This window comes from Actinomycetospora lutea (assembly GCF_028737205.1).
GTDB lineage: Bacteria > Actinomycetota > Actinomycetes > Mycobacteriales > Pseudonocardiaceae > Actinomycetospora > Actinomycetospora lutea.
In genome coordinates this window covers 1-113,784 of record NZ_JAQZAL010000003.1, presented here as the reverse complement: position 1 = coordinate 113,784, position 113,784 = coordinate 1, and the positions used below count along the sequence as shown (strand labels likewise).

Sequence of the window (113,784 nt, the reverse complement as noted above, 5' to 3'; positions counted from 1 at the left end):
ACCACCGCGGCGCTCGCCCGGGTCGTCCTCGGCGACCGGCGGATCGTCACGGACACCGCCCTCGCCCCGTCCACGTGGGATCCGCGGGTCGCCGGTCTCGAGCCGGCCGCCGCCGACGCCCTGTCGCTGACCACGGCCGAGGGCGCGCCCCACGCCGCGCTGCGCCGGGCGCACGCCCCGATGCTCTCGCCGCGCCGGATGCGGGCCCGGGCCGGGGCGATGCGCGACGCCGCCCGGGAGCTGCTCGCCGGTCTCGGGGACACCGCCGACCTCACCGCCGACTTCACCACCCGCTACCCGCTCACGGTCGTCGGCGACCTGCTCGGCCTGCCCCGCGCCATGATCGACGACGCCGTGGACGCCTGCCGGCGCATGCTCGGTGACGCCGCGGACGCGGCGGCGGCGATGGGCGCCTTCGCCCGGCTCGGCGCGGCGGCGATGGAGCACGACGGCCTGGCCCGCGAGCTGCGCGGGCGCCTGCCGGCGTCGGTGACCGACGACGAGGTGCACTACCTGCTCTTCGCCCTGATCTTCGCCGGCCAGCTGACCACCGACATCGCGCTGGGCTTCCTGCTCGCGCGCGTCCTGACCGCGAGAGACGCAGCGCAGCGGAGCTCGACCCGGAGAGGCAGCCCGCCCGCCGACGTGCCCGCGCTCGTCGACGACGTCCTGCGCCGCGACCCGCCGGCACCGTTCTCGCTGTGGCGCTTCATCACCGAGGAGGTCGAGCTCGCGGGCGTCGTGCTCGCGCCCCGGACACCCGTGCTCGTCGACCTCGCCGGCCTCGCCGACGACCCCGGTGCGGGCCCGGGCAGCGGGATGGCCTTCGGCGCCGGGCCGCACGTGTGCGCGGGCATCCACCTCGCGCGCACCGAGCTCGCCGCCGCCGTCGACGTCGTCGTCACCGACTTCCCCGACGCGCGCCTGGCCGTGCCCGCCGCCGACCTGCGCCGCGTGGACCCCGGCGGGGTACAGGGCAGCCGGCTCGCCGCCCTGCCCGTCGCGGGCCTCCGGCCTCGCGCGTAGGCGGGCCCGTCAGGGCAGCGCGGCGTGCGGCACGTCGACCCGGGTGGCGAGCAGGACGGCCTCGCGCACCGGGCGGCGCTCGTGCTCGGCGAACGACGGCGCCGCGCACGCGTAGAGCGTCCGACCGTCCTCGCCGCCGAGCATGCAGGCGTAGACGCCGAGGCCGCCGGTCGGGCGCTCCTCGAGGATCGTGCCGCCCTCGGCGACGCGCAGGACCCGCTGGTGCAGGGCGTCGGCCACCCAGATCGCGCCCTCGGCGTCGCCGCCCAGCCCGTCGGGCGCGACGGTGAGACCGGCGAGGGCCTCGCCGACGTCGTCGGTCACCGGCGGCGGCGCGAACCGGGCCCAGTCGCGGCGGCGCGCGAGGCCGCCGTCGTCGGCGACGTCGAACGCGGTCAGGCGCGCACCGAAGGTCTCGGCGACGACGAGGACGCGGTCGAACAGCACCATCCCGTTGGGGAAGAGCAGGTCGTCGGCGATGGTGCGCGGCGTGCCGTCGGGGGCGACGTGGGTCAGCGTCGTGCGGGCGAGCGGGGCACCGCCCATGAGGTCGAAGCCGAAGTTGCCGACGTAGGCGCCGCCGCGGGCGTCGACGACCATGTCGTTGAGGTGGTGGCCGACCAGCCCCGACAGGTCGGCGTGCTCCACCAGGGACCCGTCGTGCTCGCGCCGCAGGATCCGGTGGTCGCGCATCGAGACGATCAACAGGCGCCCGTCGGGCAGGAAACCGAGACCGGAGGGCTGCTGGGGCACCTCGGCGATCACCTCGTGGCCACCGTCGGGGTCGATCGCGACGACCCGCTCGGTGTAGAAGTCCGAGACCCACAGCCGCCCGTCGTGCCACCGCGGGCACTCCAGGTACGACCACCCGTCGGACACCACGTCGAAGTCCTGCTGCGCCACGGCACTCCTCCTCGAGCCACGATGGTCCGAGCAAGATCGAGGGGTCGGGGGCGGGGTGTCAACCCCCGGGACCTGCGAATCCGGACCGCCCGACCGGCGCCCGACATTGCGTGTCTCTCGATCTCTGCGAGGTACACCGCCCTCCTCGGCGCTCGTCGTCCGCGACCCCGACAGTCCAGCTCGAGCTCTTCTCCATGGACCAGGGCTGACCCGGTGCCGGGCCCCGGGTCGGAATGCCGCCCGGGGCGCCGCCGTTGGTTGAAGCGTGAAGAAGATCGGGTTCCTCTCCTTCGGGCACTGGTCGCCGTCGTCGGCGTCGATGGTCCGGTCCGCGCAGGACGCCCTGCTGCAGTCGATCGACCTGGCCGTGGCCGCCGAGGAGGCGGGCGCCGACGGCGCGTACTTCCGCGTGCACCACTTCGCCCGCCAGCTCGCCTCGCCGTTCCCGCTGCTCGCGGCGGCGGCCGCGAGGACGAGCCGGATCGAGCTCGGCACCGGCGTGATCGACATGCGCTACGAGAACCCGCTGTCCATGGCCGAGGACGCCGGGGCCGCCGACCTGATCTCCGGCGGACGCCTGCAGCTCGGCATCAGCCGCGGGTCGCCCGAGCAGGTCATCGACGGCTACCGCTACTTCGGCCACACGCCGCAGGACGGCTCGACCGACGCCGACATGGCACGCGACCACACCGCGCGCTTCCTCGACGTCCTGCAGGGTGAGGGCTTCGCGCAGCCCAACCCGCGCCCGATGTTCGCGAACCCGCCCGGCCTGCTGCGCCTCGAGCCGTACGCCCCGGGGCTGCGCGACCGCATCTGGTGGGGCGCCGGCAGCCGCGCCACCGCGGAGTGGACGGCCGAGCAGGGCATGAACCTCATGAGCTCGACGTTGCTCACCGAGGACACCGGCGAGCCGTTCCACCGTCTGCAGGCCGAACAGATCCAGCGGTTCCGTGACGCGTGGGCCGCGGCCGGTCACGAGCGCGAGCCGCGCGTGTCGGTCAGCCGCAGCATCTTCCCGATCGTCAGCGACCTCGACCGCCAGCTGTTCTGGCGCGAGCGGCACTCCACCGACCAGGTCGGCCACCTCGACGGCGGCGACGCCCGCTTCGGCAGGACCTACGCCGGCGAGCCCGACAAGCTCGTCGCCGAGCTGGCCGAGGACGAGGCCATCGCCGCGGCGGACACGCTGCTGCTCACGGTGCCCAACCAGCTCGGCGTCGACTACAACGCCCACGTCGTCGAGAGCGTGCTCACCCACCTCGCCCCGGAGCTGGGCTGGCGCTGACCTCTGTAGGACTTTCTGGTCCTACGGTAGGATCGGCCGATGCTCATCATCGCGGGACACGTCCAGGTCGCCCCGGAACGCCGCGACGCGCTGGTCGCGGAGTTCGCCGACCTCGTGCGGCGCGCACGTGCCGCGCCGGGGTGCCTGGACGTGGCCGTGACCGCCGACTCCGTCGACCCCGGGCGGATCAACAACTTCGAGCGCTGGGCGTCGCAGGACGACCTCGACCACTGGCGCTCGATCGCGCACGCGCGCGACATCGGCGACGAGGTGCTCGACGTGCAGGTCAGCCTCTTCGACGCCTCGAACGAGCGTCCGCCGTTCTGAGACCGGTCACGCACCCGCGGTGAACCGGAGGACCTCGGCGGTGAAGAGGTCGGTCCCGGTGTCCATGGCCACGTGCCCCTGGCCGGGCATGACGACGATGCGGGAGTCGGGCAGCGCCTCGTCCACGGCCTCGACGGCGGTGCGGTAGTCGGCCGGGCTCGCGTCCCCGCGCAGCACCAGCGTCGGCACCGGGAGCTCCCGGAACCGCTCCGCATCGAACCGATACGCCTCGGTCGCCCGCAGCTCCCGCGGGATGGTGTGCGCTGCCGCCATGCGCGCCTGCCACACGGGCAGGGACCGCGTGGCCGCCACGACCTCCGGCGGCACGCCGGCGACCTCGCGCCCCATCGTCGCCACCACGCCGTCCCGGTCCTCCGCCCGCAACAGGGTCTCGAGCCGCTCGATGACCTCGGGTCGTGCGGCCGCCATCCCGATCGCGGGCTCGTAGAGCACCAGGGCCCGGACGTTGCGGGAGAGCAGGGTGGCCTCGAGGGCGCACAGCCCCCCGTACGAGTGGCCGAGCAGGGTCGCCGGCTCCCCCAGCGCGTCCACGACGGCGGCCAGGTCCTCGAACTCCCGCTCGAGCGCGTAGTCCGTCGCGTCGCCGCTGGCGCCCCGCCCGCGCCGGTCGATCGCACAGACCGTGTGGTGCTGCTCCAGCGCCGGGAGGACGGGAGCCCAGCGGCTGTGGTCGGCGGACGTCCCGTGCACGAGCACGAGCGGCGGCCCCTCCCCGCTGCGCCACCAGGCGATCGGCGTGCCGTCCCGGGACGTGACCCTCTCCAGGCACATGACGTCCCCTTCGTCACGGTGTCGGCCCGGTGTAGCAGAGAGCCGCTGCTCCCAGCTAGGGCCCGCCGGACGCGGCGAGGAGGTCGTCCAGCGACCGCGCACGATGACCCGTGAGCCGGGGGATGTCGTCGGTGACGCCGTCGAGCTCGCCGGCGGCGATCGCGGTGTAGGTGCTGACCCAGGCGTCGAGCTGCCAGTCCGGGGCCTGCCCCGCCCGGGAGGCGTACGCCTCGTCGACCGTCTGGTCGTGGAACGTCACCGGCCGGCCCGTGCGGCGGGCGATGACGCCGGCGGCCTCGGACAGGGTGAGGGCCTCGGGGCCGGTGAGGCTGTAGGTCGCGCCGTCGTGGTCCTCGGGTGCGGCGAGGATCGCGACGGCGGCCTCGGCGATGTCGTCCTGGGCGACCGCGGCGACGCGTCCGGTGCCCGCGGGGCCGCGGATGACGCCGTCGGCCTCGACGAGCTCGGGCAGGAAGTCGAGGTAGAAGTTGTCCCGCAGGACGACGGCCGCCAGACCGCTCGCGCGCAGGTGCTCCTCGGTGGCGAAGTGGTCGCGGGCGAGGGTGAACGTGGCGTCGGGCGAGGCGCCGACGAAGGAGACGTAGACGAGCCGGTGCACCCCGGCGGCCGCGGCGGCGTCGATGAACGTCCGGTGCTGCTCGACGCGGTCGGGGGTCTCGGAGCCGGAGACCATGAGGACGGTGTCGGCGCCCTCGAGCGCGGTGGTGACCTCGTCGGGCCGGTCGTAGGCGCACCGCACGGCCACCGCGCCGGGCAGCGTCGGCGCGCGCTCGGGGCTGCGCACGGCGAGGCGCTGGGCGATCCCGCGCTCGGCGAGCAGGCGGGCGACCCGTCCGCCGAGGCGTCCCGTCGCCCCCGTGACGGCGATGCTCGGTGGCATCATCCGCTGTCCCCTCTCCCCGTCGAACCGGAACTCCCGACGACGTGCGCGAACCCGTCGTCGGCGCCCCCAGCGGCATGCCCTCGGCCCGCGGCACGGGCGTCGTCAGTGTGATCGAGCATCGGGGGCGCCTCACGGGTGGGGAGCCGCGGAGACCTGGTGCGAGGAGGGCGAGCGGTGGGACCGTGTCAACCGCGCTGCGACCATGCGCTCGTGCCCGAGGAGGGACGGTTGGTGTCGACCGGCGAAGCCGCCCGCCACATCGGTGTGGAGCCACGGTGAGCGACACCCTGCGCAAACAGCACCCCGATGTGACCCGCGTGCTCCTCGTCGACGGTTGGCACGAGGTCGAGGAGCGGACGTTCGAGCTCGACGGACACAGCTTCGGGTTCGCCGAGCTCGTGGCGGTCGAGGGCGAGCACGGCGAGCTGACCACGACCCGCCGCTTCATCACCGGCCCGCTCACCTCGGTGCTCGCCGTGGAGTCCGAGCCGAGGACTCCCGACGGCGTGGGACGTCCGGTGCGGCCTCCGCCGTGGCCTTGAGGACCGTGCTGCCGCTCTACACGTTGAACCGGAACTCGACGACGTCGCCGTCGGCCATCACGTAGTCCTTGCCCTCCATGCGGACCTTGCCCGCGGTCTTCGCGGCGTTCATCGAGCCCGCGGCGACGAGGTCGTCGTAGGAGACGATCTCGGCCTTGATGAAGCCCTTCTGGAAGTCCGTGTGGATCACGCCGGCGGCCTCCGGGGCCGTCGCGCCGATCCGGATCGTCCAGGCCCGGGACTCCTTGGGGCCGGCCGTGAGGTAGGTCTGCAGGCCGAGGGTGCGGAACCCGGCGCGGGCCAGCGCGTCGAGACCCGGCTCGGGCTGGCCGATCGACTCGAGCAGCTCCTGCGCCGACTCGGCGTCGAGCTCGAGGAGCTCCTGCTCGACCTTGGCGTCGAGGAACACGGACTCGGCGGGCGCCACCAGCTCGGCGAGCTCCTTGCGCCGCGCGTCGTCGGTGAGGACCGGCTCGTCGGCGTTGAAGACGTACAGGAACGGCTTGACCGTCATGAGGTTCAGCTCGCGCAGCCGCGGCGAGTCGAGCCCGGCCGAGAAGAGGGTGCGGCCCTCGTTCAGCACCGACTGCGCGTGGGCGATCTCGTCGACCGCGGCCCTGGTCTCCTTCTTGACCCGCGCCTCCTTCTCGAGGCGCGGGAGGGCCTTCTCGATCGTCTGCAGGTCGGCGAGGACGAGCTCGGTCGCGATCGTCTCGATGTCGGCCGCCGGGTCGACGCGGCCGTCGACGTGGACGACGTCGTCGTCGGCGAACACCCGCACGACCTGGCAGATCGCGTCGGCCTCGCGGATGTTGGCGAGGAACTTGTTGCCCAGCCCGGCGCCCTCGCTGGCGCCTGCGACGATGCCCGCGATGTCGACGAACGACACCGTCGCCGGCACGACCTTCTCCGACGAGAACATCTCGGCGAGCCGGTCGAGCCGGGGGTCGCGCAGCGGCACGACGCCGACGTTGGGCTCGATGGTGGCGAACGGGTAGTTCGCGGCCAGGACGTCGTTGCGGGTCAGGGCGTTGAACATCGTCGACTTGCCCACGTTGGGGAGTCCGACGATGCCGAGGGTCAAGCTCACGGGATCCCAGTCTGCCAGCGAGGGATCCGTGGGCGGCCCGGCGGCGTCCAACCCCAGGAGACGACGCGACGCGGAGCCGGCTCCCTCGCCTCGTGACAGCGTTCCCACCTGGAGGCCCCGTGTCCGCCCACGCCACGATCCCCACCGTGCTCGGCCCGTTCACCACGCTCGTCGACGACGACGGCGCGGTCCTCGCGTCGGGCTGGACCGATGACGTCGAGGGCCTGCTCGCCCTCGTGCACGCCGACGTCCGGCCCACCGATCCGGCCCGCCGGACCGAGCTGGGCGAGGTGACGCGGGCGGTGACGGCGTTCCACGAGGGCGACCCGGCCCCGGCGGCGGTGGTCCCGGTGCGCCAGATCAGCGGTCCGGCGACCACCGCGGTCCGGGAGCAGCTGCGCCGGGTGCCCGCGGGCCACCCCACGACGTACGGCGAGCTGGCGGCCGCGGCGGGCCACCCGCGGGGACACCGGCTCGCGGCGCGGGCGTGCGGCCACAACGCGGCGACGCTGTTCGTGCCGTGCCACCGCGTGCTGCGCCGGGACGGCGGGCTCGGCGGCTACCGCTGGGGCCTGGAGATCAAGGACCGGCTGCTCGCGATGGAGGCGTCCTGGGGCACGTAGCGCAGCGGAGCTGCCCCGCCGGAGGCGAATGACAGCTGCCCGAATCCACCGCGTTGTCGGGGGCGTGATCCATCCTGCGTGACCATGAGCGTGGACGGGGTGCTCGCCGGGCTGCTCCTGGGGCTCGTGCTGGGCGCGGTGGTCGGGGCGTGGGTCGCGCTGCGCCTGGCCCGTGCGTGGCGCGACGCCGCCGTGGCCGAGGCCGTGCGGCGGGCGAGCGCCGAGGTGGCGGCGGCCCGCGCCGAGCTCCACGCCGAGCGGCGCGGGGCCGGCGACCGGGAGCGGGCGCTGGTCCCGGCCGCCGCGGCCGCCTCCACCGACGCGCTCGACCGCGTGCTCGAGCCCGTGTCGACGGCGCTCGGGCGCATGGAGCGCCAGATGGCGGGCGCCGAGCGCGAGCGGGAGGCCGCGTTCGCCTCGCTGCGCGAGCAGGTCGGGGCGGTCGCGGCGAGCGCGCAGGGCGTGGCCGGCGAGACGCGCGCGCTGGTCGGCGCGCTGCGCGCCCCGCACGTGCGGGGGCGGTGGGGCGAGCTGCAGCTCGAGCGGGTCGTCGACCTCGCGGGCATGGTCGAGCACTGCGACTTCACCCGCCAGGCCCACGCCCGCGACGACGACGGCGTGCAGCGGCCCGACCTGGTGGTGCACCTCGCGGGCGGCAAGCAGGTGGTCGTCGACGCCAAGGTCCCGTTCACGGCCTACCTCGAGTCCACCGAGGCGCGCGACGACACCGCGCGCCGCGAGCGGGTGGCGGCGCACGCCAAGCAGGTCCGCGCGCACGTCGATGCGCTCGGCGCCAAGGCCTACTGGCGCCGCTTCGACCCGACGCCGGAGTTCGTCGTGATGTTCGTGCCGGGCGAGGTGTTCCTGTCCGCCGCGCTCGAGGCCGACCCCACGCTGCTCGAGCACGCGTTCGGCAGCGACGTCGTCATCGCCACGCCCACGACGTTGATGGCGCTGCTGCGCACCGTCGCGTACGCCTGGCGCCAGGAGGCGCTGGCCCGCAACGCGGCCGAGGTGCACGCGCTCGGGCGCGAGCTGCACGGGCGCATCGCGACGCTCTCGGGCCACCTCGCGCGTCTGGGCCGCTCGCTCGACGGCAGCGTGCGCTCGTTCAACGAGACGGTGAGCTCGCTGGAGTCGCGGGTGCTGGTCAGCGCCCGCCGGTTCACCGACCTGTCGGTGACCACCGCCGACCTCGAGAGCCCGGACCAGGTGGAACGCCGGCCGCGGGCGCCCGCCCACGAGTCGGGGGACGCCCACCAGCGCCGATCGGGTGGTCCACGTCACGGAGATCGCCCGCGCCCGTGGCGGCTGGACGATCGGCGATCACCCGACCGCTAGCGTTGAGGGGTGACCAGTACACGGGACGACGCTGCGGGCGTCGGGGCGGTCGGCCCCGGCGAGCGCTCGGTCGTGCGGTCACTGCGCGGGCTGCGCTGGTGGGGATCGCTGCTGCTCGCGGCGGTCCTGACCGGGGCGGGCCTGGCCATCGACATGCTGACCTCCGGCGAGCTCGGCGTCGTGTTCACCGCCTGCTTCGCGGGCGGCTGCATCCTCGCAACCGCCTGGGCCCGGCGCGACTCGCTGTTCGTCCCGCTCGTCCAGCCGCCGCTGCTGCTCGCGGTGGGCGTGCCCGTGGTGGTCGCCGCCACCGGCTCGCTGCCCCGCTCCGGCGGGCTCGCCTCGACGCTGCTCGCCGTCGGCGGCCCGCTCGTCAACGCGTTCCCCACGCTGGCGGTCACCACCGCGATCTGCCTCGCGCTGGGTTTCGTGCGCACGCGGGTCGAGCCCTGGCGCCGCGCCGAGGACGACCTCGACCCCGACGCCCGCCCCGACCCCCGCGACCGGCCACCGCGCGACCGGCCGCCACGGGACCGCGACCCCCGCGACCGCGACCCCCGCGACCGGCCGCCGAAGGAGCGTGCTCCCCGGGACCGGCCGCCGAAGGAGCGCGAGCGGCCGCCACGGGACCGTGACCCCGACCGTGACCCCCGCGACCGCGATCCGCGCGACCGCGACCCCCGCGACCGCGACCCCCGCGACCGCGACCCCCGCGACCGCGACCGGCCGCGCCGGGTGCCGGTCGAGGCCCGCCCGGCGCGCGACGACCGCCGGCGCCCGGGTGACGAGCGGGGCCGCCCGGTGCGCCCGGACGACCCCGACGACGAGTTCGGCCCCGGCGTGCGCCGCGTGCCCCGTCGCGTCGACGGCCCCGACGGCCCCCGCTGACGCGTCTCGCGAGATCACGGGCGACCGAGTGCACCCGGCGGCGCTCAGGAGGTCGATGAGGGCGCTCCTGATCTCCGACCCCGGGCCTCGGACCTCAGTGCGCGTACTCGTCGCGGCGCCAGAGCATCGCGGCGAACATGGTCAGGAACATCAGCACGTGGCCCGCGAGCATGAGCACCTCGCCGGTGATCAGGCCCGCCCAGTAGGGCGCGAGGAGCAGGACGAACGGCGCGCACATCGCCGCCGACATCTCGGTGATCTGGCGGGCGGTGTGCCGGCGGATCGCCATCCACAGCGCCATGCCGGCGGTCATGTTCGCCGCCATGACCAGGGCGCCGACGTCCGGACGCGCGGTCCAGGCGTCCGGCCACAGCGGGGCGAGCAGCATCATGCCGACGACCATCGCGGCGACCATCTCGGCGTAGTGGCCCGCGAAGCGCAGCACGCGCCGGTGACGCGGGCGGGCGGCGGGGACGGCGACGGTGACGGGCTGAGCGGTCATGGTGGGTCCTTCCACGAGGCCTGACTGGCGACGTGGACGAGCATCGCGAGCGGCGTCCCCGCGCTGACGTGCCGAAGGTCATGCCCCGGGGTCATGACCTACAGCAGGTCGAGCGCCCGGGCCCGCAGCGCGGCCTGCGTGCGGTCGCGGGCCCCGAGCTTGCCGAGCACGTTCGTCACGTGGTTCTTCACCGTGCCCTCGGCGAGGTGCAGGGTCCCGGCGATCTCGCGGTTGCTGCGGCCGTCGGCGAGCAGGCGCAGCACGTCGACCTCGCGGTCGGACAGCGGGACGACCAGCGGCTGGCGGCGCGGCGCGGGCCCGTCGGCGGGCAGGCGCGCGACACGGGCGACGACCTTCGCCGCCACCGACGGGTCGAGCACCGAGCCCCCGGCCGCCGCGGTCAGGACGGCCTCGACGAGCCGGGCCGACGGCACGTCCTTGAGCAGGTAGCCGACGGCGCCGGCGCGCAGGGCGGCGAAGACGTCCTCGTCGTCGTCGAACGTGGTCAGCGCGATGACGCGGACCTCGGGGTGCTCGACGCGCAGGCGCCGTGTCGCCCCGACCCCGTCGAGCACCGGCATGCGCAGGTCCATGAGCACGACCTCGGGGGCGAGCTCGGCGACCCGGCGCAGCGCCTCCTCGCCGTCGCCCGCCTCCCCGACCACGACGACGTCGTCGCGCACCCCCAGCAGCGTGGCCAGGGCCTCGCGGAACAGGGCCTGGTCGTCGACGAGCAGCACGCGGACGGGAGCGGAGCTCACGCCGGCACCTCCACCCGCAGCGCGCAGCCGCCGTCGGCCCCCGGGCGCAGCGAGAGGGTCCCGCCCAGGGCCTCGGCGCGTTCGCGGAGCCCGAGCAGTCCCACCCCGTCACCGGCGCCGCCGGTCGCGCCCCGCCCGTCGTCGCGGACCTCGACCCGCACCGCGCCGCTCGCGTAGTCGAGGACCACCTCGGCGCGGCTCGCGCCCGCGTGCTTGCGCACGTTGGTCAGGCCCTCCTGGGCGGTGCGGAAGAGCGCCTCGCGGGCGCCCGCGGACAGGGGGCGCTCGTCGCCCTCGACGGCCAGGCGCGTCGGCACCCCGGCCGCCGAGCTCTCCGCCGCGAGGTCCTGCAGGGCCGTCGCCAGCGGCGGCGCCCCGCGCGGCTCGCGCAGCGTCCCGACCGAGCGCCGGACCTCGGCGAGGGCCTCCCGCGACTGGTGCTGGGCCTTGGCGAGGACCTCGTCCACGTCCCCCGACCCGCTCTGCACCAGCGCGCGCGCCGCCTGCAGCTGCATCCCGATGACGGTCAGCGAGTGCCCGAGGCCGTCGTGGATGTCGCGCGCGAGCCGGTTGCGCTCCTGCGCCGCGGCGAGGCGCTCGACCTGTTCCTGGGCGGCCGCGAGCTCGCGGCGCATCGCCTGCTCGCGGCGCAGCAGCTCGGTGACGACGGCCGCGAACACCACCGCGACCAGCGTCCCGAGGCCCTCGCGCAGGCCGTCGACCAGCGGCATGCCGGCGTGCACCATCGGCACCATCGCGATGACGACGATCGTGACGGGCAGCGGCAGGAGCAGCACGCACTCGCTGACCAGCACGACGAGGAAGAGGGTCGCGCCGACCCCGGGCGCCAGCGCGAACACGACCGACGCGAGCACCAGCCCGACGAGGACGTGGGCCGCCGACCACCACCGCCGCCCGCGGGCGAGCACCCAGCGGAACCCGAACGTCGCGAGCAGCGCGAACGCGACGCCGAGCGGGAGGACGACCACCGGGTCGCCGCCGAGCACCCCGAGCACGAGGGTGAGCAGCGCGCCCCCGGTGAGCAGGGTCAGGGCCAGCAGCACGGGGACACTGTGCGGCGCCCGCGCCGCGAGGACAACGCCCGGCCGGACGGCAGTTAGCGCACCGCCTGCGGCTTCATGTCGCGCTTGAGCTCGCGGGGCAGGGAGAAGGTCAGCTTCTCGTTGGCGGTGGTGATCTCCTCGACGGCGGCCCAGCCGCGCTCGGCGAGCCAGTGCAGGACGTCGCCGACGAGGATCTCGGGCACCGACGCGCCGCTGGTGACCCCGACCGTCCGCACGCCGGACAGCCACGCCTCGTCGATCTCGCCGGCGTGGTCGACCAGGTGCGCGTCGCGCGCGCCCGCCTGCAGCGCGACCTCGACCAGGCGCACCGAGTTCGAGGAGTTGCGCGAGCCGACGACCAGCACGAGGTCGCACTCGGGCGCCATCTGCTTCACCGCGACCTGCCGGTTCTGGGTGGCGTAGCAGATGTCGTCGGACGGCGGGTCGGCCAGCGACGGGAAGCGCTCGCGCAGGGCGCGCACCGTCTCGAGGGTCTCGTCGACCGACAACGTCGTCTGCGACAGCCAGATGACCTTCTCCGGGTCGCGGACGGTGACGTGCTCGACCGCGTCCGGGCCGTCGACGAGCTGCACGTGGTCCGGCGCCTCGCCGGCGGTGCCCTCGACCTCCTCGTGGCCCTCGTGGCCGATGAGCAGGATGTCGTAGTCGTCGCGGGCGAAGCGCTTGGCCTCCTGGTGCACCTTCGTGACCAGCGGGCAGGTGGCGTCGACGGTGCGCAGCTCGCGCGCGGCCGCCTCGGCGTGCACCGCCGGGGAGACGCCGTGCGCGGAGAACACGACCGTGGCGCCCTCGGGCACCTCGTCGGTCTCGTCCACGAACACCGCGCCGCGCGCGGCGAGCGTGGTCACGACGTGGCGGTTGTGCACGATCTCCTTGCGGACGTACACCGGCGCGCCGTAGGTCTCGAGCGCCTTCTCGACGGCCACGACGGCCCGGTCGACGCCGGCGCAGTAGCCACGGGGCTTCGCGAGCAGCACGCGCAGGCCATCGGTCTGCGCGCCGGACTGCTCGCCGGGGTGCTCAGTGGACATGTCCCCAGCCTACGGGCGACGAGCGTCACGCCCCCGGCGTGAGCCGCCCGGTCGTGGCCGTCCACACATCGACGCGCTCCGGCTGGCACCCTGGTGGCCATGAGTTCGCTCCCGTTCCCGGTGCGTGTCGCCGCCGGTCTGGTCGTCACCGCCGTGGAGGAGGCCCGGGACCTCCCGCGCACCGTCGCCGGGCTCCCCATCACCGCCGTCAGCCGCGTGCTGCAGCTCTCGATGCGGGCGCAACAGGTCGTCACCGAGCTGGCGATCAAGGGCGACGGGGCGCTCGACGGGATGCGCCCGGTGGAGGAGGCGCCCTCGTGGGCGCGCTTCGACGACGACCTGCCGACGCTGCCCACCACCCGGCCGGACGCCTGGGAGCGTCCCGACCTCGACGACACGTCGCTGGAGTACACCGAGCTCGCCGACACGCCCCGTGTGAACGGCCACGCGTCGCGGGCGACGGCGAAGACCCCCGACGCCCTGCCCGGCTACGAGTCGATGACCATCGCCCAGCTGCGCGGCAAGCTGCGCACGCTGTCGGTCGACGAGGTGGCCGAGCTCCTCGCCTTCGAGGAGGCGCACGCCGACCGGCCGCCGTTCGTCACGATGCTGTCCAACCGGATCGCGACGCTCAACGCGCAGTAAGCGGTGACGCAGGCACCCGGCGGGCCCCCGCCCACCAGCGCCGAGGAGCCCTGGCCGGTCCGCACCGTGGCGCGCAAGATCCAGGCCTGGATCGACCGGCTCGGTGCGGTGTGGGTGGAGGGCCAGCTCACCCAGGTCACCGCCCGGCCGGGGTCCCAGACGGCGTTCCTCGTCCTGCGCGACCCCGCCGCCGACGTCTCGCTCGGGCTCACCGCCCCGACCTCGATGGTCCGCGGCACGGTGCCGCCGCTGGCCGAGGGCGCGCGGGTGGTGGTGCACGGCAAGCCGTCGTACTTCTTCGGCCGCGGCACGCTCTCGCTGCGCGTCGACGAGATCCGCCCGGTCGGGGTCGGCGAGCTGCTCGCGCGCATCGAGCGGCTGCGCGCGCTGCTGGGCGCCGAGGGCCTGTTCGACCCCGGCCGCAAGCGCCGCCCGCCGCGCCTGCCGCGATGCGTCGGGCTCATCACGTCCCGGGCGAGCGCCGCCGAGCACGACGTCATCACCGTCGCCACGGCGCGCTGGCCCGCCGTGCGGTTCCGGACCGTCAACACGCCCACCCAGGGCACCCAGGCGGTGCCCGAGATCCTCGACGCGCTCACCGCACTCGACCGCGACCCGGACGTCGACGTCATCGTGCTGGCCCGCGGCGGCGGCAGCGTCGAGGACCTGCTGCCGTTCTCGGACGAGGCGCTCTGCCGGGGCGTGGCGGCGTGCCGGACGCCGGTGGTCTCGGCGATCGGGCACGAGCCCGACACCCCGCTGGTCGACCACGTCGCCGACGTCCGCGCGGCCACCCCGACCGACGCCGCCAAGCGGATCGTCCCCGACCTCGCCGAGGAGACCGCCCACCTCGCGCAGCTGCGGCGGCGCGCGCACCGCGCCCTGCACGCCTGGGTGGAGCGCGAGGACGCCCGCATCGCCGCGCTGCGCCGCCGCCCGGTGCTCGCCGACCCGCTGGGCCCGGTCACCGCGCGCGAGGACGCCGTCGCGGGCCTGCGCGCCCGCGCCCGCGCGGTGCTCGAGGCCGCACTCGTCGCCCGCGAGGCCGACGTCCGCCACCTGCGCGCCTCGCTCACGGCCCTCGGACCCGCCGCGACGCTGGCCCGCGGCTACGCGATCGTCCAGCACGGCGAGGCCGTGGACGCGCCCGTCCTGCGCTCGGCGGCCACCCCGGCGGCCGGCGACGCCCTGCGCGTGCGCCTCGCCGACGGCGCCCTCCACGCCGTGGTGACGGCCGACGACGACTGAGGCCCGGAGATGCCGGAGGATGCGCGCATGACCGAGAGCGACGAGCCGGGCTACGAGGAGGCGCGCGCAGAGCTCGAGCAGGTCGTCGGGCGCCTCGAGGCCGGCGGACTGAGCCTCGAGGACTCGCTGGCGCTCTGGGAGCGCGGCGAGACGCTCGCGCGGATCTGCGAGCGCCACCTGGCCGGGGCGCGCGAGCGCGTCGAGGCGGTGCTGGGGGACACGGGCGGGAACGCGGGCGGGAACGCGGGCGGGAACGCGGGCGGGGACGCGGACCCGGCGCGCGGGTGAGAGCCCGCGACACCCGGGCGGGGGACCCCCGTCGCAGGCCCGCGATGCCCCAGACTCGACGGTCATGAGCAGCCCGTACGGAAGCAGCGGGGGCGACGTCGACCGCGCGGTGACCGGCGCGCACGCCGACTACCACCGCGAGATCCAGCAGCACGTCGAGCCGGACGGCCTGGTCGACGACGTCGTCACCTACCGCATGCTCGCGCCGCACCTGATGCGCACGCTGCTGTTCCTGGTCACCCCCACCGTGCTGCTCCTGCTCACGTTCGTCATCGACTACCTGGCGTCGATGTCCACGCCCGACGAGTTCACCGACGTCGTCTCGACGCTGCTCGGGCTGCTCGTGGTCGTGCTCTACCTCGCCGGGATCGCGTCGTTCTTCGCGCCGGCCAAGGAGCCGATCGCCGAGCACTCCCGGCTCCTGGAGAACCGGGGCGACGTCGCGACCAGCGCGTTCGAGTACGTGCGCGCCGCCGCCGAGGCACGGCAGAGCCCCGCCGACGTGCGGCCCTCGACCGTGGCGGGCGTGCCGGTGCTGCTGTTCAGCCAGTACAGCGAGCGGGCGATGCTGCTCGTCCAGCCCTACGGGCGCGACCTCTACGTCGGCTGGACGATGTGGCGCTCGCGCTCCACCGCGACCCTGCTCGTGCACTTCCTGCGCGACACGTTCGGCCGCTTCGCCCCGGCGCCGCGCTTCTCCGCCGAGCTGCGCGCCGCGGCGACCCGCGCGCTGCGCGAGAGCGTGCACTCGCTGTCCCGCGAGGGCGTCGCCGCGGCCACGCACCTCACCACCGCCGCGTCGCAGCCCCCCTCGGCCCCACCCCCGACCGCACCGCCCCCGCCGCCCGAGCAGGCCGAGACGTGGCGGCCCGAGCCCCCGGTCCGGGAGCGCCGCGACCGCCCCGACCGCCCCGAGCAGCACCCGCCGGAACAGCACCCGCCGGAACAGCACGCGCCGGAGCAGGCCCCGCCCGACGCGCTCCCGACGTCGGGGCCCTACCGCGCCCCGAGCGGCACCGACACCGGCGGCTGGACCGCCCCGCGCCCCGGCGAGGACCAGGACGAGCGCGTCGCCGTCCGCCGGGACGCGCCGCGGGAGATGCACGACCGGGCGCGGGGACACGACGACGATGGCTGGGGGCCGCCGCCGCGCGACCGGTGGTGAGCCCTCAGCGCGCCACGAACGGGGCCGCGAGCGCGACCTCGGCGAGCTGGGTCAGGCGTTCGGGCGCCGCGCTGCCCGTGACGAGCAGGCGGACGCCGTCGACGTCGGTCACCCAGATCGGCTCGTCGCGCCGTCCCGTGTGCGTGACCCAGGTCCGGCCCCCGGCCGTGACGGTGCCGGTGGCGGTCGGGTCGCCCGCCTCGGAGACCACCGCGGCGGCCTCGTCGGCGTTCGTCTGCACGAGGCGCGCGAACTCGTCCTCCGGCGTCACCCAGCCGACGCGGGCGGCCCGCGGCGCGTCGGGGGCCGTGCCGATCACCACCACGTCGGACGACTGCGGGATCCAGTCCGGCGGCATCGACGGCACGCGCAGCGGGAAGGCGAGGGTCGGCGCGTCGCGGCGCAGCTCGGTGGCCGGGTCGATGCGGGGCACGCTCTCGCGGTCGACCTCGGGCGCCCCGGGCGCGAACGAGCAGGCCCGCAGCAGGCCGGCCAGCAGCAGCACCCCGACGCCGACCACCACGAAGGCCCGCAGGAGGGCGGCCGGACCGCGCTGCGGCTCGGGATCACGGGCGCCGGGACCGGGCGAGGGGGTGGCCACGGCGTCATCCTCGCAACGAACGGCCCACCCGGCCCGCGAGGTTCCCGTGTGAGGCGAATCCGGACGGCCGCCCGACCGGCCGGATTCTGCGAGGATGGGCGGCCCGCCCGACCCGGGCCGTCCCGCCACAGTTCTGCCCCAACGGAGGTGCACCCGGTGAGCTCGCAGGAAACCGTCCGGTCCGAGCGGCCCGACCGCAACCTCGCCCTCGAGCTGGTCCGGGTCACCGAGGCCGCCGCGATGGCGGCCGGTCGCTTCGTCGGCCGCGGAGACAAGAACGGCGGCGACGGCGCCGCGGTCGACGCGATGCGCAAGCTCATCGGCTCGGTGTCGATGCGGGGCACGGTCGTCATCGGGGAGGGCGAGAAGGACGAGGCCCCGATGCTGTTCAACGGCGAGGAGGTCGGCAACGGCGACGGGCCCGAGGTCGACGTCGCGGTCGACCCCGTGGACGGCACGACGCTGATGGCCAAGGGCATGCCCAACGCGCTCGCGGTGCTCGCCGTCGCCGAGCGCGGCGCCATGTTCGACCCGTCCGCCGTATTCTACATGTCGAAGCTCGCCGTCGGGCCCGACTGCGCCGACGTCGTCGACATCGACGCCCCCGTCCGCGACAACCTGCGCGCGGTCGCCCGCGCGAAGGGCATCAACGTCGCCGACGTCTCGGTGGTCGTGCTCGACCGGCCCCGCCACGACCAGCTGGTGCAGGACATCCGCGACGCCGGCGCCCGCATCCGCTTCATCTCCGACGGCGACGTCGCCGGCGCGATCGCCGCGGCCCGCCCGGAGAGCGGCGTCGACATCCTGCTCGGCATCGGCGGCACCCCGGAGGGCATCATCACCGCCGCCGCGCTGGCCTGCATGGGTGGCGAGCTGCAGGCGAAGCTCTGGCCCAAGGACGACGCCGAGCGCGAGAAGGCCCTCGCCGCGGGCCACGACCTCGACCGCGTGCTGCGCACCGGCGACCTCGTGCGCGGCGAGAACATCTTCTTCTGCGCGACGGGTGTCACCAACGGCGACCTGCTGCGCGGCGTGCACTACCGCGCGGGCGGCGCGTCCACCCAGTCGATCGTCATGCGCTCGAAGTCCGGCACGGTCCGGATGATCGACGCGTGGCACCGGCTGCGGAAGCTGCGCCAGTACTCCGCGATCGACCTCGGCACCGACGACGACCACCTCGACGGACCGGCCTGGGGACCGGACCACTCGACGCTGTAGACCGGCGCGTCGCTCGGCCGGGCTACCACACGCCTGGGATGATGCCGCGTCACTCGGGGTAATCCGATGTGACCAGATCTTCCTCGGAGGTCCTCGTGTCGTCCCAGCCGCGCCGGTGCACGCCCCTCGCCCTCGTCACCGTGATCGTCAGCGCGCTCGCCGCGCTGCTCGTCGGCGCCGGGAGCGCCGGGGCCGCCCCGGCACCTGCGGCCCCGGCGCCGGCCCCCGTCGCCGCGCCCGCGGCGCCGGCCCTGGCCCTCACCGCCGGGACGCCCTGCGACGCGTCCGCCGACGCCTGCGTCGACCTGTCTTCGCAGCAGGCCTGGCTCACCGACGGGCAGGGCAACATCACGTACGGGCCGGTCGGCGCGCTCGGCGGCACGCGGAAGTACCCGACGCCCACGGGCACGTTCTCGGTGGACTACAAGGACGCCGACCACGTCAGCAACCTCTACGACGCCGCGATGCCGTACTCGGTGTTCTTCGCCCCGGCGATCGCGTTCCACACCGGCAGCCTCTCGGAGCGCTCGCACGGCTGCATCCACCTCGGCCGCACGGCGTCGAAGCGCTTCTTCGCGAACCTCTCGCCGGGCGACACCGTGCAGGTGGTCCGCTGAGTCCGGTGAAGGACCTGCCCGATGAAAGACTGGGGGACATGACCGAGGAGCAGGAGTACCGGACCGAGCACGACACCATGGGCGAGGTCCGGGTGCCGGCCGCCGCGCTGTGGGCCGCGCAGACCCAGCGCGCCGTCGAGAACTTCCCGATCTCCGGCCGCCCCATCGAGCCCGCCCAGGTCCGAGCGCTCGGCCTGGTCAAGGGCGCCTGTGCGCGGGTCAACAAGGACCTCGGTGTGCTCGACGCCGCCCACGCCGACGCGATCGCCGCCGCCGCGGACGAGGTGGCCTCCGGCGCCCACGACGCCGAGTTCCCCATCGACGTCTTCCAGACCGGCTCGGGCACCAGCTCGAACATGAACGCCAACGAGGTCATCGCGACCCTCGCCTCCCGGGCGTCCGGCCAGAAGATCCACCCGAACGACCACGTCAACGCCTCGCAGAGCTCGAACGACGTCTTCCCGACGACCATCCACGTCGCCGCGGCCGAGGCGATCGTGCGCGACACCGTGCCCGCCCTCGACCACCTGGGCGCGGTGCTCAACCGCAAGGCGCAGGACTGGCGCCACGTCGTCAAGGCCGGCCGCACCCACCTCATGGACGCCGTGCCGATCACGCTCGGCCAGGAGGCGGGCGGCTGGGCGAGCCAGTGCGAGCACGGCACCGAGCGGCTGCGCGCGGTGCTCCCGCGCCTCGCCGAGCTGCCCATCGGCGGCACCGCCGTGGGCACCGGCATCAACACCCCGGAGGGCTTCGGCGGGAAGGTCGTCGAGCAGCTGCGCCAGGCCACCGGCATCCCCGAGCTGACCGAGGCCCGCAACCACATCGAGGCGCAGGGCGCGCGCGACGGGCTCGTCGAGGCGTCCGGGGCGCTGCGCGCGGTCGCGGTGAGCCTGTACAAGATCGCCAACGACGTCCGCTGGCTGTCCTCCGGGCCGTCGACCGGCCTCGCCGAGATCCGCATCCCCGACCTGCAGCCGGGCTCGTCGATCATGCCGGGCAAGGTCAACCCGGTGATCTGCGAGGCGGCGATGATGGTCGCCGCCCAGGTCATGGGCAACGACGCGACCGTCGCGTTCTCGGGCAGCCAGGGCAACCTCGAGCTCAACGTCATGATGCCCGTGATGGGCTACAACGTCCTCGAGTCGTGCCGCCTGCTGGCCGCGGCCGCGCGCCTGCTCGCCGACCGCGTGCTGGAGAACACCGAGCCCGACGAGGAGGCGTGCCGCCGTTACGCCGAGTCGTCCTCGGCCATCGTCACCCCGCTCAACCGCCTCATCGGCTACGAGGAGGCGGCGAAGATCGCCAAGCAGGCGATGAAGGAGCGGAAGACGATCCGCGAGGTCATCGAGGCGGAGGGCTACGTCCGCGACGGGCGCCTCACCCAGGAGCAGCTCGACGACGCCCTGGACGTGCTGGCGATGACCCGCGTCGACCGCTAGGGAGACGGAGCGGAGCTCGACCCATGGAGAACCAGTGACCCTCCTCGGGCAGGTCGTCGCCGCCTCCGCGGAGGTGGCGGCGACCCGCTCGCGCAAGGCGAAGACCACGACGCTCGCGACGCTGCTGGCGCGCCTCGAGCCCGACGAGATCCGGCCCGCGACGGCCTGGCTCGCCGGCGAGATGCTCCAGGGCCGCACGGGCATCGGGTGGCGGACGCTGCAGTCGGTGTCACCCTCGCCCGCGGAGACGTCGACCCTCTCCGTGGGCGACGTCGACGCCGCGCTCGACCGGCTCGCGGCCCTGGCCGGGTCGGGCACCGGGGTGGGCCGGCGGCGGGCCGACGAGCTCGGCGCCCTGCTCGACGCGGCGACCGAGGACGAGGGCCGCTTCCTCGTGCGCCTGCTCGGCGGCGAGCTCCGCCAGGGCGCCCTGGAAGGGATCATGATCGAGGCGGTGGCGGCCGCCGCCGAGACGCCCGCGGCCGCCGTCCGCCGCGCGTTCATGCTCTCGGGCCGACTGCCGACCACCGCGCACACGGCGCTGACGGGCGGCGACCTGGGCGCCGTCGGCCTCGAGGTGATGCGCCCGGTCCGGCCCATGCTGGCCTCGCCCGGCGACTCGCTCGACGCCGCGCTCGCCGAGCTCGGCCCGCCCGACGGGGACCCGGGTGTCGTCGTGGAGCACAAGCTGGACGGCGCGCGGATCCAGGTGCACCGCCGCGGCGACGAGGTGCGCGTGTGGTCGCGCACGCTGCGCGAGATCACCGACGCGGTGCCCGAGATCGTCGCGCTGACCCGGGCGCTGGCCGTCGAGACCGTCGTCCTCGACGGCGAGACCCTCGCGGTCGCCGAGGACGGGCGGCCCCGCCCGTTCCAGGAGTCGATGCAGGGCCTCGGGTCCGGGGCCCGCGGCACGGAGCGCAGCGGAGCTGACGCGATCGAGCGAGTGATGCAGCCGTGGTTCTTCGACTGCCTGCACCGCGACGGCGTCGATCTGCTCGACGAGCCCCTGGCGGCGCGGCGCGAGGTGCTCGCCGAGGTCGTCGGCGACCGCCTGATCCCCGGTGTCGTGCGCCCGACCGCCGCGCAGGCGGAGTCGGCCGTCGCCGACGCGCTGGCCGCCGGGCAGGAGGGCTCGATGGTCAAGGCGCTCGACTCGACCTACTCGGCCGGGCGTCGCGGCCGCGCGTGGCAGAAGGTGAAGCCGTCGCACACGCTCGACCTCGTGGTCCTCGCCTGCGAGTGGGGCTCGGGCCGGCGGCGGGGGTGGCTGTCGAACATCCACCTCGGCGCCCGCGGCGAGGACGGTTTCGTGATGATCGGCAAGACCTTCAAGGGCATGACCGACGCGACGCTGACCTGGCAGACCGAGACGTTCCCGCGGTACGAGACCCACCGGGACTCGTGGACCGTGTACCTGCGCCCGGAGATCGTCGTGGAGATCGAGATCGACGGCGTGCAGACCTCCACCCGCTACCCCGGTGGCGTGGCCCTGCGCTTCGCCCGCGTCGTGCGCTACCGCGACGACAAGACCGCGGCCGAGGCCGACACGATCGACACGGTGCGGGCGCTACGCGCTTGAGCGCAGCTCGACACGCCTCCCAGCGCTGCCGTGGCGATCTCGGGTCGAGGCGGCGGTGCGGCGAGCGCCACGCGTAGCCTCGTGACACGTGCAGTTCCTCGACGGCGAGCGCCCGCCCCACGACCTGACCTACGACGACGTCTTCCTCGTCCCGACGCGGTCGGACGTGCCCTCGCGCTTCGACGTCGACCTCGGCGTCGCCGACCCCTCCGGGGCCACCATCCCCGTCGTCGCGGCGAACATGACCGCGGTCAGCGGGCGCCGGATGGCCGAGACCCTCGCGCGGCGCGGCGGCCTCGCGGTCATCCCGCAGGACGTCGACGCGGACGCGGTCGCCGACATCGTCGCCGGCGTCAAGTCGCGGCACACCGTGTGGGACACCCCGGTCGTGCTGCACGCGGGCGACGCGGTGGCCGACGCGCTGAACCTCGTCAACAAGCGCGCACGGCGCCGTGGCCGTCGTGGACCAGGCCGGGCGTCCCGTCGGGGTGGTCAACGAGTCGGCGTGCACCGGCGTCGACCGCTTCACCCGCCTCGCCGACGTCCTCTCCCCCGCGGTGACGCTGCCGGTGACCACCGCCCCGCGCGACGTGTTCGACGCGCTGGCCAGATCGGGGTCGGGCATGCTCCCGGCGCACGCGGGCGCCCCGGCGCTCGGGGTCGACGGGGACGGGCGGCTCGCCGGCATCCTGACGCGCACCGGCGCCCTGCGCGCCGAGGTCTACCGGCCCGCCGTGGACGCCGACGGCCGGTTCCGGATCGCCGCGGCGCTGGGCGTCAACGGCGACGTGGCGACGAGGGTCAAGGAGCTGGGCATCGCCGGGGTCGACGTGCTCGTCGTCGACACCGCGCACGGCCATCAGGAGAAGATGTTCACCGCGCTGACCACCGCGCGGGCCGCCGCCCCGGACGCCGTGATCGTCGCCGGCAACGTGGTGACCGCCGAGGGCACCCGCGACCTGGTGGAGGCCGGCGCGGACGTCGTCAAGGTCGGCGTCGGGCCCGGCGCGATGTGCACGACGCGCATGGTGACCGGCGTCGGGCGCCCGCAGTTCTCGGCAGTGGCCGAGTGCGCGGCCGCGGCCCGGGCGGTCGGCGCGCACGTCTGGGCCGACGGCGGGGTGCGCCACCCCCGCGACGTGGCGCTCGCCCTCGCCGCCGGCGCGTCGGCGGTGATGGTCGGGTCGTGGTTCGCGGGCACCTACGAGTCGCCGGGCGACCTGCTGCGCGACGAGCACGGCGCCGCGTACAAGGAGTCGTTCGGCATGGCGTCCAAGCGCGCCGTCACCGCGCGCACCCGCGGCGACGGCGGCTTCGACCGCGCCCGCAAGGGCCTGTTCGAGGAGGGCATCTCCTCCTCGCGCATGCGCCTGGACCCGCAACGCCCGGGCGTCGAGGACCTGCTCGACAGCATCTGCGTGGGCGTGCGCTCGGCCTGCACCTACGCCGGCGCCTCCTCGCTCGAGGAGTTCCACGCCCGTGCCCTGCTCGGCGTGCAGTCGGCGTCCGGCTTCGCGGAGGGCCGCCCGCTGCCTAGCGGCTGGTGACGAACGCGCGCCGGTGCTCGGTGGGCGTGCGCCCGTAGGCGCGCAGGAACGCGGTCCGCAGGGTCTCGGTGGTCCCGAAGCCGCAGCGCGCCGCCACGCGGGGCAGCGGCAGGTCGGTGGTGGCGAGCAGGTGGGCGGCGGCCTCGGTGCGGGCGCGGCGCACGTGCTCGGCGGGCGAGCGGCCCAGGTGGGCCCGGAACAGGCGGGTGAGGTGGCGCTCGCTGACACCCACCCGTCCGGCGAGGGCGGCGGCGCCGAGGTCGTCGTCGAGGTGCCCGGCGACGTGGTCGACCACCGTGCGCACGAGGTCGTTCGCGGGCGGCGGGGCCGCGACGTGCACGCTCATCTGGGCCTGCGTCCCCGGGCGCTGCAGGTAGGTCACCAGCGAGCGCGCCACCCGGCGGGCCAGCGCCGGGCCGTGGTCCTCCTCGACGAACGACAGCGTCAGGTCCAGCGCGCTGGTGACGCCGGCCGAGGTCGCGACGGCGCCGTCGCGCACGAAGATCGGGTCCGGGTCGACGGTCACCGCGGGGTGGGCGCGGGCGAGGTCGCCGGCGAAGTGCCAGTGCGTCGTCGCCCGGCGCCCGTCGAGCAGGCCGGCGGCCGCGAGCACGGACGCGCCGGTGCACACCGACGCGACCCGGCGCGCGTCGCGCGCGAGCCGGCGGACGTGCGCGAGCAGGACGTCGTCGGCGGCCGCGCGCTCGTGGCCGTAGCCGCCGGCGACGACCAGCGTGTCGATCTCGCCGACCGAGCGCTCCAGGGCGCCGTGGACGTCGAGGTGCAGCCCCGGGCGGCACGTGACCGGGCGGCCGCCCGGCGAGAGCAGCCGGACCGCGTAGGGCGGGTCGGCGCCGCGGTCGTTCGCGGTGGCGAGCGTGCTGGTGACGCAGGCGATGTCGAGCAGCTCGGCGTCGTCGTAGGCCACGACCACCACGTCCACGGCACCCGAGGGTAGGTCCTCCCGGACCCGCTGCCCAGGATTCCGGACTCATCGGGCATATACCCACCGGGGGTATCCGCGGCGGGCGCACGCTGGCGCCCATGACCACCCTCCACGGGCGGAGGGCCTCCGCCCTGCTCCACCGCTGGCCGACCGCCGTCGGCCTCCTCGTCGCCCTCGCCGCCGTGCTCGCCGGGGCCGACCGCGACACCGTCGCCACCACGGTCGCCGTGGCGGCCTCCTGCTACGTCGCCGCCGCCGCGTTCTCGCTGCCGTGGATGGCGTGGCTCTGGATCCCGATCGCCTCGGTGCTCGCGGTCGGGGGCGCCCTCGTCGCCGTCGACCCGGTGGTCACCACCGGGGTCGTCGTCGCCGTCCTGGTCGTCGTCGGCCTCCTGCGCGGCGCGTCACGCCCGGCGCTCACCCTCGAGACCGCGGGCTTCCTCGGCTACGGCGCGGTCGTCGTGGTGGCCCTGCTCCTGGCGCCCGGCGTCGGGCTCGTCGTCGCCGCGCTCACCCTCGTCGGCCACGGCGTCTGGGACCTGTGGCACCTGCGCCGCCACCGCGACACCGTGTCCCCGTCGCTCGCCGAGTTCTGCGTCGCCCTCGACGTCCCGCTCGGCCTCGCCGTGCTCGTGCTCGCCCTCGTCCCCGCCTGAACCGGTGGGGACGAACGAACGGCGCTCTCGCTGCTTCGGAAGCAACGAGAGCGCCATTCGTTCGTCGGGTCGGCGCGCACCCGGCCGAGCGGACCCCCCCGCGCGGTCGAGCGAGGGCGCTAGAGCCGCTCGCCCTCCAGCATCTCGGTGACCAGCGCGGCGATCGGCGAGCGCTCCGAGCGGGTCAGCGTGACGTGCGCGAAGAGCGGGTGGCCCTTGAGCTTCTCGATCACGGCGGCGACGCCGTCGTGGCGCCCGACGCGCAGGTTGTCGCGCTGGGCCACGTCGTGGGTGAGCACGACGCGCGAGTTGGTGCCCAGGCGCGAGAGCACCGTGAGCAGGACGTTGCGCTCCAGCGACTGGGCCTCGTCGACGATGACGAAGGCGTCGTGCAGCGAGCGCCCGCGGATGTGGGTCAGCGGCAGGACCTCGAGCATCCCGCGCTCGATGACCTCCTCGACCACGTTCGACGAGACCAGCGCGCCGAGCGTGTCGAACACCGCCTGCGCCCAGGGCGCCATCTTCTCGTTCTCGCCGCCGGGCAGGTAGCCGAGGTCCTGGCCGCCGACGGCGTAGACGGGGCGGAACACGACGACCTTGCGGTGCTGCTGGCGCTCGAGGACCGCCTCGAGGCCCGCGCAGAGCGCGAGCGCCGACTTCCCGGTGCCGGCGCGCCCGCCGAGGGACACGATGCCGACGTCGGGGTCGGAGAGCAGGTCGATCGCGATGCGCTGCTCCGCCGAGCGGCCGTGCAGCCCGAACACGTCGCGGTCGCCGCGCACGAGGCGGACCTGCTTGTCCGGCGTGACGCGCCCGAGCGCCGAGGAGCCCCCGCCGAGCAGACGCAGCCCCGTGTGGCACGGCAGCTCGCGCGCGGACTCGACGTCGGTGACCCCGTCGGCGAACAGCGCCGACACCTCGTCCGGCGTCGCGGCGACCTCCGCGGTGCCCGTCCAGCCCGTCGTGGTGACGTCCTGGCCGTGGTACTCGTCGGCGGGCAGCCCCACCGACGCCGCCTTGACGCGCAGCGGCATGTCCTTGGTGACGAGGGTGACGCGGTGACCGTCCGCGGCGAGGTTGAGCGCGCACGCGAGGATGCGGCTGTCGTTCTCCGCGGTCCGGAAGCCCGCCGGCAGCACCGAGGGGTCCGAGTGGTTGAGCTCGACGCGCAGCGTGCCGCCCTCGGGGGTCATGGGCAGCGGCTGGTCGAGGCGGCCGTGGTGGATGCGGAGGTCGTCGAGCAGACGCAGCGCCTCCCGCGCGAACCACCCCAGCTCGGAGTGGTGACGCTTGCCCTCGAGCTCGGAGATCACGACGAGCGGGAGGACCACCTCGTGCTCGGCGAACCGCGTGGGGGCCCACGGGTCCGACAGGAGCACGGAGGTGTCGAGGACGTAACAGCGGTCACCGTCGGCGGCCCCGGAGGAACCGGGGACGGAGGTGCTGCCGTACGGGGTGGAGGCGGGGCTCACGGAAGCGGGACGCTCGGCTGGTGCTGCGCTCACGACTACTCCCTCGAGCGGCCACGGCACCCGCGACCACTGTGTTCCTCGTCGGAACGGGTCGACTAGTCCGGTGGCTCGACGGCGCGGTGGCGCGGCCCGGGGGCCGTCCTGCGCCATCGCGGGGCAGGACCGGGTGCCGGCCCTCCCCCGGGACCGGACCAGGGCGGTCGCGTCGCGCCGGCCGCGGGGGCGGGCGCCGTGCCGGCGCCTGCTCCGCGAGCGGTGGACGTCCCCGTCCCGCTCCGATCTGCCACTACCGGCCTCCCCGGACGCCCCGCATCCGGTGCGGGTCCGTCGGCGCGGACGCTACCGCCGGTAGCCGGTCGTTGTCGCGCGCCGAGCGTGACGACTTGGTGACGTGACTCACCGATCTCAGCGCGACGTGCGGTGCGGCGCGACCGTTCGACGCAGCCAGGGCGCCCACACGGCGCGTCCGGTCCGGGGCCGGGAGGCCGCGGACGGCGCGACCGCGCCGGTCTCGCCGCGCAGCTCGGCGACCGTCGGCGGGTCGTCGAGCACCCGGGCGAGACGCGCCGTGACCGGCTGCGGGTCGGCGCCCAGCAGCCACGGACGCAGCAGGCGGGCTCCCTCGACGTAGGTCGTGGTGTGGGTGCGCCAGCGCGGGTGGGCCAGGAACTCGAGCATCCGCCGCGCGCGGGGCTCGTCGACCAGCAGCCAGCGGCGCAGGTGGGCGACGACCTCCTCGGCGGGCCGGTGCTGATCGTGCAGCATCAGCGCGGCGTCCTGGCGCACCGGGGCCAGCCGGGCCATGACCGCCTCGACGGCCTCGCCGAGGGCGCCGCGCTCCGGGTCGGCCGGCACGCCCGCGGCGACCAGCACCTCGGCGTTCCACCGCCCCCACCCCGACCCGACGACGACCTCGAGCCCGAGCTCCGCGGCACCCTCGGCGACGAGGCTCTGCGGCGTCCGCGCGAGGAACACCTGCCGCTCGGGGCGCACGGCCAGCCCGTCGGGGTCCGCGGCGAGGCGGCAGTGCTCGGTGTGGTGGCCCGGGTAGGCCTCGTGCGCCACGAGCAGGGGCAGGTGCGTGACGCGGTGCCCGATGCCCGCGTTCACCGTCACCGCGGAGCGCCGGGGCCCGACCCAGCGGCTGAACCCGCTCCAGGGGGCGGTGTCGACGACCTCGAGCACCACGTCCTCGTCCGGCGGCAGGCCCACCGTCGCCGCGGTGCGCTCCCGCAGGGCCGCCATCGCCGCGCGCAGGCCGCGCGAGAGGTGCTCGGGGGCGAGACGGTCGCCGTCGCGGTGGGCCGCGAGGCGTCCCGCCAGGTCGCCGGTGCCGCCGAGCAGCGCGCCCAGCGTGCGGTGGGCCTCGCGGTAGCGGTCGGGGTCGCCGGACGCGATGCGCACGCCGAAGCAGCGCTCGACCTCGTCGACGAACCCCACCTCGCGGCCCCCGGCCCGCTCGGCGAGGACCCGGCAGGCCCGCAGTTGGGCGTCGAGGAACGCGGCGCGCGCGGCGTCCCCGTGCCCGGCGCGCGCGAGCTCGCCGCGCAGGTGCTCGGCCTCGCGCGCGAGGTCGTCGGGGTCGGGCGCGGTCTCGCCGGCGACGCGTGCGGCGTCCTCGGGGGCACCGAGGTGGGCGTCGAGCACGCCGGGCAGCACGCGGTCGAGGCGCAGCGCGAGGCCGACATAGGCGCGCGCGACCGCGTCGAGGCCCGGATCGGCAACCACCGGACGAGGCTACGCCGCGTGGCCCCCGAGGGCCTCGTCCGACGGCGCCCGGCCCTTGATACGACACCCGGGTGTCGAGGTCCGCGACGCAGGGGCACCGGAGACGCCGCCGGCCGCGGGATCCGTGGCGAGCGAGCACCGTGGATCACCCGGATATCCCACTCAAGTCGCGCTCAGAATTGTCAATCACTCGATGGGGGCGGCTGGCTGGAAATGCCGATCCGGCCGGGGATAGCTTTTCTCCCATCAGCCGCACCGTCCGTGGGGCTGGAGCCGATCGGCGGGAACCCCGAATTCCCTCCGAGACCACGAACGAAACTGGAGTTCTGGATGCTGAAGAAGGCGGGAATGGTTGTCCTCGGGGCGACGGCGGGCATGATCTCCCTCGCGCCGCTGGCGAGCGCCGGCGAGGACCACCAGGGCGGCGGCCACGACCACCACGGCCACCACGCCGGGCACGACCACGGCGACCGCGACGGCCGCGGCGGCGACTGCAGCAAGTTCGCGGGCTCCAACGGCGACCGGCTCATCAGCCTCGACAACCTCGCGTCGAACGCCACGATCTCCGACGTCAACGTGCTGTCGCGCGACCGCGGCGGCGACGGCGACTGCGGCGGCGACCGCGACCGCGGCCACGGCCACGGCCACCACCACGGCGACCGTGACCGCGACGGCGGGGACAACCGCAAGGTGGCGTTCTCCAACGGCGACCGTCTGATCAGCGCCGACAACCTGCTGGCGAACGCCGACATCCGCGACATCAACGTCCTCAGCTCGGACGGCTGAGCCCCGGACCCGTCCCGGCGTCCGTGTCGATCGGGGGATGGCGCGGCCGCCGGGTGGATCGGGGTGACACGGGTGGACAACGGCCCCGGGAGCATCGCTCCCGGGGCCGTTCCGCGCGCCTATTGGCCCAGTCGACGATTCCTGCGCGAGTAGTCGCGCAGGGCCCGCAGGAAATCGATGTGACGGAACTGCGGCCACAACGCCTCGGTGAAATAGAACTCCGAGTAGACGGACTGCCACATGAGGAATCCCGAGAGCCGCTGCTCGCCCGAGGTGCGGATGACGAGGTCCGGATCGGGCTGCCCCGAGGTGTAGAGGTGCTCGGCGATGTGGTCGACGTCGAGCACCTCGGCGAGCTCCTCGATCGACGTGCCCGCCTCGGCGTGACGCAGCAGCAGCTTGCGCACCGCGTCCGCGATCTCCTGGCGCCCGCCGTACCCGATCGCCACGTTGACCTGCATGCCGTCGCGACCGGCCGTGCTCGCCGCGGCCGCCTCGACCCGCTCGGCGATCGGGCCGGGCAGGGCGTCCGGGTTGCCGACGACCCGCAGCCGCCACCGCCGGTCGGGCGCCGCCAGCCCCTCCACGGCCGACGCGATGATCTCGAGGAGCTGGTCGAGCTCCGCGGCGGGCCGGTCGAGGTTGTCGGTCGAGAGCAGGAACAGGGTGACCAGCTCGACGCCGGCCTCCTGGCTCCAGTCCAGCAGGTCGACGATCTTCGCCGCGCCGGCGCGGTGCCCCTCGCTCGGATCCGCGAGCCCGGCCTCCCGCGCCCAGCGCCGGTTGCCGTCGAGGATGACCCCGATGTGGCGCGGCGGCTCGCTCGTCGCGCCGCGTCGGCGCAGCCGCTGCTCGTAGAGCGAGTAGGCGATGCGGCGCAGATCGTCCCGCAGTGTCACGGGCCATCACGCTAGCCGCTGGCCGTCGCGCCGCGTCCCCCCGTGACGAGCAGCGAGGGAGCCGGGCTCGCCACACGGACAGGGCACGCCCGGATCGGCGACCTACGCTGAGGACGTGACCCTCATCGACCCCCTCGCCGAACCGGCTCCGGTCAAGCCGCGGATGCGGGGCTGGCTGCACCTGTGGTCGTTCGTGGTCGCCGTGGCGGCCGGGATCACGTTGGTGTCGCTCGCCGGTGCGACCGTCTCCGCCGAGGCCGCGTTCGCCGTCGCCGTGTACTCGCTCACGGTCTGCGGCGTCTTCGGGATCAGCGCGCTCTACCACCGGCGGACCTGGGTCACCCAGCGTGCCCGCGGCGTCATGAAGCGCCTCGACCACGCGATGATCTTCGTGTTCATCGCCGGCACGTACACGCCGTTCGCCGTGCTCGCCCTCCCCGAGCGCACGGGCCTGATCGTGCTCGCCGTGGTCTGGGCGGGGGCGCTGGGCGGCGTCGCACTCAAGATGGCGTGGCCGCACGCCCCGCGCTGGGTCGGAGTGCCCTTCTACCTGGCCCTCGGCTGGGTCGCGGTGTTCGTCATCCCCGACCTGCTGCACCGCGGCGGCGTCGCGGCCCTCGTGCTGCTCATCGTGGGCGGCGTGCTCTACAGCCTCGGCGCCGCCTGCTACGCGCTGCGCCGCCCGGTGGGCTGGCCCGCCACGTTCGGCTACCACGAGTTCTTCCACGCCGCGACGGTCGTGGCCGCCGCCTGCCACCACGTCGCGATCTGGCTCGTGCTCTACGCCGGCTGAGGTACCGACCCGGGACGCGCCCCCGGACGCAGCGAGGGACGCCCTCGCTGCGTCGTGCGCAGCGAGTGCGTCCCTCGTGCTGTCGGGCCGGTGCCGTCGGGCCGGTGCGGTGTCGTCAGCCCTGGGGCGGGACCGGGTCGCCGCCGCCCCCGTCGCCGGGGTCGGGCCGGTCGTCCACGCCACCGGCGTCGCCCGCCGTGTCGTCGTCGAGCACCGGGCCCTTCGTCCGCAGCTCGTCGACCGCGCTCATCGCGCCGCGCAGGTCCTCGAGCCAGCTGCCCGCGTGCTCGCCGACCAGCGCCACGGCCCACGCCAGGGCGTCCGACCGCGACCGGGCGACGCCCGCGTCGACCAGCGTGTCGAGCACGAGGCGCTCGGGCTGGCGCAGCCGCGTCATCACCGGCACCGACAGCGTCGTGAACAGCTCCTCGACGTCGCCGATCCGCGCGCCCCAGGCCACCTTGCGCCCGTAGCGGTGCTCGGCCTGGCGCGCGACCTCCATGCGCTCGCCGCGGGTCTCCTCGCGGAACCGCTCGATGCGGCCCCGCGCCGCCGCGGTCCGCGCCGCCTCGTCGGCCCCCTCGTCGAGCGTCGGGGCCGGCAGCTCGCCGACCACCAGGATCTCCTCCCGGTCGGTGGTCACCACCGGCGCGCCCGTGAACCACCCGTCGGGCAGCCGCCCGGCGAGCCAGCCGGCGAGGTCGTCTGTCGCGGGCAGATCGGTCGGCACCCGACCGCCGCCCCGCCGCCCCGGGCCGCCCCGTCCCGGCCGCCCCCGGTGTCCTCCGCGTCCCACCATCATCGTGCACTCCCTCCGTGCTGTGCTTACAGCATTACACAGATGCACGTGTGTGAGTGTTCGCTCGACGCGAAGCGCCGCATCCGTTGATCGACGGGGAGTTCGGGCGCGTGGAAGCAGCGAACATCCAGCTGAGCACGCCGATAGGGCGTTCGCTGCGAAACCCCGGGCCTCAGCGGGCCAGGGCCGCCGCGAGGTCGTCGACGGCGGTGCGCGGGCGGTCGCAGACGAAGCCGCGGCACACGTACGCCGCGGGCGCGCCGTCGACGAGGGACCGGTCGGCGAGCAGCGGCACGCCGTCGGCGTCGGGCTCCCCGGCCACGACGACGGAGCCGCCGGGCGCGTGGCGCCGGGCGGTGTCGGCGAGGCGGTCGCGCTCGACCTGCCCCGCGGAGCCCGCCACGGCCACCTGCAGCGGACCGTGCACGGCGGCCTCGGCGACGGACAGCCAGCCGCCGGCGAACCGGGCGTGCCGGGTGAGCAGCCCGCCGACCGCGCCGACCGCGGCGTCGGCGAGCTCGCGGTAGCGCGCCGAGGCCGAGGGCTCGACGAGCAGCGACGCCGTGAGCAGGGCACCCGCGAGCAGCGACGACCCGCACGGCGTGGCGCCGTCGGTGACCTCGCGGGGCCGGGTCACGAGCGACTCGGCGTCGTCGGCGGTGTCCCAGAACCGGCCGGTGAAGGCGCCGTCCTCGCCGATCTCGGCGAAGTGGTCGAGCGTGGTGTCGAGCAGCGTGCGCGCCTCGGCGAGCCAGCGGGCCTCGCCGGTGGCCTGGTGCAGGGCGAGCAGGCCGTCGACGAGCGCGGCGTGGTCCTCGAGCACGGCCGGGGCGTCGCCGACCACGCCGTCGCGCGACGTGCGCCGCAGCCGCCCGCCGACCACGTGCACCCGCAGCAGCAGCGCGACGGCGCGCCGGGCGGCGGCGAGCCACTCGCTGCGGCCCAGGGCGGCGGAGGCCTCGACCAGCGCGGTGGCCGCGAGCGCGTTCCAGGCTGCCACGACCTTGTCGTCGCGCTCGGGCTGCGGGCGGCGCGCCCGCGCGGCGAGCAGGGACTTGCGCACGGCCTGCCAGCGCCCGGGGTCGTCGGGGTCGGTGCGCATCTGCAGGGTCGAGCGGCCGTGCTCGAAGGTGCCCTCGTCGGTCACGCCGAGCAGGCCGGCGGCCCAGGCCGCGTCGTCGGGTCCCAGGACCTCGGCGAGCTCGGCGGGGCTCCAGACGTAGGTCGAGCCCTCCTCGCCGGCGGCGTCGGCGTCGAGCGCCGAGGCGAACCCGCCCTCGGGTGTGCGCAGGTCGCGCAGGAGGAACGCCGCGGTCATGTCCGTGGTCCGCGCCGCGAGCTCGGAGCCGGTCAGGCGCGCGAGGTGGGCGTACGCGCGCAGCAGCTGCGCGTTGTCGTAGAGCATCTTCTCGAAGTGCGGGACGGTCCACGTCGCGTCGACCGAGTAGCGGGCGAACCCGCCCGCGAGCTGGTCGAACATCCCGCCGCGGGCCATCGCCTCGGCGGTGATCTCGGTCATCGCCAGCGCGTCGGAGCTGCCGGTGCGCTCGTGGTGGCGCAGCAGGAACTCCAGCACCGCCGACGGCGGGAACTTCGGCGCGGGGTGCTCGCGGGAGGAGACGAAGCCGCCGCGGTGCTCGTCGAAGTCGGCCGTCAGGGCCGCGACGGCCCCGGCGAGCGTGTCCGCGTCCACCCCGCCGGCGAGCCCGGCGGCGGGCAGCGACGCCGCGCCGAGCCGGTCGGTGATCGAGCGGGCCGCGGTGCGCACCCGCTCGCCGTCCTCGTTCCAGGCCGTCACGACGGCACCGAGGAGCTGGGTGAACGAGGGCATGCCGCCGTACGGGCGCGCGGGGTAGTACGTCCCGCAGTGGAACGGGTCGCCGTCGGCGGTGAGGAAGCAGGTCATCGGCCAGCCGCCCCGGCCGGTCATCGCCTGGGTGGCCTCCATGTAGACCGCGTCGACGTCCGGGCGCTCCTCACGATCGACCTTGATCGCCACGAAGTGCTCGTTGACCAGCGCGGCGACCCCCGGGTCGGAGAACGACTCGTGCGCCATGACGTGGCACCAGTGGCAGGCCGCGTAGCCGACCGACAACAGCACCGGGACCTCGCGCCGCCGGGCCTCCGCGAACGCCGCGGTCGACCAGGGCTGCCAGTCGATCGGGTTGTCGGCGTGCTGTCGCAGGTAGGGGCTGGTGGAGCCGGCGAGCCGGTTGGCCATGACCGGGAATGGTCGCAGCCGCGACGGGTCAGGGCGAGCCGGCGCCGGGAGGTCGCCCGCCCGCGGGATCGGCCCGGTCGGTACCCCCGCGACCGGCCGCGGGGTGGCCTTCGCCGTCCGGGTCATCGCCCTGCTCCGGGCGGTCCGCGCGGGCGTCCTCCTCCGGGGGGTCGAACGACGCCGGCACGTTGCGCAGCCGCTTGGTCATCGAGCGGATGAGCAGGGCCGTCGCCAGGCCGAGCAGCAGGATCACCACCAGGGCGATCGGCGAGGTCTTGCCGAACTCCTCGCCGCGCTCGCTGCCCGGCGCACCCCCCGGCGGGGGCGCCGGCACCCGCGTCGGGAGCAGCGTCCACCACACGGCCAGGGGGCTCATGCGCCGACCCGCTCCCGGACGCCGGCGAAGAGGTCGTCACCGGGGGTCTCGTGGCTCTCGTCGGTGTCGACCAGCGAGCGGGCGAGCTCGTAGTCCTCGGTGGGCCAGACCCGCTGCTGCATCTCCATCGGCATCTGGAACCAGCGGCCGTTGGGGTCGATCTGCGTCGCGTGCGCCCGCAGCGCGTCGTCGCGGACGGGGAAGTACTCCGCGCAGGCGACGCGCGTGGTGATCCGCGTACCCGGGTCCTGCCGCGAGTCGTCCCACCGCTCGAGCCACTCCGCCCACGGCGACTCCATGCCGGCCTCGAGCAGGGCCTCGTGGAACGCCTGGATCCGGGCCTTGGAGAAGCCGTGCGAGTAGTAGAGCTTCAGCGGCTGCCACGGCTCGCCGGCCAGCGGGAACCGGTCCGGGTCGCCGGCCGCGTCGAACGCCGCCATCGACACCTCGTGGGTGCGGATGTGGTCGGGGTGGGGGTAGCCGCCGTTCTCGTCGTAGGTGACGACGACGTGCGGGCGGAACTCGCGCGCCAGCCGCACGAGCGCCTCGGTGGGCACCTCGAGCGGCTCGAGGGCGAAGCAGCCCGGCGGCAGCGGGGGCTTCGGGTCGCCCTCGGGCAGGCCCGAGTCGACGAAGCCGAGCCAGCGGTGCCGGACCCCGAGGATGGCCGCGGCCTTCTCCATCTCGGCACGGCGCGTGCCGACCATGTCGGCCTGCACCTCGGGGGTGTCCATCGCGGGGTTGAGGATGCTGCCGGCCTCGCCGCCGGTGCACGTCACGACCATGACCTCGACACCGTCCGCGACGTAGCGCGCGCAGGAGGCCGCGCCCTTGCTGGACTCGTCATCGGGGTGGGCGTGCACCGACAGGAGCCGCAGCGGCTGATCGGTAGGGAGTGCGCTCATCGTCTGTCCGGAGCCGTCCTCGTGCGTCGAACTGGTGACCACCGGGGAACAACGCCCCCGCGTGCCTCCATCATCCCGGCCACCCCCGACAACCCCACCGACAACCCCGCCGGGCGCCCTGCGCGATCATGGGCGGCCGCCCTCGCGGGGATCTCCGGACCGGGCCCCCGGCGGGGGGTGAAGCAGGAAAAGCGCAGGTGGTCAAGGCCCTTCACGCGCACCCGATCCCGCCGGCGGCACGCTCGGACGGGTTCCGCACGGGCTCGTCCGTGTTACCGTGGGCCGACACGGCCCGCATGCCGCGGGCCGTGTTTTTCCGTCTGTGGCCCCCGGGGCCGCCGACACCGTGCACGCCGGCGCGGTGTCCGTAGGGCCCGCGAGGAGAACAGGCCGCCGACCCGCGCAGCGCGGGAACGGACCTCCGAGGAGTTGATCGACGTGACCGAGACGCAGACGCAGGTGACCTGGCTGACCCAGGATGCCCACGACCGGCTGAAGGCCGAGCTCGACGACCTCGTCGCCCAGCGTCCCGTGATCGCGCAGAAGATCAACGCCGCGCGCGAGGAGGGCGACCTCAAGGAGAACGGCGGCTACCACGCCGCCCGCGAGGAGCAGGGCGTCATGGAGGCCCGCATCCGCCACCTCCAGGAGCTGCTGCACACCGCGAAGGTCGGCGAGACGCCCACCGAGAGCGGCACCGCCGTCCCCGGCACCGTGCTGACCGTGCGGTTCGAGGGCGACGACGACACCGAGACCTTCCTGCTCGGCTCGCGCGAGGAGGGCGCCCACGGCGACCTCGAGGTCTACTCGCCGAACTCCCCGCTCGGCTCGGCGCTGCTCGGCGCGAAGGCCGGCGACACCGTGAGCTACGACCTGCCCGACGGCGGGTCGATGGAGGTCACGCTCGTCTCGGCGGAGCCGTACCGCGCCTGATCCCCGGGGATCGGGCACTCACTCCCCCGCCACCTCGTAGCCCGCGCCCGCGAGCTCGGCGAGGATCGCCGCCCGGTGGTCGTGGCCCCGCGCCTCGAGCGTGAGGGCCACGTCCACGGTGCCCGGCGCGGCACCGGATCCGGTCAGCCGGCGGTGCTCGACGTCGACGACGTTGCCGCCCGCCCGCCCCACGCGGCGCAGCACGTCCGCGAGGTAGCCCGGACGGTCGGTGAGGCGCACGCGCAGCGCCGCGTACCGGCCGGCGGCGACCAGGCCGCGCCGCACGATGTCGACCAGCAGCATCGGGTCGACGTTGCCGCCGGAGAGCACCGCGACCACGGGCGCGGGCCAGCGCCGGGGGTTCTCCGCGACCGCCGCCACGGCCGCCGCCCCCGCGGGCTCGACGAGCAGCTTCTCGCGCTCGAGGCAGCGCAGCACGCCGCGGGCGATGGCCTCCTCGCCCACGGTGACGATCTCGTCGACCAGGGCCCGCACGTGCGCGAACGTCACCTCGCCGGGCCGGGAGACCGCGATGCCGTCGGCGATGGTCGCCCCGGCCACGCTCGTCGGGGCGCCCGCGTCCAGCGACGGCGGCCAGGCGGCGAGCCCCGCGGCCTGGGCGCCGACGACCCGCACGCCGGCCGGCGCGCACGCCGCCGCGATCCCGGAGAGCAGCCCGCCGCCGCCCGTGCAGACGACGATCGTCGCGACGTCCGGGACCTGCTCGAGGATCTCCAGCCCGACCGTGCCCTGGCCCGCGACGATGTCGGGGTGGTCGAAGGGGTGGATCAGCACCGCCCCGGTCCGCTGCGCGTACGCCGTCGCCGCCGTGAACGTCTCGTCCAGCGTGTCGACGAGCTCGACCTCGGCCCCGTACTCCCCGGTGGCCTCGATCTTGGGCAGCGGCGCCCCGGCCGGCATGAACACCGTGGCCCGGGTGCCGAGCAGCTGCGCCGCGAGCGCGACGCCCTGGGCGTGGTTGCCGGCGCTCGCGGCCACCACCCCGGCCGCGCGCTCGTCCGGGGTGAGCCGCTCGATGCGCCGGTACGCCCCCCGGATCTTGAAGCTGCCCGTCCGCTGGAGGTTCTCGCACTTGAGCAGGACGGGGCCGCCGGTCACCGCCTCCAGGGCCCGCGAGGGCGTCACCGGCGTCTCGCGGACCACGCCGGCCAGCGCGTCCCGCGCCGCCGCGACGTCGGCCGGACGGACGAGCTCCACGGCACCGATCCTGGCACCCGCCCGCGCCCGGCACGCTCGGGGTCCGCTCAGGGCCCGCTCAGGCGTTCCTCTCCGACGAGCGGCGGGGTGAGCGGTGAACGTGCTGTGAAGGCGCCGCCCGCGACCGGTCGTCGCGCTCCCGCCGTCGCCGGACGCCCGATCGTGCGCGTCGGGGTCGCACTCGCGGAGCGTCGGTAGCCTTGTGGTATCGGCGTGAGCACGCCGCCGTGCTCGAAGCCGGAGGGGGGTGGGGACGGTGGCCACGATGCCGCCCGACGCGCGCGTCACGCGCCTCGCCCGGGCGCTGCCGCTGCTGCTCGCCGCGCTGCTCGCCCTCGCCGCGGTGGGCACGGTCGGGTCCGCGGGCTGCGACGACCCGGCCCGCTACGTCAGCACCCCCGACGGCATCTCGCTCGAGGGCGGCTGCCTCAAGCCCGGCGAGATCGACCCGCTGACGGGCGACCCGGCCGATCACGACCCCGCCTCGCGCCGCGGGTAGGCGCATCATCGAGGGGTGACGTCCTCCTTCGATCCGCGCGCCCTGCTCGCCGAGAGCCGCCTCGGCGTCCTCGCCACCATCAAGCGCGACGGGCTGCCCCAGCTCTCCCCCGTCATGCCGTTCTACGACCCCGCCACGGGCACGCTGTCGGTGTCGATGACCGAGGGGCGGGCCAAGACCGCCAACCTGCGGCGCGACCCGCGCGCGGCCCTCGAGGTCACCGCCCCCGACGGGTGGGCGTGGGCCACCGCCGAGGGCCCGGTGACGCTGACCGGCCCGGGCGCCGACCCGCACTCCCCCGAGGTCGAGGCGCTCGTCAACTATTACCGCACCGCCGCGGGCGAGCACCCGGACTGGGACGACTACCGCGCGACGATGGTCGCCGACCGCCGCGTGCTCATGGTCATGACCGTGGAGCGGATCTACGGCGACAGCGTGCGCGGTTAGGAGAGCGTGTCGAGGGCCCGGCGCAGGTCGTCGACGAGGTCGTCGGCGTCCTCCAGGCCGACCGACAGGCGCACGAGGTCGGAGGGGACCTCGAGCAGCGAGCCGGCCGCCGACGCGTGGGTCATGGCGCCCGGGTGCTCGATGAGCGACTCCACCCCGCCCAGTGACTCGGCGAGGGTGAACACGCGGGTGGCGGCACACAGGTCGCGGGCGGCCTGCTCGCCGCCCGCCACGCGCACCGAGACCATCCCGCCGAAGCGGCGCATCTGCTTGGCGGCGACCTCGTGGCCCGGGTGGTCGGCGCGCCCCGGGTAGAGCACCGCGGTGATCGCCGGGTGGGCGGCGAGGACGTCGGCGACCCGCTCGGCGTTGTCGCTGTGGCGCTCCATGCGCACCGCGAGCGTCTTGAGCCCGCGCTGGGTGAGGAAGCAGTCGAACGGCGAGGGCACCGCACCCATCCCGTTCTGCATCTTGCCCAGCGTCACGTGCAGCTCGTCGTCGTCGGTGACGAGCGCGCCGCCGACGACGTCGGAGTGCCCGCCGAGGTACTTCGTCGTCGAGTGCACGACGACGTGGGCGCCGAGCGCGAGCGGGGTCTGCAGGTAGGGCGAGGCGAACGTGTTGTCGACGACCAGCATGAGGTCGTGCTCGCGGGCCAGCGCGCCGAGAGCCGCGATGTCGGCGATGCCGAGCAGCGGGTTGGTCGGCGTCTCGCACCAGAGGATCTTGGTGTTGGGCCGGATCGCCGCGCGCACCGCGTCGAGGTCGGCCGTGTCGACGGCGGTGTACTCGACGCCCCAGTCGCAGTAGACCGTCGAGATCAGCCGGTAGGTGCCGCCGTAGGCGTCCAGCGGGATGAGCACGTGGTCGCCGGGGCGCAGCACGCCGCGCAGCAGCGCGTCCTCGGCGGCCATGCCCGACGCGAACGCGCGGGCGTGGCGCCCGCCCTCCAGCGAGGCCAGCGTCGTCTCGAGCGAGGTCCGCGAGGGGTTGCCGGTGCGCGCGTACTCGTAGCCCGAGCGCAGCCCGCCGACGCCGTCCTGGGCGAACGTGGACGTCGCGAAGATCGGGACGACCACCGCGCCCGTGGTCGGGTCGGGCTCCTGCCCGTCGTGCAGGGCGCGCGTCGAGAAGCCGTTCACCTCGTCCACCCTAGGCACCTCCCCGTCAGGCCGGTCCACCGACGTCGTAGCGGCTGCCCGTGGCCAGGAACGCCAGGATGTCGGCGCGGGTGACGATGCCCGCGGGCCGGCCGTCGACGACCACCAGCGCGCCGTCGCCGCCGCGCAGCGCCTCGACCGCCTTGGAGATCGGCTCGGTGCTGCCCAGGCTCGGCAGCGGCTTCGACAGGTGCCGCTCGACGGGGTCGGTGAGCGACGCCTGCTCGTTGAACACCTTGTCGAGCAGGTCGCGCACGGTCACCGCCCCCCGGACCTCCGCGGCCATCACCGGCGGCTCCGCGCGCACGATCGGCATCTGCGAGACCCCGAACTCACGCATGATCGACACGGCGTCGGCGACGGTCTCGCTGGGGTGCCCGTGCACGAGGTCGGGGATCGAGCCGTCCTTGCGGCGCAGGACGTCGCCGACGGTCCACTCGCCGGTGTCCATGGCGAGGAAGCCGTAGGAGGACATCCACTGGTCGTTGAAGACGGTGCTCAGGTAGCCCCGGCCGCCGTCGGGCAGCAGGACGACGATGACGTCGTCGGGCCCGGCCTCGGCGGCGACCTTCGCCGCGGCGCACACCGCCATCCCGCACGAGCCGCCGACGAGCAGCGCCTCCTCGCGCGCGAGGCGCCGCGTCATGTGGAAGGAGTCGCCGTCGGGCACGGCGACGATCTCGTCGCAGATGTCGCGGTCGTAGGTCGCGGGCCAGAAGTCCTCGCCGACGCCCTCGACGAGGTAGGGGCGCCCGTCGCCGCCGGAGTACACCGAGCCGACGGGGTCGGCGCCGACGACCTTCACGCGGCCCCCGGAGGTGTCCTTGAGGAAGTGCCCGGTCCCCGAGATCGTGCCGCCGGTGCCGACGCCGGCGACGAAGTGGGTGATGCGCCCCTCGGTCTGCTCCCAGATCTCCGGGCCGGTGCTCGCGACGTGCGACGCCGGGTTCGCGGGGTTCTGGTACTGGTTGGGCTTCCAGCCGCCCTCGGTCTCGCGGGCGAGCCGGTCGGACACCGAGTAGTAGGACTCGGGGCTCTCGGGCTCGACCGCCGCGGGGCAGACGACGACCTCGGCGCCGTAGGCCCGCAGCGCGTCCTGCTTCGCGACGCTGACCTTGTCGGGGACCACGAAGATGCAGTGGTAGCCGCGCTGCTGGGCGATGATGGCCAGCCCGATCCCGGTGTTGCCCGAGGTCGGCTCGACGATCGTGCCGCCGGGCTCGAGCTCGCCGGACGCCTCCGCCGCGTCGATCATCCTCTCGGCGATGCGGTCCTTCACGCTGCCGCCGGGGTTGAAGTACTCCACCTTGGCGAGCACCAGCGGCGCGTCCGGACCCGTCGGCACCACGTGGTTCAGGCGGACCAGCGGGGTGTTCCCGATGAGGTCGGCGACGTGCTCGACGTAGCGCATACCTCCATCTTCCGGGCTCGCCCGCCCGGGACGCCGCTCGCCCCCACGGTCGTGCCCGGGATCACGTGCCCGTCGCCGCCGTCGCCCCCTCCGGCCGCCGCGCGGTCGTAGGGTCGCGGCATGGTCGCTCCTGGCCGCGAGGCCGTCATCGTGTCCGCCGTCCGCTCGCCCATCGGCCGCGCCCGCAAGGGCTCGCTGGCCGCGATGCGCCCGGACGACCTCACCGGGCAGGTGGTGCGCGCCGCCCTCGACGCGGTCCCGGCGCTCGACCCGGACGAGGTCGAGGACCTGCTGCTCGGCTGCGGCCTGCCCGGTGGTGAGCAGGGCTTCAACATGGCGCGGATCGTCGCCGTCGAGCTCGGGATGGACCGGCTGCCCGGCGCGACGATCACCCGCTACTGCTCGTCGTCGCTGCAGACCGCCCGGATGGCCGCGCACGCCATCCGCGCCGGCGAGGGCGACGTCTTCCTCGCCGCCGGGGTCGAGACCGTGTCGCGGTTCGAGAAGGGCAACTCCGACTCCTGGCCCGACACCCACAACCCGCTGTTCGCCGACGCCGAGCAGCGCACCGCCGACGTCGCCGCCGCGGGCGCCACCGAGTGGCACGACCCCCGCGCCGACGGCCTGCTTCCCGACGCCTACATCGCGATGGGGCAGACCGCCGAGAACGTCGCGCTCGCCGAGGGCGTCACCCGCGAGGAGATGGACCGCTTCGCCCACCGGTCGCAGCGGAACGCGGCGCGGGCGCAGGACTCGGGGTTCTGGGCGCGCGAGATCACGCCGGTGCGCCTGCCCGACGGCTCGGTCATGGAGCACGACGACAGCCCGCGCCCGAGCACCACCTACGAGGCACTCGCCGACCTCAAGCCCGTCTTCCGCCCCGACGGGCGCATCACCGCCGGCAACGCCTGCCCGCTCAACGACGGCGCCGCGGCCCTCGTGGTGATGTCCGCCGAGCGCGCCGAGGCCCTGGGGATCACCCCGCTCGCGCGCATCGTGTCGACGGCGGTCAGCGCGCTGTCCCCCGAGATCATGGGCCTCGGACCGATCGAGGCGTCCGCCCGCGCCCTGGCCCGCGCCGGACTGGGCATCGCGGACGTGGACCTCGTCGAGATCAACGAGGCCTTCGCCGCGCAGGTCATCCCCTCGGCCCGCGGGCTCGGGATGAGCGACGAGGACATGGAGGCCAAGCTCAACGTGCACGGCGGCTCGATCGCCGTCGGCCACCCGTTCGGCATGACCGGCGCGCGCATCGCCACGACGCTGATCAACGGCCTGCGCACCCGCGACGCGACCCTGGGCCTCGAGACCATGTGCGTCGGCGGCGGGCAGGGCATGGCGATGGTGCTCGAACGCCTGAGCTGAGCCGGACGCAACCCGGGGCGCGGCGCTCACACCACCCGGCGCTCACACCACCCGGTGCGACCGAACCGGCTCCGGACGCACGGCGGCCCCTCCCGCAGCGTGGCGGAAGGGGCCGTCGTCTCGGGCAGCGCCCTACTCGCGGAAGTAGCTGAGCAGGCGCAGGATCTCGATGTAGAGCCAGACCAGCGTGGTCATGAAGCCGAAGGCGAGGTACCACGCGAAGCGCGCGGGGACGCCGGCCTTGACCGCCTGGTCGGCCTGGTCGAAGTCGAGCATCAGCATGAAGGCGCCGATGGCGATGCAGACCAGGCTGAAGATGATCGCCAGCGTCCCGCCGTCACGCAGGCCCATGCCGCCGGGGACGAAGAAGCCCGCGACGAGGTTGGCCAGCATGAGCACGATCACGCCGATCGCCGCACCGATGACCATCTTGGTCAGGCGCGGGGTCACGCGGATGGCGCCGGTCTTGTAGACGACGAGCATGCCGATGAACACGCCCAGCGTGCCCAGGACGGCCTGGACGCCGATGCCGGCGAAGCTGCTGCCGCCCGGCGAGGTCGCGAGGTTCTGGAACACCCCGGTGATGGCACCGAGCGCCATGCCCTCGAACGCCGAGTAGCCCAGCACCAGCCACTTGTTGGTGCTCTGCTTGAAGATGATGATCAGCGCGAGGACCAGGCCGACCACGAAGCCGAGGAGCCCCAGCACGTAGATGCCGCTCCACGCGGTGGCCACGCCGACCGCGAGGGCGAGGACCACGTTGAGTGCGGTCTTCTGGACCACGTCGTCCACGGTGAGCGGACGGTCGTCCGCCGCCGCGGTCGGCATGGGGCTGCCGCCCCCGCCGAACATGCCCCCGGCGCCGGCCATGCCGGCCGGGGCCCCGCCTGCAGGGCCGAACCGCGCGTACCCACCCGGCGAGGTGGGCAGGTTGCGGAACGCCGGGTTGCTGCTGGTGCGCACCTCTCGTCCTCCTCCTCAGCGGAGACCGGCACCGATGGCGGGCTCGTCATCGGCCGGGTCGGCCGCGGACTCTCTCGTCCACCCGGTCCAACGACGTGTCCGCCGGATCGGTTCCCGTCTCGGTAAAAGAACTTTACCGGATGGGTCGTGGACGGAGCGTGTCCGCTTCGCCCCACGATGGGGTCCCACGCCGAGTCTATCCGCCCGTTCGGGGGCACCCGGCCGGGTCCGAGGTGTCGGCCCGCGGCCGGACGGGGCATGCTGCCGGCGACCTCGCAAGCCGCGACGAGGAGGGGTGTCGATGGTGGACTTCGGCAAGATGGCGGACCAGGCCAAGGACTGGGCCGGCGAGAACCCGGAGAAGGCCGACTCCTACGTGGACAAGGGCGCCGACGCCGTCGGCCAGCGCTTCGGCCACGAGGAGCAGGTCGACCAGGCCGGCGAGAAGGCCAAGGAGTTCCTGCACGGCGGTCAGCAGGAGGGGCAGGCCCCGCCGCCCCCGCCGCCGGGCGAGGAGCCCCCGCGACCCTGAGTCCCGACGTGCCGGCGGCCCGGTCCCGCGCCGGGGCCGGGCCGTCGCGCGTCCGCAGCGGGCTACGCCGGGGACGCCACCGGGCCGTCCTCGCCGTCGAGGCGGATCGCGAGCAGCACGGCGTCGTCGCGCAGCCCGTCGACGCCCAGCATCCCGAGCAGCCGGTCGCACAGCTCCTCGACGGGCATGTCGGGCGCCTGCGAGGCGAGGGTGTCGGCGATGAGCTGGGTGCGGTCGTCGGGGTCGGCGCCGGGGGCCTCGATGAGGCCGTCGGTGTGCAGGACGAGCAGGTCGCCCTTCGCGCAGTGCACCGAGGTCTCCTGGCGGGTGATCGCGCGGGTGGCCCCGATCAGCGGCGAGAGGTTGCCCGTGAGCAGCTCGACCGTCCCGTCGGCCCGGCGCAGCAGCGGCGGCGGGTGCCCGGCGTTGGAGTAGCGCAGCGTCCACCCGCCGTGCTCGCCGCGCTCGAAGCGGGCGTAGACGGCGGTGGCCATCGCGGCCATGCCCAGGCCCTGGACGACGTCGTCGCAGCGGTCGACGACCTCGGCGGGCCCGAGCCCCTCCCAGGCGTAGGAGCGCAGGACCCCGCGCAGCTCGCCCATCGCCGCGGCCGCCCGCAGGTCGTGACCCACGACGTCGCCGACCGCGAGGCCGACGGCGCCGTCGGGCAGCGCCAGCATGTCGTACCAATCGCCGCCGACCTGGGCGCCGTCGGTGGCGGCGAGGTACCGCGAGGCGATCGACATCCCGGGCATGGCGGGCACGGCGGGCAGCAGGCTGCGCTGCAGCGTCTCGGCCGCGCCGTGCTCGCGCGCGTACAGCCGGGCGTTGTCCAGCGCGAGCCCGGCGCGGGCGGCGAGGTCGGCGGCCAGGTAGAGGTCGCGCTGGGCGTACCGCCGCCCGTAGGGCAGCTCGGTGCCCAGCGTCAGAGCGCCGAGCACCTGGCCCCGGGCGCGCAGCGGCACGACGATCGCCGAGCGCGGGCGCAGCGCCTCGTAGCGCCGTAGCAGCTCGGGCTGCTCGGAGATGCCCGCCGGCCGCACCGGCAGCTCGGCGAGCAGCGAGGGCGTGCCGGCGGCGAGGGCCTCGCCGATGGGGTCGCGGCCGTCGTCGGTGGGGCTCACCCACCGTCCGAGGCCCTGGACCTCGTCGGTCTTCGTCTCGTCGCGGTGGTTGACCGCCGCGCGCCGCACCGAGGAGTTGCCCTCGACGTCCTCGAGCAGGTCGACGCAGCAGAAGTCGGCCATCGCCGGCACCACGATGCGCGCGAGCGCCTCCGCCACGCCGGTGGTGTCGAGGCTCGCCGACATCGCCGAGGTCGACTCGGTGAGCAGGCGCAGCTGCTCGCGGGTCTCCTCCGCGGCGGCCAGGGCGGCGCGGCGCTCGTTCTCCACCATCACGCGCTCGGTGACGTCGGCCTGGACCCCGACGAAGTTGACGACGCGGCCGCCGCCGTCCAGCACCGGGGTGATCGACACCTGGTTCCAGAACGCGGTGCCGTCGCGGCGGTAGTTGAGGAGCACCTCGGTGATCGGGCGCTCCTCGGCCAGCGCCGTGCGGATGCGCGAGATCGAGGCCGGGTCGGTGTTGGGGCCCTGCAGGAAGCGGCAGTTGCGCCCCATCACCTCGTCGAGCTCGTAGCCGGTCAGGCGGGTGAACGCCGGGTTGACCCACACCAGCGGGTTCTGCTCGCGCGCCGGGTCGGAGATCGTGAACGACAGCTCGGTGGCGACCACGGCGCGGTCGCGGACCATCTCGAGGTGGCGCTGGGCCCCGGCGCCAGAGAGCTGCAGGAACACGACCAGGGCGAGGCGGCGCTGGTCGGAGTTCACCGCCTCCGAGAGCGGGAAGCCGGTGACCCACAGCAGCCGTCCCTCGGCCTCCTCGCGCTCCTCATCGCTGGCGTCCGAGCCCCGGCGGGCGGCGTCGGCCACGGCCACGGGCTCGCCGGAGACCGGGATGCCCTGGGCCACGCGCGAGAGCGGCGAGGCGGTGTCGCGCATCGGGCGCCCGGACAGGTCGGTGAGGCCGGCCGCCTCGCTCCACGCGTCGATGTCGAGCGGGAGGGTGGCGCGACCGCCGGTCAGCCCGGCCGCCGAGTCGTTGGCGTAGGTGACGAGGCCCGCACCCAGGTCGATCAGCGCGACGGCGGCCGGCGCGGTGTGCAGGACCTGCGGGAGGTCCGCCTGCGCGAGGTCGCTCTGCGGCGCGACGGCGTCCCGGACACGCTGGGCCTCGGCGGCGTAGTCGGCACCGAGGTCGGGGGCCAGCTCGGGATTCTCCGTCGCCACCTCGCCGCGATCGCCGTTCGTCCAGCCCGTCACGTCACGGAGCCTATCGGCCCCGAGCGGTGACCGGACCGGGTGTGACACCCGTGAGAGCGCACGCCGACGACACGCGCCGACCGGTCGGGCGAAACAGAGGGTGCCGGAGCACCCGGACGGGCGACGGGGGACGCGCTCACACCAGGAAGACCTCGCGGGGACCGGGGGCCGAGCCGTCGGGCAGTTCGCGGTCGCGTCCGGGACGGCCACCGAACGCTGCGCTGGCCGCCAGTTTACGAGCTCGCACCGTCTCCGACAGCGCGAGCTGGCGGGCACGCCGCCACGGCACCTCCGCCGACTCCGGCCCGGCCCAGCTCCAGGCCTGGTCGAGCCACCGGACGAGGCGGACGCGGTAGGCCGCGCACACGACCTCTGCGGCGCGCCCGGCGGCCTCGTGGTCGTCGTCGCCGTCGCCGGACCAGGGTGCCAGCACGCAGAGGCCGTGCGGGTCGTCGGCGAAGCCGACGATCTCGCTCAGCGCGGCGACCACGTCGGCCTCGCGCCCGGCGAGCCCGGCGTCGGGGAGCCCGAGACGGTGCCGGCGGACCTCCGCGACGCCCAGCGCCTCGTACGCATCCTCGAGCGCCGCCTCCTCGGAGTCGACCGGGGTCTCGGTGACCGGGTCGTCGTCCGACTCCGAGGAGGCCTCGTCGAGGCGCGCCAGCACCGAGGCGAGCGTGTCCGGGTCGGCGAGGTCGTCGGGGCGCACCACGAGGTCGCCGACCGGCCGGTCCGGCGCCGGGGGCACGGCGAGCCCGTCCGGCGGCGTGCACGTGCGGCCCGGGCCGTCCGTGAGCGCCAGGACGTCGACCGACGCGTGGCGGGCGGCGAGGCGGCGGAGCAGTCCGCCGGCCGCACGGATCTCGTCGCGCGGGTGCGGTGCCACGACGACGAGCCGGCGGCACTCGCGCAGCGTCAGCGGGCGCAGCCCCTCGAGCTCGCGCCACGGCGGGCGCGCGCCCCCGGGCGCGGGGATCCGACCCGACAGGTCCCCCTGGTCAGCCACGACGCTCACCTCCCTGCCACGAGTGTGGCTGATCTTCTCGCCCGTTCGGAGCAGCTCCGCGGGGTCGGCGTCGAGCGGTCCGTCCGGGAGGCCCGAGCGGTCGCGTCCGGTCCCACCCGTCGACACCCCGACCGCTCTTCGCGCGGGCGCTGCGACGGGCGGGTGACGCGGAGCTGTCCCGCGGGCGGGGAGACGGTGACGCCGCGGGATCCTGCAGGGCCGTCCGAGGTGCCGGGCTCCTCACCTGGACGCCGTGCCCCCGGTGGGGTTCGAACCCACACTGCGGCGATTTTAAGTCGCCTGCCTCTGCCGATTGGGCTACAGGGGCTCGGAGTCGCGGCAAGCCGAACCGGCAGCTCGGGCTCCTTCGTCGCCCGACCTGCAGGCCTGCGGCGCCGCGTCCGGTGGTTCCGATCCGTCGAGCCGGAACCGTGGGCAGCCTAGCCGGGGTCGCCTCGTCGGGGGCGCGTTTCGAGACCGGCGGCAGTGGCCGCGGACGCGAGGACGTCCTCGAGCATCGCCGGCGTGAGCCGTCCGGTGAAGGTGTTCTGCTGGCTGACGTGGTAGCAGCCGAACAGCTCGAGCGATGCGGTGTCGGCTCCGGAGACCGGTGACAGCGTCACGTGCGCCGCGTGCCCGAACGCCGGGCGCGGCGTCGGCACCACCCACCCCGGGTGCCCGCTGGCCGGGTCGGGGGTCGCGAGCACGGGCAGCAGCGCCTGCCACCCGAACCCGCCGAGCACGACGACGGCGCGCACGGTGTCGCGCAGCAGCGCGAGCTCCCGGGCGAGCCACGGCCGGCAGCGGTCGCGCTCGGCGGGCGTCGGCTTGTTCGCGGGCGGGGCGCAGCGCACGGGCGCGGTGATCCGGGTGCCGAACAGCTCGAGGCCGTCGCCGATCGCCACCGACGTCGGCTGCGAGGCCAGCCCGACCGCGTGCAGGGCCGCGTAGAGGACGTCGCCGCTGCGGTCGCCGGTGAACATGCGCCCGGTGCGGTTGGCGCCGTGCGCGGCCGGCGCGAGGCCGACGATCAGCAGGCGCGCGTCGGTCGCCCCGAAGCCGGGCACCGGGCGGCCCCAGTAGGTCTGGTCGCGGAAGGCGGCGCGCTTGGTCGCGGCCACCTCCTCGCGCCAGGCGACCAGCCGCGGGCACGCGCGGCACCCGGCGACCGCCGCGTCGAGGGTGGCGAGGTCGGGCGCGAGCGCGGGGTCGGCGTCAGCGATGCCAGGCACCCCAGGCCTCCCGCGCGGCGAGCACCGCCACCACCGCCGACACGGCGGGCGCGGCCACCGAGGGGGCGACCACGGTGCTCGCGAGGAGATCGACCCCGGACGCCGCGACCAGCACCGCGCACAGCGCCACCACCAGCACCGGCGGGGCGGCGGGGCGCACGCGCGGGTCGCGGTCGGCGCCCTCCGCGCGCGAGGCGCGGGCGTCCAGGGCCACGAGCACCGGCAGCGCCACGGCCGCGGCGAGCCCGAGCAGGCCGCCGACCAGGGTCTCCCCCGGGCGGGCCGGCGCCAGGGCGTCGAGCACGGCGTCGACCGCGCTGTACACCGCGAGGATCACGAACGACACCGTCATCGCGCGCACCGCGCGGTGCTCGCGCCGGGCCGGGTCGCCGGCGAACTGCCAGCGCACCGGCAGCGCGGCGCCCAGCGAGATCGCCAGGTGCGCGGCGAACGCGGCCACGCTCGGCAGCGTCGGCCCGTTGCCCAGCAGCCAGGCGGCGACGGCGAGGACGGTGGTGTGCACGACGGTCACCGCCACCAGCGCCCGCACGCGCCGCGCCAGCACCAGCGCCGCGAGCGGCAGCACGCCGGCGGCGCCGGGCGGACCCGCGGGCTGGGCGGTCACGCGCTCACCAGCGAGCGGCGAGCGCCCGCGCGATCCCGTCGAGGATGTCGTGCTCGGAGACGACCAGCTCGGTGACGTCGGTGCGCTCGGCCAGCTCCTCGGCGAGCACCCGCATGACGAGCGACCCGCCGCCGATGACGTCGACCCGGCCCGGGTGCATCGGGCCGAGTGCCGCCCGCTCGTCGCGCGGCATCGCCTCGAGGCGCCGGGCGGTGGCGCGCACATCGTCGAGGCCCAGGCGCGAGAGGTGGATGCGGTCGGCGTCGTAGGTGCGCAGGTCCATCGCCACGGCCGCGAGCGTGGTCGCCGTGCCCGCGACGGCCACCCAGGTCTGGACGTCGGCGACCGCCACCTCGGTGAACGCCGGCGCGAGCGTGGAGCGCGTGAACTCCTCGGCCTCGGCGATCTCGTCGGCGGTCGGCGGGTCGTCGTGCAGGAACTTCTCGGTCAGCCGCACGCAGCCGACGTCGGTGGAGCGGGCCGCGGTGACCTCCGCGTGCACGGCGTCCCAGGTGCCGGTGACGAGCTCGGTCGAGCCGCCCCCGACGTCGGCGACGACGAACGGGCCCTCGTCGGGGTCGAGGTCGGCGACGGCGCCGGCGAACGACAGCCGCGCCTCCTCGTCGCCGGTGATCACGTCGGCGTCGACGCCGATGACCTCGCGGACCGCCCCGAAGAACTCCTCGCGGTTCTCCGCGTCGCGGGTCGCCGACGTCGCGCACACGCGCACCGTGTCCGGGCCGACCGCGACCCCGTGGCGGCGCAGCATCTCCGCGTAGGCGCCCAGGGCCTCGCGCGTGCGGGCCAGCGACTCCGGCGCCAGGCGGCCGGTGGCGTCGACCCCCTGGCCGAGGCGGTTGATGCGCATCTCGCGGTGGACGTCGCGCAACCACGCCGACCCGTCCTCGCGGACCGTCACGTCGGCCACCAGCAGGCGGATCGAGTTGGTCCCGCAGTCGATGGCCGCGACCCGTGGCATGGGCGCTCCCTGCACCAGACGCCTCCCCGGTGGACCGGGCTGGCGTCGACGCTACTGAGGTCTTCCCGACCGCGCCGGGCGCGGGGGTCGGACCGATCGCCGGGCGTCCCCGGCGGGTGGGGCCGCCCGGCGACCGGTCCGTGGGCGCGCGCCCGCCGGGCGGCCGCTCGACGGCGCCGTCCGGCGGGTCACCACCCGGAGCGCGGCGGGCCGTCCGCACCGTCGCGCTGCGCCGGTCGGGGGAACCAGCTCGTCCATCCTGGTCGGCGGGCGGCTCCCGATCAACGCGGGACGGGGGTCGTGACCGGGCCAGGGGGCAGGTCCACCGGTCCGTGGCGCGGACGCCACCGTGCGTGCCCTCCGCGCGGGTGCCCGCGTCGCCGTGTGGGGCAGCCGGGTCAGCCCGAGGGGTCGCCCGGCGCCGGGCTCACGCAGGGGCCGGCGTGCCACCAGTCGTCGAGCCGGTCGAGGGTGTCGTCGCCCGCCGGGTTGACGCCCCGGCCCCGGGCCAGGGTGTGGGCGACGTGTACGTGCAGGCACTTCACCCGCTCGGGCATGCCGCCGGCGCTGACGGCGGTGCCCAGCGGCTCGATCGCGTCGCGCTCGGCCAGGTAGGCCGCGTGCGCCCGCGCGTAGCGGGCCGCGAAGTCGGGGTCGGTGTCGAGCCGTTCGGTCTGCTCGCGCATGAGCCCGTCGGCCTCGAGCGTGCCGATCCGGGACGTCAGCCGGGGGCACGTCGCGTAGTACAGCGTCGGGAACGGCGTGCCGTCCTCGAGCCGGGGTGCGGTCTCGACGACGTCGGGCAGCCCGCACGGGCAGCGGTGCGCGACCCGGCGCAGCCCGCGGGGGCGCCGCCCGATCTGCGCGGCGACGGCGGCGCGGTCGGCGTCCGTCGGGGGGTCGTCCGGTCCGCTCACGGGGTCGTGCCCAGGGTCGTCCGCGCGACGCGGGCGTACCAGGGCAGGTCGGCCTCGGCGGGCGGGAGCCCGGCGCGCGGGTCGGTGTCGCGGGGGGCGCGCGCCCCGGCGTCGCCGGGCAGCTGCACGCGGTACGGGACCTCGCCCGGGCGCGCGTAGCCGAGGCGCTCGCGGGCCAGGGCCTCCACGTGGGCGGGGTCGCGCAGGGCCGCGCGCTCGTCGGTGAGCGTGCGGACGTCACCGGCGAGGCGCTCCTGCTCGGCGGCGACGGCGGCGAGCTCGTGGCGCTGGGTGACGTAGTTGCGCAGCGGCACCGCGACGGTCAGGGCGACCGCGCACACCACGACCGCGAGCACCGCGGCGCGCCGCGCGGTGGAGAGCCCGAGGGCGCCCCCGGTGGCCTGGGCGGCGCGCCGGGCGCGCGCCGCGGCGGCCGCCGTGCCGGAGGGCACGCGCAGCGGGCGGCGGCGCACGACCCGCTGCGGGTCGCGGCGGGGCCCCTGCCGGGCCCGGGTGCGCCCGCGGGTCGGGGACGACCCGCCCGTCGTCCGCTTGGCCGGTGCCCCGTCGCGCCCGCCGCGCCGACCGCGCCCACGCGAGGCACCCGTCCGACCGGTGGAGCGGTCGGCGGGGCCGTCGGGGGTACCGCGGTCGGCGGGCACGCGGCTCAGGCGTCCGGGTCGAAGCGCGGGAAGGCCAGGTCGCCGGCGTAGCGCGCGGCGTCGCCGAGGGCCTCCTCGATGCGCAGGAGCTGGTTGTACTTCGCGACGCGCTCGGAGCGGGCCGTCGCGCCGGTCTTGATCTGCCCGCAGTTGGTGGCGACGGCGAGGTCGGCGATCGTGGTGTCCTCGGTCTCGCCGGAGCGGTGGCTCATCATGCAGCGGTAGCCGTACTGCTGGGCGAGGCTGACCGCGTCGAGGGTCTCCGAGAGCGTCCCGATCTGGTTGACCTTCACCAGCAGGGCGTTGGCGGCGCGGCGCTCGATGCCCTCCTCGAGGCGCTCGATGTTGGTGACGAACAGGTCGTCCCCGACGATCTGGATGCGGTCGCCGATGTCGCCGGTGAGCTTGGTCCAGCCCTCCCAGTCGTTCTCGGAGAGCGGGTCCTCGATGCTGACCAGCGGGTACGCGTCGAGCAGCTCGCCGTAGTAGGAGCTCATCTGCGCGGCGCTGCGGGTCTCGCCCTCGAAGGTGTAGACGCCGTTCGAGAAGAACTCGCTGGCGGCCACGTCGAGGGCCAGCACGATGTCACGGCCCGGCGTGTACCCGGCGTCGCGGACCGCGGCGAGGATGAGGTCGAGCGCCTCGCGGTTGTTCGGCAGCGAGGGCGCGAAGCCGCCCTCGTCGCCCAGGCCCGTCGACAGACCCTGCTTCTTGAGCACCTTCTTCAGCGCCTGGTAGACCTCCGCGCCCCAGCGCAGGGCCTCGCGGAAGGACTCGGCGCCGATCGGCGCGATCATGAACTCCTGGATGTCGACGCCCGAGTCGGCGTGGGCGCCGCCGTTGAGGATGTTCATCATCGGCACCGGCAGCACGTGCGCGTTGGGGCCGCCGACGTAGCGGAAGAGGTCGAGCTCGGCGGACTCCGCGGCGGCCCGCGCGACCGCGAGGGACACGCCCAGCAGGGCGTTGGCGCCCAGGCGGGACTTGTCCGGCGTGCCGTCGAGGTCGATGAGCTTCTGGTCGACGACGCGCTGCTCGGCGGCGTCGATGCCGACCAGCCCGGGGCCGATCTCGTCGAGGACGCCGGCCACCGCCCGCTCGACGCCCTTGCCGAGGTAGCGGGAGTCGTCGCCGTCGCGCAGCTCGACCGCCTCGTGCTCGCCGGTGGACGCCCCGGAGGGCACCGCCGCGCGGGTCAGCGTGCCGTCGTCGAGCGCCACCTCGACCTCGACCGTGGGGGTGCCCCGCGAATCGAGGATCTCCCGTGCGCCGACCTGCTCGATGACCGCCACGGACCATGCCTCCGAATGCTGGATCGCCTCGCCGCGCCCCGGGGCACGGCACGTCGCCCGCATCGTAGACGCCGCTGCTGGCCCGCTCGGGGAGGCACGCACGGAGGCGGGTGAGGAGGCGGGCGGGGAGACGGGCGGGGAGACGGGGCGCGGAGCCCGACCCGTCGCCGGGGACCGGGAGCCCTCGCGTGGTTCCGTGAGTCCGCCTACGGTGGCAGGGATGTCCGCCGCGCAGCCCGAACCCGCCGAATCGGACGTCCCCGGGGCAGGGGCCGGGACACGAAGCGAAGCGGAGCTGGACCCCTGGGGTTCCGTGGCGGCGTTCCGCCGCGCCGAGGACCTGCTCGAACGCCGCCGCCCACTCGACGCGCTCCGGGCCCTCGCGCCGCTGCTCGAGACCGAGCAGGCCGCGGCGTCGGTGCACCTGCTCGCCGCGCGGGCCTACCTCGCGTCCGCGCAGTTCCGGCGGGCCGAGGAGGGGTTCCTGCGCGTGCTGGAGCTCGACCCGTCGGACCACTACGCGCGCTTCGCGCTGGGCCGCACGCTGCAGCGCCAGAGCCGGCTCGTCGAGGCGCGCACGCAGCTGCGGATGGCCGCGGCGATGGACCCGCGCCCGGAGTACCAGGAGGCCCTGGGCGAGGTCAGGGCGAACATCGCGGTGCGCTCCGACCTCACCGGCGGCGCCTGAGCGCTACCCCTGGCTGGCGCGCGCGTACTGGTCGGCGGCGGCGTAGACGCGGCGGCCGTACTCGTCGGAGTTGTTGTACGACAGCACCGCCGAGCGCCAGCCCGGGCCGGTGGCGAGGTCGCGGCCGTTCGCGCAGAGGTAGCGCCCGGCCGCGAGCGCGGCGTCGTCGATGTTGTTCGGGTCGGCGACGCCGTCGCCGTTGCCGTCGGATCGCCACTTCGCCCACGTCGACGGGATGAACTGCAGCGGGCCGACGGCGCGGTCGAGCACCCGGTCGCCGTCGAGGACACCGCCGTCGCTGTCGCCGATGGTGCGGTTGCCGCCGGTGCCGTCGAGGGGGACGCCGATGATGCGCGGGGTGACGTCGCCGTTGCCGGCGATCGCGGCCCCGCGGTAGCGGCCGTGGTTGGACTCGATGCGCGCGAGGCCGGCGATCGTGACCCACGACAGGTTGCAGTCGGGCTGCTCGCGCTTCACGGCCTGGTCGGCGACGCCGTAGGCCTGCAGCGCGCGGGCGGGGACGTCGGCGCGGCTCGCGATGCCCTCCGACCAGTCGGCCAGCGACGTCCGCTGCCCCGCGCCGGCGGCGGGCGCGCCCCCGAGCGACGGCACGGCCAGCGCGCCGGGCTGCGCGACCGTGCCGAGCTGCACCGGCGCGGGCTCGACCTCGAGCGCCGGGATCTCCTCAGCGCCCGCGTCGTCGCGCCCGAACTCGCCCTGGCGGCTGACGAGCACGACGGTCGCGACGACCGCCAGGAGCAGGACGAGCACGAGCCCCAGGCGCCCGAGCACCGCGAGACGACGGCGCGGCGCAGGCGTGTCGCCCTCGCCGCCGCTGCGCACCGTCGACCGGCGCGAGACCGGCACGCGATCGCGGGAACCCGGCTCGGGGTCGGTCGGCGCGCTCATCGCGCTGGAGATTACGCGGCAGTAGACAGCGCCCTCGGCTGACCCGGGTGGCTCAGCCCTCCAGGACCGTTCGGCCCCAATACGCGCCGTCCCCGAGCCCCGGCGGGACCGCGAACACGGCCGACCCGGTGTGGTCGATGTACTCCATCATCTTGTCGAAGCGCGCCAGCTGGCTCTGCATCGGCACGAACTGGCGGTGCGGGTCGCGCATGAACGCGACGAAGAACAGGCCCGCGTTCAGGTGCCCCAGCCCGTCCGAGCCGTCGACGAAGTTGTAGCCGCGGCGCAGGATCTTCGCGCCGCCGTTGTTCTGCGCCGACGCGAGGCGGATGTGCGCGTCGGGCCCGATCGGCGAGTCCGGCGCCAGGTTCGGGAGGTCGAACTCCTGCGCCTGCCCGATCGGCGCGCCCTCGCCCTTGGTGCGCCCGGTCAGCGACTCCTGCTCGGCGAGCGACGTGCGGTCCCAGGTCTCGACGTGCATCCGGATCCGGCGCGCCACGAGGTAGGTGCCGCCCACCATCCAGGACGGCCCCTGCGGCGGCGGCACCCAGACGTGCTCGTCGAGCAGCGCGCCCTCCTCGGCCTTGAGGTTGTTGGTGCCGTCCTTGAAGCCGAACAGGTTGCGGTGGGTCTGCTGCGCGGTCGACGTCGACGACGTGCGCCCGAACCCGAGCTGCGACCAGCGCACCGAGGTCGTGCCGAAGCCCGTGCGCACGAGGTTGCGCACGGCGTGCACGGCGACCTGCGGGTCGTTCGCGCACGCCTGCAGGCACAGGTCGCCCCCGGACAGGGCCGGGTCGAGCTGGTCCTGCTGGAACGGCGGCAGGTCGGCGAGCTCGGGCGGGCGCGGGATGCCGAGCTTGTCGAGCAGGCTGCCGCCGATGCCGAACGTGATCGTCAGCGCGGCCGCGGGCAGGCCCAGCGCCTCGCCCGTGTCGCTGGGCGGTGCCTCGGGGTTGCGGTTCACCGCGCCGCCGGGCGCCGCCTCGGCGCCCGCGGTCATCCGCTCGGCGGCCGTCGTCCAGCGCTGCAGGAGGCTGATCACCGCCCGGCGGTCGGTCGTCGTCAGGTCCAGGGCGACGAAGTGCAGCCGGTCCTGGGCCGGGGTGACGATCCCCGCCTGGTACGGGCCGCGGAACGGGACCACGCCGCCCGACGGGTCGGGCGGGGCGTCCGACGCCGACTCCCCGGCCGCGAAGCCGGCGACCGCGCCGGCCCCGGCCAGGGCGGCCCCGGCGCCGGTCCATCCGAGGAGCCGACGCCGGGAGACACCACGGAGTCCGGAACGGGTCATGCCACCACTCTCACGTCACGTCCACGGGCCGCGGTCCCGCGGCGCGTCACGCGGTGACCAGGCCCGCGACCTGGCTGACCGGCTCGCCGAGGGCGTCGATGGCCTGGGTCATGCGCTGCTTGTCCTGCTCGGTCAGCTGGGTGTACAGCACGAAGCCGTCGCCCGAGCGGTACTGCTCGAGGAGCGCGTCGACGTCGGCGAAGCGCTGGTCGAGCGTCGGACCCAGCGCCGGGTCGCGCTGGTCGATCGCCGGGCGCAGCGCGGCGACCGCCGCCTGCGAGCCGTCGACGTTGGCACGGAAGTCCCACAAGTCGGTGTGCGAGTAGCGGTCCTCCTCGCCGGTGATCTTCCCGGTGGCGACCTCGTCGAGCAGCTCCTTGGCGCCGTTCGCCAGCTGCACCGGGGTCAGCGCCACGGTGGCCGCGCGAGCCTGCAGGTCGCGCAGGTCGGCCATCAGCTGGTCGCCCATCGCGGCCGAGTCGGGCTGCAGGCCGGTGACCCACAGGTCCTTCTCCAGGCGGTGGTAGCCGGTCCACGCCACGCCCGGATCGCGCTCGTCGTCCTCGCGGCCGTCGACGCGCGGGTCGATGTCGCCGAACGACTCCGCGACCGGCTCGACGCGCTCCCAGTAGGTGCGCGAGACGGGGAAGAGCGCCTTGGCCTGCTCGACGTTGCCGGCCTTGATCGCGTCGACGAACTCCTGGGTGCGCGCGATGCCGGCCTCGATCTGCGAGTTCGTGTAGCGCTGGTAGCCCGCGACGGCGGAGGCGAGCACCGCGTCCTGCGAGGTCGACCCCGCCGTGTTGCCGGTGACGGTGAACGGCGCGCGGATGCCGTCGCCGACCATCCCGGGCTTGCACGCGGTCGTGTACTGCCCGCCCTGGGGCACCTCGACGATCAGCTGGCGCGACAGGCCGGGGCCGATGTTCTCGACCTCGCCGATGATCCGGTCACCGGTGCCGGACACGTAGAACTCGGTGATCTTGGTGCCGCTGTTCTGCACGGCGAACGCGATGTTGCCCGCGGGAGCCTCGGTCGCCGAGACCTCGCAGGCGGTGTCGGAGGCCTGGACCTGGATGGGCCCGCCCTGACCGCCCTGTCCCGGAGGCGGGGGTGCGGTGCTCGTGCACGCGGCGAGCGCGAGCATCGCCAGGGCCGCTCCCATGACGACGGTCGAGCTCCGCTTCGCTCCGTCTCCGGCGGCGAGGATCCTGCGGGACATCTGTTTCTTCCAGGGGGCACACCGGAGCACGCCCGGCGTCGTTCGGATCTCGGGGGGACCGTCGGGGGACGGTGGTGTCAGGCCCTCGTGTCGGCCGTGTCGGTGGAGCCGCCGGGCGCCGGCGCCTCCCGGCGTCGCGGCGTGCGCAGGAACAACGTCAGCACGATCCCGACGTAGAGGACCCACACGACGGCCTCGAGGACCGTGGTCTGCGGGGAGAAGTTGAAGATCCCCTTGAGCAGCGTGCCGTACCAGGAGTCCGCGGGGACGGCGGCGCTGACGTCGAAGGCGAGCGTGTACAGGCCGGGCAGGATGCCGGCCTCCTGCAGGTCGTGGACGCCGTAGGCGAGGATGCCCGCCGCGACGAACACCAGCAGCACCCCGGTGACGGTGAAGAACGTGCCGAGGTTCAGCGTCACCGCGCCGCGGTAGATCAGGTACGCGAGCACGACGGCCACCGCGATGCCGAGGAGGAAGCCGATCAGCGGGCCCGTCGTCTCCCCCGCCGCCTGGGCCGCCGCGAAGAAGAACACCGCCGTCTCGAGGCCCTCGCGCCCGACCGCCAGCGCGGCCATGACCACGACCGCGACGGAGCCCATCGCGATCGCCTTCTCCAGGCCGCCCTCGAGCTCGGCGGCGATGGTGCGCCCGACGCGGCGCATCCAGAAGATCATCCAGGTGACGAAGCCGACCGCGATGATCGACAGCGATCCGCCGAGCGCCTCCTGGGCCTCGAACGTCAGCGCCTGCTGGCTCAGCGTCAGGGCGAGGGTGACGCCGACGCTGATCGCGATCGCCACGCCGACGCCGAGCCAGACCTTCGGCAGCTCGCGCCGCCGGTCGGTGCGGACCAGGAACGCCACGAGGATGCTGACGACGAGGGAGGCCTCCAGACCCTCGCGCAGCCCGATCAGGGCGTTCCCCAGCATGGCGTCCTCTCGGCCCTGCTCAGGTGACCCTCACCTGACGTGAGGTGAGGCTAGCCTGGCTGCGCCGGACGAGGGAAGACGGCGACGGACTGGTCACACAAGGTGACCGAATTGTCCGTTTCCTGACCCGGACGTCACGTCGGCCAGTACCGGCGCCATCCGTCGTCGTCGAGCGCCGCCGGGTCGTCGCCCGCGGCGCGGGCCGCCGCCTCGGCCCCGCGCACCCGCCGCGCGAGCTCGGCCGCGGCCGCCCGGAGGTGCCCCTCGGGGTCGGCGTGCCCCGCGGCGGCCGCGTACAACGGGTCCTCCGACGCGCCGGCGAGGAGATCGTCGGGCACCCCGGCGCGCCGCGACCGCGAGAGGTACTTCGCGACGAGCGCGGCGGCCGGCTGGGCCTGCGCGACGCCGTCGAGCGCCGAGTCGCGGCGCTTCTCGACCGCCTTGAGCTCCTCCCAGCGGACCTGCTGCTCGCCGGGGGACATCACGGCTCCCGTGATCGTCCCGCCGTCGCCGAAGACGTGCGGGTGGCGGCTCACGAGCTTGGCCACCAGCTCGCCCGCGACGGCGTCGATGCCGAACGGGTCGGCGGCGTCCTCCTCGGCGATCCGCGCGTGGAAGAGCACCTGCAGCAGGACGTCGCCGAGCTCCTCGCGCACCGCGACCCGGTCGTCGTCGGCGACGGCGTCGTAGAGCTCGTAGGTCTCCTCGACGAGGTAGCGCAGCAGCGAGGCGGGCGTCTGCGCGGCGTCCCAGGGGCAGCCGCCGGGCGAGCGCAGGCGGTCCATGACCCGCACGGCCTCGAGCAGCTCCGCGCCGGCCGGTGCGCCCGCCTCGCCGGGGACGAGCTCGACGACGGTGCCGTCGCCCTCCGGCGCCTCGGGGTCGACCGCGCCCAGGTCGCGTGCGAAGGCCGCGGCGACGTCGGCGGGGAGGTCGGGGTGCAGCCGGACCTGGTCGGCGGCCGCGACCGTGCGGACCGCCGCGGCGGGCAGGGCCGCGCCGAGCCGGGGGTCGACGGTGACGATCTCCCGGTCGCTCACGGGGCCGGGGTGCGCACCGGCGTGACGACGCCGACCGCCCCCGCGTCCTCGACCACGTCGAGCTGCGTCGGGTCCCACGCCCCGTAGCGCGGGCTGACCGTCACCCCGAGCTCGAGCGCGAGCGGCTGGAGCTGGCGCAGGCCGAAGCCGAACATGGTGTCGTCGTCGACCGCCGCGGCCGGAGTGACGCCCGGGGCCGGCGGGGCGTCGAGGATCCGCTCGCGCACGTGGATCACCGACCACGGGCCCTGTGCCGGGTCCTGGCCGCGGGCCTGGGAGGACCCGCCCGGCGTGATCGTCACGGTGCCGGCGGGCAGCCCGAACAGCAGCGACGACGCCGACGACCGCAGGCCCGCACCCTGGTCCTGGCCCGGGCGCAGCGTCAGCCCCGCGGCGCCGGGGCCCTGGCCGCCCTGCGCGCCGAACAGCTGCGGGGCGCGCGACGGGTCGGCGGCCACCTGCCGCGCGAGCGCCTCGGCGGACGCCCGGTCCGGCGCGGTGGCGTAGTCGATGGTGACCTGCAGGCGGTCGAAGACGCGCCGGCCGATGTCGCCGGCGGCGAGCTGGTCGGCGACGAGCCCGCGGATCGTGGCCGGGTCGAACCCGCTGCCCGCCGCGGCGGCCTCGGCTCCGCCGGCCCGGGCCAGCGCGGCGTCGACCCGCTGCGGGGCCACGACGATCCCGTCGCGGCGCGACTGCTCGGCGATCAGCTCGTGCAGCACGCGGACGGTCACGAGGCGCCGCGACTCCTGCGCGAGCAGCTGCGGCGGGATCGGCGCGCCCGGGGCGACGCCCTGCTGCGCGGCCTGCTGGTCGACCGCGATCCGCAGGTCGGGCACCGCGGTCCGCAGGTTGTCCTGGATCTCCGAGATCGGGATGACCGTGGTCCCGACGATCGCGGCCGCGCCGGCGCGGTCGGGCCCCGTCCCGCATCCGGCGAGGACGAGGAGAGCCACGACGATCGAGGCGACCAGCGCAGACAGGCGACGCACGCCGTCACCTTCTCACCCGCCCGGTCGCGCCCCTCACGCCGCCCGGCTGATCGGCGTCGGGGGGTGGGCACCGGACGCGCCGCTCGCCGATCGCGGTGATCAGGGGCGACGCCACGCACCCCGCGGGGGTCCCGAGGGGCGTGGTGACGCCCCTGATCACCGGGGAGGTGCGTCAGGTCGCCGCGGCCGCCGGCTCCGGGAAGAGCTGCCCGAAGAGCTGCTCGCACCAGGCCAGCAGCGCGAGGTCGCGCAGCGGCGCCGCGCCCATGCGCACGGGGCCCCGGGATCCCGACGAGGCGTCGGCGCCCTCGACGGGCCGGGGCAGGGACAGGGTGCGCGAGGCCGCCTTGTACTGCGCGCGCGGGTGCAGGCGTCGCAGGCGCATCTGCATCGACTCGGGCAGCTCGACCGGCGCGAACCGGATCATGTTGCCCTGGCCCGCGACCTCGGCGATCCCGTGGCGCCGGCACGCCTGCCGGAACGCGGCCACGGCGAGCAGGTTACCGACCGGGGTCGGCGGCTCGCCGTAGCGGTCGACGAGCTCCTCGCGCACCGCGTCGAGCGCGGCGGCGTCGCCCGCCTCGGCGATCTTGCGGTAGACGTCGAGGCGGAGGCGCTCGGTGTCGACGTAGTCGTGCGGCACGTGGGCGTCGATGGGCAGGTCGACGCGGACCTCGGCCAACGGCTCGTCGTCGGCCCCGCCGGCCCCCGCGTGCGCCTTGAACGCCTCGACGGCCTCGCCCACGAGGCGCACGTAGAGGTCGAAGCCCACGCCCGCGATGTGGCCGGACTGCTCGGCGCCGAGGATGTTGCCCGCACCCCGGATCTCGAGGTCCTTCATCGCCACGGCCGTGCCCGCGCCGAGCTCGGAGTGCTGGGCGACGGTGGCGAGGCGGTCGTGCGCGGTCTCGGTGAGCGGCTGGTCGGCGGGGTAGAGGAAGTACGCGTAGCCCCGCTCGCGGCCCCGGCCCACGCGTCCGCGCAGCTGGTGGAGCTGCGAGAGCCCGAGGGTGTCGGCGCGCTCGACGATCAGCGTGTTGGCGTTGGAGATGTCCAGGCCGTTCTCGACGATCGTCGTGCACACGAGCACGTCGTGCTCGCGCTCCCAGAACTCGTTGACCGTGCGCTCGAGGCGCTCCTCGGCCATCTGCCCGTGCGCGGTGGCGATGCGCGCCTCGGGCACGAGGCGGCGCAGCTTCGCGGCCGCGTCGTCGATCGACTGCACGCGGTTGTGGATGTAGAAGACCTGCCCGTCGCGCAGCAGCTCGCGCCGGATCGCGGCGGCGACCTGCTTCTCCTCGTGGGCGCCGACGTAGGTCAGCGTCGGGTGCCGCTCCTCGGGCGGGGTGAGGATCGTCGACATCTCGCGGATGCCGGCGAGGCTCATCTCGAGCGTGCGCGGGATCGGCGTCGCCGACATCGACAGCATGTCGACGTGGGCCCGCAGGCCGGTGATGTGCTCCTTGTGCTCGACGCCGAAGCGCTGCTCCTCGTCGATGACCACCAGCCCGAGGTCCTTCCACGCCACCCCGGTCTGCAGCAGCCGGTGGGTGCCGACGACGACGTCGACGCTGCCGTCGGCGAGGCCGCGGAGGATCCCGTCGACCTCCTTGGCCGGCGTGAACCGCGAGAGCCCCTTCACCGTGATCGGGAAGTTGTGCATGCGGTCGGTGAACGTCTGCAGGTGCTGCTGGGCGAGCAGCGTCGTGGGGACGAGGACCGCGACCTGCTTGCCGTCCTGCACGGCCTTGAACGCCGCACGCACCGCGATCTCGGTCTTGCCGTAGCCGACGTCGCCGGAGATGACGCGGTCCATCGGGACCGGCTTCTCCATGTCGGCCTTGACCTCGTCGATCGCCGACGCCTGGTCGGGCGTCTCGGTGTACGGGAACGCGTCCTCCATCTCCCGCTGCCACGGGGTGTCCTGGGCGAACGCGTGCCCGGGCGCCGACTGGCGCGCGGCGTAGAGCTGCACCAGCGAGGCCGCGATGTCGCGGACGGCCTTGCGCGCCTTCGACTTGGTCTTCGACCAGTCCGACCCGCCGAGCTTGTTCAGCGTCGGCAGCTCGCCGCCGACGTAGCGGCTGACCTGGTCGAGCTGGTCGGTGGGCACGAACAGCCGGTCCGAGGCCTGGCCGCGCTTGCTCGACGAGTACTCGAGCACCAGGTACTCGCGGGTCGTCGCCGCTTTGCCGGTGCCCGTGGTGCGCTGGGTCATCTCGATGAACTTGCCGATCCCGTGCTGCGCGTGGACGACGAAGTCGCCGGGCTGCAGCGTCAGCGGGTCGACGGCGTTGCGCCGCTTCACCGGCGCGCGCTTGACCGTGCCCTCGGTGCCCGGGCGGGTGCCGGTGAGGTCGGCCTCGGTGACGATCACCAACGAGGTGGACCCCGCGGTGACGCCGTCGGCGAGCGACCCGCGCGTGATCGTCACGACGCCTGCCTCCGGCGCGGCGAGCAGGCCCTCGTCGGCGAGCTGCACGGGCACCTCGTGCTCGCGCAGCTGCTCGGCGGCGCGCTGGGCGGTGCCCGCGGCGGGCACGACGAGCACCCCGGTGCCGCCGGCCGCGGCCAGGGCGCGCAGGTCGGCGGCGGCGCGCGGGATGTCGCCGCGGTAGGCCTCGACCGCCGTGAACCCGGGGCGCAGCACGCGGGCCCCCCTATCGGCGTGCTCCCCTAGATGGGTGTGCGAGTCGTCCTCGACGTCGGGGTCGGTGGCGAGGCTCGAGAGCGTCCACCAGGGACGGCCGGCCTTGGCCGCGACGGCGCGCACGTCGCCGAGGTCGCGGTACGCCGACGCCCCCAGGTCGATCGGCGCGCTGCCAGGACCTCCATCTCGGCTGCCGACGCCGTCCGCGGCGGCGAGCCACGACGCCTCGAGGAACTCCCGGCCGGTGCGCACGAGGTCGGCGGCGCGGGTGAGCACGCGCTCGGGGTGGCAGACGAGCACGTGCCCGCCGGTTGGCAGCAGCTCGGGCAGCAGCGCGAGCTCGGGTGTCTCGCCACTGTCCTCGTCCCCGGCGCCGAGCAGGGCCGGGATCAGCGACTCCATGCCCTCGGACGGGATGCCCTCGGCGACGCGGCTCAGCAGCTCGCCCAGCGCCTTGTCACCGGTGTGCTCCACGGCGAGCTCGGCGGCCCGGGCGCGCACGGCCTCGGTGAGCAGCAGCTCGCGGCACGGCGGTGCCACGACCTCGGCCGGGCGCGAGTCGGGGCCGTCGCCGGGCAGGGAGCGCTGGTCGGCGACGGAGAAGCAGCGCAGCTCGGAGACCTCGTCGCCCCAGAACTCCACGCGCACCGGCGCGACGGCCGTCGGCGGGAAGAGGTCGACGATGCCGCCGCGCACCGCGAACTCGCCGCGCTTCTCGACCATCTCCACGCGGGCGTACGCGAGGTCGACCAGGCGGGCGGTGAGCGCCTCGAGCTCGTACTCGGTGCCCTCGGCGAGGCGCACCGGCTCGAGGTCGCCGAGCCCGGGCACGACGGGCTGGATGAGGCTGCGCGTCGCCGCCACCACGGCGCGCAGCGGGACGTCCGGGGTGTCGTCGGCCTCGGGGTGGGCCAGGCGGCGGAACACCGTGACCCGGCGCCCGACCGTGTCGGCGCGGGGGGAGAGGCGCTCGTGGGGCAGCGTCTCCCAGCTCGGCAGGTGGGCGACGGCGTCGGCGCCGAGCAGCTCGCCGACCGCGCCCGCCAGCTCCTCGGCCTCGCGCTCGGTGGCCGTGACCACGAGCAGCGGGACGCCGGCGCCGCCCGCGTCCTCGCTCGCGGCCAGCGCGCTCGCGACGAACGGGCGCAGGCCCGTCGGCCCCTCGACCGCCGCGTCGCGTCCGGCGGCGGCGGCGACCTCCCGCAGGCCCGGGTCGGCGAGCACGGAGGGCAGCAGGGGCGCCAGGGGCCCGGGGCGCGAGGCGGTGGGAGCGGGAGCGGGGGCAGCGAGCGACGCAGCGGGCGACAACGCGGAGGGACCCTTCGACGGACCGTCGGGGCGCGACCTCGTGGACGTCGCGCGGGGGATGTCTCCAGGGTACGTGCGCACCCCGACAGCGGGCTCGCGGCTCCGTCACCGGACGCCCGCCCGATCACCGCGGAGATCTCCGGGAGGGTGGACGGGGGCGCCGGTGGCGGACCGCCGGCACCCCCGGGCCCCGCGACGTCCGTGCGTGCCCCCCGGTCCATCCGCACGGGCTCCTCGGCGCCGCGGAAAAAGTACCGTGCGGTCCGTTCAGCGACAACACCCGGTCCGGAGCCGGACCACCGGGCGCGGATCCCTGCAGAACGGGCGATCGCGACGAGGGCCCCACGAAGATCGGACAGCGCACGCGGCATCATCGTCCGCGTGACCCCGAGCCGATCACGCCCGGCGCGCGCGCACTCGACACTGATCGGGGCCCTCTCCGCGCTCCTGGCCCTGGCCCTCACCGCGTGCGGCGAGGGCACCGAGCAGACCTCCGCCGCACCCGGCAGCGGCGGGGGCGCGGGCGCCGCCGCTCCGGCGCCGACCACCACCGCTCCCACCGGCACCGCCCTGCGCGTCGAGACCGTCGCGGGCGGCTTCGCCAACCCCTGGGACGTCGCGTTCGTCGGCGGCGACCGCCTGCTCGTGACCCAGCGGGACGGGTCGTTGACGCTGGTCACGGGACTCGGACCTGGTGCCCGCGAGACCCCCGTCGCCGCCGACCTCCAGGACGTCTACGCCCGCGGCGAGGGTGGGCTCATGGGGATCGCGGCCGCCCCCGACGTCGAGACCTCCGGCGCGTTCGTCACCTGCCAGACCCACCAGGAGGACGGCCGGCCGGTCGACGTCCGGGTGGTGTCGTGGCGTCTGTCCCCCGACGGCACCCGCGCCGAGCGGGTGCGCGACCCGCTGGTCGGCGGACTGCCGATCAACCCGTCCGGGCGCCACTCCGGCTGCCGGCCGACCTACGCCCCCGACGGCATGCTGCTCGTCGGCACCGGCGACACGGCGCGCGCGACCATCCCGCAGGACCGCAACTCGCTCGGCGGCAAGGTGCTGCGGGTCGACCCGGCCACCGGCGGCCCGGCCCCGGGCAACCCGTTCGCCGAGTCGGGCAGCGCGGCCGAGCGCCTGATCTCGGGGTACGGCCACCGCAACGTCCAGGCCGTCGCGATCCATCCCGGCACCGGCCGCGCGTGGAGCGCCGAGCACGGCCCCGACATCGACGACGAGGTCAACGTCGTGGTCCCGGGCTCGAACTACGGGTGGGACCCGGCGCAGGGCGGCGAGTCGCCCGGCGGGTACGACGAGGACGTGCCGATGACCGACCTGCGGCGCTACCCCGACGCCGTCCCCGCGGCCTGGAGCTCGGGCGACCCCACCGAGGCCATCAGCGGCGCCGCGTTCCTCGACGGCCCGGCGTGGGGCGACATGGCCGGGATGCTCGCGGTCTCGGCGCAGAAGGGCGAGAAGCTCCTCTTCATGCGCCCCGGCCAGGGCGCGGACGAGAACCGGATCGTCGAGGTCACGGCGCCGGCGGAGCTCGACGGCGAGTTCGGGCGCCTGCGCGGCGCGCGCCTGGGGCCCGACGGCGCCCTCTACCTCACCACCGACAACGGGTCGGACGACGCGATCCTGCGCGTGACCCGCGGGTGACCGACCGGCCCGGGCCGGAGCGGTACACGCCCGGCGGGTACACGCCCGGCGGGTACCGCCCGAGCCCGCCGGGCGCCCCGGGCGGGCGGCCTGTCCCGCCGGGCCGGCCCGCCCCGCCGCACCGCCCGGGTCCGCCGGGTCCGGGCCGGCCGCCGGACGGTCGGTCCGGCCCGCCCACCCGGCACCTGCCCCCGCCCGGGGCCGGCACCGCCGCCCCGATCGCGCCCGCGCCCGGGCCCGGCGGGCCGACCGAGGCGATGCCGCGCCACGACCCGCCCCGTCGCCCGGCCCGCCCCCCGCGGGGGCGGTCGCTCCGCGGACGCCTGCCCGCCCCGGGCGCGGGCGCGATCGGGGCGGCGGTGGTGCTCGGGCTGCCCGCCGCGGTCGTGACGTTCTCCGACCTGCTCGGCATCGACGACCGCACGCCGTTCGTCCAGACGATCGCGTTCCGGCCCCAGCTCGCGACCGGGCTGGTGGTGCTCGGCGTGCTCGTGCTCCTGCTCTCGCGGCGCGCCTGGCCGACGGCGCTGGCCCTCGGCCTCGTCGGCGTCCTGGGGCTGGGCATGGTGCTGCCGCGCGCGGTCGGCTCGTCGGAGGCGGGGGCCTCCGGGGGCCCGGAGCTGACCGTCCTGACCGCCAGCGCCTACCTCAGCCGCGCCGACCCTGGCGCGCTCGCCTCGCTGATCAGCAGCCGCACCCCCGACGTGGTGGTGCTGCCCGAGGCCCGCGGCACGCTGCGCGACCGCCTGCAACAGGCGCTCGTCGACGAGTCGGGCGGCGAGGCGGGCCAGAGCGGCTACCGCGTGTTCGCCGCCGACGCCCGGGGCGACGACAGCCCGATGACCGTGTTCGTCCGCCGCAGCGTGGGGCGGCCCACCGCGACGCCGAACCGCGACACCGAGTTCCCGTCGCTCATCGTCGACATCCCGGACGTCGACGGGCAGGCCGTGCGGGTGGTCGCCACGCACCCCCAGTCACCCCGGCCCGGCGACACCAACGCCTGGCGGCGCGACATCGCGGCCCTGTCGCGCTGGTGCACCGGGGACCGCCCGACGGTCGTCGCCGGCGACCTCAACGCCACCCTCGACCACGCCGAGCTGCGCGCGGCCACCGAGGGCTGCACGGACGCGGCGAGCGACGTGGGCGAGGGCCTCGTGGGCACCTGGCCGTCGGCGGCGCCGCGGCTGCTCGGCGTCCAGATCGACCACGTGCTCGTCTCCGGGGGGCCGCGGGCCCGGCAGGTCGACGTCGTCGACGTGCCGGGCAGCGACCACCGCGGCGTCCTCGCCCGGATCGGGCTGGGCTGATCCCGGGAGCCGGCTGGCTAGCGGCCCGGACCGACCCCGGCGCCAGGGCGGCGGACTACCGGGTCCACCCGCCGCTGGGCCGGCATGCCCGGGGCGTGCACGTCCTCCAGGCCGCGCCGCCAGGCCTCGTCGAGCGCGCTGCGGGCGCCCTCGCGGACCGAGCGCAGCATGTCGTGCATCGACACGGCCAGCGGCCGCGGCACCAGCGGCGAGTCGGCCAGCCGCGTCAGCGGCTCCAGGCGGGCGACGGCGTCCTGGAAGAGCGCCGCGGCGGCGACCGGCCCGTCGGGCGGCTGCGCCACGATCCGGTCCCCCAGCGACGTCTGCCACTGCCGCACCCGCTCCGCGAACGCCGTGGACAGCCTCTCGAGCAGCCGCGCCTCCACGTAGGAGCCGAACCCGCCGCGGACCGGGCCGAGGCCCTCGGTCGCGGGGTCCTCACCCCGGCGGAAGGCCTCCAGCCAGGTGACCCACGCGGCGTAACCCCCGCGCGCCGGTGCGCTCATCTCCGGGCCCCCTGGTCGGGCAGGAATGCTGTCGTGCTCACAGTCGAACCGCCTTCTGCACGTGCCGGCCGGGCCGGTCGTGTCGTCCGATCGTCGGACGCCGCGCGGCGTCCGGGTACGGCCCGGTAGTCGCTCGGCGGTCAGACTCCGTTTCGCCGAACGGCCAGAAGAGTTCAGGTTCGCTCGTGCGGCCCAGTCCGCGGTCACGGACGAGTGACGACGACCGCACGTTCCGTGCGGTCACCGACGTGCTTGTCCGGCGCGCGAAATCCGTCAGGCGCGGACGACGAGGGTCTTCGCCGCCATGTCACCGACGCGCTGGTGGCGGGCCGAGGTCGACATGACGATGAGGCCCACGATGCCCGCGAAGAGCCCGTCGACGACGAACAGCAGCCAGCGCACGACGCACTGCCCGAGCGACGGGACGCCGCCGTCCTCCTCGCGGACGATCCGCAGGTTCAGCCAGCCCATGCCCGGCGTCTGGCCCTGGTGGGTCGACGGCCAGTAGGCGTAGACGAAGAAGCCGCCGCCGAGCGAGACCAGGAGCATGACGACGTAGCCGATCCCGATGATCGTGACGGCGGTCTCGGGGTTGCTCGACGCGGTGGCGCTCCCGATGCCGATCACGACGAACAGCAGGACGAGGGAGGGCACGGCCGTCAGCAGCGCGTCCAGGATGTACTGCCCGACCCGCGAGCCGACGACGTCGGTCGGGTCGCCCGCGCCCATCGGCGCGCCGTAGCCGGGCTGGCCGTAGGGCTGGCCGTACTGCTGCTGGCCGTACTGCTGCTGGCCGTACTGCTGCTGGCCGTAGCCGGGCTGCCCCGGGGGCGGCACGTAGGCCGGCTGCTGGCCGGGCTGCTGGCCGTAGCCGGGCTGCTGGCCGTAGCCGGGCTGCTGGCCGTAGCCGGGCTGTTGCCCGTACCCCGGCTGCCCGTAGCCCGGCTGCCCGGAACCCGTGTCCGGCTGCGCGAAGGGCTGGCCGTGGCCCGGCTGGCCCGGCTGGCCGTACCCGGGCTGCTGCTGGCTCTGCGGGCCCTGCTCGCCGAAGCCGGACTGCTGCTGATAGCCACCCGGCGCCGAGCCGAAACCTGACTGCTGCTGGTATCCGCCGGGGTTGCTCACGCTGCGTTCTCCCGAAGTCGACGACGAGGGCGTTCCGCTCCCCGATGGCTGCACACCGTAGTGCTCGACCGGCGCGGAGAGGTGGTCCGCACGATCGTCGGGCTCCCGCCATCCGACCGTGGACCGCGGCACTGCGCCCATCGCGCAGGAGCATGCCACCGAGCGGTCACGCAGGGCACGACCGGGCGGCTGCTCGGGGGATCTCGTCGCCCACTCGGTGCGACGACCCTGCTCACTCTCCGCGGTCGCGTGGGGATCACCCCTTTGCTCACCGGGCCTCGCCCGGCCGGAGCATGACACCCGGGGGACCTCGCGCGTTGGGTGTAGGTCAGGTCACGACACAGCAACGACCGGGAGGAGGTCACCATGGCCATCCCGCCCCGCCCCGCCACGACGAGCGCCCCGACGCCGTCGTCCGCGGTCGCCGCCGTGCCCGCCCCGCGGTCCGCACGGACCCTGTCCGCCGCGCCGCCGGCGACGCCCACGGCGCCCGGCGCCGCCCTGGTGGACGCGCCCGGCGGCGACCTCGCCGGCCTCGCGTGGATCGTCCGCGAGGTCACCCACGTCCCCGGTGTCCTGCGCCTGCGCGCGGGGCGGCTGAGCTTCGAGTCCACGCGCGGTGTGCTCTTCGACGGGACGCCCGCCGAGCTCGCCCTCGAGACCCCGCGCTCCTCGCGCGCCGGCCTGCGGGTCACGGCGGGCGGCGAACGGCTCCGGCTCCACGTCGTGCGCCCCGCCGGCGGCGTCGCCCCGTGCGACGACCTCGTCGAGCGGGCCGCGCACGGCCGGCCGATCAGCTCCGGGGGCATGGACTCCTGGAGCGTGTGGCGCCCGCTGCTCGCCCCCGACCCGGTCGCGGGCGCGCGATCCGGGGCGCGGGTGCGCCGGGCGCTCGCCTTCACGCGGCACGCGCCCCGCACCGAGGGGCCCCTCCCCGGCTGACCGGCGTGTCACCGTCCCGCGCGGGGCACCGACGGTGCCCGCTCCGGGAGCTCGCTCCCGTCGTCGTCCCGGCGGTGGCGCCGGTGGTGACCGTGGCCGGCGCCGGCCTCGGCCTGCTCCCGCGGCACGGCGTCGGGCTCGAGCCCGTCGCGCTCGTCGGGGGTGGGCGGCGACAGCGGGTCGGCCGTGATCGACGGCCGGCGCGCGGCGGCCTGCGCGGGGAGCGGTGGCGTCCCGGGTGCGACGCCCGCCGGCGGACCGCCGGGCCCGTTCGGCGGCGGGCCGAACGCCAGGGGCGCGCCGGGCGGCGGTCCCTGCGGTGGCATCGGCGGGAAGGGCGCACCGGGCGGCCCCCCGACGGGCACGGGCCCGCGCGGCGGAGCGGGCGGGCCGGCGGGACCGGGTGGGCCGGGACGGACCCCGAGCGGCGGTCCGCCCGGCGCACCCGGGGGCGCGCCGGGGGGTCCGGGCGGCGGGCCGGGCCGGCGCGGCGCGCGCGCGGGCCACGGCACCGCGGCGCCGATCGCGTCGACCAGGGGCCGGATCGCCGCGTGCATCCGCCGGGCGGCCTCCACGTGGTCGGCGACCTCGCCCCGCACCGGGTCGGGGATGGCGTCGTCCTCGGCCTCGACCGGCGCGCCCTGTCCCCGCTCGGCGAGGGCCGCGGCGACGAGGGCGTGCGCGCGGTCCCGCGGGTCGGCGGGCAGGGCGGCGTGGTCGACACCCTCGAGCAGGCGGGCGAACTCGGGCATCGTGAACGTGCTGCGCAGCGCGCGCGGCTCGAGCTCGAGCACCGCCGAGCGGTGGGAACGGCTGACGGTGAGCACGAGGTCGGCGAGCTCGACGTCGCGCGCGGGCAGCTGGCGGGCGCGGAACGCGGCCACGTCGGGGTGCGTGGCGAGCGGGCCGAGCTGCGCGCGGGAGAGCGGGTGCATCTCGGCGCCCACCACCGCGCCGGTGCCGCCGCTGGCGACGTCGAACCACGAGGCCCACCGCGGGCCCAGCCGCATCTCGAGCAGCGCGCGGGCGTGGAAGCGGGCGAACGGCGAACGGCAGATGTTCCCGGTGCAGACGAACAGGAGCCGGAAACGCCGCGGCGCCCCGTTTCCCCGACCGTTCATACGGCCGATCGTCGCAGTCGAGGGCCGACTCCGCGAGCTGTCACCTCACCCGACCTGCCCGTTCGTGGCGCGCACGCCGCGCAGGAGGGCGAGGACGGCACTGTTCAGCGGGGTGGCGACGCCGGCCCGGCGCCCCGCCGCCACCACCGCGCCCGTCAGGTACTCGTGCTCGAGGGGGCGCCCGGCGAGGCGGTCGTAGAGCATCGAGGTGCCCTGCCCCGGCGGCATCCGGTCGTACAGCGCGACGAGCCCGTCGACGTCCTCGTCACCCAGGTCGGCGCCCACCGCGCGCCCGACCGTCATCACCTCCCGCGACAGGTCGACGACCAGTTCCCGCGTCGCGGGCTCGGCGAGCACGACGTTGCGGCGCCCGGTGAGGGCGGTGATCGGGTTGGCGACGGCGTTGCTCAGCAGCTTGCGCCACAGCTCGGTGGTGAAGTCGTCGACGGCCACGACCTCGAGCCCGCCGGCCCCCGCCGGGCCGTAGAGCGCCGCGAGTCCCCGGGCCGCCTCGCCGGCCGGGACCGTGAGCCGGGCGAAACCGTGGTGGACGATGCGCCCGGGCGCGACCGCCTCCGCCCCGATCCGCACCGAGGCCGGCAGCACCGTCGCGGCCGGGTCGACGAGGCCGTCGACCCGCTCGGCGTGATCGATGCCGTTCTGGGCCACCACGACCACGCCGTCCGGGCGTGACAGGGCCCCGAGCCATCCCGCCGCCGACGCCGTGTCCTGCGCCTTCGTGGCGAGCACGACCCAGTCGGCCGGGGCGACCGCGGCCGGGTCGGTGGCGATCGCGGCGGGCACCGCGCGCGTCACACCGTCGGTGGTCACCGTGAGGACGTCGAACGGCGTGCGCACGCACACCGTGACGTCGTGGCCGCGGTCGGCGGCCAGGGCCGCCAGGACACCGCCGATCGCTCCGGCACCCACCACCGCGACACGTGCCACGACGGCCGATTCTGCCCCGGCGGGTCAGCGCCCGTGGCGGGCGAACCCCTCGAGGTCGAGCACCATCCGCGCGACCTGCAGCGCCGTGGCGACCGCGTCGACCTCGACCGCCGGGCCAGGGCGTTCCTCGGCGTCGAGGCGCTCGACCAGCGACGCCGCCGCGTCGTGCAGGGCCACGGCGAGGTCGGACGCGTCCGCCAGCGCCTCGGCGGCGAGGCGGTCCTGGGTCGACCAGCCGCCGTCGGGCACCCCGGCCGCCGAGCGGTCGAGGGCGCGCAGCAGGGCCCGGCGGTCGGGTGTCTGCTCGTCGTCGTCCCGCTCGAGCTCGGCGAGCTGCGCCGCGAGCTCGTCCACGGCATGCAGCAGGTCGGCCGGCGGTGGCCCGTCGCCGCGGCGGAAGGGGGCCGGCGGCACGACGCCCTCGGGCGTGCGCGGCGCGGGGATCACGGTCTCGTCGGGCTGGAGGCGGGCGCGGGCCTCCCGCAGGCGGGCGGTGAGCCGGCCGCCGGCGTCGTCGGCGACGGGACCGGGACCCCGACCGGCGGCGGGCCCGCTGTCGCGGGTGGTCTCGTGGACGGGCTCGGCCTGGGTCGGGATGTGCGCCATGGCGGGGACGGCCCGGCCCTCTGTCCGGCCCTCTGTCCGGCCCTCTGTCCGGCCCTCTGTCGGGTCCGCTGCCGGGGCGTCCGGGGCGTCGGCGTCGGCGTCGGTCTCCGCCGGCTCCGCGGACGCCGCGCTCTCCGCGTCGTCCGGGGTCGCGTCCTCCGGGGTCGCGTCCTGCGCCGTCGCGGTGGCGGTCGGTGGGGCGGTCGAGGCCTCGTCGGACGTGGCGTCGGACGTGACGTCGGACGTGGCGTCGGACGTGTTGTCCGACGTGTCGCCGGAGGTGTCGTCGGGCGTGGAGCCGTCGACCGCCGACCCGTCGGTCACCCCGTCGGGATCGGGGGGCACGGGTGTCTCGGGGGTCGCGGCGTCGGTCGACAACGGCGCTCCTTCACGGGCGAGGACGTGGCCGCCGGGTGGTCCGACGGCGTCGGACGGCGGCACAGGGTCACCCGGTGGATCGTCCCTGCCAGCGTGACGCGTTGCAGACGGCTCACGGAACAGCCCGTTCGGGGCATCTCCTTCACCCGGTGGGCCGCTCATCGTCGCGGATCGGCGCCGTTGGGCGCCACCGGATGGGCCACCTGGACGCAGCCGGCCGGGACTCGGCGGTACGGCGTACTCGTCAGTGCGCATCCCGGTGGCGCGTGCCGCCGAACCGGGGCCGCGGGCCCGAGGGGACGCCGCGGGCGGTCCGGGTCATGAGCGCGCGGCGGGTCGCCGCGGCGGAACTCCCGCGGATCCGGCTGTGGATGACGACGGCGGCGAACGCGAGGCCGTTGAGCGCGCCGAGGCCGAGCATCGCCACCTCGAGCACCTGCGAGTCGTCGAACGAGCCGCCCGGGTCCGGGTTGTCGAGGGCCCCGCCGTAGGGCACGGGCGCCGGGGCCGGTGCGGGGTCGGCGGCGAGGGCCGGGCTCGCGCTCGACAGCGGCGCGCCGACGAGCAGGGTGCCCACGGCGAGGAACGCGACCGCGACGAACCGGCCGACGAGCGCGGCGAGCCCGGTCCCGCCGCGACCACGGACCGTGTGCGCCGTGTCGTGCGCCTGCGCCCGCTCGCCCATGTGCCTGCCCCCGTTCGCCCGGTGTGGTCTCGGGCACTCATCGGGAAACAGGCGCGGTCGTTACCGACACGAGGCCACGTCGTACGCGACACGCAGCAATCGTGACCTCACCGTGACCTCACGCGTCCGTTGGTGTCCGCGGAGTCCGGTTCTCGCAGCGCACGGCGCTGCGCGGAGCCTCGAGGGCTCAGAGGGGCCCAGAGGGGCCCCGAGGGGCCCCGAGGGCTCAGACGCGCTGGCCGAGGTAGTCGTCGACGACCTGGCGGTACTCGTCGTCACCGATCTCGCGGCCCAGCATCCGGCCGGCGAGCCGGCGGGAGAGCCGGGCGACGTCGGGCTGGAGGTCCGAGGCGACCGAGGAGCGCTGGGAGGCCAGCTCCTCGCGACCCTGGGAGACCATCCCGGCCGCCTCCTCGCGGGCACCGGCCAGGACCTCGTCGTGGCGGCGCTGGCCCTCCTCGCGCGCGGCGTCGCGGATGCGGGTGGCCTCGTCGCGGGCCTCGCCGATGCGGGTGCGGTACTCGGTCTGCACGCGGCGGGCCTCGGCGCGGGCCTGCTCGGCGCGCTCGAAGCCGCCCTCGATGCGGTCGTGGCGCTCGGCGTAGACCTTCTCGAGGCGCGGCATGAAGACCTTGGTCATGACGAGGTAGAGCGCGCCGAACGCGACCATCCCGATCACGATCTCGTGCCAGATCGGGGTGAGCACGAAGTAGCCACTCGCCAGGGTCATCGCCGGCTGCACCGCCTGTTCGGGTCGTCGTCCTGCATCGCGGGCACCACGGACCGGCAGCGCGGGTCACCGCCGGTCTGGCGCTCGCGCACAGTCTGTCCGATCTCCCCCGGCTCGGCGACCCCGGGTCACCCGTGAGCCCCCGCACCCTGCCCGGACGGGAACGGCCCCTAGGGTGCGGCCGTGAGCGACTACAAGCTGGTGGCGGTGGGCACGGACGGCTCCTCCTCGGCCACCACGGCCGTCACGCGGGCCGCGGCGATCGCGGCGGACGCCGGCGCCAAGCTCCTCATCATCTGCGCCTACGAGCGCTCCGGCCGCCAGGACACCCGCGACCGGGCCGAGGCGGAGCGCGCCCTCGGCGACGAGGCCTACAAGATCATCGGGTCGAACCCGGCGGAGGAGAAGCTGCGCGACGCCCGCGACGTCGCCCGCCGCGCCGGCGCCGAGGAGGTCAACACGGTCGCCGTCGAGGGCGAGCCGGTGCAGGCGATCTGCGACAAGGTCGATCTGCACCACGCCGACCTCGTCGTGGTGGGCAACAAGGGCCTCGCGAGCTTCGCCGGGCGCCTGCTCGGCTCGGTGCCCGCCGAGGTCTCGCGCCGCGCGCCGACCGACGTGCTGATCGTCCACACGACCTGACCTACCTCGACGCCTCCTCCAGCGTCACGGAGGCGTCGACCTGCTCGGAGAGGTCGCCGCGCCGCGGCGCCGGGGTCGCCGGCGTCGGGGGCGTGGCCCAGGTGCCGGGCACCGAGCAGTAGGGCGCCTCGCGGTGGCGTCCGAGCAGGTCGGTGAGCGGGGCGTCGGCGAGCACGTCGCCGAGCGCCTGTTCGAAGCAGCGCCGGGTGCCACGGTCGCGAGGTCGCGCCAGGGCCTCGGCGAGCCGGCGCGTGAGGCGCTCGGACTCGGCGAGGAACGTCGTCAGCGACAGCCGCCCGCGGCCCAGCTCGCGCCGGCAGCGCCCGGCCACGGTGTCGCCCTCGCCGACCACGCAGACCTCGACGTCGACGTCGCCGTCCTCGAGCAGCGCGCCCACCGGGCCGGTGCCCTCGCCCGCGGGACCGGCCATCGTCGCGCGGAAGACCGCGTTGGTGACCCGGTCGGACGGCTCGCGCACGAGCGCGGCGAGCAGGTTCCACCCGCCGCGGCTCTCGAGCACGTCACGCAGGCCGCGGACGTCGACGGTCAGCCGCCGCACCCGCACGCCGCCCTCGCCGCCGGCCCGGTCGAGCAGCTCGGACACGGAGTCGGGCCGCGGGCCGTCGTCGCCGACGACGACGTGCAGGCGCGGCACCGCGGGGGTGCCGGGGACCTGCGGGTCGATGCCGCAGACGGCGATCTCCGGGGCCGGGGCGCGGGTCGCCTCGCGGGCCGGCAGGTCGAGGTACTCCATCCCGACCATGACGTCGGGACCGGGCACGCGGCGGGCCGTGGTGGCGGCGCGCGGGACCGTGGTGGCGCCGCCGGAGGTGGTGCTCGTGGTGGAACGGCGGCGGACGAACGGGAGGCGCACGGAGTCTCCGTCCAGTGGGCTGTCCGAATCGCCCACGATGCCAGAGGGACGTGATCGCTGCCACGTCGAACGATTCAGTCGCCCGGTCGGCGGCCGCGATCACCCGGTCCGATCAGTCGCGCTCCGCTCCGTCGATCCGCTCGGTCCCCGCGCCGTCGAGGATGCGCTTGAGGTCGGCGAGGGTCTGCTCGAGGCCGGCGCGGACGCCGGGCCCGTCGGCGCGCTCGGTGTGCAGCGTGACGGTGACCCGCGAGTCCTCGTCGCCGATCCCGGTCACGAACAGCTCGCCGTGGTAGCCGCTGGCGTGCTCGGCGCCCCAGCGCAGGCTGCGCGCGTCCGCGTCGGCGTGCATCCAGGCCGTGCCCTCGTAGCGCTCGCCCTCGACGTTCGCGACGACGCCGACCTCCTCGCCGCCGTTGCTCCACGCCTTCTCCAGCCCGCTGAAGTACGCGGGCAGGTGCTCGACGTCGGCGAGGTAGGCGAAGACCTCCTCCGGCGGGCGGCGGACGTCGGTCGTGTGCTCGTAGTCACCCATCCCCGCGGCTACCCCGGCGGCACCGATCTCACCGGATCGCCGGCGTGATCGCCGTGCCCCCGCCGAAGCCCGCGACCCCGGCGGTCTCCGCGCCGAGCCCGAGGTAGGCGTTGACCAGCACCGGGGCGGCGCCGGGCCGGGTGTCGCGGTCGGTGCCGGTGCGGGCGTCGAGCACGACCGGGCCGTTGACCGTGGTGCCGTAGACCGCGCCGTGCCACGCGGTGGTCATCCGCGGCGCGACGCGGTTGGCGGCGGGGTCGGGCAGCTCCCACAGCGGGGCGGCGGTCCCCGCGTCCACCGCGAAGACGCGGGTGTCGCCGCCGCAGACGGTGGTGGCCGCCTCGTCCCAGACGCAGCGCGGCGGGGTGTAGGTGTTGCCGACGTCGACGGTGCGCACGGTCGTCCCGCGCGCGTCGACGAAGCGCAGCGAGGCGGCAGGCGCGGCGAGCGTCGTGGCGGCCGTGCGCCCGCTCAGCACGGCGAGCGACGGCCCGGCGGGGGTGATCTGCGGGGCCCGCAGCACCTCGGGCGGGGCGAAGCGGCGCAGTCCGGTGACGGCGTCGAGGCCGACGATCGTCGAGTCGGCGTAGGCGCGGCTCTCGCCCGGCGTGGTCGCGACGCCGATCGCGGTGCCGCCGGCCGGGCCGTCGGCGAGCAGCGCGTCCACCGCGACCCCGTCGGCGGTCCACAGCACGCGGCGGGAGGTGAGGTCGACGCCCACGGCGGTGCGCTGCGTGTCGGTGCTCGCGGTCAGCACGGCGACCCCGGCGACGACCCCGGCGACGTCCATCGCGACCGCCGGCGGGCGCTCCGCCCACGGGAGCACCGTCGGGGCGTTCCAGCGCAGGTCGCCGCTCGCCGCGTCGAGGGCGACGAGGTCGACCGCGAGGCCGGGCGGCGTGGTGCCCGCGCCCGGCACGACGCTCGACGCCCCGACCAGCACGCCGCCGTCGGCCGTGGCCACCGGCCTGCCCGCGGCGTGGCGACCCGGCGGCAGGGCGGGGCCCGGGACCTCGGCGCCGGTGGAGTCGGTGCGCAGCACGCGCCCGCCGTCGGTCGCCCAGATCGCGGTGCCGATCAGCGCCGCGGGCAGCGCCGCCGCGTCGCGCCCGAACACCCGCGACCCGGACCCGCCGAACAGCGTCCCGGTGGGGGCGGCGAAGCCGGTCGGCGGGTCGTACGCGGGCGGTGGCGCGCTGCCGGTGGGCGTCGCGCCGCAGGCACCGAGCAGCAGGGCCGTGACGACCGGGACGACCACCGCCGCGAGCAGACGGGCAGGCACGCCGCGCAGGATTCCACGCGGGCGCCTGCCGCGATCACTCCGTCGGGACGGTGTTCTCCGGCGAGCGGCGCTGGGGCACGACCGGCAGCGGCCCGGTGGCCTGGGCGAGGCGGCGCTGGGCGCGCGCGACGCGGGCGGCGAGCTCGGCCGCGGCGGCCTGCTCGGCCTTGACGGCCTTGCGCTCGGAGCGCGTCAGGCGGCGTGCCGGCTCGTCGGCGGGGCCGTCGACGGGGATGTCGGGCGTGCGTCCGGGCGGAGCGACAACAGGCGCGTCGACACGGCGGCGCAGGAACGACATCACGGTCTCCTCGATCACGTCGAGTGGTTCTCGCGAGGAGTGTCGTCGCGATCACCGTGGACGTGACCTCGATCCACACCATCGTGTCGCAGCTGTGACCGTGTCCGGTGACGTGATCGGACGCTGCGCCACCACCGGGGACGAACCGGACAGCTGTGCAGGTCAGGACGGGCGCGCGACCTCGGCGAGGGTGCGCCCGGCGAGGAGGTCCGCGGCCCGCTCCCCCAGCATCAGCGCCGTCGCCGCCGGCCCGCGGCGGGGCACGGTCGGGAGCACCGAGGTGTCGACGACGCGCAGCCCGCGCAGGCCGTGCACGCGCAGCTCGGGGTCGACGACGGCGAGGGGGTCGTCGGCCGGGCCGATCCGGGCGCTGCCGCAGAGGTGGGCCGACGTCCCGAGGTGCGCGGTGATCCACGCGTCGAGGTCCCTGTCGTCGAGCGCCGTGCCGCCGGGGGTCCGCGTCGGCCCGAGGGCGAGACCCCCCGCCGCCAGCAGCTCCCCCGCGCGCCGCACCACCTGGCGCATCCGGGCCCGGTCGTGCCCCGACGCGAGGTAGCGGTGCTCGAGCCGGGGCGGGGTCCGCGGGTCGGCCGAGAACGTCATCGCGCCGCGGCTCTCCGGGGCCTGCAGGGCGCACATGAGGTGGCACGGCCCGCCGGGCGCGAACGGGCGCGCGAACAGCAGGATCTCCAGGTCGCCGGCGGGGTCGGCGCCGGCGTCGAGGTGCACCGCGGCCTGCGCGCCGGGCGCCTCGGGGTGGATGCCCTCGGGGTCCGGGGACGGGAACGCCAGGTAGACGCTCGGGTGGTCGCTGTAGCCCCGCCCGACGCCGGGGCGCTCGTGGCGCACGGGCAGCCCCGCGGCGCGCAGGGCGTCGGGCGGCCCGATCCCCGAGTGGGCGAGCAGCTGGGGCGTGCACACCGACCCGGCCGACAGCACGACCTCGCCGGCCTCGATCCGCTCGCCGTCGGCGCCCTCGACCCCCACCGCCCGGTCGCCGTCGAGCAGCACCCGCGCGACCGTGACGTCGCCGCGGACCGTGAGGTTGGGGCGGTCGAGGTGCGGCAGGACGTAGGCCATCGCGGCGTTCACGCGCACCCCGCGCCGCACGTTGGCCGGCACGAGGCCTGCGCCGGGGGCACGGTCGCCGTTCTTGTCGATCTCGGGCGGCACGCCCGTGCGGGCGGCGGCGGCGAGGAACCGCTCGGTCACCGCGGCCCGCAGCTCGCCCGCCGGGCGCACCACCGGCACGGGCCCCGCGTCGCCGTGCAGCGGGCCGGTCATGTCGAGGTCGCGCTCGCCGCGCACGTAGTACGGCAGCGTCGCGTCGAACGACCAGCCCGACCAGGAGTCGAGGTCGGCGCGGGTGGCACGGAGGTGGTTGGCGCCGTTGACCGCGCTCGACCCGCCCAGCAGGCGTCCCCGCCCGACGCGCGTGCGCCGCCCGGCAGTGAGCTCGACTCCGACGTCCCACGTGTGCGGGCCGTCGGGGTCGCAGGCCGCCAGCGACGAGACGTCGCGGACCTCGGCGGGGAACGCGGCGGGGTCGGACACCGCCGACCCGGCCTCGAGCAGCAGCACCCGCCGGCCCGGGTCCTCGGAGAGGCGCCCGGCCAGCGTGCAGCCGGCCGAGCCCCCGCCGACGACCAGGACGTCCCAGCTCATGGGACCGGCATACCCGCTCTCAGCGCGGCGTGTCGGAGAGCTGCTCCTGCGGACGGGTGGCGACGTACTGCGGCACCGCGTCGGTGTTCACGGCGAACCACAGGTCACGGCCCGCGGTCCGGTTCAGGTAGACCACCGACTGGTCGCCCTCCGTCCCGGTCCCGCTGACGGGCACGGTGAGGAACGAGACGTTCGAGTTCCGCAGGTCGCGCATGCTGATCGCGAGCTGCGCGAGGCCGGTGTTCGACAGCGAGTCGTCGACGCCGACGTGGCGCGAGACGGTGTCGACGAGGGCGTACGCGCCGGTCGGGCTCGACAGCGTCCCGGAGGACAGCGCCTTCTCCAGGAACGCGCGCAGGGCGGCCTGCTGGCGCCGCACGCGGTCGAGGTCGCCGCCGGGCAGGCTCTTGCGCTCGCGGACGTAGACGAGGGCCTGCGCGCCGTCGAGGTGCTGCTCGCCGGCCGGGACGACGACGCCGTCGCGCTCGGACTCCTGGCCGACGTTGACGTCGATGCCGCCGACGGCGTCGGTCATCTGGGCGAAGCCGGCGAAGTCGATGACCGCGTAGTGGTCGATGTGGACCGCCGTGAGCTGCTCGACGGTCTGGATCAGCAGCGGCGGGCCGCCGAACGCGAGCGCGGCATTGATCTTGTTCTGGCCGCGGCCCGGGATGTCGACGTAGGAGTCGCGCGGGATGGAGACGACGCTCGCGCTCTGCCCGTTCTCGGCGATGGTCGCCACCATGATCACGTCGCTGCGCTGCGAGCCGAAGACGGCGTCGGGCGCGGCCTCGGTGCCGGTGGTCGGCTCGGGCGAGCGGGAGTCGGTGCCGATCAGCAGGAACGTCTGGCCGGCCGAGTCGGCGGGGCGCGAGGACGGGTCGATCGGCGCGAACACCGACGGGTAGCGGCCGACCTGCGAGCCCAGCTGCTGGGTGACGATCACGACGCCGGCCGCGGCCAGCAGCACGAGCACCAGCAGGGCGATGAGGCCGTAGACGAGCGCGCGCACGCCCCGGCGGCGCCGTCCGCGCTCCTCGTCCGGGTCCGGGCCGCGCCCGTCCTGGTCGATCATCCCGCCGACGCTCATACCCCGACCACCCCTGATCCCGTGGGACCGGCCTCCGCTGGCCGTGTCCTCACTCCCGTTCTCCTCGGACGACGAGCGGCGGCCGTTACGCGCCGCGTGGTGCGCGCCCGTCCGGTTCGACCCAGCGTGACAGCTCGCCCACACGCGGTTCTCACGCGGTCACCGCGCCCAGCCTGCCGTCGCCCGCCCGGCGGCCCGCGTGCGGCCCCTCGGTCGTGCGTGTCGCCCTACGCTCGATCGGGTGATCCCCGACCGAGACGGCGACACCGTCAGGGACGCGGCGGCCACGGGTGAGGTTGCGAACGAGGCGGCACGGGTCGCCACCGGCGCCGTCCCGGCCCCGCGCCCCGAGGTCCTCGCCCGCGTCCTCCACGGCCTGCGCGACCTCCCCGCCGCGCCCCCCGGGCCACGCGCCGGGCCCGCCGGCGACGAGCCCGCCCTGCCGCTGCCGCGCCGCCGCTCCTGAGATCAGCAGGTCGATACGCACCGGCGAGGGCCCTCGCGAGGTGCCTTTCCGCCTCCTGATCTCCAGCGGTGGCGCGGCGTGCGGGGCCCGCACCCCGGCGGCGTGATCAGGGGCGACGGTGCGCGCCTCGGCGACCCGTCCCGGTGCGTGTCGTGGCCCTGATCTCCGGCGGCAGCCCGGCGTCGGCGTTTCGCTACGGGTGAACGCCACGCAGACCGACGGGGCGGCGCGCGCGGCCTACCGTGGTCGGCGCGTGCGCTCGGCGTGTCGCGCATCGAGGATGTGGCGATCCTGGCGTCACGCGCCAGCGATGCCGCATCGCTCGCACGCCCGACGCAGGAGGCGAGCCATGACCGTCCCCGATCCCGGACACCCCGACGCGCGCCCCGGCGGACGGCCGGCGAGCGGGCTCGACCCGATGCCCTTCTCGACCCCGCCACCGCCGCTGGGCGAGCGTCCCGAGCCCGGCGAGCCCCGCCGGCCCACGCCCGGGCACCCGTCGCCCGACGGCACGCTCACGCTCGTCGCCGCCGGCCGGGACGACCGCCGGCGCCACGTCGTCGACGTCACCACCGGCGAGCTCGGCGACCCGGCCGGTCTGCGGGCCCGCTGCGGCGCGGCGGTCGAGCAGATCGTGCCCGGGATGCGCCCGGAGCAGGCCGACTGCCCCGGGTGTCACCTGTCGGTCCACCGCTGACCCCGCCCGTCCGCCGCTGAGCCTGCTGCCGGGACGGCGTCAGTCGTCGGGGCCCGCGCGCCGCACGCAGAGCAGGCGGTCGCCGCGCTCGAGGGCGTCGACCTCCGGAGCGTCGATGGCGTGCACGTGCCCGTCGCGCACGACGCCGAGCACGATGTCGCGCAGATGGCGCGGCGACCCGCCGACCTCGGCCTCGGTGACCGTGCGCTCGCCGATGCTCATGCCCGCCTCGGGCGAGATCAGGTCCTCGACGACCGAGACCACGGCGGGCGTCGTCGTCGCCATCCCGAGCAGGCGGCCCGCCGTCTCCGCGGAGACCACGACCGAGTCGGCGCCCGACTGGCGCAGCAGGTGCACGTTCTCCGCCTCGCGGACGGCCGCGGTGATCGTGATCTTCGGGGCCATCTCGCGCGCGGTGAGGGTGACCATCACCGCGGTGTCGTCGCGGTTGGTGGCGACGACGAGCGCGGTCGCGTGCGGCAGGCCCGCGGTGCGCAGCACCGACGACTGGGTCGCGTCGCCGCGCACGGTGACCAGCCCGAGCGCGGACGCCGCGTCGAGGCGCCCGCGGTCGGTGTCGACGACGACGATGTGGTCGACGTCGTGGCCGTCCCCGCGCAGCGTGGTCACCGCGGCCTGGCCCTTCGTCCCGTAGCCCACGACCACCACGTGGTTGCGCACGCGCGACCTCCACCGTCGGATGCGGAACGCCTGGCGCGACCGTTCGGTGAGCAGCTCGACCGTGGTCCCGACCAGGACGATGAGGAACAGCAGGCGCAGCGGCGTGATGACGAGGATCGTCCACAGGCGCGCCGACTCGGTGACCGGGACGACGTCGCCGTAGCCGGTGGTCGAGAGCGAGACCGTCGCGTAGTAGAACGCGTCGATCAGCCCGATGCCGTCGTCGTTGTTGTTGTCGATGTAGCCGTCGCGCTGGAAGTAGACGATCAGCGCGGCCGCGGTCAGCGCGCCGAGCGCCAGGAACAGGCGCCGCAGCAGCGCCACGACCGGCCCGACACGCCCCTCGGGCATGAGGATCGTGGCGCCGACCGCGGCGCTCCCGGGGGATCCGGGGACGCCGTCGCGCGACACCCGGCTTCGCAGGACCATGACCGGGCCCTCCCGACCGACACGCACCCGTGATGGCGGGCCGCCTGCCGCGCCGGGAGGACACTACCCGGCAGGGACCTCAGGTCGCGGGGTAGCGGTGGTAGCCCGGGAAGTTGCCGTACAGGTTCTCCCCGGGCGGGCCCTCGGTGACGGCCTGCACCAGGTACTCGCCGCCCACGAACGCGCCCTTCCACGACTCGCCGCGCCCGCCGAACGCCTCGTCCTTGTCGCCGCGGGAGCGCAGCTTGTTGATCCCGACCTTGAACGCCTGCACCTGCTCGGCGAGGCGCGCGGCGTGGTCGGTGTCGTCGGCGGCGATGCTCGCGACGAGCGCCCCGTTGGACGCGTTCATCTGCGCGAGCAGCTCCGCCTCGGTGTCGACGACCACGATCGAGTCGACGGGTCCGAACGGCTCCTCGTGCATGAGCCGCGACGCCCCCGGTGGGGCGAGCATCGACACCGGCGCGTGGTAGGCCGAGGTGTCCTGGCCGGCCAGGAACCGGCCGTGGTCGAGGCTCCCGCGGTAGAGCGGCACCGCGCCGTGGCGCAGGGCCTCGGCGACGCTGTCGTCGAGCTCCTGGGCCTTGGATGCCGAGATCAGCGGGCCGAAGTCGAGCGCGGGCAGGTCGTCGGTCGACCCCGACGAGCCCTGCTCCACCGCCAGCGGGTGCCCGAACCGGACTCCGTCGAGCACGGGCAGGTAGGTCGCCAGGAACTGGTCGACGAGCTTGCGCTGCACCACGAAGCGCGGGTAGGCGGTGCAGCGCTGCTTGGCGTACTCGAAGCCCTTCTTGAGGATCTCAGAGAACGACTCCCAGTCGGAGAACTCCCAGATGCCCCAGGTGTTGAGGCCCTCCTGCTCGAGCATGTGGCGCTTGCCGGTGTCGGCGAGCTGCGCGGCGACCTTGCCGCCGTTGGAGCGCCCGCCGACGAACGCCAGCGCGCCGATCTCGGGCGAGCGGATCAGCGCGTCGGAGAGCTCGGAGCCGTCGCCGGACAGCAGCGTCACGGGCAGGCCCTCGCGGGCCATGAGCGCGTGCGCGACGGTCAGCGTCATCCAGCCGCCCTGGGTGGGCGTCTTGGCGACGACGCCGTTGCCGGCGAGCAGCTGCACGAGCTCGGCGTGCACCTGCACGCTCATCGGGTAGTTCCAGCTCGCGATGTTCGAGACCGGCCCCTCGAGCGGCACCCGCTTGGCCGGCGCGCCCTCGACGTCGCGCGAGAGCATCCCCTCGATCTCGTCGACGTACCAGCGCACGCCGGAGATGGCGCGGTCGACGTCGGAGCACGCCGCCTTCCAGGGCTTGCCGATCTCCCACGCCAGCAGCAGCGCGAGGTCGTCGCGCGCGCCCTCGATCGCGTCGAGGGCCGCCGAGACCTTGCGCCGGCGCTCGTCGAGCTCGGTGCCGGCCCACCCCCGGTGGGTCTGCGCGGCGCGCTGCACGGCGTCGGTGGCCGTCGCGGCGTCCAGCTTGAGCATCGTGCCCAGCGATGACCCGTCGTTGGGACTCGTCTGCTCGGTGGGCGTGCCGACCGCCCGCCACTCGCCGTCGATGAGGTTCGCGGGCCCGTCGTCGGTGAAGGCCTCGCCCACCAGGTCGCGGACCCGACCGGTCACCGCGGACCAGGTCAGGTTCTCGGGTACGTGCAGGGTGGTGTCGTCGCTCATGGCCGTCCTCCCGTGGCGGTCGTGGGCGTCGACCGACACTAGGCACCGTGAGCCGTCGCGGGAACCGCCGGACCGGAGAGGGTCGGCGACGGATCGGGCAGGGCCACCACCGCCCGTGACCTGCGATCCGGACGGAACGGGCAGCGCGCCCCCCACCGTCGCCGTCGACACCGTGCGTGAGTGATCCGGCACGCGCCGTCGACCGTGACCGCACGCCGTGACCCGCATCGCCGAACGGCACACCCGCACGAGTGAATAGTTGAAATCTTGAGTCAGAGTTTGGGCATCCTCGCGTCACCAGTCGTGATAGCGACGCGCGACGATGCGACACCGTCACTCGACGGTGTCGGATCGCGCGGGTGACCGGGACGGCGCGCGGTACCCAGCGCCGAGCGTGGAGGAGGAACCGATGGACCACGATCCCCGGTGCTGCGCCCGTATCGACGCCGACGAGACCGATCCGGTGGCGACCACCCCCGGCGACGCCCTCGTCTCCCCCGACCGGACCGCCGAGCAGATCGACCAGCTCGCGGCGATCGACTGGGTGGAGGCGCAGACCGAGCTCGACCGGTGCGACGGCTACGTCGTGCTCGCCGTCGACCCCCAGACCGGCGAGGTCGACGCGCACGGCCCGTTCCCCGGCATCGACGCCGTCGAGATCGCCGACGACATGCGCTCGACACTGGACCGCGAGGGTCTCGACGACGTCGTCGTCCGTGTCGTGCGCTGGCACCAGGACCGCACGGGCGACAGCGCCGCCTGACCTCAGCGACCCAGCGCCGCCAGGATCCCCGCCGCGATCCCCTCGGCGTAGCGCTGCCGCCCCGCCGGGTCGGCGACGACCCGCGCCTCGGCCGGATTCGCCGTGTTCGCGCACTCCACCAGCGCCGCGGGCACCCGCGCGAGGCTGAGCCCCGCGAGGTCGGGCCGCGGGTCGAGCCCCGCCTCCCCGCGATAGGTCGACGGCGTGAACCCCTGGCCCTCCAGCCCCGCGACCAGCGCCCGGCCCAGCGCCGCCGACGGCTCGCCCTGGGCCGGCGCGAGCGGCGGGTCGGAGAGCGCGACGTGGAACCCGCGCCCGTCACGGGCCGCGCCGTCGGCGTGGATCGCGACGGTGAGCGCCGCCCCGGCCTCGTTCGCGATCGCCGCCCGCCGGTCCACGCACGGTCCGACGCCTGTGTCGTCGGGGCGCGTGGAGCGCACGTCGACACCCCGCGCCGCGAGCAGCCGGGTGACCCGCGCCGCGACGTCCCACGCGAACGCGTGCTCGGCGTAGCCCTCGGCCGTGGCGGTGCCCGTCGTGTTGCAGGGCTTCGTCCCGCCCCGCCCGTCGGGGACCTCCCGCGCGATCTCGTCGGTCGCCTCGGCGTTGCCGCCGTTGTGCCCGGGGTCGAGGACGACGACCGGCGCCGGTGTGGGCGCCGGGGTGGCCGCGCGGGCGACGGGGGGCGGGCTCGGTGCCGGCGGCGGCGACCCGCACCCGGCGAGCACGACCAGCGCCGCCACGATCACGACCCGGACCAGCACCCGATCAGTGTGCGCGCCACTCCCGCGCCGAGGCCCCGCGGGCGACGAGCACCGGGTCGTAGCGCCCGGGCGTCGCGGACATCGCGACCTGGTCGGTGACGCCCTGGTAGGCGCCGAGCCCGGTGTCGGCGGTGAACGTCTCGGGGTCGAGGTAGCGGTGCGGCTCGGGGTCGCCGTCGCCGATCCGCGTGACCTCCACCAGTGGCAGGTCGGCGAGCACGTCGGTGTACTGGGCGGTCTCCATCATCTCGGGCAGCGTGCGCAGCATCGGCATGACGACGCCCGCCGCCGACGCCGCCTCCTCGAGCTCGGCGGCCTCCCACCTCGCGATCACCGCCGTGACGGCCTTCGTCGTCAGCGGGACCCCGAGCAGCTCCTGGGCGCGTTCGCGCAGGTGGGGGTACATGTTCTGCGGCATCACGAAGCGCCCGTCGGCGCAGCGGAAGAAGCTGAACCCCATCGCGTTGCCCTGCTCGACGCTCGAGGCCACGGGGTAGCCGCCGAGCAGCTCCCAGCGCCGGTCGTAGAACGGGCAGAGGCGGTGGGGGGCGGCGCGCAGGTCGACGTGGACGTCCTGCCCGGGCCCGCCGCGGTCGCGGTGCAGCGCGGCGGCGGCCACCGACTTCGCCAGCAGCCCGATGCTCGCCGCCGCCCCGACGCGCACCGGGCTCGGGACGACGGGGTCGCGCCCGGTGACGGTGACCGCGCCGCCGGCGTCGGCGGTCGACATCCCGAGCGGGGCGAGGACGTCGTCGAGCTCGGCGACCGGGTCGACGCCGTCGTCCGCGGTGAGCGGGTTGTCCCAGGCGTGCTGGAGGCGGCTGGTCAGAGCAGGCACTCGGGGACCTCCACATGGCGCGCCCGCAGGAACTCGGCGACCGCCTTGCCGGCGATGTCGGGCCGGCCGTTCGACGACGCGCCCTTGCCGAGCACGTCGTGGACGACGAAGTGCACCGCGCGCAGGCCGGGGAACTCGTGGCGCTCGATCTCCACCCCCGCCGCATCCGGGAACAGGGCGCGCAGGCGCTCGGTCGACAGCGTCGCGCGCAGCCAGTCCCAGGCCTCATCCCGCGCCCAGAACCCGATGTTGGAGTTGCCGCCCTTGTCGCCGCAGCGCCCGTGGGCGACGAGCCCGAGCGGGGCGCGGCGGGTCGGGCCGAGGTCGGGCCGCGGCGGCGCGCCGTCCGACGGCCGCTGGGTGGCCGCGCCGACCCGGACCGGGGTGTCCTTCACCGGTGTCCGGGTGCCGTCGGCGGACACCACGACGTGGTCGAGCTCGTCGACCGGCACCAGCGCCGGCCAGTACTCGACGACGGGCGCGCACACCTTGAGCGGGTTGACGTAGAGCCCGGGGTAGCCGGGCAGGAACAGGCCGGTCAGCGGGGCGATGAAGCGCTGCGCGTCGACCTGGCTCCTGGTCCGCGACTGCGCGGTGACGAGGATCTGCTGCGCGGCCGCCCACTGGTCGGGCGGGTCCTCGACGGGCGCGCCGATGCGGTCGACGCGCAGCAGGCTCAGGTCGAGGTCGGCGGTGATCCGCTCGACGTGCGTGCGCAGCAGCGCGACCTTGGCCTCGAGGTCGAGCCCGGTGGCGTAGAACGCGACGCTGGACTCGTGGCCGCCCGGCGCGGTCATGGCGAGCTTGGTCGTCGTCGGTGGCGGGATCCGGCGACGCCGGTGATCTCCACGCGGTCGGGCGCGACCTGCGTCGGGGCGACGTCGTCGAGGTGCACGGTGACGTCGGGGTTGAGGTAGACGGGGCCCTGGATCTCGTAGAGCAGCTGGGCAGTCACCGTGTCGGGGGTGACCGTCCCGCCCGCGACCTCGTGCTTCGTGATCATGGCCGTGCCGTCGGCGGCGATCTCGGCGATCGGGTAACCGAGGTCGTCGACACGCGGCACCGCGGTGAAGCCGGAGAAGTTGCCGCCGGTGGCCTGGGGCCCGCACTCGATGACGTGCGCGGCGGCGACGGCCCCGGCCAGCGTGCCCCAGTCCTCGGTCCCCTACCGGTGCCACCACGCCGCCGCCCCGACCGTCAGCGAGGCGTCGGTGACCCGCGGGCAGATGACGACGTCGGCGCCGTCGGCGAGCGCCGCCGCGATGCCCAGCCGCCGAGGTAGGCGTTGGCGGTGGTCGGCTCGAGCCCGGAGTCGGCGAGCGGGACGCCGGTGTCGAGGTGCTCCAGGGCGCCGAGGGCGTCCAGGCGCGCGGAGAGGTCGTCGCCCTCGACGTGGGCGACGGTGAGGTCGAGGCCGGCGTCGGCGATCACGCGCCGGACCTCGCCGGCCAGCCCGGCCGGGTTGAGCCCGCCCGCGTCCACGACGAGCCGCGCCCCGCGCTCGGCCAGCAGCCCGGCGGCGTCGGTGAACTGGGCGAGGAAGCTCTGCGCGTAGCCCAGCGACGGGTCCTTCGCGCGCTCGAGGGCGAGCTGGCGCAGGGTGGGTTCGGCCAGGTAGTCGCCGGTGACGACGTCGACGGGCCCGGCGAGCGCGTCCCGCAGACCGGAGAAGCGGTCCCACAACCAGCCGGCGCAGTTGGCGATGCGGACGGGGCGCGCTGCGGACACTCGACCTCCCGGACCTGCGAGCGGAACTGACGGTCAGCTCTGACGGTTACCGGGAGTCTCCCTCCGCGCCGCTGTCTGCAGAGTGGCCTGGATCACATCTCGCTGAGAGCAACCTGAGCGATCGCCACCCGTACGGCTCAGTGCTCGTCAAGATCACCGCTCTACCGTTTCACAGGCGCCGGCCACTGGTCGGACCAGATGATCGTCCCCGGCTCCGGTCGGGGCAGGGGGGATTGGCATGAAGACGCTCGCGCTCACCCTCGGCGGCCTCGCCGTCGCGTGGATGGCCGCGCCGACGGTGGCCATGGCCGCCCACGGCACCGTCGACGACCGCACCCGCGCCGCATGGCGCACCGCGCCCGTGCGGGCGCGCTTCGCCGCGGTGCCGTCGCAGCGCCGCGCGCCGGTCACGGAGCGCATCCCGGCCTGACCGGTGCCGTCCGGTATACCCACGGCATGCGCACCCTCGAGGTCACGAAGCTCCGCGACCTGACCGGGCCCGGGCAGACCGACGACTACGGGATCGGCGGCACGGACCTGGGCGCCGCGGCGCTCGCGCCGGACGGGCGGCTCGTCGCGGTCTTCGGCGACACGTTCGAGAGCCGGGAGGCGGGCGGCCGGGGCTGGCGCTCGCCGGTGATCCTCTTCGGTGACCCGGCCTCGGTGCGCGACCCGGACGGCGTGCGGTGGACCGGCTCGGCGGGCGGCGACCACCCCTACGCCGAGCAGGTCGTCTCCTACCGCCACAACGCGCGCATCGGCGGGCGCTTCGGCGGGCTGATCGGCGGCACGCGCATCACCACGCAGCTCCCGACCGACCTGCTGACGGTCGGCGACCAGATGTACCTGCACGTCATGGCGTGCGAGGGCCTGGGCAACGTGCACTGGACGGAGATCCACCGCTCGCGCGACAACGGGGAGACCTGGGAGTCGACGGGGCTGAGCTGGCCGGGCGGGCACCTCGGCGGGCTCTTCCAGATGCTCACCTGGGAGCTCGGTCCCGACGGGTACGTGTACGCGCTGACCACGGGGTTCCAGCGCGACAAGGGCCTGCTGCTGCACCGCGTGCCCGCCGACCGGCTGCTCGACGCCGCGTCGTGGGAGGGCTGGGGCTTCGCGGCCGGGGGCTGGGCGTGGGGCAACGCGCCCACGCCCGTGCTGCCCGGCGCGTTCGGCGAGCTCTCGCTGCGCCGGGTCGGCGACGGGTGGTGGCTCGCGGCGTTCGACGCCGGCCACTACCGCGTCGACCTGATCCCGCTGCCCCAGGGCCCGACGACCGACCTCACGATCGCCGAGCGCCTCACCGTGATCGCCGGCTGCGGCTGGGGCGACGAGGACCACGGCTGCGGGCGCGTGGCCCAGTGCTACGGCGGCTACATCCTGCCCGGCTCGACGCCCGAGGAGATGCACCTCGTCGTCAGCCAGTGGCACACGACCGACAACTGGCCCTACCGCGCGATGCACTTCCGGGCGCGGATCGGGAGCTAGCCGGCGATCTCCCGGGCGAAGACGACCGTGTTGTCGCGGTAGGAGCCCGCGCCGCGGTCGTAGCTGCCGCCGCACGTGATCAGGCGCAGCTCGGGGCCGGGCGTCGGGCCGTAGACGCGCTCGGTGGGGAAGGCGTCCTTGGGGTAGACGGCGACCTCGGTGACCTCGAAGGTCACCGTCGCCCCGTCGGCGCGCACGACCTGCGCGCGGTCGCCGGGACGCAGCCGCCCGAGCTCGTAGAACACCGACGGCCCGGACGCGGCGGAGTCGACGTGCCCGATGATCACCGAGGGACCCTGGCGCCCCGGGGTGACCGAGTACCGGAACCAGGCGGCGTTGTCGTAGCCGGGGGATCCCTCCGCGGGGACCTCCATCGTGCGGTCGGGGTTGAGGCCGACCTGGTCGACCGGCGAGTCCACCCGGATCGCGGGAACGCGCAGGGTCGCCGGCGGGGACGAGGTCCCCAGCGGCGCGGCGGTCTCGATCTCCCGACCCGACGGGCCCGCGACCAGCGAGGCCGGCGGCGGCGGGCCGGCGGACGGCGCCGGCGGCGGGCCCGACTGGTGCGCGAGCGCCCAGCCGAGGAGCGCGACACCGATCACGGCGAGCAGCACGGCCCCGGCGACCAGCGCGCGCCCCGTGCGGTCGGGGCGCGGCGGGGGTGGGGATGGTGCGGCGAGGGCGTCGCTCGCTGCCTCCGACGCAGCCGGGGACTCCCTCGCTGCGCCGGGCACGCCAGGCACATCGGGCGCGCCGGGCACCGCGCCGGGTCCGTCGGGCGCGGTCACGCCAGTTCCTCCCCGCTCACCGTCTCCACGTACCCGCGACACACGGCGACCCCGCACACCGGACGGGCGTGCGGGGTCGCCGGCGACGATCAGCTGTCGGTGCGCCGACGACGTGCGGCGGTCGCGCCGAGCGCGCCGGCACCCGCCAGGGCGAGCGCGCCGGCACCGATGAGACCGGCGTGCTCGACACCTGAGGTGGAGCCGCCGCCGGTGGCCACGCCGCCCGCCGGCGTCTGGCTCGCGCCGCCGCCGGAGCCCGAGCCGCTGCCGGACCCCGAGCCGCTGCCCGATCCCTCGGCCCCGCTGCCGCCCGCGCCGGAGCCCTCGGCGCCCGTGCCGCCGGCGCCCGGCTGGCCCTCGGCCCCGGCACCCGGAGCACCAGCACCCGGCGCACCCGGAGCACCAGCACCCGGAGCACCCGGGGCCGCCGGCGCACCCTGCCCGGCGGCCGCGCTCGGCGCGCCGGCCGCACCCTGCGGCGGGGCCGGCGGCTGCCCCTGCGAGCAGCCGGCCAGGACGCCGAGGCCGAGCGCGCCGGCCAGCGCCGGCGCCATGAGCAGACGTGCCCTGTTGCTGGAGTTCACGGTGTTTCCCCTCCGAGGTGGTCGCGGCACGCCAGCCCCCGACGGGGCGTGACGCGGTCGCACGCACCCTTCCCTCCTCACTCACCGCGCACACACGGACACGGCGAGGGATTGCGACGAACGGCCGTGCACAACCTGGCGAACGGCCGTCGTGATCGACATCGGTGATCGCTACATTCCTGCCGGTGCTCGGCATCGTGCGGCCCTGCCGCCACCACCTCTCCCCGGCGCTGCACCGGCGCTGGATGGCGCACCTCTGCGGGACGTGCCTGACGCTGCGCGACGGGCACGGCCAGCTCGCCCGGGCCGCCACCAACGTCGACGCGCTGCTGGTCTCGGTGCTCACCGCGGCGCAGACGGAGACCACCCGCGGGGACCGCCGCGCCGGCCCCTGCCCGGCGCGCGGGATGCGCACGGCGACCGTGGTGTCCGGCGAGGGTGCGCAGCTCGCCGCGCACGCCGCGCTGCTGCTGGCCGCCGGGCACCTCACCGACCACGTCGACGACGGCCAGGGCGTGCTGCGCCACCGCCCCGCCGCGGCCCTGACCAGGAGGATCGCCGACCGCTGGAGCGCCCGGGCCCGCGCCACCGCCCCGCGGGGCTTCGACCCGTCGGCACTGCTCGCCGTGCCCGCCCGCCAGCACGCGGTCGAGCACGGCACCGGCGCGGTCACCCTCGAGGCGGCCACCGCCCCCACCGCCGACGCGGTGTCCGCCGCCTTCGTTCACACGGCCGTCCTCGCCGGACGCCCGGCCAACGCGGCGCCGCTCGCGACCGCCGGGGCCGCGTTCGGACGGCTCGCTCACCTCCTCGACGCACTCGACGACCTCGACGACGACCGGCGCGCCGGCCGGTGGAACCCCGTCGACGCCAGCGGGGCGGGTGTCGCGGCGACGCGGACCCTGGCGCGCCGGCAGGTCGAGGTCCTCGGCGCGACGCTGCCCGCCGTCGAGCTCCCGGCGCCGCACGCCCTCGACGCCCGGCTCGCGCACCGCCTCCTGGTCCACGAGACCGACCGGGCGGTCGTGCGGACACTCGGCCGGTCGGAGCAGCCGTCCACCGACCAGCCGCCGCATCCTGGCGACAGCGACCCGCGGCGGGCGCCCCGCGGGTTCGTCACCGGCTGCGTGGCGGCGGCCGGGCTGTGCTGCACCGGGCAGCTCTGCTGCGCGGACCCGATCGTCGGGCCGTGGAGCGGCCAGCCACGACCCAACCCCTGCGCGAGCTGCTGTGACTGCACGTCGTGCGGCTGCGACTGCTGTGACAGCTGCTCCGGGGACGGCTGCTGCTGCGACGGCTGCTGCTGCGGCGACTGACCGCACCGGACCCGACGAACGGGCGAACTCTCGCGCCGAAACGGCGACCCGCCGTTGCCGACCCGCTCCCGCGCCGTTGGACCCGTCCGGGTGATGCTGGCCGGAGACCACGACGAGACCCCGACGTGACCCGGCGAGTCGTCGGGTCCCGAGCCGAGAGCGGAGGCACGAGGAGCGCATGTCGCAGGCGACGCTGGTGGCCGGGCGGTACCAGCTCGGCCCGAGCCTGGGCCGTGGCGGCATGGCGGACGTGCACGCCGGGCTCGACGTGCGCCTGGGCCGTGAGGTCGCCGTCAAGGTGCTGCGCTCCGACCTCGCGCGCGACCCCTCCTTCCGGCTGCGCTTCGAGCGCGAGGCCCAGAACGTCGCGGGGCTCAACCACCCGGGGATCGTCGCGGTCTACGACACCGGCGAGGTGGCCGCCGAGGGCATCGGGCTGCCGTTCATCGTCATGGAGTACGTGAGCGGGTCGACGCTGCGCGACCTGCTCCGCGTCCACGGGCCGATGCCGCCGGAGCGCGCGTGCGCGGTGATGGCCGACGTCTGCGCGGCGCTGGGCTACAGCCACGACAGCGGCGTCGTGCACCGCGACGTGAAGCCCGCCAACATCATGATCACGCCGGGCGACGTCGTGAAGGTCATGGACTTCGGCATCGCCCGGGCGCTCACCGAGACCGGTCCGGCGCTGACCGGCGACATGGTCATCGGCACCGCCCAGTACCTCTCGCCCGAGCAGGGGCTCGGCCAGGAGGTCGACGCGCGCGCCGACGTGTACGCCGCGGGCTGCGTGCTGTTCGAGCTGCTCACCGGCGAGCCGCCCTTCACCGCCGACAGCCCGGTCGCGATCGTCTACCAGCACGTGCGGGAGGACCCGCCGATGCTGTCCACGCTCACCCCGCCCGGCGTCGTCGTGTCGCCGGAGCTCGAGGCCGTCGTGCGCCGCGCGATGGCGAAGAACCCCGACAACCGCTACCCGACCGCCGCCGACATGCGCGCCGACCTGCTGCGCGTGCTCGCCGGCGAGCGGCCCGACGCGCCGGCCGTGCTCGGCGAGCACGACCCGGACGACACCGGCCGGGGCTGGGACACCGGCCGCTGGACCGACCCGGGACGCCGGGCCCGGCGCCGGGACGACCTCGCCGACACCGCCGAGACGCTCGTGACCCCGGAGCTCGCGCGGTCCGGGCGCCGGTCGGCCGCGGACGGCGGGCGCACCGGCGCCCACGCCGCGGCGACACCCGCGCGGCCCCGCCGCCGGCTCGCGCTCCTCGGGGTCGCGCTCGCGGTGCTGCTCGGCGGCGGGTGGTGGCTGCTCGGCCCGGCCGACACCGAGGTGCCCCGCCTCGTCGGGCTCAGCCGCGACGAGGCCGTCCGCGCGCTCGCCGACGCCGGCCTCGCCCCGATCCTCGTGCCCACCGCGTCGCCGCCCGACCAGGTCGACCGCGTCGTGGGCTCGTCGCCGGACGTCGGGCAGCGCGTCGACGAGGAGTCGGCGGTGACCCTGCGCATCGGCCGCGGGCCGGGCCTGGTGCAGGTGCCGCTGCTCGTCGGCCGCAGCCCCGAGGCCGCGCGGGTGGCGGCGGAGGGCGCCGGGCTCGTGCTCACCCCCGTGCCGCGCCTGCGCGAGACGAGCGACCCCACCGAGGTGGGCCAGGTCGTCGGGCAGGACCCGGTGCCCGGCTCGCTGCGGCCCCCGGGCGACGCGATCGAGCTCGTCATCGGGCAGCGCCGCCCGACGCTGCAGGTGCCCGACGTGGTCGGCCGCTCGCGGGCGTCCGCGGAGGCCACGCTCGAGGGCGTCGGGCTCGAGGTCTCGGTGCGCCAGGTCGACAGCGGCGGCGCGCCGGACACCGTCGTCACCGTGGCGCCGGGCGTCGGCACGGCGGTGCCGCGCGGGAGCACGGTGACCATGGACGTCGTCCGGTCCGGGTCGTCGCCCTCCTCGGGCGCACCGTCGGGCGGGTCCGGCGACGGCTCCGGGGCCGGCGGCGAGGGTGGCGGCGGGTCCGGCGGTGCGTCCGGCGGTGACGGCAGCGGCGACACCGGGGACACCGGCGACGGCACGGGGGACGACGGCGTCTTCGACGGGCTCTTCTGAGCGCGGCCCGACGTCGTGTCCGCGAGGTGACGCGTCTCTTCGGTGGACGGGGACCGGGCCCGGCGTCCACCGGACGGACGATCAAGAGCGGCCGCGTGGCGCTCGATGCAGAGGGTGACCGCACGTCGGCCCGTCGCACCGAGGGACGTGATCCACGATGTTCCGCCGCTCGACCACCACCGCCCGCTCCGTCCGCTCCGTCCGCCCCGCCGCCCTCGCCGCGGTGGGCCCGGCCGGTGAGGGTGACACCGCCGCCCACGACGGCGCGCCATCGGCCGCCGGACCCCGCCACACCCGCCGGGCGCGGCAGCGCAAGGCCGACGACGTCGCGGCCCTGCGCGCCCGCCTCGACCGGGTGCACCGCCGCCTCGCGGAGGTCGGGTCGGTGCAGGTCACCGGCCACGTGCACGCCATCGACAACGCCACCGCGCGCCGTGACCCGCTGACCCGCCCGTTCGGCTCCCCGCTGTCCGCCGTCGTCCCCGACGGGACCCCGGCGCGCCGCACGACCACCGCCCCGCTGCCCCGTCCGGCGTGACTCGAGCCACCCACACGGACGTCGTCGGTCACCGGCAGTGATAGATCGGCGCGATTATCGCGAACCCTCTGGATGAGTCCCCCCTCCTGAACACAGACTGTCACCGTCTCGGGCGCGCGCTCCGAGGGAGGTGACGTCGTCGGGCCGCGGGGCCCGGCCGCGAGGGAGGAACCCGGTGCATCCCGTGGAGCCCGTGCCCCGGCCGGCTGCAGGTCCTCGCGCGGCGCGCGGCCGACCGCTGACGGCACCGCAGCTCGAGCTCGGCCACGGTGATCGCCGCCTCGTGGTGCCCCCCGGGCAGGCGCTCACGATCGGCCGCGACGAGGCCGCCGGGTTCCAGGTCGTCCACCCCCTCGTGTCCCGCGTGCACGTCGAGCTGCGGCCGCTGCCCACCGGGTGGGAGCTGATCGACCGCAGCCAGAACGGGGTGTTCGTCCACGGCGAGCGGCTCCAGCAGCTCCGTCTCTCGCCCGGCGCCACGCCGCGGCTGACGCTCACGCTCGGTGTCGGCGGACCCGAGGTACACGTGTCGCTGCGGGCGGTCGGCGCCGACCCCGGCGCGCCGCCGGTGCCCATGCTCGCCCCGCTCGCCCCGCCGGCCGCGCGCCCGTCCCGGCCCCGCTCCGAGCCCGCGACCCCCGACCCGGGCCCGGCACCGGACGGTCCGAGCCGGCAGGGGCGGCTCTCCGCGGTCCACCGCCTGCCCACCCCCTCGCCCGCCCCGTCCTCCGCGCCCGCGCCGACCACCCCCGTCGCCACCGCCCCCGCCCGCATCCGGATCGGCCGCGAGACCGACAACGACGTCGTCGTCAGCGACCTGCTCGTCTCGCGCCACCACGCCGAGCTCAGAGCGGTCGACGGGGCCGACGGTGCCGGCGGGTGGGAGCTGATCGATCTCGGCAGCCCCAACGGCACCTATGTCGACGGGCAGCGCATCCGTCGCGTGGCGCTGCGCCCCGGCATGCTCGTCGGGATCGGGCACGCGCTGTTCCACCTCGACGGCGACCAGCTCGTCGAGCGCGAGGACGCCGGCGCGATCGCGTTCCGCGCCCGGGACCTCGTGGTGCGCACCGCGAAGGGCCGGACCCTGCTCGACCACGTCGGCTTCGCCCTCGAGGAGAACAGCCTGCTCGCGGTCGTCGGGCCGTCCGGGGCCGGGAAGTCGACGCTGCTGCGGGCCCTGACCGGCTTCCGCCCCGCCGACGAGGGCGCGGTCACCTACGCCGACCGCGACCTGTACGCCGACTACGACGAGCTGCGCCAGCGCATCGGGCTCGTGCCCCAGGACGACATCCTGCACCCCCAGCTCACGGTGCGGCGCGCGCTCGCCTACGCCGCCCGGTTGCGGTTCCCGTCGGACACCACCGACGAGGAGCGCGACCGGCGGATCTCCGCGGTGATCGGCGAGCTCGGGCTGGACGGGCAGGCCGACCAGCGCATTGACTCCCTGTCCGGCGGCCAGCGCAAGCGCACCTCCGTCGCCCTCGAACTGCTCACCCGCCCCTCCCTGCTCTTCCTCGACGAACCCACCAGCGGCCTCGACCCCGGCCTCGACAAATCGGTCATGCACACCCTGCGCGGCCTCGCCGACGACGGCCGCACCGTCGTCGTGGTCACCCACAACGTCGCCAACCTCGACGTCTGCGACCGCCTCCTGCTGCTCGCCCCCGGCGGCACCACCGCCTACTTCGGACCACCCCGGGAAGCCCTCACCTACTTCGGCGTCACCGACTTCGCCGACCTCTTCCTCCTGCTCGAGCGGCGCTCCGGTGCCGAGTGGGCGGAGCGGTTCCGACGCTCCCCGCTGGGCGAGCGCTACATCGGCACGCCGCCGCCGTCGCGTCCCGCCGCCCGCGCCCCGGCGCCGGCGGCGACCGCCCCGCCGCCGCGCCAGCAGTCGGCGATCGCGCAGTTCGGGGTGCTGTGCCGGCGCTACCTCGCGGTGATCGCCGCCGACCGTCAGTACACGATCTTCATGGTGGCGCTGCCGCTGCTGCTCGCCGCGCTGTCGCACGCGCTGCCGGTGGACACCGGCCTCTCGCTCGCCGAGCAGATGCGCGGCGTGCCCGGGGCGCCGCAGAGCCTGCTCATGGTGTTCGTGGTGGGCGCCGCCCTGATGGGGTCCGCCGCCTCGATCCGCGAGCTGGTCAAGGAGCGCGAGATCTACCGCCGGGAACGGGCGATCGGGCTGTCGCGCACCGCCTACCTGCTCTCCAAGGTCGTCGTCCTCGGGATCGTCACGGGCCTGCAGGGCATCGTGCTCGGCGTCCTGGGCCAGCTCGGCCGGCCAGGTCCCGACGAGGCGGTCGTGCTCGGCGACCCGCGCCTGGAGATCCTCGTCGCGATCGCCGGGGTCACGATCGCGAGCATGGCGGTCGGCCTCGCGGTGTCGGCGTGGATCGACAACGCCGACCGCGGCATGCCGCTGCTCGTGCTGCTCGCGATGCTGCAGTTCATCCTCTCGAGCGCGCTGCTGCAGATCCAGGACAGCCCCGTCCTCGCCCAGCTGTCCTGGTTCGTGCCGGCGCGGTGGGGCTTCGCGATGGGCGCCTCGACGATCGGCGTGCGCAGCGGCCCCGGCGTCCCGCCGCCCTACACCGAGGCCGAGCCGCTGTGGGACCACGACGCCGCCACCTGGCTGTTCGACCTCGGTGCCCTCGCCGGCGTCACCGTGGGATTCGTCGTCGTCACCGCACTGCTCCTGCGCCGCCTCGACCCGCGCGCCGGGAGGGCACGATGAGCACCACCTGGCCCGAGCGCCCCGGCACCCGCACCGGCGACCACCCGGTGCTCGCGCCGGCGACCGGTCGCTACGTCCGGGTCCCCGACGAGACCGTGCGGCCGGACCGGCCCTTCGTGCCCAGCGCCGTCCCGACCCGGCGCCCGTCGCCGTCGCCGCGGACCGCGCCCGGGGGCCCGGCGCACCACCGCGACCGGCCGAGCCCCGCGCCGGGCGTCCGGCCCGCCGTCACCGGCGGGCACCCGACCACCGCCCCGGCGCCCCGTCGCCGGTGGAGCCTGGTCGTGTGGGCCGCCGGCGGTCTGGTCGTCGGGCTGCTGGGGGTGCTCGGGATGGTCGTCGTGGTCGGCTGGCCGCCCGGGACGTCGCCGTTGCCCGCCCCCGTCTCCGCCGCCCCCGTCTCCCCCGCCCCCGTCTCCGCCGCCGCCGACGGCGCCACGCCGGCCGTCCCGTCCGCGCCGACCGGCACGCTCGCCGCGGCGTTCCCCGACGTCACCGCGCTCGGCGACCGGTGCGCGCCCTACCCGATCGGCGCCGACCAGTACGTGACGTCGAGCGGTGCCCGCCCCGTCGCGGTGGTCCTGTGCGACTACGGCGCGGCGGTCCCGGGCGGGTTCGTCTACTACGCGGAGTGGTCGGCGGCCGCCGACGCCCGACGGTGGCACGACGACCAGCGCATCGGGGGCCCGAGCCTCGACGGCATCACCGTCTGGGGTCACGGCGCCGACCAGCGACAAGGTCCGCTGCACCGCCGCACTGCGCCCGACGGCACGGTCTACGCCACCGCCGCGTACGCCGATCGGCCCTACACGTTCGACATCGTCACCCGTTCGCTGGATGACTCGAACCGCATGTTCCCGGCGATGCACCTGCTGCCCGGCGCGCAGCTCCCGCTCGGCCGATGACCGTTCCGGCCCTCAGAACTGTCACATGGAGTAAGGGAACTCTACGAAATGTGTGAGGGCTATGGCCTGCCTTCGGGTCATCGCACATACTCTCGGTGACTTTCACCGTGATCCAGGAGAGCGCCGCATGAGCACCGAGGCCCCGGGCCAGACGCCGCCGTCGTCGGGCGAGCCCGCGGAGACGTTCGGGCCCTACCGCCTCGAGGAACGCATCGGTCGCGGCGGGATGGGCGAGGTCTTCCGCGCCTTCGACACGTCGCGCCAGCGCACCGTGGCCGTCAAGCGCCTCCACGGCGGTCTCGCCGACGACGGCGACTACCAGGAGCGGTTCCGCCGCGAGTCCCGCACGGCCGCGCGCCTGTCGTCGCCGCACGTCATCCCGATCCACGACTTCGGCACCATCGACGGCCGCCTCTACATCGACATGCGCCTGGTCTCGGGCGTCGACCTCGCCGAGGAGATCGAGCGCCACGGCCGCCTCGAGCCGCGGCGCGCCGCCGAGATCGTGCGCCAGACCGCCGACGCGCTCGACGCCGCCCACGACGACGGGCTGATCCACCGCGACGTCAAGCCGTCCAACGTGCTGATCACCCAGCACCGTGGGCGCGACTTCGTCTACCTCGTCGACTTCGGCATCGTGCGCGCGATGGGCGGCGACACCAAGAGCTCGCTCACCGGCACCGGGTCGGCGATCGGGACGCTCGCCTACATGGCCCCCGAGCTGTTCGTGGGCCGCGAGATGGACCGCCGCGTCGACGTCTACGCGCTGGGCTGCCTGCTGTTCGAGGCGATCGCCGGACGCCCGCCGTTCGTGTCCGAGGGCCCCGGCCTCATGTACGACCACCTCAACGAGACCCCGCCGCGCCTCTCGGAGGTCGCGCCCGGCTCGCCGCCCGCCCTCGACGCGGTGCTCGCCCAGGCGATGGCCAAGGACCCGGCGCAGCGCTTCGCCACCGCCGGCGACTTCGCCGACGCCGCCGTTCGCGCGGTCGGCGGCGAGACCCCGGCCTCGGGCACCACGCCGGTCGGGGGCGCCGACGACGCGACCACCCGCAACACGGCGGCCGGTGCCGGCGCGCTCGGGATCGGCGCGGTCGCCGGTGCGGCGGGCGCCGCGGGCGCCGCCGGGGCGGGCTCCTCCGGCCCGCAGGGCGCCACCCCCACCCAGGTCCCCGGTCCCCGGCCGACCTCGGGTCCGCAGGCCGCCCAGCCGTGGACCCCCCACGCTCCGCCGTCGGGCCCCCAGGGCCCGTCGCCGTTCGGGTCACCGCAGGGCTCCGGCCCGCAGCCCGCCCCCGCCGCGTGGGGGCCGACCCAGCCGGGTGGCACCCAGGGCTACGGCCAGCCGGGCTACCCGCCCGGCACGGGGCCGCAGGGCTACGGCTACGGCACCGGGCAGTACCCGCCGCCGCCTCCGGGTGGCAGCGGCCCCCAGGGCTGGTACGGCCAGCCGCCGCCCCCGCCGAAGGGCGGCAAGGGCAAGGTCGTCGCGATCATCGCCGGTGTCGCCGCCGTGCTGCTGGTCGTCGTGGTCGGCGCGGTCGTGATCCTCAACCAGAACACCACCCCGACGCCGACGCCCGGCCCGGTCACCACCGGCGCGCAGCCGCCGGTCACCACGGGCGGCTCCGGCGGCGGCTCGAACGCGGGCGGCAACGGCTCCACCGCGCCCGCGGGCCAGGCGACGATGGCGCAGGTCTTCCCGGACGTCACGGCCTCCACCTGCCGGCCGACCACGTCGAACGACCAGCTGACCACCACCAGCGGCGCGAACCCGACCGAGGCCTACATCTGCGACTTCTCCAGCGTCGCGCCGGGCGCCCGGGTCATCTTCGCCCGCTGGCCCGACGCGGCCGGGGCGCGGTCCTTCTACGACGACACGTCGCGGCTCGGGCCCCGCATCGAGAACTTCGACGTGTGGCGCGCCGGCCAGGTGGAGCAGGGCCCGCTGTACACCGCCGAGGCCAACGGCACCGTCTACTCCACGGGCATCTACCGGGACCTGAACTACAGCTGGGAGATCCGCACCAGCACCCTGGAGCAGTCCAACGCCGTCTTCGGGGCCGTGCAGTTCCGCGCCCGGAGCACCTTCGGCGGCTGATCCCACCGACGAGGCGACGATCGGACCGCCGTGACGGACGTCGAGCCGCTCTCGGGCGGCCACTACCGCCTCGGGGCCGCGATCACCGCGGCCGTCCGGGCGGCGCACGACGACTGGGACGACCGCGACGTCGTCGCGGTGGCGCTCGACGGGGAGGGCACGGTGGCGCTGACCCGGGTGGCGCGCGACGTCCGGCGCGCGGCCGGGCACCCGCACCCCGGCCTGGCGCCGGCCCGCGACGTCGCCGCCGGCCGGGACCACGCGCTGTGGCTCCTCCACGACGTCCCGCCCGGCGCGCGGGGGCTCGCCGCCACCGGCCCGGTCACGGCGTCCCGGCTGCGCGCGATGGCCCTGGTCCTCGCCGAGGCCCTCGCCGCGGCCCACACCGCGCGGCTGATCCACGGCCGGGTGGGCGCGGACGTCGTGCTCGTCGGGGCCGGCGGGGCGGTGTGGCTGCTCGGCGCGCCCTCGGGCCTGCGGCCGGACGACCGGGCCGCCGCCGAGGACGACGACGTCCGCGCCCTGGCCGCGACGCTCGCCGCGGTCCCGGTCGACGGGGACGACGGCGACCTCCGGGCCGTCCTCGAGCACGTGGCCGGCGCCGCTGGTGGGGTGCCGGGTGGGGCACCCGGCGGGCTCGGCGCGAGCTTCGTCCGCGACCTGCGGGCCCTCGACGCCGGTCCCCGCCTCACCGAGGTGATCGCGACCCCGGTGGCCGGCGACGCTCGGGCGGCGAGGCGGGCCACGACGGTGCCGGTGCCGGCCGGCGACGCCCGCCGTCCCGACCGCCCGACGGTCCGGGTGGGCCCGCTCCCGCCGGTCCCGTCGCCGGGCCCGTCCCCCGCGCCGTCCCCCGCACCATCCCCCGCGCAGGCCTCCGCGCAGGCCCCGACACCGCCCCCGGCCCCGCGTCCGCTCGGCGTCCCGTCGCGCGCGCTCGGAGCGGGCCCACGCCGGCGGGGGCCCGTCGTCGCGGGCGTGGTCGCGGGGGTGGTCGCGGCCGTCGTCGTGCTCGTCGCCGTGGTCGCGGGCGTCGCGCTGCTCCGCGCGCCGGCACCGTCGGCCGCGCCCGGCGACCGGGTCGTGCCCGGGGTGATCGGCGATCCGGCGACCGTCGCGCCGTGCGGCCTCGTCGACCCCGCGGCGATCACGCCGCCCGGGTCCGCGCGGGTCGTGCCCGACCTCGGGAGCCCCGCCGCGTGCACCCTCGACGTCCGCGCGCCGGGCGGCGACGTCGCGGTGGTCGCGACCCTGGAGCCGGTCGCGACGGCCGTCACCGCGGGCCCGCAGGAGCGGGTCGGTCCGCTGCTCGTGCGGCGGCCCGCCCCGCAGCCCGGGGTGTGCACGCGCATCGTGGTGACGACCGAGGGCGTGCAGGTCGCCGTCGACGCCCTCCTGCCCGCGGGGTCCGGTGCCGACGCGTGCGCCACCGCTGACGCGGCGACCGCCACCACCGTGCGCGCCCTGCAGCGCAGCACGCCCCTGCCGCGGCGCGCGGTCGCCGACCCGCCCGACGCGCTCACCACCGTCGACACCTGCGCGCTGCTCTCGCCCGCCGACCTCGGCGGCGTCCCCGGTCTCGAGGCCGACCGCGTCGCCCCCGGCGTCGGCGGCTGGGCCTGCCGCTGGGGCAGCGGGCCCACCGCCGTCGACCTCGGTGTCGAGCGCCGCGCCGCGTTCACCCCGACCACGGAGATCGCGGGCCGCCCGGTCGCGGTGACGCCGCGCGGCGCGTCCTGCGACGCCGCCGTGGCCCAGCGCTCCATCACCGTCCCGGGCGGCGGCGAGCGCGTCGAGCTGCTCGAGGTGTCGGTGCTCGGCCCGCGACCGGTCGACGAGCTCTGCGCCGACGCCACCCGCCTGGCGGCCGCGACCGTGCCCCGTCTGCCGCCGGTCTGAGCGCGGGGTGTACGAACCACGACCGGGTGACGCAGACTGCCCGGCCAGCGGTAACACGGGTCGGTGACCGTCCCGATACTGCGGCCGGGGACCGATCGAGGAGGGCCACATGAGCAGCACGGGGAACGCCGAGCACGTCACGGCGTCGTGGCGGTGAGCGCGCCGGCTGCGAGCGCCGGCGCCGGTCGCGGACCCTGGATCGCGAGCGCCGCCCTCGGCGTCGCGATCCTCGTGGCCGCGGCCCTGGCCGTCCTCACCCTCGTCACCGCGCCGGTGGCCCCGGCGGGCAGCACGCAGGCGGCGGCCCCGGCACAGCCCGTGCGGAGCGCCGCGCCGGCCCCGGCCCCCGCGCCCGTCCCGGCCGGCGAGCCCGCCGTCACCGACACCGCCGGCCGTGCCCTGCCCGCGGCCGTGGCCACCGGGGTCCGCGAGCTCTACACCGCCCTCGGCGCCGGCGACCTCCCGGCCGTCGAGCGGCGTTACCGGCCCTCGGCCGCCGTCGACGCCGCGCCGTGGTCGCAGGTCTCGCCGCTGCTCGCCCAGCCGCCCAACCGCGAGGCGCTCCTCGCTGCGCTGCGCGAGCCCCCGCAGCGCGGCTCCGGCGTCTACCGCTATGCGGCCGGCGGCGCCCGCGTCGGCGTCGACACGCAGGGCCGGGTGGCGTTCGTCCTGCTTCCCTGAACGATCACCCGCGGGGGGCCGGATCGAGCCCGTCCGCGGCGGCCGGCGCCGCTGAGGCGCCGCTGAGGAGCCGCCGCCAGGGTTCTCTCAGGAACATCCCGGGGCGCTCGCGGCGTCAGAGGGTCGATCAGGTCACCCCCTCGGCGAGGAGCACGACGATGAGCGACCCCGGTACGTCCGACACCGACGGCACCTACACCACCGACGACGGCGCGACGTACGGCGCGGACGGCGGCCTCCTGGCGTTCCCGGCGGGGACGCCGAGCGCGACCTCGTTCGACGGCGACCACGACGGTTACTACGAGTCGACCGCCACGGACGCGGACGGCGACGGCTACGCCGAGACCGCGTCGGCCGACGAGGACCGCGACGGCTACGACGAGTACGCGGTGTCCGACCGCGACCACGACGGCCGCGTCGACGAGGTCGTCCTCGACACCGACGCCGACGGCTACGGCGACGCCGCGATCACCGACGGCGCGGCGTACGGGGAGCAGGGCCCGGTGGCGGTCGCCGACACCGACGGCGACACCTACGCCGACCTCGTCATCCCCGCCCTCTGACGTGGTCGGCGTCGATGCCCCCCGCAGATCGGGACGCCGTCCTACGATCCCGGCGTGAGCTCGCCGTGGGAACCGCAGCGCGACGGCCGGGACGGACAGGACACCCCGGCGCCCTTCGCACCACCGGGGGGCGCGCCGACCCCGTCACCGGACGGGCCGCCGCCCGCGGACCGGCCGTCCCAGCCGTACACCTCGGACCCCTACGGCCCCAGCCCGTACGCGCTCGAGCCCTACGCCGACCCCTACGCGGCCGACCGCGCGGCACAGAACCCCTACGCGGCGCCGCAGGACCAGTCCGCGCCGGGCCCGTACGGGCCGGGCGCCTACGGCTCGGGTCAGTACGGCCAGTACGGGCAGGCCCCGTACGGCCAGGACCCGTACGGCGGCTACCCCGCGGGCCCCGGCACGCCCTACCCGCAGGGCCCGTACACGCCGGCGTCCTACGGCTCCTACCCCGGCGGCCCGGCGGTGTCCGGGCTGGCGGTGGCCGCGCTGGTCTGCGGGATCCTCGGGTTCTTCACCGCCGGCATCGCGTCGATCGCCGCCGTGATCTGCGGCCACCTGGCCTGGCGCGAGACGAGCAGCGGGCAGAACACCGGCCACGGGATGACGATCGCCGGCCTCGTGCTGGGCTACATCCCCATCGTCGGCTGGATCCTCTTCTGGCTCTTCTTCTTCGTGGTCGGCGTCAGCTCGATCTGAGAGGCCCGATCCCGTGCTCTTCGCCCTGCGCTTCGCCGACCCGATCGCGCGCGGCGAGGTCGACCTGACCTTCCGGCGCTGGAAGCGCGCGCAGGTCCGGCCCGGACGCCCGTACCGCACGCCGGTGGGACGGCTGCAGGTCGACGAGGTGGACGTCGTGCGCCGCGAGGACCTCGGACCGGACGACGCCCGCCGCGCCGGGTTCGACTCCGTCGCCGCGATGCTCGCCGAGGCCGACCGGCACGCGGGCGACGACGCCGAGCTCTACCGCGTGCGCTTCCACCTGCTCGACGAGCCCGACCCGCGCGCCGAGCTCGCCGCGTCCGTGCCCGGTGCCGACGACCTCGCCGCGGTGGCCCGCCGCCTCGACGCGATGGACGCGCGCAGCGGGCACGGTCCCTGGGCGTGGGCGACGCTCGCGGCGATCGCCGAGCGCCCCGGCGTGCGGGCGCCGGACCTGGCCGCGTCCTTCGGCCGCGAGACCCTGCCGTTCAAGGCCGACGTCCGCCGGCTCAAGGCGCTGGGGCTGACGCACTCGCTGCCGGTCGGCTACGAGCTCTCGCCCCGCGGCCGCGCGGTGCTCGCGAGCAGGGCTTAGCGCACCCAGCCGGGGTGCACGGTCGACACCACGGCGACCGCGTCGAGCTCGGTCCCGGGGACGCAGGGCACGGTGGCCCCGACGGGCGCGCCGGGCGACACCTCGTCGCCGACCGAGCGCCGCGACGTCGTCGCCCCGGCCCAGGCGGTGACGGCGTCGGGGACGCCGGGCTCGCCCAGCGCCCGCAGGTCGACCAGCGCGTCCCGCGGGCACGCCGCGAGCACCGTGCCCTCCAGCGACGACGCCGCCGGGGCCGCGAAGCGGTGCACCGACGGGGTGCGCGCCCGCCCGAACACCCGCCGGGTCCGGACCGCGCGCGTCGAGCCCGACCCCGCGGACAGCACCAGCGCGCGGTACCCGTCGCCGAGGTGCTCGCGCAGGTGCGCACCGAGCGAGCCGGCGCGGACGACGATGTGGTCGGCGTGCGCCCAGAGCACGACGCGCCCGTCGGAGCCCAGGGCGTCGGAGCCCGGGGCGTCGGAGCCCAGGGCGTCGAGCACCGCGTCGGCCATCAGCCGGCCGGCGAGGGCGTCGGCGCGGTCGGGCGGGCAGGCCGCGAGCTCGGCGGCGCGCGCCAGGAACCCGGCGTGGCGGACCGCCTCGGCGTGCTGCGCGGGCGAGGTCGCCGCGACGAGCGCGGGGACGTCGCGCTCCAGTCGCTCCCGCACCCGCTCGACCGCCGCGCGGGAGGCGGCCCCGTCGCGTCCACCGCCGTGCCCGAGCGCGAGGTCGGCGAGCGCGTCGGCCACCGGCGGCAGCGCGTCCGGCGCGGCGGTGCGCAGGAAGGCACCGACGACGCGGACGGCGGTCGCGGGCGGGCGCGGGTCGATCCCGACCACCGGCACCGAGCGGACCTCGGCGAGCACGCGGACGAGGTCGAGCACCTCGCGGGTGTTCCAGCTCCACGACCCGAGGCGCTCGAGCGCGTCGCCGGCCGCACCCGTCCCGTGGCGCACGTGGTCGTCGAGCACGGTGGTCGCGGACTCGCCGGACTGCAGCGCGACCGTGCGGGCCCCGCCGTCGCGCACGGCGTTCTCGATCAGCCGGCAGGCCAGCAGCGCGAGCTCGCGCGTGCCGCCCACCGCCGGGCCGACCGCGACCACCCGCGCGCCGGCGCTCGCCGGCACCCAGGCCTCGACGGCGTCGAGCCCGTCGTCGGCCAGGTCGTCGTCCGCCACCGCGAGCGGGCGGGCGTGGTCGGCGAGCCAGCTCTCGAGATCGGCCACGGGCAGCACCCTCGCAGGTCAGCCGGATCCGGCGGACACCGGACTCGACAGGCGCGGATCGGCGACGGAGGGTGCAAGGGTGACGACTACTGAGCAGGATGGTCGAGCTCCGCTGCGGTCCGTCTCCGGCAGCCCTCCCGACGCCGCCGCGCTCGCGCAGCGGGTCGAGGAGTTCCTCGCCGAGCACGACCCCGCGAGCACCGACGCCGCCGAGTTCCTCCGCGAGCGCTTCGCCGCCGGCCTGGCCTGGGTGCACTACCCGGCCGGGCTGGGCGGGCTCGGCGCCGAGAACGGCCTGCAGACCGCCGTCGACGCCGCCTTCGCGCGCGCGGGCGCGCCGGAGAACCGGCCGCGGCTCAACGTCATCGGCCTCGGCATGGCCGCGCCGACGATCCTGCGCTTCGGCGACGACGCGCAGAAGCAGCGCTGGCTGCCCTCGCTGTGGACCGGCGAGGACATCTGGTGCCAGCTGTTCAGCGAGCCCGGCGCGGGCTCGGACCTCGCGGGCGTCGGCACCAGCGCCGTGTGGGACGGCGATGCGTGGGTGCTCAACGGGCAGAAGGTGTGGACCTCCATGGCCCACCACGCCCGCTGGGGGATCATCCTCGCCCGCACCGACCCCGAGGCGGTCAAGCACCGCGGGCTGTCCTACTTCGTCGTGGACATGACCGCGCCGGGGGTCGAGGTCCGCGGGCTGCGGCAGATCACCGGCGAGGCGGAGTTCAACGAGGTCTTCCTGACCGACGTCCGCGTCCCCGACGACCAGCGCCTCGGCGAGGTCGGTCAGGGCTGGGCGGTCGCGCAGTACACGCTGATGAACGAGCGCGTGGCCATCGGCGGCGGCACGCTGCCCCGCGAGAGCGGGGCCGTCGGCGCCCTGGCCGCCCGGTGGCGCGAGCACCCCGAGGCGCACACCCCCGGGCTGCACGACCGGATGCTGCGGCTCTGGGTGCAGACCGAGGCGGCGCGCCTGACCGCCGAGCGCCTGGGGCAGCAGCAGGCCGCCGGGCAGCCCGGTCCCGAGGGCTCCGGCGTGAAGATCACCTACGCGCGCCTCAACCAGGAGTGCGCGAGCCTCGAGCTCGAGCTGTGCGGGGAGGACGGCCTGCGCTACCCCGACTACACCGAGCGCCGCCCCGAGGTCGAGGACTACGGCAGCCGCGACACCGGCTGGCGCTACCTGCGCTTCCGCGCCAACTCGATCGAGGGCGGCACGTCCGAGATCCTCCGCAACGTCGTCGCCGAGCGTGTGCTCGGCCTGCCCGCCGAGGCCCGCGCCGACAAGGACGTGCCGTGGAAGGACCTGCCCCGATGAGCGCCGCAGCGACAGCTCCTGGCACCCCCGAGACCGGCGACCTCCTCTACACCGACGTCGAGGACGACCTGCGCGCCAGCGTCCGCGCGCTCGTCGACAAGCAGGCCCCGTGGGACGCCGTGCTCCGGCGCACCGACACCGACGACGCGGTCGACACCGACCTGTGGAAGCGGCTCACCCAGGAGATCGGCGTCGCGGGCCTCGCGGTGCCCGAGGAGCGCGGCGGCGCCGGCGCGTCGTGGCGCGAGGTCGCCGTCGTCGCCGAGGAGCTCGGCCGCGCCGTCGCGCCCGTGCCGTTCCTGGGCGGTGCCGTGGCGAGCGCGCTGCTGCTCGGGACCGGTGAGGACGAGCTGCTCGCGGCCGTCGCCGCCGGGGAGCGCACGGCCGTGCTGGTCGTCGGCGCCACCCGCGGCGCGGGGCGGCCGGTGCCGGTCACCGTCGAGCGCCGGGGTGCCGGGGACCTCGTCGCCGGCACGGTCACCGCCGTCGTCGACGCCGTCACCGCCGACGTGCTGCTCGTGCCGGTCTCGGCCGGCGAGATCGCCGTGGTGGGCGCCGACGGGGAGGGGGTCACGCGTACGACCTCCGAGTCGCTCGACATGACCCGCCGCCTCACCGACATCGTGTTCGACGGGGCTCCGGCGCGGATCGTGTCCGGGGCCGACGTGGACCACGCGCTGCAGGTCGGCGCCGCGGTCCTCGCCTCCGAGCAGCTCGGGCTCGCCGAGCGCTGCCTCGCCGACACCGTCGCCTACCTGCGCGACCGCCACCAGTTCGGCCGCCAGCTGGCGTCGTACCAGGCGCTCAAGCACCGGCTGGCCGACCTCTGGGTCGCGATCACCCAGGCCCGCGCGGTCGCCCGGTACGCCGCGCGGTGCGCGGCCGACGGCTCGCCGGACCTCCCGGTCGCCGCCGCGGTCGCCCAGGCGCACTGCTCCGAGGTGGCGCTGCTCGCCGCCGAGGACGGCCTGCAGCTCCACGGCGGCATCGGCTTCACGTGGGAGCACCCGGCGCACCTGTTCCTCAAGCGCGCCCGCGCCGACGCCCTCGTCCTGGGCTCCGCCGACCACCACCGGTCGGTGCTGGCGGACCTGGTGGACCTGCCGGCCTGACCCGCCGCCGGGAGCGAGGCCTACCGTTCCCCCGGTGGCCTCGCTCCTGACGTCCGACGACCTCGACGGCCTCGGTACCGAGGCGGTCCGTGCGCGCGATCCGCGCCCGTACGCCGAGGAGCTGGTGTCCGCGGTCGAGGAGGGGCGCCTCGCCGACCCCGAGGACGCCGCCTACGCGCTGAGCCTGGCCGCCGAGGCCCGCGAGCTGGCCGGGGACCACGACGAGGCCGTCGACCTCTCGGCCCGCGCGGTCGGCGCCGGGGCGGGGTCGGCCGACCGGGACTGGATCCCGGCGGCCCACGCCGAGCGTCTGCTGCGCCTCGGTCGCGGCGAGGAGGGCATGGCCGAGCTCACGAAGCTCCGGCCACTGCTGTTGCGCGAGGTGGGGTCGGTGCGCCCGATCGCCGACGCGCTCACCGAGAACGGGCGCGGCGAGATCGCCGAGCAGTGGCTCACCGCGGCCGTGCTCACGGCGATCGAGCGCGTGGAGCGCCTGCCGGAGGGTTCCGAGGAGCACCTCGACGCGGAGGACCTGGTCGACGAGCTGATCGGCCGGCGGCGCGACGTCCGCGCCGACCTCGGTCTCGCCGCCGACGAGTACGACGCGATGGCCGACGACCTCGACGCCGCGCCGGATCTGGTGTTCCACCCCGAGCCGTCCTTCACCCGGCTCCTCGCCGCGCACCCGGCCGCGGCCGACGAGCTCGGGCACGACTGGGACACCCACCGGGCGCTCGTCGAGCGCGAGCTGCAGGCCGCCGACGCCGAGGGCGAGCCGCTCGAGGTCGAGGTCGCGACCCCGGAGCTGCTGGCCGCGATGCTCGCGGACCTCGCCGCCGGCCCGCCCGCACCCGACCCCGCACCCGGCCCCCGCCTCGTCTGGCCGCCGGGGCGCAACGACCCGTGCTGGTGCGGATCGCGCACCAAGTACAAGAAGTGCTGCCTGCCCCGGGGGCGGGCGTCGGACGCTCGGCCGGTACCGCCGCCCGTACCCGCCCCGGCTCCGGCCCCGGCCACCTCCCCGTCCCCGGGCACGTCCCCGGGCACCTCCCCGTCCCCGTCGGAGCGCGTGATCGGGCGAGGTACCGGAGGGCGGCCGAGGGTGCGCTGACGCCCCGTGCGCTGATCAGCCCCTGGGCAGCCGGGCGTCGTCGCGGCACACTGCGACGATGGCCGGTCGCCGGGCTCTGCGCTGGCTCCTGCGCCGCGACCCGGGGCTCGGCGCGTGCCGGCGGGCGCTGCGCGTCGGCGTCGTCGCCACCGTCGTGTTCATGGTGTGCCGCTACGGGTTCGGCAGCCCCACCGCGGCGACGTACGCGGTGTTCGGCACGATCGGGTTCGGGGTGCTCTCGCAGGTCGTCGGGACGCCGCGCCAGCGCACCCGGACGCTGGTCGGCTGCCTCGTCGCGGGCACGGTCCTGCTGACGATCGGGACGCTGCTCGCCGGCAGCACGCTCCTGGCGTCGGTCGGCATGCTCGTGGTCGGCGTGTCCGTCGCGTTCATCGCGGTCGGCGGCCCGCGGCTCGCGGGCGTGGCCAACGGGCTGCAGCTGGTCTACATCCTGCCGTCGTTCCCGCCCTTCGCCCCGGAGACGCTGCCCGCGCGCGTGCTCGGCTTCGTGTTCGGGGTGGGGCTCCTCCTGCTCGCCGACCGCGTGCTCTGGCCGCCCCGCCCGGTGCGGTCCTACGCCTGTCGCGCGGCGTCGGCGGCCCGCGCGCTCGCCGGGCTCCTCGAGGCCACCGGGGCGGGTGACGCCGACGCCGTCCCCGCCCGCCGGGCCGCGGCGACGCGCGCCGCCGGCCGGCTGAAGCTGCTCGCGACGCCGTGGGAGGTGCGACCCACCGGCCCGGGGATCGAGGACCGGAGCCTCGCCCACCTCGGCGGCGCCCTGCGCGGGATGCACGGCCGCGTCGACGCGCTCCTGTCCGTGGATGCGCGCGGGATCCCGGTGGACGCCGCCGCGACGCTGGCCACACTCGCGACGACGCTGCACCGCACCGCGGACGCGCTGCTCGGGCGCGGCCCGGTGCCCGAGGTCGCCGACCTCGACGCCGAGCGCCTCGCCTACACCCAGCGCCGCCTCGACACGATCTCCGCGCTCGTCGACGACGACGCGACCGTCGCGCACGCGCGGGCCGCGGTGGCCGTCGGCCAGGCGCTGTCGGCCGCCCGCGTGGCCGTGCAGTCGGCGGAGATCGTCGTGGACCCCCGCGGTCCCCGCTCCCCCGGCGCCGCCGAGCTGTCGTGGTGGGCCACCGCCCCGACCGCGCTGCTGTGGTGGCGCCGCATCCACGCCCACCTCTCCCTGAGGTCGGTGTACCTGCAGAACGCGCTGCGCCTGGGGGTCGGGCTCGCCCTAGCGCGGCTCGTCGCCGGCGGGCTGGACCTGTCCCACGGGCTGTGGGTGCTCTTGGCGACGCTGACGCTCATGCGCACGTCGGTGACGTCGACGCGCGCCACGCTCCTGCCCGCGATCGTCGGCACCGCGCTGGGCGCGGGCCTCGCGGCCGGCCTGCTCGCGCTCGCGGGGCCGGAGACCGTCGTCTACGCGGCGCTCTTCCCGCTGCTGTGCGTCGTGGCGGTGGCCGCGGGGCAGGTGTTCGGGATGATCGCCGGGCAGGCGAGCTTCACCGTCCTCGTCGCCGTGCTGTTCGCCCAGCTCTCCCCGGCGGGTCCGTCGCTCGCGGGTGTGCGGTTCCTGGACGTCGCCGTGGGCGCGGCGGTCGGGATCGGCGTCGGCGCGGCGGTGTGGCCGGCCGGCGGGCACGGCGAGGTCCGCCGCGACGCCGCCCGCTGCCTGCGCGAGACCGCCGCCCTGGTGGCCGCGTCGTCGTCGTGGCTCGCGGGCACCGGGTCGCGGGAGGACGTGGCCGCGCGCCTGCAGCCCGCCGAGCACTGGCTCCTGCTGTTCGAGGCCACGTTCCTGCAGTACCGCTCCGAGCGCCGCGCCCGCCACGAGGGCGACGTCGACTGGTTCGTCGTGCTCGGCGTCGTGCACCGGGCCGTGCGGACCGCGCGCACGTCCCTCGGCGACCTCGACCCCGCGTCCTCGTGGCTCCCCGACCGCTGGCCCGACCTCGTCGCGCGCCTCCGCGACGACGCCCAGGCCCTCGCCGACGGCTACGCGGGCGTCGCCCGCTCGCTGGCCGAGGGGCGCACCCCGGCGGCCGTGCTCGCCGTCCCCGCGGACTTCCTCGACAGCGCCCTGCGCGCGCTCGCCGCCGCCCCGGGCCGCCGCGAGCACCCGCGCGAGACGCTCCGGCTCGCCGACGCGTGGGGCCGGCTGGGCTGGCTCGCCGACGACCTGGCCGCGCTCGGCGTCGTGCTCGCCCCGGTCTGCTCGTCCCCGCCCGCGCCGGCCCGGTCCGCGCGACGCCGCCGCCCACTGCCGGCGTGAGGGGTCCTCAGGCGCTCTCGTCCGCGGCCGCGCGGTCGTCCTCCTCGTCGAGGCGGGCGCGACGCTGCTGCTCACGGGTGCTGTAGGCCGCGGCGCGCACGTCCTCGGGTGCCGTCAGCCCCGACCCGACCGCGCCGGCCACGATGCCCATCGACGTCGCCATCGAGGCCACCGCCAGGTACGCCGCGGGCCCCACGGGGTGCCCGACGGTCTCGGCCAGCGACGACGGCGGGATCACGACGGCGGCCGCCGACCCCGCCAGCACCAGCAGCAACGCGTAGCAACAGACCACGCCGAGCACGATCGTCGAGGTCGTCGCCGCGTTGTAGAGGTGCACCTCGGCGCGCAGGCGCCGCGACCGCGGGCGCTCCCACAGCTCGTTGTCGGCGATCAGCCAGGTGCTCATGGCCGCGACCGCCAGCACCGCGATCAGCACCAGGCGCGACGGCCCGGCGGCGCTCGCGAGCTCCCAGATGTTCGAGTAGAAGATGCCGAACGCGGCACCGGCGGCGGCCGCGGCGAGCGCCGTGGACAGGCTCGGGACGAGGCGCCACGGCCGGTTGCTGCGCACCATGCCGGCGAGCAGGCGCAGGCGCCCCCGCGTCCCGCGCAGCGCGAGGTGGCTGTCGATGCCCTCGTGCTCCGAGGCGATCCGGCAGATCGGCGGGGCGAACAGGCCGCGCCGGGTCGGTCTCGGGGCGTCCGCCGGGTCCGCGAGGCCGTGCTCGAGCAGGTCGACGACGGCGGCGCGCAGGCGCCGGCGCAACGAGACGGCCCCGAGGGCCGGCACCGAGACGAGGCCGACCCCGTCGTCGGCGCCGAAGTCGGACACGAGCGGCTCGGTGCCCGCCCGCCGCGGCAGGTCGGTGACGATCACGACGACGTCCCAGCCGTGGCGGCGCTGGCGCTCGCAGCCCGTGCGGAACATGGGCACGAGGCCCTCGGAGTCCAGGCCGACCGGGCCCTCGGCCGTCTCGACCCGCCAGGTGCGTCCCGGCAGGTGGCGGGCGAGGACGTCGGGGAGGTCGAGGGCGACCTGCTCGGCGAGCTTCGTCGGCAGGCCGGGATCGGCGAGCAGCCCGACGGTGCGGATCGGGGTGTCGGGGGTGTCGGGGGTGGTGTCCGGGGCCTCCTGGGGTGGAGGCAGCATGGAGGTCATGGTCGTGCTCCTGGCGCGAACGAGAGAGATCGCTCGCCGGCAGGCGGGAGCTACCGCACACACGGGCACGGTGGGGAGGCCTCGGCCGTCGTCGCGATCTCGGGGGTGATGACGTCCCGCCACCATCTCGACGGGCCGAGGGGAGCGCGGTGATCGCGCAGTCCTGTCTCCCCCGGGGCGTGCCCGCCGTGACGCTCGTTCAATCTCGCCCTCGGGTCGCCGCACGCCGTGTGATCGACTGCGCGCGAACTGCAACGTTCTCGGGCCGGGACGCGACATCTCCGTCATGGCCTCCCCTCCGCCCCTGTCGCGGTTGCCGCGCGATCACTTCGTCGACGCCCGGATCGGACGCCGGCGCACGGTCGGACGCGTGGGCGCCGGTGTCGAGACGTCACCGGGTGCGGCCGGCGGTGGACACGATCTCGTGGCGGAGAACGCTTCGGTTCCCGAAGCGTCTCCGGTGCTGTGAAGAGAATTGACCGCAGCTGACCTATGCGACCTTGTCGAGGGTGACTCG

The 113,784-nt window shown here is 75.9% G+C and carries 106 protein-coding genes, 1 tRNA gene and 2 pseudogenes (1 of these 109 only partly in view); 49 read left to right on the top strand and 60 right to left on the bottom strand.

The genetic code is table 11. The features are described 5' to 3' along the window. Positions 1-1,026, top strand: the 3' portion of a protein-coding gene (locus PHK61_RS04765) for a cytochrome P450 family protein (protein WP_274279822.1). It extends 147 nt beyond the left edge of the window; only the last 1,026 of its 1,173 coding nucleotides appear in the window; the start codon falls outside the window, past its left edge; the stop codon is at positions 1,024-1,026. Positions 1,027-1,035: 9 nt separating this feature from the next. On the opposite strand, the gene PHK61_RS04760 is transcribed toward PHK61_RS04765, so the two are convergent. After that, positions 1,036-1,929, bottom strand: coding sequence for an SMP-30/gluconolactonase/LRE family protein (locus PHK61_RS04760; protein ID WP_274279821.1), 894 nt, complete (start codon positions 1,927-1,929; stop codon positions 1,036-1,038). A 265-nt stretch (positions 1,930-2,194) separates the two neighbouring features. Here PHK61_RS04760 and PHK61_RS04755 point away from each other — a divergent pair, with 265 nt between their 5' ends. Then, positions 2,195-3,214, top strand: a complete 1,020-nt coding sequence (locus tag PHK61_RS04755; RefSeq protein ID WP_274279820.1) for an LLM class flavin-dependent oxidoreductase — start codon at positions 2,195-2,197, stop codon at positions 3,212-3,214. Positions 3,215-3,253: 39 nt separating this feature from the next. Beyond that, a complete protein-coding gene (locus tag PHK61_RS04750; RefSeq protein ID WP_274279819.1) occupies positions 3,254-3,541 on the top strand; it encodes a putative quinol monooxygenase in 288 nt (95 codons plus the stop codon). A 6-nt stretch (positions 3,542-3,547) separates the two neighbouring features. Here PHK61_RS04750 and PHK61_RS04745 read toward each other — a convergent pair whose 3' ends face one another. Continuing rightward, on the bottom strand, positions 3,548-4,333 hold the full coding sequence (locus PHK61_RS04745; protein WP_274279818.1) for an alpha/beta fold hydrolase: 786 nt from the start codon (positions 4,331-4,333) through the stop codon (positions 3,548-3,550). Between the two features lie 55 nt (positions 4,334-4,388). Continuing rightward, the gene (locus tag PHK61_RS04740; RefSeq protein ID WP_274279817.1) at positions 4,389-5,237 is read right to left on the bottom strand and encodes an SDR family oxidoreductase; all 849 of its coding nucleotides are present in this window, start codon (positions 5,235-5,237) and stop codon (positions 4,389-4,391) included. Positions 5,238-5,512: 275 nt separating this feature from the next. Here PHK61_RS04740 and PHK61_RS04735 point away from each other — a divergent pair, with 275 nt between their 5' ends. After that, positions 5,513-5,779, top strand: a complete 267-nt coding sequence (locus tag PHK61_RS04735; protein WP_274279816.1) for a hypothetical protein — start codon at positions 5,513-5,515, stop codon at positions 5,777-5,779. 16 nt (positions 5,780-5,795) lie between these two features. Here the strand turns inward: PHK61_RS04735 and ychF are convergent, their stop codons facing one another. Continuing rightward, the gene (ychF, locus tag PHK61_RS04730; protein WP_274279815.1) at positions 5,796-6,869 is read right to left on the bottom strand and encodes a redox-regulated ATPase YchF; all 1,074 of its coding nucleotides are present in this window, start codon (positions 6,867-6,869) and stop codon (positions 5,796-5,798) included. A 119-nt stretch (positions 6,870-6,988) separates the two neighbouring features. Here ychF and PHK61_RS04725 point away from each other — a divergent pair, with 119 nt between their 5' ends. The 3 genes from PHK61_RS04725 (at position 6,989) to PHK61_RS04715 (ending at position 9,721) form a co-directional block, all read left to right on the top strand. Then, positions 6,989-7,492: a methylated-DNA--[protein]-cysteine S-methyltransferase gene (locus PHK61_RS04725; RefSeq protein ID WP_274279814.1), complete on the top strand. Its 504-nt coding sequence runs from the start codon at positions 6,989-6,991 to the stop codon at positions 7,490-7,492. Positions 7,493-7,576: 84 nt separating this feature from the next. After that, positions 7,577-8,833 (top strand): DNA recombination protein RmuC, encoded by a 1,257-nt coding sequence (locus PHK61_RS04720; protein WP_274279813.1) that lies wholly within the window; start codon positions 7,577-7,579, stop codon positions 8,831-8,833. Between the two features lie 9 nt (positions 8,834-8,842). Then, the gene (locus PHK61_RS04715) at positions 8,843-9,721 is read left to right on the top strand and encodes a DUF6542 domain-containing protein (protein ID WP_274279812.1); all 879 of its coding nucleotides are present in this window, start codon (positions 8,843-8,845) and stop codon (positions 9,719-9,721) included. 94 nt (positions 9,722-9,815) lie between these two features. Here the strand turns inward: PHK61_RS04715 and PHK61_RS04710 are convergent, their stop codons facing one another. The 4 genes from PHK61_RS04710 to PHK61_RS04695 form a co-directional block, all read right to left on the bottom strand. Next, positions 9,816-10,223: a hypothetical protein gene (locus PHK61_RS04710; RefSeq protein WP_274279811.1), complete on the bottom strand. Its 408-nt coding sequence runs from the start codon at positions 10,221-10,223 to the stop codon at positions 9,816-9,818. 98 nt (positions 10,224-10,321) lie between these two features. Beyond that, positions 10,322-10,984, bottom strand: a complete 663-nt coding sequence (locus PHK61_RS04705; protein WP_274279810.1) for a response regulator — start codon at positions 10,982-10,984, stop codon at positions 10,322-10,324. Continuing rightward, a complete protein-coding gene (locus tag PHK61_RS04700) occupies positions 10,981-12,048 on the bottom strand; it encodes a sensor histidine kinase (protein WP_274279809.1) in 1,068 nt (355 codons plus the stop codon). The genes PHK61_RS04705 and PHK61_RS04700 overlap by 4 nt, the downstream gene beginning before the upstream one ends. A gap of 53 nt (positions 12,049-12,101) precedes the next feature. Beyond that, positions 12,102-13,100 carry a 4-hydroxy-3-methylbut-2-enyl diphosphate reductase gene (locus tag PHK61_RS04695; RefSeq protein ID WP_274279808.1) on the bottom strand — a complete coding sequence of 333 codons (999 nt, stop codon included), beginning with the start codon at positions 13,098-13,100 and terminating at the stop codon, positions 12,102-12,104. 99 nt (positions 13,101-13,199) lie between these two features. Here PHK61_RS04695 and PHK61_RS04690 point away from each other — a divergent pair, with 99 nt between their 5' ends. From PHK61_RS04690 to PHK61_RS04675, 4 genes are all read left to right on the top strand, one after another. Further along, entirely contained in the window at positions 13,200-13,745 is a 546-nt protein-coding gene (locus tag PHK61_RS04690) for a lipid droplet-associated protein (RefSeq protein ID WP_274279807.1), read from the top strand. 3 nt (positions 13,746-13,748) lie between these two features. Next, entirely contained in the window at positions 13,749-14,993 is a 1,245-nt protein-coding gene (xseA, locus tag PHK61_RS04685; RefSeq protein ID WP_274279806.1) for an exodeoxyribonuclease VII large subunit, read from the top strand. A 27-nt stretch (positions 14,994-15,020) separates the two neighbouring features. Then, the gene (locus PHK61_RS04680; protein WP_274279805.1) at positions 15,021-15,281 is read left to right on the top strand and encodes an exodeoxyribonuclease VII small subunit; all 261 of its coding nucleotides are present in this window, start codon (positions 15,021-15,023) and stop codon (positions 15,279-15,281) included. 64 nt (positions 15,282-15,345) lie between these two features. Beyond that, positions 15,346-16,446, top strand: a complete 1,101-nt coding sequence (locus PHK61_RS04675; RefSeq protein ID WP_274279804.1) for a hypothetical protein — start codon at positions 15,346-15,348, stop codon at positions 16,444-16,446. A 4-nt stretch (positions 16,447-16,450) separates the two neighbouring features. Here the strand turns inward: PHK61_RS04675 and PHK61_RS04670 are convergent, their stop codons facing one another. Beyond that, positions 16,451-17,047, bottom strand: a complete 597-nt coding sequence (locus tag PHK61_RS04670; RefSeq protein ID WP_274279803.1) for a DUF4245 domain-containing protein — start codon at positions 17,045-17,047, stop codon at positions 16,451-16,453. A gap of 156 nt (positions 17,048-17,203) precedes the next feature. On the opposite strand from PHK61_RS04670, the gene glpX reads away from it, so the two are divergent. The 5 genes and pseudogenes from glpX to PHK61_RS04645 all read left to right on the top strand — a co-directional run bounded on the left by glpX (position 17,204) and on the right by PHK61_RS04645 (position 23,453). Then, the gene (gene glpX, locus PHK61_RS04665; protein ID WP_274279802.1) at positions 17,204-18,265 is read left to right on the top strand and encodes a class II fructose-bisphosphatase; all 1,062 of its coding nucleotides are present in this window, start codon (positions 17,204-17,206) and stop codon (positions 18,263-18,265) included. 95 nt (positions 18,266-18,360) lie between these two features. Further along, complete coding sequence (locus PHK61_RS04660) at positions 18,361-18,882, top strand: L,D-transpeptidase (protein WP_274279801.1); 522 nt, start codon at positions 18,361-18,363, stop codon at positions 18,880-18,882. A 38-nt stretch (positions 18,883-18,920) separates the two neighbouring features. Next, complete coding sequence (locus tag PHK61_RS04655; protein WP_274279800.1) at positions 18,921-20,324, top strand: class II fumarate hydratase; 1,404 nt, start codon at positions 18,921-18,923, stop codon at positions 20,322-20,324. 34 nt (positions 20,325-20,358) lie between these two features. Continuing rightward, positions 20,359-21,906 carry an ATP-dependent DNA ligase gene (locus PHK61_RS04650; protein ID WP_274279799.1) on the top strand — a complete coding sequence of 516 codons (1,548 nt, stop codon included), beginning with the start codon at positions 20,359-20,361 and terminating at the stop codon, positions 21,904-21,906. A gap of 88 nt (positions 21,907-21,994) precedes the next feature. Then, positions 21,995-23,453, top strand: a pseudogene (locus PHK61_RS04645) (GuaB1 family IMP dehydrogenase-related protein). Here PHK61_RS04645 and PHK61_RS04640 read toward each other — a convergent pair. Beyond that, the gene (locus tag PHK61_RS04640; RefSeq protein WP_274280024.1) at positions 23,440-24,390 is read right to left on the bottom strand and encodes a GlxA family transcriptional regulator; all 951 of its coding nucleotides are present in this window, start codon (positions 24,388-24,390) and stop codon (positions 23,440-23,442) included. The pseudogene PHK61_RS04645 and the gene PHK61_RS04640 overlap by 14 nt on opposite strands. A gap of 107 nt (positions 24,391-24,497) precedes the next feature. Here PHK61_RS04640 and PHK61_RS04635 point away from each other — a divergent pair, with 107 nt between their 5' ends. After that, positions 24,498-25,055, top strand: a complete 558-nt coding sequence (locus tag PHK61_RS04635) for a hypothetical protein (protein ID WP_274279798.1) — start codon at positions 24,498-24,500, stop codon at positions 25,053-25,055. Positions 25,056-25,174: 119 nt separating this feature from the next. Here PHK61_RS04635 and PHK61_RS04630 read toward each other — a convergent pair whose 3' ends face one another. Both PHK61_RS04630 and PHK61_RS04625 read right to left on the bottom strand, forming a co-directional pair. Next, entirely contained in the window at positions 25,175-26,527 is a 1,353-nt protein-coding gene (locus PHK61_RS04630) for a PhoH family protein (protein ID WP_420791358.1), read from the bottom strand. 405 nt (positions 26,528-26,932) lie between these two features. Beyond that, positions 26,933-28,255 carry a DUF885 domain-containing protein gene (locus PHK61_RS04625; protein WP_274279796.1) on the bottom strand — a complete coding sequence of 441 codons (1,323 nt, stop codon included), beginning with the start codon at positions 28,253-28,255 and terminating at the stop codon, positions 26,933-26,935. 330 nt (positions 28,256-28,585) lie between these two features. Here PHK61_RS04625 and PHK61_RS04620 point away from each other — a divergent pair, with 330 nt between their 5' ends. Further along, positions 28,586-29,041 (top strand): hypothetical protein, encoded by a 456-nt coding sequence (locus tag PHK61_RS04620; RefSeq protein ID WP_274279795.1) that lies wholly within the window; start codon positions 28,586-28,588, stop codon positions 29,039-29,041. Positions 29,042-29,160: 119 nt separating this feature from the next. On the opposite strand, the gene PHK61_RS04615 is transcribed toward PHK61_RS04620, so the two are convergent. After that, complete coding sequence (locus PHK61_RS04615) at positions 29,161-29,922, bottom strand: isoprenyl transferase (protein ID WP_420791357.1); 762 nt, start codon at positions 29,920-29,922, stop codon at positions 29,161-29,163. 181 nt (positions 29,923-30,103) lie between these two features. Here PHK61_RS04615 and trhA point away from each other — a divergent pair, with 181 nt between their 5' ends. Beyond that, on the top strand, positions 30,104-30,733 hold the full coding sequence (gene trhA, locus PHK61_RS04610) for a PAQR family membrane homeostasis protein TrhA (protein WP_274280023.1): 630 nt from the start codon (positions 30,104-30,106) through the stop codon (positions 30,731-30,733). 115 nt (positions 30,734-30,848) lie between these two features. Here the strand turns inward: trhA and PHK61_RS04605 are convergent, their stop codons facing one another. The 4 genes from PHK61_RS04605 to mca form a co-directional block, all read right to left on the bottom strand. After that, positions 30,849-31,532 (bottom strand): hypothetical protein, encoded by a 684-nt coding sequence (locus PHK61_RS04605; protein WP_274280022.1) that lies wholly within the window; start codon positions 31,530-31,532, stop codon positions 30,849-30,851. A 172-nt stretch (positions 31,533-31,704) separates the two neighbouring features. After that, positions 31,705-33,753, bottom strand: coding sequence for a thioredoxin domain-containing protein (locus PHK61_RS04600; protein WP_274279793.1), 2,049 nt, complete (start codon positions 33,751-33,753; stop codon positions 31,705-31,707). A 28-nt stretch (positions 33,754-33,781) separates the two neighbouring features. Next, entirely contained in the window at positions 33,782-34,129 is a 348-nt protein-coding gene (locus PHK61_RS04595) for a hypothetical protein (RefSeq protein WP_274279792.1), read from the bottom strand. After that, positions 34,126-35,034: a mycothiol conjugate amidase Mca gene (gene mca, locus PHK61_RS04590; RefSeq protein ID WP_274279791.1), complete on the bottom strand. Its 909-nt coding sequence runs from the start codon at positions 35,032-35,034 to the stop codon at positions 34,126-34,128. The genes PHK61_RS04595 and mca overlap by 4 nt, the downstream gene beginning before the upstream one ends. Positions 35,035-35,472: 438 nt before the next feature. Here mca and greA point away from each other — a divergent pair, with 438 nt between their 5' ends. Then, entirely contained in the window at positions 35,473-35,967 is a 495-nt protein-coding gene (greA, locus tag PHK61_RS04585) for a transcription elongation factor GreA (protein ID WP_274279790.1), read from the top strand. An 18-nt stretch (positions 35,968-35,985) separates the two neighbouring features. Here greA and ilvA read toward each other — a convergent pair whose 3' ends face one another. Further along, complete coding sequence (gene ilvA, locus PHK61_RS04580; protein WP_274279789.1) at positions 35,986-37,185, bottom strand: threonine ammonia-lyase; 1,200 nt, start codon at positions 37,183-37,185, stop codon at positions 35,986-35,988. 256 nt (positions 37,186-37,441) lie between these two features. Here ilvA and PHK61_RS04575 point away from each other — a divergent pair, with 256 nt between their 5' ends. Further along, entirely contained in the window at positions 37,442-37,684 is a 243-nt protein-coding gene (locus PHK61_RS04575; RefSeq protein ID WP_420791349.1) for a hypothetical protein, read from the top strand. A 15-nt stretch (positions 37,685-37,699) separates the two neighbouring features. Further along, positions 37,700-38,131, top strand: coding sequence for a PPOX class F420-dependent oxidoreductase (locus PHK61_RS04570; protein WP_274279788.1), 432 nt, complete (start codon positions 37,700-37,702; stop codon positions 38,129-38,131). Here the strand turns inward: PHK61_RS04570 and PHK61_RS04565 are convergent. Continuing rightward, entirely contained in the window at positions 38,128-39,273 is a 1,146-nt protein-coding gene (locus PHK61_RS04565; protein ID WP_274280020.1) for a cystathionine gamma-synthase, read from the bottom strand. The genes PHK61_RS04570 and PHK61_RS04565 overlap by 4 nt on opposite strands. Before the next feature lie 25 nt (positions 39,274-39,298). Further along, positions 39,299-40,702 (bottom strand): cystathionine beta-synthase, encoded by a 1,404-nt coding sequence (locus tag PHK61_RS04560; protein WP_274279787.1) that lies wholly within the window; start codon positions 40,700-40,702, stop codon positions 39,299-39,301. A 120-nt stretch (positions 40,703-40,822) separates the two neighbouring features. Between PHK61_RS04560 and PHK61_RS04555 the strand changes: the two genes are divergently transcribed. Beyond that, entirely contained in the window at positions 40,823-42,067 is a 1,245-nt protein-coding gene (locus PHK61_RS04555; protein WP_274279786.1) for an acetyl-CoA C-acetyltransferase, read from the top strand. Between the two features lie 132 nt (positions 42,068-42,199). On the opposite strand, the gene PHK61_RS04550 is transcribed toward PHK61_RS04555, so the two are convergent. Beyond that, a complete protein-coding gene (locus PHK61_RS04550) occupies positions 42,200-43,030 on the bottom strand; it encodes a Bax inhibitor-1/YccA family protein (protein ID WP_274279785.1) in 831 nt (276 codons plus the stop codon). Positions 43,031-43,331: 301 nt separating this feature from the next. Here PHK61_RS04550 and PHK61_RS04545 point away from each other — a divergent pair, with 301 nt between their 5' ends. Further along, positions 43,332-43,562 carry an antitoxin gene (locus tag PHK61_RS04545; protein ID WP_274280019.1) on the top strand — a complete coding sequence of 77 codons (231 nt, stop codon included), beginning with the start codon at positions 43,332-43,334 and terminating at the stop codon, positions 43,560-43,562. A 62-nt stretch (positions 43,563-43,624) separates the two neighbouring features. On the opposite strand, the gene PHK61_RS04540 is transcribed toward PHK61_RS04545, so the two are convergent. From PHK61_RS04540 to eno, 9 genes are all read right to left on the bottom strand, one after another. Beyond that, the gene (locus tag PHK61_RS04540; RefSeq protein WP_274279784.1) at positions 43,625-45,886 is read right to left on the bottom strand and encodes a SpoIIE family protein phosphatase; all 2,262 of its coding nucleotides are present in this window, start codon (positions 45,884-45,886) and stop codon (positions 43,625-43,627) included. Positions 45,887-46,022: 136 nt separating this feature from the next. After that, on the bottom strand, positions 46,023-46,892 hold the full coding sequence (locus PHK61_RS04535; protein ID WP_274279783.1) for a PIG-L deacetylase family protein: 870 nt from the start codon (positions 46,890-46,892) through the stop codon (positions 46,023-46,025). 254 nt (positions 46,893-47,146) lie between these two features. Then, a tRNA-Leu gene (locus tag PHK61_RS04530) sits at positions 47,147-47,220 on the bottom strand. Positions 47,221-47,332: 112 nt separating this feature from the next. Then, positions 47,333-48,115, bottom strand: coding sequence for a uracil-DNA glycosylase (locus PHK61_RS04525; protein WP_420791356.1), 783 nt, complete (start codon positions 48,113-48,115; stop codon positions 47,333-47,335). Then, positions 48,108-48,749, bottom strand: coding sequence for a hypothetical protein (locus tag PHK61_RS04520; protein WP_274279781.1), 642 nt, complete (start codon positions 48,747-48,749; stop codon positions 48,108-48,110). Before PHK61_RS04520 ends, PHK61_RS04525 begins: the two co-directional genes overlap by 8 nt. A 4-nt stretch (positions 48,750-48,753) precedes the next feature. Then, entirely contained in the window at positions 48,754-49,728 is a 975-nt protein-coding gene (locus PHK61_RS04515) for a Ppx/GppA phosphatase family protein (RefSeq protein WP_274279780.1), read from the bottom strand. 398 nt (positions 49,729-50,126) lie between these two features. Further along, the gene (locus PHK61_RS04510) at positions 50,127-50,645 is read right to left on the bottom strand and encodes a DUF501 domain-containing protein (RefSeq protein ID WP_274279779.1); all 519 of its coding nucleotides are present in this window, start codon (positions 50,643-50,645) and stop codon (positions 50,127-50,129) included. Continuing rightward, entirely contained in the window at positions 50,642-51,307 is a 666-nt protein-coding gene (locus PHK61_RS04505; RefSeq protein ID WP_274279778.1) for an FtsB family cell division protein, read from the bottom strand. Before PHK61_RS04505 ends, PHK61_RS04510 begins: the two co-directional genes overlap by 4 nt. A gap of 5 nt (positions 51,308-51,312) precedes the next feature. Then, on the bottom strand, positions 51,313-52,599 hold the full coding sequence (gene eno / locus PHK61_RS04500; RefSeq protein ID WP_274279777.1) for a phosphopyruvate hydratase: 1,287 nt from the start codon (positions 52,597-52,599) through the stop codon (positions 51,313-51,315). A gap of 220 nt (positions 52,600-52,819) precedes the next feature. On the opposite strand from eno, the gene PHK61_RS04495 reads away from it, so the two are divergent. Beyond that, positions 52,820-53,287, top strand: a complete 468-nt coding sequence (locus PHK61_RS04495; RefSeq protein WP_274279776.1) for a tetratricopeptide repeat protein — start codon at positions 52,820-52,822, stop codon at positions 53,285-53,287. Between the two features lie 3 nt (positions 53,288-53,290). On the opposite strand, the gene PHK61_RS04490 is transcribed toward PHK61_RS04495, so the two are convergent. The 7 genes from PHK61_RS04490 to mfd all read right to left on the bottom strand — a co-directional run bounded on the left by PHK61_RS04490 (position 53,291) and on the right by mfd (position 63,547). After that, positions 53,291-54,196, bottom strand: a complete 906-nt coding sequence (locus PHK61_RS04490) for a lytic transglycosylase domain-containing protein (protein WP_274279775.1) — start codon at positions 54,194-54,196, stop codon at positions 53,291-53,293. Positions 54,197-54,248: 52 nt separating this feature from the next. Next, positions 54,249-55,490, bottom strand: coding sequence for an iron uptake transporter deferrochelatase/peroxidase subunit (gene efeB, locus PHK61_RS04485; RefSeq protein ID WP_274279774.1), 1,242 nt, complete (start codon positions 55,488-55,490; stop codon positions 54,249-54,251). 46 nt (positions 55,491-55,536) lie between these two features. Next, complete coding sequence (efeO, locus tag PHK61_RS04480) at positions 55,537-56,712, bottom strand: iron uptake system protein EfeO (protein WP_274279773.1); 1,176 nt, start codon at positions 56,710-56,712, stop codon at positions 55,537-55,539. Positions 56,713-56,789: 77 nt separating this feature from the next. Further along, positions 56,790-57,641, bottom strand: a complete 852-nt coding sequence (gene efeU / locus PHK61_RS04475) for an iron uptake transporter permease EfeU (RefSeq protein ID WP_274279772.1) — start codon at positions 57,639-57,641, stop codon at positions 56,790-56,792. A 134-nt stretch (positions 57,642-57,775) separates the two neighbouring features. Next, on the bottom strand, positions 57,776-58,681 hold the full coding sequence (locus PHK61_RS04470) for a nucleoside triphosphate pyrophosphohydrolase (RefSeq protein ID WP_274279771.1): 906 nt from the start codon (positions 58,679-58,681) through the stop codon (positions 57,776-57,778). Beyond that, entirely contained in the window at positions 58,678-59,673 is a 996-nt protein-coding gene (locus PHK61_RS04465; RefSeq protein WP_274279770.1) for a hypothetical protein, read from the bottom strand. The genes PHK61_RS04470 and PHK61_RS04465 overlap by 4 nt, the downstream gene beginning before the upstream one ends. Before the next feature lie 172 nt (positions 59,674-59,845). Beyond that, positions 59,846-63,547 carry a transcription-repair coupling factor gene (mfd, locus tag PHK61_RS04460; RefSeq protein ID WP_274279769.1) on the bottom strand — a complete coding sequence of 1,234 codons (3,702 nt, stop codon included), beginning with the start codon at positions 63,545-63,547 and terminating at the stop codon, positions 59,846-59,848. Positions 63,548-64,012: 465 nt separating this feature from the next. Between mfd and PHK61_RS04455 the strand changes: the two genes are divergently transcribed. Beyond that, the gene (locus PHK61_RS04455; protein ID WP_274279768.1) at positions 64,013-65,287 is read left to right on the top strand and encodes a PQQ-dependent sugar dehydrogenase; all 1,275 of its coding nucleotides are present in this window, start codon (positions 64,013-64,015) and stop codon (positions 65,285-65,287) included. Beyond that, on the top strand, positions 65,284-66,594 hold the full coding sequence (locus tag PHK61_RS04450; RefSeq protein WP_274279767.1) for an endonuclease/exonuclease/phosphatase family protein: 1,311 nt from the start codon (positions 65,284-65,286) through the stop codon (positions 66,592-66,594). The genes PHK61_RS04455 and PHK61_RS04450 overlap by 4 nt, the downstream gene beginning before the upstream one ends. A gap of 17 nt (positions 66,595-66,611) precedes the next feature. On the opposite strand, the gene PHK61_RS04445 is transcribed toward PHK61_RS04450, so the two are convergent. Then, complete coding sequence (locus PHK61_RS04445; RefSeq protein WP_274279766.1) at positions 66,612-67,100, bottom strand: hypothetical protein; 489 nt, start codon at positions 67,098-67,100, stop codon at positions 66,612-66,614. Positions 67,101-67,373: 273 nt separating this feature from the next. Then, positions 67,374-68,225: an RDD family protein gene (locus tag PHK61_RS04440; RefSeq protein ID WP_274279765.1), complete on the bottom strand. Its 852-nt coding sequence runs from the start codon at positions 68,223-68,225 to the stop codon at positions 67,374-67,376. 366 nt (positions 68,226-68,591) lie between these two features. Between PHK61_RS04440 and PHK61_RS04435 the strand changes: the two genes are divergently transcribed. Beyond that, positions 68,592-69,167 (top strand): hypothetical protein, encoded by a 576-nt coding sequence (locus PHK61_RS04435; RefSeq protein WP_274279764.1) that lies wholly within the window; start codon positions 68,592-68,594, stop codon positions 69,165-69,167. An 8-nt stretch (positions 69,168-69,175) separates the two neighbouring features. On the opposite strand, the gene PHK61_RS04430 is transcribed toward PHK61_RS04435, so the two are convergent. From PHK61_RS04430 to atpF, 5 genes are all read right to left on the bottom strand, one after another. After that, positions 69,176-70,288, bottom strand: coding sequence for an arsenate reductase/protein-tyrosine-phosphatase family protein (locus PHK61_RS04430; protein WP_274279763.1), 1,113 nt, complete (start codon positions 70,286-70,288; stop codon positions 69,176-69,178). 45 nt (positions 70,289-70,333) lie between these two features. After that, positions 70,334-71,236, bottom strand: coding sequence for a 2-dehydropantoate 2-reductase (locus PHK61_RS04425; RefSeq protein WP_274279762.1), 903 nt, complete (start codon positions 71,234-71,236; stop codon positions 70,334-70,336). Between the two features lie 24 nt (positions 71,237-71,260). Further along, positions 71,261-72,220 (bottom strand): hypothetical protein, encoded by a 960-nt coding sequence (locus tag PHK61_RS04420; protein ID WP_274279761.1) that lies wholly within the window; start codon positions 72,218-72,220, stop codon positions 71,261-71,263. Between the two features lie 244 nt (positions 72,221-72,464). Further along, positions 72,465-72,905: a hypothetical protein gene (locus PHK61_RS04415; RefSeq protein ID WP_274279760.1), complete on the bottom strand. Its 441-nt coding sequence runs from the start codon at positions 72,903-72,905 to the stop codon at positions 72,465-72,467. 226 nt (positions 72,906-73,131) lie between these two features. Continuing rightward, a complete protein-coding gene (gene atpF, locus PHK61_RS04410) occupies positions 73,132-73,635 on the bottom strand; it encodes a F0F1 ATP synthase subunit B (RefSeq protein ID WP_274279759.1) in 504 nt (167 codons plus the stop codon). A gap of 183 nt (positions 73,636-73,818) precedes the next feature. Between atpF and PHK61_RS04405 the strand changes: the two genes are divergently transcribed. Further along, positions 73,819-74,277: a universal stress protein gene (locus PHK61_RS04405; RefSeq protein ID WP_274279758.1), complete on the top strand. Its 459-nt coding sequence runs from the start codon at positions 73,819-73,821 to the stop codon at positions 74,275-74,277. A gap of 1 nt (position 74,278) precedes the next feature. On the opposite strand, the gene PHK61_RS04400 is transcribed toward PHK61_RS04405, so the two are convergent. The 6 genes from PHK61_RS04400 to PHK61_RS04375 form a co-directional block, all read right to left on the bottom strand. Then, positions 74,279-75,151 (bottom strand): hypothetical protein, encoded by an 873-nt coding sequence (locus PHK61_RS04400; protein WP_274279757.1) that lies wholly within the window; start codon positions 75,149-75,151, stop codon positions 74,279-74,281. Between the two features lie 112 nt (positions 75,152-75,263). Further along, entirely contained in the window at positions 75,264-75,686 is a 423-nt protein-coding gene (locus PHK61_RS04395; protein ID WP_274279756.1) for an SRPBCC family protein, read from the bottom strand. 28 nt (positions 75,687-75,714) lie between these two features. Further along, a complete protein-coding gene (locus PHK61_RS04390; RefSeq protein ID WP_274279755.1) occupies positions 75,715-76,968 on the bottom strand; it encodes a hypothetical protein in 1,254 nt (417 codons plus the stop codon). A 34-nt stretch (positions 76,969-77,002) separates the two neighbouring features. Further along, positions 77,003-77,284 carry a hypothetical protein gene (locus PHK61_RS04385; RefSeq protein WP_274279754.1) on the bottom strand — a complete coding sequence of 94 codons (282 nt, stop codon included), beginning with the start codon at positions 77,282-77,284 and terminating at the stop codon, positions 77,003-77,005. Between the two features lie 144 nt (positions 77,285-77,428). Beyond that, positions 77,429-78,931 (bottom strand): mycofactocin dehydrogenase MftG, encoded by a 1,503-nt coding sequence (mftG, locus tag PHK61_RS04380; RefSeq protein WP_274279753.1) that lies wholly within the window; start codon positions 78,929-78,931, stop codon positions 77,429-77,431. A gap of 19 nt (positions 78,932-78,950) precedes the next feature. Then, on the bottom strand, positions 78,951-80,021 hold the full coding sequence (locus PHK61_RS04375; protein WP_274279752.1) for an LCP family protein: 1,071 nt from the start codon (positions 80,019-80,021) through the stop codon (positions 78,951-78,953). 241 nt (positions 80,022-80,262) lie between these two features. On the opposite strand from PHK61_RS04375, the gene PHK61_RS04370 reads away from it, so the two are divergent. After that, positions 80,263-80,487 (top strand): hypothetical protein, encoded by a 225-nt coding sequence (locus PHK61_RS04370; protein ID WP_274279751.1) that lies wholly within the window; start codon positions 80,263-80,265, stop codon positions 80,485-80,487. Positions 80,488-80,836: 349 nt separating this feature from the next. Beyond that, positions 80,837-81,184 (top strand): hypothetical protein, encoded by a 348-nt coding sequence (locus PHK61_RS04365; protein WP_274279750.1) that lies wholly within the window; start codon positions 80,837-80,839, stop codon positions 81,182-81,184. A gap of 39 nt (positions 81,185-81,223) precedes the next feature. On the opposite strand, the gene PHK61_RS04360 is transcribed toward PHK61_RS04365, so the two are convergent. Next, positions 81,224-82,294, bottom strand: a complete 1,071-nt coding sequence (locus tag PHK61_RS04360) for a potassium channel family protein (RefSeq protein WP_420791348.1) — start codon at positions 82,292-82,294, stop codon at positions 81,224-81,226. Between the two features lie 79 nt (positions 82,295-82,373). After that, entirely contained in the window at positions 82,374-83,963 is a 1,590-nt protein-coding gene (locus tag PHK61_RS04355; RefSeq protein ID WP_274279749.1) for an aldehyde dehydrogenase family protein, read from the bottom strand. Between the two features lie 409 nt (positions 83,964-84,372). On the opposite strand from PHK61_RS04355, the gene PHK61_RS04350 reads away from it, so the two are divergent. After that, entirely contained in the window at positions 84,373-84,726 is a 354-nt protein-coding gene (locus PHK61_RS04350) for a hypothetical protein (RefSeq protein WP_274279748.1), read from the top strand. 2 nt (positions 84,727-84,728) lie between these two features. On the opposite strand, the gene PHK61_RS04345 is transcribed toward PHK61_RS04350, so the two are convergent. The 4 genes and pseudogenes from PHK61_RS04345 to PHK61_RS04330 form a co-directional block, all read right to left on the bottom strand. Continuing rightward, entirely contained in the window at positions 84,729-85,490 is a 762-nt protein-coding gene (locus tag PHK61_RS04345; RefSeq protein ID WP_337993919.1) for an N-acetylmuramoyl-L-alanine amidase, read from the bottom strand. 4 nt (positions 85,491-85,494) lie between these two features. Beyond that, positions 85,495-86,328 carry a CoA transferase gene (locus PHK61_RS04340; RefSeq protein WP_274279747.1) on the bottom strand — a complete coding sequence of 278 codons (834 nt, stop codon included), beginning with the start codon at positions 86,326-86,328 and terminating at the stop codon, positions 85,495-85,497. Beyond that, positions 86,316-86,723, bottom strand: coding sequence for an AtuA-related protein (locus tag PHK61_RS32010; RefSeq protein WP_420791355.1), 408 nt, complete (start codon positions 86,721-86,723; stop codon positions 86,316-86,318). Before PHK61_RS32010 ends, PHK61_RS04340 begins: the two co-directional genes overlap by 13 nt. 87 nt (positions 86,724-86,810) lie before the next feature. Next, positions 86,811-88,056 (bottom strand): annotated as a pseudogene (locus PHK61_RS04330) (acyclic terpene utilization AtuA family protein); the annotation flags it as partial. Between the two features lie 238 nt (positions 88,057-88,294). On the opposite strand from PHK61_RS04330, the gene PHK61_RS04325 reads away from it, so the two are divergent. Together PHK61_RS04325 and PHK61_RS04320 are read left to right on the top strand one after the other, a co-directional pair. Next, on the top strand, positions 88,295-88,486 hold the full coding sequence (locus PHK61_RS04325) for a hypothetical protein (protein ID WP_274279745.1): 192 nt from the start codon (positions 88,295-88,297) through the stop codon (positions 88,484-88,486). A 26-nt stretch (positions 88,487-88,512) separates the two neighbouring features. Next, a complete protein-coding gene (locus tag PHK61_RS04320; RefSeq protein ID WP_274279744.1) occupies positions 88,513-89,544 on the top strand; it encodes a DUF4185 domain-containing protein in 1,032 nt (343 codons plus the stop codon). Here PHK61_RS04320 and PHK61_RS04315 read toward each other — a convergent pair. Beyond that, on the bottom strand, positions 89,541-90,332 hold the full coding sequence (locus PHK61_RS04315; protein WP_274279743.1) for a class F sortase: 792 nt from the start codon (positions 90,330-90,332) through the stop codon (positions 89,541-89,543). The two genes, PHK61_RS04320 and PHK61_RS04315, sit on opposite strands and share 4 nt — an antisense overlap. 89 nt (positions 90,333-90,421) lie before the next feature. Beyond that, positions 90,422-90,916 (bottom strand): hypothetical protein, encoded by a 495-nt coding sequence (locus PHK61_RS04310; protein ID WP_274279742.1) that lies wholly within the window; start codon positions 90,914-90,916, stop codon positions 90,422-90,424. A gap of 164 nt (positions 90,917-91,080) precedes the next feature. Between PHK61_RS04310 and PHK61_RS04305 the strand changes: the two genes are divergently transcribed. The 11 genes from PHK61_RS04305 to PHK61_RS04255 all read left to right on the top strand — a co-directional run bounded on the left by PHK61_RS04305 (position 91,081) and on the right by PHK61_RS04255 (position 105,057). Continuing rightward, positions 91,081-92,232, top strand: coding sequence for a DUF5685 family protein (locus PHK61_RS04305; protein WP_274279741.1), 1,152 nt, complete (start codon positions 91,081-91,083; stop codon positions 92,230-92,232). Positions 92,233-92,410: 178 nt separating this feature from the next. Then, positions 92,411-94,330 carry a Stk1 family PASTA domain-containing Ser/Thr kinase gene (gene pknB / locus PHK61_RS04300; RefSeq protein WP_274279740.1) on the top strand — a complete coding sequence of 640 codons (1,920 nt, stop codon included), beginning with the start codon at positions 92,411-92,413 and terminating at the stop codon, positions 94,328-94,330. Between the two features lie 157 nt (positions 94,331-94,487). After that, positions 94,488-94,868, top strand: coding sequence for a hypothetical protein (locus PHK61_RS04295; protein WP_274279739.1), 381 nt, complete (start codon positions 94,488-94,490; stop codon positions 94,866-94,868). A gap of 175 nt (positions 94,869-95,043) precedes the next feature. Then, entirely contained in the window at positions 95,044-97,608 is a 2,565-nt protein-coding gene (locus tag PHK61_RS04290) for an ATP-binding cassette domain-containing protein (protein WP_274279738.1), read from the top strand. After that, complete coding sequence (locus PHK61_RS04285) at positions 97,605-98,513, top strand: hypothetical protein (RefSeq protein WP_274279737.1); 909 nt, start codon at positions 97,605-97,607, stop codon at positions 98,511-98,513. Before PHK61_RS04290 ends, PHK61_RS04285 begins: the two co-directional genes overlap by 4 nt. A 127-nt stretch (positions 98,514-98,640) precedes the next feature. Continuing rightward, a complete protein-coding gene (locus tag PHK61_RS04280) occupies positions 98,641-100,614 on the top strand; it encodes a protein kinase domain-containing protein (protein WP_274279736.1) in 1,974 nt (657 codons plus the stop codon). A gap of 30 nt (positions 100,615-100,644) precedes the next feature. Then, positions 100,645-102,513, top strand: a complete 1,869-nt coding sequence (locus tag PHK61_RS04275) for a DUF3558 domain-containing protein (RefSeq protein ID WP_274279735.1) — start codon at positions 100,645-100,647, stop codon at positions 102,511-102,513. A 153-nt stretch (positions 102,514-102,666) separates the two neighbouring features. After that, positions 102,667-103,194 carry a hypothetical protein gene (locus tag PHK61_RS04270; RefSeq protein ID WP_274279734.1) on the top strand — a complete coding sequence of 176 codons (528 nt, stop codon included), beginning with the start codon at positions 102,667-102,669 and terminating at the stop codon, positions 103,192-103,194. Between the two features lie 158 nt (positions 103,195-103,352). Further along, complete coding sequence (locus PHK61_RS04265) at positions 103,353-103,757, top strand: hypothetical protein (RefSeq protein ID WP_274279733.1); 405 nt, start codon at positions 103,353-103,355, stop codon at positions 103,755-103,757. Between the two features lie 54 nt (positions 103,758-103,811). Further along, positions 103,812-104,459 (top strand): DUF4190 domain-containing protein, encoded by a 648-nt coding sequence (locus PHK61_RS04260; RefSeq protein ID WP_274279732.1) that lies wholly within the window; start codon positions 103,812-103,814, stop codon positions 104,457-104,459. A gap of 13 nt (positions 104,460-104,472) precedes the next feature. Continuing rightward, on the top strand, positions 104,473-105,057 hold the full coding sequence (locus PHK61_RS04255) for an ASCH domain-containing protein (RefSeq protein WP_274279731.1): 585 nt from the start codon (positions 104,473-104,475) through the stop codon (positions 105,055-105,057). Here the strand turns inward: PHK61_RS04255 and PHK61_RS04250 are convergent. Then, positions 105,054-106,283, bottom strand: a complete 1,230-nt coding sequence (locus PHK61_RS04250; protein WP_274279730.1) for an erythromycin esterase family protein — start codon at positions 106,281-106,283, stop codon at positions 105,054-105,056. The two genes, PHK61_RS04255 and PHK61_RS04250, sit on opposite strands and share 4 nt — an antisense overlap. A 112-nt stretch (positions 106,284-106,395) precedes the next feature. Here PHK61_RS04250 and PHK61_RS04245 point away from each other — a divergent pair, with 112 nt between their 5' ends. From PHK61_RS04245 to PHK61_RS04230, 4 genes are read left to right on the top strand one after another with little or no spacing between them, the layout of a single operon-like run. Continuing rightward, positions 106,396-107,598 (top strand): acyl-CoA dehydrogenase family protein, encoded by a 1,203-nt coding sequence (locus PHK61_RS04245; protein ID WP_274280016.1) that lies wholly within the window; start codon positions 106,396-106,398, stop codon positions 107,596-107,598. Further along, on the top strand, positions 107,595-108,710 hold the full coding sequence (locus tag PHK61_RS04240) for an acyl-CoA dehydrogenase family protein (protein WP_274279729.1): 1,116 nt from the start codon (positions 107,595-107,597) through the stop codon (positions 108,708-108,710). The genes PHK61_RS04245 and PHK61_RS04240 overlap by 4 nt, the downstream gene beginning before the upstream one ends. A 34-nt stretch (positions 108,711-108,744) precedes the next feature. Next, positions 108,745-109,821, top strand: a complete 1,077-nt coding sequence (locus PHK61_RS04235) for an SEC-C domain-containing protein (protein ID WP_274279728.1) — start codon at positions 108,745-108,747, stop codon at positions 109,819-109,821. A gap of 58 nt (positions 109,822-109,879) precedes the next feature. Next, positions 109,880-112,108, top strand: a complete 2,229-nt coding sequence (locus PHK61_RS04230; RefSeq protein WP_274279727.1) for an FUSC family protein — start codon at positions 109,880-109,882, stop codon at positions 112,106-112,108. Positions 112,109-112,115: 7 nt separating this feature from the next. Here the strand turns inward: PHK61_RS04230 and PHK61_RS04225 are convergent, their stop codons facing one another. Next, positions 112,116-113,258: a hypothetical protein gene (locus tag PHK61_RS04225; protein WP_274279726.1), complete on the bottom strand. Its 1,143-nt coding sequence runs from the start codon at positions 113,256-113,258 to the stop codon at positions 112,116-112,118. Positions 113,259-113,784 lie beyond the last annotated feature (526 nt).

What these genes read in the sequence shown, in the direction of transcription:
- PHK61_RS04320 (WP_274279744.1), top strand. Translation starts at nt 88,513, where the DNA reads ATGCGCACCCTCGAGGTCACGAAGCTCCGCGACCTGACCGGGCCCGGG.
- PHK61_RS04430 (WP_274279763.1), bottom strand. Translation starts at nt 70,288, where the DNA reads ATGAACGGTCGGGGAAACGGGGCGCCGCGGCGTTTCCGGCTCCTGTTC.
- pknB (WP_274279740.1), top strand. Translation starts at nt 92,411, where the DNA reads ATGTCGCAGGCGACGCTGGTGGCCGGGCGGTACCAGCTCGGCCCGAGC.
- PHK61_RS04750 (WP_274279819.1), top strand. Translation starts at nt 3,254, where the DNA reads ATGCTCATCATCGCGGGACACGTCCAGGTCGCCCCGGAACGCCGCGAC.
- PHK61_RS04690 (WP_274279807.1), top strand. Translation starts at nt 13,200, where the DNA reads ATGAGTTCGCTCCCGTTCCCGGTGCGTGTCGCCGCCGGTCTGGTCGTC.
- trhA (WP_274280023.1), top strand. Translation starts at nt 30,104, where the DNA reads ATGCGGGGCTGGCTGCACCTGTGGTCGTTCGTGGTCGCCGTGGCGGCC.
- PHK61_RS04365 (WP_274279750.1), top strand. Translation starts at nt 80,837, where the DNA reads ATGACCGTCCCCGATCCCGGACACCCCGACGCGCGCCCCGGCGGACGG.
- PHK61_RS04350 (WP_274279748.1), top strand. Translation starts at nt 84,373, where the DNA reads ATGGACCACGATCCCCGGTGCTGCGCCCGTATCGACGCCGACGAGACC.
- PHK61_RS04680 (WP_274279805.1), top strand. Translation starts at nt 15,021, where the DNA reads ATGACCGAGAGCGACGAGCCGGGCTACGAGGAGGCGCGCGCAGAGCTC.
- PHK61_RS04720 (WP_274279813.1), top strand. Translation starts at nt 7,577, where the DNA reads ATGAGCGTGGACGGGGTGCTCGCCGGGCTGCTCCTGGGGCTCGTGCTG.
- efeO (WP_274279773.1), bottom strand. Translation starts at nt 56,712, where the DNA reads ATGTCCCGCAGGATCCTCGCCGCCGGAGACGGAGCGAAGCGGAGCTCG.
- PHK61_RS04600 (WP_274279793.1), bottom strand. Translation starts at nt 33,753, where the DNA reads ATGGCCAACCGGCTCGCCGGCTCCACCAGCCCCTACCTGCGACAGCAC.
- PHK61_RS04225 (WP_274279726.1), bottom strand. Translation starts at nt 113,258, where the DNA reads ATGCTGCCTCCACCCCAGGAGGCCCCGGACACCACCCCCGACACCCCC.
- PHK61_RS04675 (WP_274279804.1), top strand. Translation starts at nt 15,346, where the DNA reads ATGAGCAGCCCGTACGGAAGCAGCGGGGGCGACGTCGACCGCGCGGTG.
- efeB (WP_274279774.1), bottom strand. Translation starts at nt 55,490, where the DNA reads ATGACCCGTTCCGGACTCCGTGGTGTCTCCCGGCGTCGGCTCCTCGGA.
- mftG (WP_274279753.1), bottom strand. Translation starts at nt 78,931, where the DNA reads ATGAGCTGGGACGTCCTGGTCGTCGGCGGGGGCTCGGCCGGCTGCACG.
- PHK61_RS04555 (WP_274279786.1), top strand. Translation starts at nt 40,823, where the DNA reads ATGGTCGCTCCTGGCCGCGAGGCCGTCATCGTGTCCGCCGTCCGCTCG.
- PHK61_RS04495 (WP_274279776.1), top strand. Translation starts at nt 52,820, where the DNA reads ATGTCCGCCGCGCAGCCCGAACCCGCCGAATCGGACGTCCCCGGGGCA.
- PHK61_RS04635 (WP_274279798.1), top strand. Translation starts at nt 24,498, where the DNA reads ATGACCACCCTCCACGGGCGGAGGGCCTCCGCCCTGCTCCACCGCTGG.
- PHK61_RS04395 (WP_274279756.1), bottom strand. Translation starts at nt 75,686, where the DNA reads ATGGGTGACTACGAGCACACGACCGACGTCCGCCGCCCGCCGGAGGAG.
- PHK61_RS04280 (WP_274279736.1), top strand. Translation starts at nt 98,641, where the DNA reads ATGAGCACCGAGGCCCCGGGCCAGACGCCGCCGTCGTCGGGCGAGCCC.
- PHK61_RS04745 (WP_274279818.1), bottom strand. Translation starts at nt 4,333, where the DNA reads ATGTGCCTGGAGAGGGTCACGTCCCGGGACGGCACGCCGATCGCCTGG.
- PHK61_RS04445 (WP_274279766.1), bottom strand. Translation starts at nt 67,100, where the DNA reads ATGAGCGCACCGGCGCGCGGGGGTTACGCCGCGTGGGTCACCTGGCTG.
- PHK61_RS04285 (WP_274279737.1), top strand. Translation starts at nt 97,605, where the DNA reads ATGAGCACCACCTGGCCCGAGCGCCCCGGCACCCGCACCGGCGACCAC.
- PHK61_RS04325 (WP_274279745.1), top strand. Translation starts at nt 88,295, where the DNA reads ATGAAGACGCTCGCGCTCACCCTCGGCGGCCTCGCCGTCGCGTGGATG.
- PHK61_RS04605 (WP_274280022.1), bottom strand. Translation starts at nt 31,532, where the DNA reads ATGGTGGGACGCGGAGGACACCGGGGGCGGCCGGGACGGGGCGGCCCG.
- PHK61_RS04595 (WP_274279792.1), bottom strand. Translation starts at nt 34,129, where the DNA reads ATGAGCCCCCTGGCCGTGTGGTGGACGCTGCTCCCGACGCGGGTGCCG.
- PHK61_RS04265 (WP_274279733.1), top strand. Translation starts at nt 103,353, where the DNA reads ATGAGCGACCCCGGTACGTCCGACACCGACGGCACCTACACCACCGAC.
- PHK61_RS04435 (WP_274279764.1), top strand. Translation starts at nt 68,592, where the DNA reads ATGGCCATCCCGCCCCGCCCCGCCACGACGAGCGCCCCGACGCCGTCG.
- PHK61_RS04710 (WP_274279811.1), bottom strand. Translation starts at nt 10,223, where the DNA reads ATGACCGCTCAGCCCGTCACCGTCGCCGTCCCCGCCGCCCGCCCGCGT.
- PHK61_RS04240 (WP_274279729.1), top strand. Translation starts at nt 107,595, where the DNA reads ATGAGCGCCGCAGCGACAGCTCCTGGCACCCCCGAGACCGGCGACCTC.
- PHK61_RS04375 (WP_274279752.1), bottom strand. Translation starts at nt 80,021, where the DNA reads ATGAGCGTCGGCGGGATGATCGACCAGGACGGGCGCGGCCCGGACCCG.
- PHK61_RS04620 (WP_274279795.1), top strand. Translation starts at nt 28,586, where the DNA reads ATGCTGAAGAAGGCGGGAATGGTTGTCCTCGGGGCGACGGCGGGCATG.
- efeU (WP_274279772.1), bottom strand. Translation starts at nt 57,641, where the DNA reads ATGCTGGGGAACGCCCTGATCGGGCTGCGCGAGGGTCTGGAGGCCTCC.
- PHK61_RS04740 (WP_274279817.1), bottom strand. Translation starts at nt 5,237, where the DNA reads ATGATGCCACCGAGCATCGCCGTCACGGGGGCGACGGGACGCCTCGGC.
- PHK61_RS04515 (WP_274279780.1), bottom strand. Translation starts at nt 49,728, where the DNA reads ATGCCACGGGTCGCGGCCATCGACTGCGGGACCAACTCGATCCGCCTG.
- PHK61_RS04355 (WP_274279749.1), bottom strand. Translation starts at nt 83,963, where the DNA reads ATGAGCGACGACACCACCCTGCACGTACCCGAGAACCTGACCTGGTCC.
- PHK61_RS04415 (WP_274279760.1), bottom strand. Translation starts at nt 72,905, where the DNA reads ATGGGCGAGCGGGCGCAGGCGCACGACACGGCGCACACGGTCCGTGGT.
- PHK61_RS04695 (WP_274279808.1), bottom strand. Translation starts at nt 13,100, where the DNA reads ATGTCCACTGAGCACCCCGGCGAGCAGTCCGGCGCGCAGACCGATGGC.
- PHK61_RS04360 (WP_420791348.1), bottom strand. Translation starts at nt 82,294, where the DNA reads ATGGTCCTGCGAAGCCGGGTGTCGCGCGACGGCGTCCCCGGATCCCCC.
- atpF (WP_274279759.1), bottom strand. Translation starts at nt 73,635, where the DNA reads ATGACCCTGGCGAGTGGCTACTTCGTGCTCACCCCGATCTGGCACGAG.
- PHK61_RS04655 (WP_274279800.1), top strand. Translation starts at nt 18,921, where the DNA reads ATGACCGAGGAGCAGGAGTACCGGACCGAGCACGACACCATGGGCGAG.
- PHK61_RS04230 (WP_274279727.1), top strand. Translation starts at nt 109,880, where the DNA reads ATGGCCGGTCGCCGGGCTCTGCGCTGGCTCCTGCGCCGCGACCCGGGG.
- PHK61_RS04295 (WP_274279739.1), top strand. Translation starts at nt 94,488, where the DNA reads ATGTTCCGCCGCTCGACCACCACCGCCCGCTCCGTCCGCTCCGTCCGC.
- mca (WP_274279791.1), bottom strand. Translation starts at nt 35,034, where the DNA reads ATGAGCGCACTCCCTACCGATCAGCCGCTGCGGCTCCTGTCGGTGCAC.
- PHK61_RS04490 (WP_274279775.1), bottom strand. Translation starts at nt 54,196, where the DNA reads ATGAGCGCGCCGACCGACCCCGAGCCGGGTTCCCGCGATCGCGTGCCG.
- PHK61_RS04545 (WP_274280019.1), top strand. Translation starts at nt 43,332, where the DNA reads ATGGTGGACTTCGGCAAGATGGCGGACCAGGCCAAGGACTGGGCCGGC.
- PHK61_RS04560 (WP_274279787.1), bottom strand. Translation starts at nt 40,702, where the DNA reads ATGCGCTACGTCGAGCACGTCGCCGACCTCATCGGGAACACCCCGCTG.